This window comes from Salipiger bermudensis (assembly GCF_019801965.1).
GTDB lineage: Bacteria > Pseudomonadota > Alphaproteobacteria > Rhodobacterales > Rhodobacteraceae > Salipiger > Salipiger bermudensis_A.
Genome location: NZ_JAHVIA010000005.1, coordinates 281,426 through 394,063, shown reverse-complemented (window position 1 = coordinate 394,063; position 112,638 = coordinate 281,426). Strand labels below are relative to the sequence as shown.

General features: G+C 67.6%; 103 protein-coding genes, 1 tRNA gene and 1 other RNA gene (1 of these 105 running past the window's edge). 52 read left to right on the top strand and 53 right to left on the bottom strand.

The features are described from left to right. The first annotated feature begins 82 nt into the window (after window positions 1–82). Window positions 83–1,540, top strand: coding sequence for a DUF2252 domain-containing protein (locus KUV62_RS13675; protein WP_222604262.1), 1,458 nt, complete (start codon window positions 83–85; stop codon window positions 1,538–1,540). Between the two features lie 44 nt (window positions 1,541–1,584). On the opposite strand, the gene KUV62_RS13670 is transcribed toward KUV62_RS13675, so the two are convergent. From KUV62_RS13670 to hutG, 8 genes are all read right to left on the bottom strand, one after another. Then, window positions 1,585–2,565: an endonuclease gene (locus KUV62_RS13670; RefSeq protein ID WP_222604261.1), complete on the bottom strand. Its 981-nt coding sequence runs from the start codon at window positions 2,563–2,565 to the stop codon at window positions 1,585–1,587. After that, on the bottom strand, window positions 2,562–3,635 hold the full coding sequence (gene ugpC, locus KUV62_RS13665) for a sn-glycerol-3-phosphate ABC transporter ATP-binding protein UgpC (RefSeq protein WP_222604260.1): 1,074 nt from the start codon (window positions 3,633–3,635) through the stop codon (window positions 2,562–2,564). Before ugpC ends, KUV62_RS13670 begins: the two co-directional genes overlap by 4 nt. Further along, entirely contained in the window at window positions 3,635–4,477 is an 843-nt protein-coding gene (gene ugpE / locus KUV62_RS13660) for a sn-glycerol-3-phosphate ABC transporter permease UgpE (protein WP_222604259.1), read from the bottom strand. Before ugpE ends, ugpC begins: the two co-directional genes overlap by 1 nt. Before the next feature lie 4 nt (window positions 4,478–4,481). Further along, the gene (locus tag KUV62_RS13655) at window positions 4,482–5,453 is read right to left on the bottom strand and encodes an ABC transporter permease subunit (RefSeq protein WP_222604258.1); all 972 of its coding nucleotides are present in this window, start codon (window positions 5,451–5,453) and stop codon (window positions 4,482–4,484) included. Between the two features lie 117 nt (window positions 5,454–5,570). Continuing rightward, complete coding sequence (locus tag KUV62_RS13650; RefSeq protein WP_222604257.1) at window positions 5,571–6,866, bottom strand: extracellular solute-binding protein; 1,296 nt, start codon at window positions 6,864–6,866, stop codon at window positions 5,571–5,573. Between the two features lie 333 nt (window positions 6,867–7,199). Then, on the bottom strand, window positions 7,200–7,949 hold the full coding sequence (locus tag KUV62_RS13645) for an IclR family transcriptional regulator (RefSeq protein WP_222604256.1): 750 nt from the start codon (window positions 7,947–7,949) through the stop codon (window positions 7,200–7,202). 9 nt (window positions 7,950–7,958) lie between these two features. Beyond that, the gene (locus KUV62_RS13640; RefSeq protein WP_222604255.1) at window positions 7,959–9,386 is read right to left on the bottom strand and encodes a formimidoylglutamate deiminase; all 1,428 of its coding nucleotides are present in this window, start codon (window positions 9,384–9,386) and stop codon (window positions 7,959–7,961) included. Beyond that, window positions 9,383–10,213: an N-formylglutamate deformylase gene (gene hutG / locus KUV62_RS13635; protein WP_222604254.1), complete on the bottom strand. Its 831-nt coding sequence runs from the start codon at window positions 10,211–10,213 to the stop codon at window positions 9,383–9,385. The genes KUV62_RS13640 and hutG overlap by 4 nt, the downstream gene beginning before the upstream one ends. Before the next feature lie 135 nt (window positions 10,214–10,348). Between hutG and KUV62_RS13630 the strand changes: the two genes are divergently transcribed. The 13 genes from KUV62_RS13630 to KUV62_RS13570 all read left to right on the top strand — a co-directional run bounded on the left by KUV62_RS13630 (window position 10,349) and on the right by KUV62_RS13570 (window position 25,075). Beyond that, window positions 10,349–11,323 (top strand): TAXI family TRAP transporter solute-binding subunit, encoded by a 975-nt coding sequence (locus KUV62_RS13630; protein ID WP_222604253.1) that lies wholly within the window; start codon window positions 10,349–10,351, stop codon window positions 11,321–11,323. Continuing rightward, complete coding sequence (locus KUV62_RS13625; RefSeq protein WP_222604252.1) at window positions 11,323–11,826, top strand: DUF1850 domain-containing protein; 504 nt, start codon at window positions 11,323–11,325, stop codon at window positions 11,824–11,826. The genes KUV62_RS13630 and KUV62_RS13625 overlap by 1 nt, the downstream gene beginning before the upstream one ends. Beyond that, window positions 11,823–14,057 carry a TRAP transporter permease gene (locus KUV62_RS13620; protein WP_222604251.1) on the top strand — a complete coding sequence of 745 codons (2,235 nt, stop codon included), beginning with the start codon at window positions 11,823–11,825 and terminating at the stop codon, window positions 14,055–14,057. Before KUV62_RS13625 ends, KUV62_RS13620 begins: the two co-directional genes overlap by 4 nt. A gap of 205 nt (window positions 14,058–14,262) precedes the next feature. Next, a complete protein-coding gene (locus tag KUV62_RS13615; protein WP_222604250.1) occupies window positions 14,263–14,718 on the top strand; it encodes an NUDIX domain-containing protein in 456 nt (151 codons plus the stop codon). Next, entirely contained in the window at window positions 14,705–16,339 is a 1,635-nt protein-coding gene (locus tag KUV62_RS13610; RefSeq protein ID WP_222604249.1) for an aminoglycoside phosphotransferase family protein, read from the top strand. Before KUV62_RS13615 ends, KUV62_RS13610 begins: the two co-directional genes overlap by 14 nt. Continuing rightward, complete coding sequence (locus tag KUV62_RS13605) at window positions 16,332–17,213, top strand: GAK system ATP-grasp enzyme (protein ID WP_222604248.1); 882 nt, start codon at window positions 16,332–16,334, stop codon at window positions 17,211–17,213. The genes KUV62_RS13610 and KUV62_RS13605 overlap by 8 nt, the downstream gene beginning before the upstream one ends. Further along, on the top strand, window positions 17,210–18,286 hold the full coding sequence (locus KUV62_RS13600; RefSeq protein ID WP_222604247.1) for an HprK-related kinase B: 1,077 nt from the start codon (window positions 17,210–17,212) through the stop codon (window positions 18,284–18,286). Before KUV62_RS13605 ends, KUV62_RS13600 begins: the two co-directional genes overlap by 4 nt. Further along, on the top strand, window positions 18,279–18,983 hold the full coding sequence (locus tag KUV62_RS13595; protein ID WP_222604246.1) for a histidine phosphatase family protein: 705 nt from the start codon (window positions 18,279–18,281) through the stop codon (window positions 18,981–18,983). The genes KUV62_RS13600 and KUV62_RS13595 overlap by 8 nt, the downstream gene beginning before the upstream one ends. A gap of 30 nt (window positions 18,984–19,013) precedes the next feature. Then, complete coding sequence (locus tag KUV62_RS13590; RefSeq protein ID WP_222604245.1) at window positions 19,014–20,318, top strand: metallophosphoesterase; 1,305 nt, start codon at window positions 19,014–19,016, stop codon at window positions 20,316–20,318. A gap of 17 nt (window positions 20,319–20,335) precedes the next feature. Next, the gene (locus KUV62_RS13585) at window positions 20,336–20,608 is read left to right on the top strand and encodes an amphi-Trp domain-containing protein (RefSeq protein ID WP_222604244.1); all 273 of its coding nucleotides are present in this window, start codon (window positions 20,336–20,338) and stop codon (window positions 20,606–20,608) included. 420 nt (window positions 20,609–21,028) lie between these two features. Further along, on the top strand, window positions 21,029–22,927 hold the full coding sequence (locus KUV62_RS13580; protein ID WP_222604243.1) for a hypothetical protein: 1,899 nt from the start codon (window positions 21,029–21,031) through the stop codon (window positions 22,925–22,927). Then, window positions 22,924–24,465: a hypothetical protein gene (locus tag KUV62_RS13575; RefSeq protein WP_222604242.1), complete on the top strand. Its 1,542-nt coding sequence runs from the start codon at window positions 22,924–22,926 to the stop codon at window positions 24,463–24,465. Before KUV62_RS13580 ends, KUV62_RS13575 begins: the two co-directional genes overlap by 4 nt. A 22-nt stretch (window positions 24,466–24,487) precedes the next feature. Beyond that, window positions 24,488–25,075 (top strand): hypothetical protein, encoded by a 588-nt coding sequence (locus KUV62_RS13570; protein ID WP_222604241.1) that lies wholly within the window; start codon window positions 24,488–24,490, stop codon window positions 25,073–25,075. 87 nt (window positions 25,076–25,162) lie between these two features. On the opposite strand, the gene KUV62_RS13565 is transcribed toward KUV62_RS13570, so the two are convergent. From KUV62_RS13565 to KUV62_RS13540, 6 genes are read right to left on the bottom strand one after another with little or no spacing between them, the layout of a single operon-like run. Next, window positions 25,163–26,395, bottom strand: coding sequence for a four-carbon acid sugar kinase family protein (locus KUV62_RS13565; protein ID WP_222604240.1), 1,233 nt, complete (start codon window positions 26,393–26,395; stop codon window positions 25,163–25,165). A 1-nt stretch (window position 26,396) separates the two neighbouring features. Next, complete coding sequence (locus tag KUV62_RS13560; protein WP_222604239.1) at window positions 26,397–27,662, bottom strand: RuBisCO large subunit C-terminal-like domain-containing protein; 1,266 nt, start codon at window positions 27,660–27,662, stop codon at window positions 26,397–26,399. Window positions 27,663–27,669: 7 nt separating this feature from the next. After that, window positions 27,670–28,209 (bottom strand): VOC family protein, encoded by a 540-nt coding sequence (locus KUV62_RS13555; RefSeq protein ID WP_222604238.1) that lies wholly within the window; start codon window positions 28,207–28,209, stop codon window positions 27,670–27,672. 8 nt (window positions 28,210–28,217) lie between these two features. Next, window positions 28,218–29,495 (bottom strand): TRAP transporter large permease, encoded by a 1,278-nt coding sequence (locus KUV62_RS13550; protein WP_222604237.1) that lies wholly within the window; start codon window positions 29,493–29,495, stop codon window positions 28,218–28,220. Continuing rightward, window positions 29,492–30,037, bottom strand: a complete 546-nt coding sequence (locus KUV62_RS13545; RefSeq protein ID WP_222604236.1) for a TRAP transporter small permease — start codon at window positions 30,035–30,037, stop codon at window positions 29,492–29,494. The genes KUV62_RS13550 and KUV62_RS13545 overlap by 4 nt, the downstream gene beginning before the upstream one ends. Beyond that, entirely contained in the window at window positions 30,037–31,050 is a 1,014-nt protein-coding gene (locus KUV62_RS13540) for a TRAP transporter substrate-binding protein (RefSeq protein WP_222604235.1), read from the bottom strand. The genes KUV62_RS13545 and KUV62_RS13540 overlap by 1 nt, the downstream gene beginning before the upstream one ends. Before the next feature lie 149 nt (window positions 31,051–31,199). Between KUV62_RS13540 and KUV62_RS13535 the strand changes: the two genes are divergently transcribed. From KUV62_RS13535 to KUV62_RS13525, 3 genes are all read left to right on the top strand, one after another. Then, on the top strand, window positions 31,200–32,234 hold the full coding sequence (locus KUV62_RS13535; protein ID WP_261395635.1) for a LacI family DNA-binding transcriptional regulator: 1,035 nt from the start codon (window positions 31,200–31,202) through the stop codon (window positions 32,232–32,234). 491 nt (window positions 32,235–32,725) lie between these two features. Continuing rightward, entirely contained in the window at window positions 32,726–35,233 is a 2,508-nt protein-coding gene (locus KUV62_RS13530; RefSeq protein ID WP_222604234.1) for a WD40 repeat domain-containing protein, read from the top strand. 388 nt (window positions 35,234–35,621) lie between these two features. Beyond that, complete coding sequence (locus KUV62_RS13525; RefSeq protein WP_222604233.1) at window positions 35,622–36,662, top strand: phage late control D family protein; 1,041 nt, start codon at window positions 35,622–35,624, stop codon at window positions 36,660–36,662. 248 nt (window positions 36,663–36,910) lie between these two features. On the opposite strand, the gene KUV62_RS13520 is transcribed toward KUV62_RS13525, so the two are convergent. The 17 genes from KUV62_RS13520 to KUV62_RS13440 all read right to left on the bottom strand — a co-directional run bounded on the left by KUV62_RS13520 (window position 36,911) and on the right by KUV62_RS13440 (window position 53,355). After that, on the bottom strand, window positions 36,911–37,366 hold the full coding sequence (locus tag KUV62_RS13520; RefSeq protein WP_222604232.1) for an NUDIX hydrolase: 456 nt from the start codon (window positions 37,364–37,366) through the stop codon (window positions 36,911–36,913). A 67-nt stretch (window positions 37,367–37,433) separates the two neighbouring features. Then, complete coding sequence (locus KUV62_RS13515) at window positions 37,434–38,459, bottom strand: IS1595 family transposase (RefSeq protein ID WP_222604231.1); 1,026 nt, start codon at window positions 38,457–38,459, stop codon at window positions 37,434–37,436. A gap of 325 nt (window positions 38,460–38,784) precedes the next feature. After that, window positions 38,785–39,711, bottom strand: a complete 927-nt coding sequence (locus tag KUV62_RS13510; protein ID WP_222604230.1) for a LysR family transcriptional regulator — start codon at window positions 39,709–39,711, stop codon at window positions 38,785–38,787. Window positions 39,712–39,770: 59 nt separating this feature from the next. Further along, window positions 39,771–40,445 carry a DUF1028 domain-containing protein gene (locus KUV62_RS13505; protein ID WP_222604229.1) on the bottom strand — a complete coding sequence of 225 codons (675 nt, stop codon included), beginning with the start codon at window positions 40,443–40,445 and terminating at the stop codon, window positions 39,771–39,773. 54 nt (window positions 40,446–40,499) lie between these two features. Continuing rightward, window positions 40,500–40,916: a RidA family protein gene (locus KUV62_RS13500; protein WP_222604228.1), complete on the bottom strand. Its 417-nt coding sequence runs from the start codon at window positions 40,914–40,916 to the stop codon at window positions 40,500–40,502. A 96-nt stretch (window positions 40,917–41,012) separates the two neighbouring features. Beyond that, entirely contained in the window at window positions 41,013–41,633 is a 621-nt protein-coding gene (locus tag KUV62_RS13495; RefSeq protein WP_222604227.1) for a glutathione S-transferase family protein, read from the bottom strand. Then, complete coding sequence (locus KUV62_RS13490; RefSeq protein WP_222604226.1) at window positions 41,630–42,640, bottom strand: NAD(P)H-quinone oxidoreductase; 1,011 nt, start codon at window positions 42,638–42,640, stop codon at window positions 41,630–41,632. Before KUV62_RS13490 ends, KUV62_RS13495 begins: the two co-directional genes overlap by 4 nt. Before the next feature lie 40 nt (window positions 42,641–42,680). Continuing rightward, window positions 42,681–43,133, bottom strand: a complete 453-nt coding sequence (locus tag KUV62_RS13485; protein WP_222604225.1) for a type II 3-dehydroquinate dehydratase — start codon at window positions 43,131–43,133, stop codon at window positions 42,681–42,683. A 40-nt stretch (window positions 43,134–43,173) separates the two neighbouring features. Next, window positions 43,174–44,739, bottom strand: coding sequence for a GMC family oxidoreductase (locus tag KUV62_RS13480; protein ID WP_222604224.1), 1,566 nt, complete (start codon window positions 44,737–44,739; stop codon window positions 43,174–43,176). 47 nt (window positions 44,740–44,786) lie between these two features. Continuing rightward, on the bottom strand, window positions 44,787–45,287 hold the full coding sequence (locus KUV62_RS13475; protein ID WP_222604223.1) for a hypothetical protein: 501 nt from the start codon (window positions 45,285–45,287) through the stop codon (window positions 44,787–44,789). 45 nt (window positions 45,288–45,332) lie between these two features. Next, window positions 45,333–46,163, bottom strand: coding sequence for a carbohydrate ABC transporter permease (locus KUV62_RS13470; RefSeq protein ID WP_222604222.1), 831 nt, complete (start codon window positions 46,161–46,163; stop codon window positions 45,333–45,335). 8 nt (window positions 46,164–46,171) lie between these two features. Further along, window positions 46,172–47,095: a carbohydrate ABC transporter permease gene (locus KUV62_RS13465; RefSeq protein WP_222604221.1), complete on the bottom strand. Its 924-nt coding sequence runs from the start codon at window positions 47,093–47,095 to the stop codon at window positions 46,172–46,174. Between the two features lie 92 nt (window positions 47,096–47,187). Beyond that, window positions 47,188–48,582, bottom strand: a complete 1,395-nt coding sequence (locus tag KUV62_RS13460) for an extracellular solute-binding protein (RefSeq protein ID WP_222604220.1) — start codon at window positions 48,580–48,582, stop codon at window positions 47,188–47,190. Window positions 48,583–48,629: 47 nt separating this feature from the next. Continuing rightward, window positions 48,630–49,808: an ABC transporter ATP-binding protein gene (locus tag KUV62_RS13455; protein ID WP_261395662.1), complete on the bottom strand. Its 1,179-nt coding sequence runs from the start codon at window positions 49,806–49,808 to the stop codon at window positions 48,630–48,632. 2 nt (window positions 49,809–49,810) lie between these two features. Next, window positions 49,811–50,899: an ABC transporter ATP-binding protein gene (locus KUV62_RS13450; RefSeq protein ID WP_222604218.1), complete on the bottom strand. Its 1,089-nt coding sequence runs from the start codon at window positions 50,897–50,899 to the stop codon at window positions 49,811–49,813. 653 nt (window positions 50,900–51,552) lie between these two features. After that, window positions 51,553–52,848, bottom strand: a complete 1,296-nt coding sequence (locus KUV62_RS13445) for a flavin-containing monooxygenase (RefSeq protein ID WP_222604217.1) — start codon at window positions 52,846–52,848, stop codon at window positions 51,553–51,555. Between the two features lie 66 nt (window positions 52,849–52,914). Then, window positions 52,915–53,355 (bottom strand): VOC family protein, encoded by a 441-nt coding sequence (locus KUV62_RS13440; protein ID WP_222604216.1) that lies wholly within the window; start codon window positions 53,353–53,355, stop codon window positions 52,915–52,917. A gap of 806 nt (window positions 53,356–54,161) precedes the next feature. Here KUV62_RS13440 and KUV62_RS13435 point away from each other — a divergent pair. Beyond that, window positions 54,162–55,538: a sensor histidine kinase gene (locus KUV62_RS13435; protein WP_222604215.1), complete on the top strand. Its 1,377-nt coding sequence runs from the start codon at window positions 54,162–54,164 to the stop codon at window positions 55,536–55,538. A 2-nt stretch (window positions 55,539–55,540) separates the two neighbouring features. Next, window positions 55,541–56,179, top strand: a complete 639-nt coding sequence (locus tag KUV62_RS13430) for a response regulator (RefSeq protein ID WP_222604214.1) — start codon at window positions 55,541–55,543, stop codon at window positions 56,177–56,179. A gap of 58 nt (window positions 56,180–56,237) precedes the next feature. Here the strand turns inward: KUV62_RS13430 and KUV62_RS22700 are convergent, their stop codons facing one another. After that, entirely contained in the window at window positions 56,238–57,002 is a 765-nt protein-coding gene (locus tag KUV62_RS22700; RefSeq protein WP_261395631.1) for a hypothetical protein, read from the bottom strand. Window positions 57,003–57,807: 805 nt separating this feature from the next. After that, the gene (locus tag KUV62_RS13420; RefSeq protein WP_222604213.1) at window positions 57,808–58,671 is read right to left on the bottom strand and encodes a LysR family transcriptional regulator; all 864 of its coding nucleotides are present in this window, start codon (window positions 58,669–58,671) and stop codon (window positions 57,808–57,810) included. 108 nt (window positions 58,672–58,779) lie between these two features. Here KUV62_RS13420 and KUV62_RS13415 point away from each other — a divergent pair, with 108 nt between their 5' ends. Beyond that, window positions 58,780–60,102 carry an aspartate aminotransferase family protein gene (locus KUV62_RS13415; RefSeq protein ID WP_261395629.1) on the top strand — a complete coding sequence of 441 codons (1,323 nt, stop codon included), beginning with the start codon at window positions 58,780–58,782 and terminating at the stop codon, window positions 60,100–60,102. A 373-nt stretch (window positions 60,103–60,475) separates the two neighbouring features. Here the strand turns inward: KUV62_RS13415 and KUV62_RS13410 are convergent, their stop codons facing one another. Further along, the gene (locus KUV62_RS13410; RefSeq protein ID WP_222604212.1) at window positions 60,476–62,071 is read right to left on the bottom strand and encodes a hypothetical protein; all 1,596 of its coding nucleotides are present in this window, start codon (window positions 62,069–62,071) and stop codon (window positions 60,476–60,478) included. A 53-nt stretch (window positions 62,072–62,124) separates the two neighbouring features. Between KUV62_RS13410 and KUV62_RS13405 the strand changes: the two genes are divergently transcribed. The 6 genes from KUV62_RS13405 (at window position 62,125) to KUV62_RS13380 (ending at window position 68,364) form a co-directional block, all read left to right on the top strand. Further along, window positions 62,125–63,288 carry a phosphatase PAP2 family protein gene (locus tag KUV62_RS13405; RefSeq protein ID WP_222604211.1) on the top strand — a complete coding sequence of 388 codons (1,164 nt, stop codon included), beginning with the start codon at window positions 62,125–62,127 and terminating at the stop codon, window positions 63,286–63,288. Then, the gene (locus KUV62_RS13400) at window positions 63,279–65,144 is read left to right on the top strand and encodes a hypothetical protein (protein ID WP_222604210.1); all 1,866 of its coding nucleotides are present in this window, start codon (window positions 63,279–63,281) and stop codon (window positions 65,142–65,144) included. The genes KUV62_RS13405 and KUV62_RS13400 overlap by 10 nt, the downstream gene beginning before the upstream one ends. 68 nt (window positions 65,145–65,212) lie before the next feature. Beyond that, the gene (locus KUV62_RS13395; protein WP_222604209.1) at window positions 65,213–65,650 is read left to right on the top strand and encodes a hypothetical protein; all 438 of its coding nucleotides are present in this window, start codon (window positions 65,213–65,215) and stop codon (window positions 65,648–65,650) included. A gap of 319 nt (window positions 65,651–65,969) precedes the next feature. Next, the gene (locus tag KUV62_RS13390) at window positions 65,970–66,974 is read left to right on the top strand and encodes an AraC family transcriptional regulator (RefSeq protein WP_222604208.1); all 1,005 of its coding nucleotides are present in this window, start codon (window positions 65,970–65,972) and stop codon (window positions 66,972–66,974) included. A gap of 108 nt (window positions 66,975–67,082) precedes the next feature. Then, entirely contained in the window at window positions 67,083–67,910 is an 828-nt protein-coding gene (locus KUV62_RS13385) for an NAD(P)H-binding protein (RefSeq protein ID WP_222604207.1), read from the top strand. 25 nt (window positions 67,911–67,935) lie between these two features. Then, the gene (locus KUV62_RS13380; protein ID WP_222604206.1) at window positions 67,936–68,364 is read left to right on the top strand and encodes a DUF4345 domain-containing protein; all 429 of its coding nucleotides are present in this window, start codon (window positions 67,936–67,938) and stop codon (window positions 68,362–68,364) included. 336 nt (window positions 68,365–68,700) lie between these two features. Here KUV62_RS13380 and KUV62_RS13375 read toward each other — a convergent pair. Next, window positions 68,701–68,775 (bottom strand) — tRNA-Phe (locus tag KUV62_RS13375). Window positions 68,776–68,923: 148 nt separating this feature from the next. Between KUV62_RS13375 and mnmH the strand changes: the two genes are divergently transcribed. Further along, window positions 68,924–69,982: a tRNA 2-selenouridine(34) synthase MnmH gene (mnmH, locus tag KUV62_RS13370; protein ID WP_222604205.1), complete on the top strand. Its 1,059-nt coding sequence runs from the start codon at window positions 68,924–68,926 to the stop codon at window positions 69,980–69,982. Here mnmH and selD read toward each other — a convergent pair. After that, complete coding sequence (gene selD / locus KUV62_RS13365) at window positions 69,964–72,126, bottom strand: selenide, water dikinase SelD (protein ID WP_222604204.1); 2,163 nt, start codon at window positions 72,124–72,126, stop codon at window positions 69,964–69,966. The two genes, mnmH and selD, sit on opposite strands and share 19 nt — an antisense overlap. A 232-nt stretch (window positions 72,127–72,358) precedes the next feature. On the opposite strand from selD, the gene KUV62_RS13360 reads away from it, so the two are divergent. The 4 genes from KUV62_RS13360 (at window position 72,359) to KUV62_RS13345 (ending at window position 75,907) form a co-directional block, all read left to right on the top strand. Continuing rightward, window positions 72,359–73,099: a 5-oxoprolinase subunit B family protein gene (locus tag KUV62_RS13360; RefSeq protein WP_222604334.1), complete on the top strand. Its 741-nt coding sequence runs from the start codon at window positions 72,359–72,361 to the stop codon at window positions 73,097–73,099. Further along, window positions 73,096–74,109 carry a biotin-dependent carboxyltransferase family protein gene (locus tag KUV62_RS13355; protein WP_222604203.1) on the top strand — a complete coding sequence of 338 codons (1,014 nt, stop codon included), beginning with the start codon at window positions 73,096–73,098 and terminating at the stop codon, window positions 74,107–74,109. The genes KUV62_RS13360 and KUV62_RS13355 overlap by 4 nt, the downstream gene beginning before the upstream one ends. Before the next feature lie 13 nt (window positions 74,110–74,122). Then, window positions 74,123–74,899, top strand: a complete 777-nt coding sequence (locus tag KUV62_RS13350; RefSeq protein ID WP_222604202.1) for a LamB/YcsF family protein — start codon at window positions 74,123–74,125, stop codon at window positions 74,897–74,899. A 267-nt stretch (window positions 74,900–75,166) separates the two neighbouring features. After that, window positions 75,167–75,907: a YebC/PmpR family DNA-binding transcriptional regulator gene (locus KUV62_RS13345; protein WP_222604201.1), complete on the top strand. Its 741-nt coding sequence runs from the start codon at window positions 75,167–75,169 to the stop codon at window positions 75,905–75,907. 77 nt (window positions 75,908–75,984) lie between these two features. On the opposite strand, the gene KUV62_RS13340 is transcribed toward KUV62_RS13345, so the two are convergent. Beyond that, on the bottom strand, window positions 75,985–76,323 hold the full coding sequence (locus tag KUV62_RS13340) for a hypothetical protein (protein ID WP_222604200.1): 339 nt from the start codon (window positions 76,321–76,323) through the stop codon (window positions 75,985–75,987). A gap of 306 nt (window positions 76,324–76,629) precedes the next feature. On the opposite strand from KUV62_RS13340, the gene KUV62_RS13335 reads away from it, so the two are divergent. From KUV62_RS13335 to KUV62_RS13300, 8 genes are all read left to right on the top strand, one after another. After that, window positions 76,630–77,370, top strand: a complete 741-nt coding sequence (locus KUV62_RS13335) for an alpha/beta fold hydrolase (protein ID WP_222604199.1) — start codon at window positions 76,630–76,632, stop codon at window positions 77,368–77,370. Next, window positions 77,367–77,957: a histidine phosphatase family protein gene (locus KUV62_RS13330; protein ID WP_222604198.1), complete on the top strand. Its 591-nt coding sequence runs from the start codon at window positions 77,367–77,369 to the stop codon at window positions 77,955–77,957. Before KUV62_RS13335 ends, KUV62_RS13330 begins: the two co-directional genes overlap by 4 nt. A gap of 11 nt (window positions 77,958–77,968) precedes the next feature. Then, on the top strand, window positions 77,969–78,406 hold the full coding sequence (locus KUV62_RS13325; RefSeq protein ID WP_222604197.1) for a VOC family protein: 438 nt from the start codon (window positions 77,969–77,971) through the stop codon (window positions 78,404–78,406). A gap of 749 nt (window positions 78,407–79,155) precedes the next feature. Further along, a complete protein-coding gene (locus KUV62_RS13320; RefSeq protein WP_222604196.1) occupies window positions 79,156–79,866 on the top strand; it encodes an alpha/beta fold hydrolase in 711 nt (236 codons plus the stop codon). A gap of 52 nt (window positions 79,867–79,918) precedes the next feature. Continuing rightward, an RNA gene (rnpB, locus tag KUV62_RS13315) (RNase P RNA component class A) lies at window positions 79,919–80,322 on the top strand. 116 nt (window positions 80,323–80,438) lie between these two features. Continuing rightward, window positions 80,439–80,606: a 50S ribosomal protein L33 gene (gene rpmG, locus KUV62_RS13310; RefSeq protein WP_007799108.1), complete on the top strand. Its 168-nt coding sequence runs from the start codon at window positions 80,439–80,441 to the stop codon at window positions 80,604–80,606. Between the two features lie 93 nt (window positions 80,607–80,699). Continuing rightward, complete coding sequence (locus KUV62_RS13305; RefSeq protein ID WP_222604195.1) at window positions 80,700–81,851, top strand: aminodeoxychorismate synthase component I; 1,152 nt, start codon at window positions 80,700–80,702, stop codon at window positions 81,849–81,851. Window positions 81,852–81,865: 14 nt separating this feature from the next. After that, on the top strand, window positions 81,866–82,468 hold the full coding sequence (locus KUV62_RS13300) for an aminotransferase class IV (protein ID WP_222604194.1): 603 nt from the start codon (window positions 81,866–81,868) through the stop codon (window positions 82,466–82,468). An 84-nt stretch (window positions 82,469–82,552) separates the two neighbouring features. Here the strand turns inward: KUV62_RS13300 and KUV62_RS13295 are convergent, their stop codons facing one another. Together KUV62_RS13295 and KUV62_RS13290 are read right to left on the bottom strand one after the other, a co-directional pair. Further along, complete coding sequence (locus KUV62_RS13295) at window positions 82,553–83,293, bottom strand: Bax inhibitor-1 family protein (protein WP_222604193.1); 741 nt, start codon at window positions 83,291–83,293, stop codon at window positions 82,553–82,555. A gap of 136 nt (window positions 83,294–83,429) precedes the next feature. Beyond that, on the bottom strand, window positions 83,430–83,651 hold the full coding sequence (locus KUV62_RS13290) for a DUF1127 domain-containing protein (RefSeq protein ID WP_222604192.1): 222 nt from the start codon (window positions 83,649–83,651) through the stop codon (window positions 83,430–83,432). A 125-nt stretch (window positions 83,652–83,776) separates the two neighbouring features. Here KUV62_RS13290 and KUV62_RS13285 point away from each other — a divergent pair, with 125 nt between their 5' ends. After that, entirely contained in the window at window positions 83,777–84,649 is an 873-nt protein-coding gene (locus KUV62_RS13285) for a LysR family transcriptional regulator (protein WP_222604191.1), read from the top strand. Between the two features lie 115 nt (window positions 84,650–84,764). Here the strand turns inward: KUV62_RS13285 and KUV62_RS13280 are convergent, their stop codons facing one another. After that, on the bottom strand, window positions 84,765–85,730 hold the full coding sequence (locus tag KUV62_RS13280; protein ID WP_222604190.1) for an NADPH:quinone oxidoreductase family protein: 966 nt from the start codon (window positions 85,728–85,730) through the stop codon (window positions 84,765–84,767). 300 nt (window positions 85,731–86,030) lie between these two features. Between KUV62_RS13280 and KUV62_RS13275 the strand changes: the two genes are divergently transcribed. From KUV62_RS13275 to KUV62_RS13255, 5 genes are all read left to right on the top strand, one after another. After that, a complete protein-coding gene (locus KUV62_RS13275; protein WP_222604189.1) occupies window positions 86,031–86,411 on the top strand; it encodes a helix-turn-helix domain-containing protein in 381 nt (126 codons plus the stop codon). A 55-nt stretch (window positions 86,412–86,466) separates the two neighbouring features. Continuing rightward, window positions 86,467–87,267 carry a histidinol-phosphatase gene (gene hisN, locus KUV62_RS13270; RefSeq protein WP_222604188.1) on the top strand — a complete coding sequence of 267 codons (801 nt, stop codon included), beginning with the start codon at window positions 86,467–86,469 and terminating at the stop codon, window positions 87,265–87,267. Between the two features lie 109 nt (window positions 87,268–87,376). Beyond that, the gene (locus KUV62_RS13265; RefSeq protein WP_222604187.1) at window positions 87,377–88,717 is read left to right on the top strand and encodes an 8-oxoguanine deaminase; all 1,341 of its coding nucleotides are present in this window, start codon (window positions 87,377–87,379) and stop codon (window positions 88,715–88,717) included. 183 nt (window positions 88,718–88,900) lie between these two features. Next, window positions 88,901–89,260, top strand: a complete 360-nt coding sequence (locus KUV62_RS13260) for a CAP domain-containing protein (protein WP_222604186.1) — start codon at window positions 88,901–88,903, stop codon at window positions 89,258–89,260. 128 nt (window positions 89,261–89,388) lie between these two features. After that, a complete protein-coding gene (locus KUV62_RS13255) occupies window positions 89,389–89,940 on the top strand; it encodes a CAP domain-containing protein (protein WP_222604185.1) in 552 nt (183 codons plus the stop codon). Here KUV62_RS13255 and guaD read toward each other — a convergent pair. Beyond that, complete coding sequence (gene guaD / locus KUV62_RS13250) at window positions 89,921–91,228, bottom strand: guanine deaminase (RefSeq protein WP_222604184.1); 1,308 nt, start codon at window positions 91,226–91,228, stop codon at window positions 89,921–89,923. The two genes, KUV62_RS13255 and guaD, sit on opposite strands and share 20 nt — an antisense overlap. A gap of 119 nt (window positions 91,229–91,347) precedes the next feature. Between guaD and mgtE the strand changes: the two genes are divergently transcribed. The 3 genes from mgtE to dps all read left to right on the top strand — a co-directional run bounded on the left by mgtE (window position 91,348) and on the right by dps (window position 93,910). Beyond that, entirely contained in the window at window positions 91,348–92,748 is a 1,401-nt protein-coding gene (gene mgtE / locus KUV62_RS13245) for a magnesium transporter (protein WP_222604183.1), read from the top strand. Continuing rightward, the gene (locus tag KUV62_RS13240) at window positions 92,745–93,311 is read left to right on the top strand and encodes a 5-formyltetrahydrofolate cyclo-ligase (protein WP_222604182.1); all 567 of its coding nucleotides are present in this window, start codon (window positions 92,745–92,747) and stop codon (window positions 93,309–93,311) included. Before mgtE ends, KUV62_RS13240 begins: the two co-directional genes overlap by 4 nt. A gap of 113 nt (window positions 93,312–93,424) precedes the next feature. Then, a complete protein-coding gene (gene dps, locus KUV62_RS13235; RefSeq protein WP_222604181.1) occupies window positions 93,425–93,910 on the top strand; it encodes a DNA starvation/stationary phase protection protein Dps in 486 nt (161 codons plus the stop codon). Between the two features lie 286 nt (window positions 93,911–94,196). Here the strand turns inward: dps and purD are convergent, their stop codons facing one another. Further along, window positions 94,197–95,459, bottom strand: coding sequence for a phosphoribosylamine--glycine ligase (purD, locus tag KUV62_RS13230; protein WP_222604180.1), 1,263 nt, complete (start codon window positions 95,457–95,459; stop codon window positions 94,197–94,199). A 162-nt stretch (window positions 95,460–95,621) separates the two neighbouring features. Here purD and xseA point away from each other — a divergent pair, with 162 nt between their 5' ends. Next, the gene (gene xseA, locus KUV62_RS13225) at window positions 95,622–97,139 is read left to right on the top strand and encodes an exodeoxyribonuclease VII large subunit (RefSeq protein ID WP_222604179.1); all 1,518 of its coding nucleotides are present in this window, start codon (window positions 95,622–95,624) and stop codon (window positions 97,137–97,139) included. Between the two features lie 170 nt (window positions 97,140–97,309). Here the strand turns inward: xseA and KUV62_RS13220 are convergent, their stop codons facing one another. Both KUV62_RS13220 and KUV62_RS13215 read right to left on the bottom strand, forming a co-directional pair. After that, window positions 97,310–97,702 (bottom strand): hypothetical protein, encoded by a 393-nt coding sequence (locus tag KUV62_RS13220; protein WP_222604178.1) that lies wholly within the window; start codon window positions 97,700–97,702, stop codon window positions 97,310–97,312. A gap of 269 nt (window positions 97,703–97,971) precedes the next feature. Then, on the bottom strand, window positions 97,972–99,006 hold the full coding sequence (locus KUV62_RS13215) for an alkane 1-monooxygenase (RefSeq protein ID WP_222604177.1): 1,035 nt from the start codon (window positions 99,004–99,006) through the stop codon (window positions 97,972–97,974). 194 nt (window positions 99,007–99,200) lie between these two features. Here KUV62_RS13215 and ftsY point away from each other — a divergent pair, with 194 nt between their 5' ends. After that, window positions 99,201–100,559 carry a signal recognition particle-docking protein FtsY gene (ftsY, locus tag KUV62_RS13210; protein ID WP_222604176.1) on the top strand — a complete coding sequence of 453 codons (1,359 nt, stop codon included), beginning with the start codon at window positions 99,201–99,203 and terminating at the stop codon, window positions 100,557–100,559. Between the two features lie 189 nt (window positions 100,560–100,748). On the opposite strand, the gene KUV62_RS13205 is transcribed toward ftsY, so the two are convergent. Then, entirely contained in the window at window positions 100,749–101,243 is a 495-nt protein-coding gene (locus KUV62_RS13205; RefSeq protein WP_222604175.1) for an MgtC/SapB family protein, read from the bottom strand. 117 nt (window positions 101,244–101,360) lie between these two features. On the opposite strand from KUV62_RS13205, the gene KUV62_RS13200 reads away from it, so the two are divergent. After that, on the top strand, window positions 101,361–101,963 hold the full coding sequence (locus tag KUV62_RS13200; RefSeq protein WP_222604174.1) for an inner membrane-spanning protein YciB: 603 nt from the start codon (window positions 101,361–101,363) through the stop codon (window positions 101,961–101,963). A gap of 91 nt (window positions 101,964–102,054) precedes the next feature. On the opposite strand, the gene KUV62_RS13195 is transcribed toward KUV62_RS13200, so the two are convergent. Then, window positions 102,055–103,356, bottom strand: coding sequence for an MFS transporter (locus KUV62_RS13195; protein ID WP_222604173.1), 1,302 nt, complete (start codon window positions 103,354–103,356; stop codon window positions 102,055–102,057). Window positions 103,357–103,618: 262 nt separating this feature from the next. Here KUV62_RS13195 and KUV62_RS13190 point away from each other — a divergent pair, with 262 nt between their 5' ends. After that, complete coding sequence (locus KUV62_RS13190) at window positions 103,619–105,832, top strand: DEAD/DEAH box helicase (protein ID WP_222604172.1); 2,214 nt, start codon at window positions 103,619–103,621, stop codon at window positions 105,830–105,832. Window positions 105,833–105,913: 81 nt separating this feature from the next. On the opposite strand, the gene KUV62_RS13185 is transcribed toward KUV62_RS13190, so the two are convergent. From KUV62_RS13185 to KUV62_RS13155, 7 genes are all read right to left on the bottom strand, one after another. Next, window positions 105,914–106,843, bottom strand: a complete 930-nt coding sequence (locus tag KUV62_RS13185) for an AEC family transporter (protein ID WP_222604171.1) — start codon at window positions 106,841–106,843, stop codon at window positions 105,914–105,916. 322 nt (window positions 106,844–107,165) lie between these two features. Beyond that, on the bottom strand, window positions 107,166–107,966 hold the full coding sequence (locus KUV62_RS13180) for an MBL fold metallo-hydrolase (RefSeq protein ID WP_222604170.1): 801 nt from the start codon (window positions 107,964–107,966) through the stop codon (window positions 107,166–107,168). Beyond that, on the bottom strand, window positions 107,963–108,769 hold the full coding sequence (locus KUV62_RS13175; RefSeq protein WP_222604169.1) for a TatD family hydrolase: 807 nt from the start codon (window positions 108,767–108,769) through the stop codon (window positions 107,963–107,965). The genes KUV62_RS13180 and KUV62_RS13175 overlap by 4 nt, the downstream gene beginning before the upstream one ends. A gap of 109 nt (window positions 108,770–108,878) precedes the next feature. Continuing rightward, window positions 108,879–109,628: an ABC transporter ATP-binding protein gene (locus KUV62_RS13170; RefSeq protein ID WP_222604168.1), complete on the bottom strand. Its 750-nt coding sequence runs from the start codon at window positions 109,626–109,628 to the stop codon at window positions 108,879–108,881. Beyond that, window positions 109,625–110,602 (bottom strand): FecCD family ABC transporter permease, encoded by a 978-nt coding sequence (locus tag KUV62_RS13165; RefSeq protein WP_222604167.1) that lies wholly within the window; start codon window positions 110,600–110,602, stop codon window positions 109,625–109,627. Before KUV62_RS13165 ends, KUV62_RS13170 begins: the two co-directional genes overlap by 4 nt. Continuing rightward, on the bottom strand, window positions 110,599–111,435 hold the full coding sequence (locus tag KUV62_RS13160; RefSeq protein ID WP_315901585.1) for an ABC transporter substrate-binding protein: 837 nt from the start codon (window positions 111,433–111,435) through the stop codon (window positions 110,599–110,601). Before KUV62_RS13160 ends, KUV62_RS13165 begins: the two co-directional genes overlap by 4 nt. Next, window positions 111,422–112,638 carry the 3' portion of a TonB-dependent receptor plug domain-containing protein gene (locus KUV62_RS13155; protein WP_222604165.1) on the bottom strand. Its footprint extends 646 nt past the window's final position, so the window shows 1,217 of its 1,863 coding nt (coding positions 647–1,863); its start codon lies off the right edge, out of view — the gene reads right to left on this strand; its stop codon occupies window positions 111,422–111,424. The genes KUV62_RS13160 and KUV62_RS13155 overlap by 14 nt, the downstream gene beginning before the upstream one ends.

Here is a 112,638-nt window from a genome sequence, read left to right as displayed (position 1 = left end):
CTTTGGTGCCGCGCCGGCTCGGCGTTCCGGGAACAACGGGGCGGATTTTGCCGTTGGGCCGCATAGCCAAGGGAGCCCGACCATGAGCAAGACGACGAATGCCGCCAAGCCGAAGCGCACCTCCACATCCGGCAAGGGCCGCGCGGCCTCCGCCAAGCAGCAGGAGGCGATCGCGCCGGTCAGGAACCTCGAAAGCCGGCTCGAACCCTATCGCGAACTCTGCCGGGCCTTCGTCAAGTACCCCTGCGTGATGCGCCCCTCGGCGCTGACCGGCTTCGAGCGCCGCCTGCATGTGCGTGACACCATCGTCGAGGATCACGCGGTGCGCATCGACGAGAAGGCGGAGGGCGCCAGCGACAAGTTCGAGGAGCTGGCGGACTCGCTGTTCTCGTTCTTCCGCGGCACCTCGCTGCTGTTCCACCGCGACATGCTGGGCGAGGACGAGCGCATGCCGACGGTACTGGCGCTCGGCGACGTGCACCCGGAGAATTTCGGCATCATGCCGAATGCCGACAACGTGCCGATCTTCGGCGTCAACGATTTCGACGATGTGCTCTACGCGCCTTTCACCTGGGATCTCAAGCGCGGCGCGACCGGCTTTCTCATCGCCTCCGAGGAGGTTGGCGGCCACAAGAAGAAGCTGCGCAAGAAGATCACCCGCAAGTTCCTCGAGGGCTATCGCGAAGGCATCGGCTTCTATGCCCGCCACGACAAGGAGGCGAGCCAGCAGATGCGCGCCGACAACAGCCCCAAGGTGGTGAAGCGGATGTTCCGCAAGGCCGCCAAGGGCCGCAAGGAGTGGCTTTGGGACCGTTACCTGAACGAGAACGGCCGCGGCTTCCGCGCCAACGAGGAGCTGACCCCGATCTCGACCCGGATCCCGGAATTCCAGGGTTATGTCGACGAGGTCGCCAAGCAGAACGGCATCTCGCCCGATGGCCGCGCCGGGGAGCTCCGGGTCAAGGATGTCTGCATCCGGCACGGGCAGGGCACCGCCTCGCTCGGACTGCCGCGCTATTACTGCCTCATCGAGGGGCCCAGCAAGGATGCCAGCGATGACCTGATCGTCGAGTTCAAGCGGGCACGGCGCTCGGCGCTCGAGGGGCTGGTGCCGGAGAACGATTTCTTCGCCGGGCGCGAGGGCGAGCGCATCGCCCACGGGCAGGCGGTCCACCTCGCCAATGGCGATGTGTTCTACGGCAGCGTCGAGATCGACGGCATGAGCTTCATGTCGCGCGAGCGCGCGCCGTTCCGCGACGACATCGATCTCGATGATCTCTCGGACAAGAGCTGGAAGCACTACGCTCACGCCTGCGGACTGGCGTTGGCGCAGGCCCATGCGCGCTCCGACGATGCCGGCGAGCTCGATTACCGCATCGAGCCGCGCATCCTCGAGGCGATGGAGCCCGACGAGCTGTTCATCGATGATATCCTGTGCTTCGCGCGGGCGGCGGTGAAGCGGCTCAAGAGCGATCACGCCTATTACAAGCGCGACCTCAAGCTCGGCGCCTTCAAGATGTCGCAGAAACGCTACCGCTGAGCCGGTGGCGCCTCGGGGCGGGTGAGCAGCCCGCCCCAACCTGCTCAGGCGCCGATGGACTCGATGCGGGTGACGATGGCGTCGTGATCCGACAGCGGCTTGCCTGTCGCGTCGAGCGAGGAGCGGATCTCGGTCGGGCCGAGCGTCAGGCCCCGGGCGAGGAACCAGTCGAGCTTCATCTGCCGTTCGGGCCAGCGGGTGATCAGGCTGGGCCGGGTCGTGGGCTGGTTCTCGGGTCCGCCATGCACGCTGAAGCCCGCCGCGCGGGCCGCCGCGAAGAGCCCCTCGGTGCGCCAGTCGCCCTCGGCATGGTTGCCGGTGTTGAGATCGCCGCCGATCAGCACCGGCAGACCGGGGAAGACCGCATCCAGCGCCTCGATCAGCCCACGCACCTGCCGCTCGCGATGCGCGGCACCGCAGGCGCTCTCGAGATGTGTGGAGACGGCCACCAGCGGGCCGCCATCGGTCTCGACCGTGGCGCCCACGGCGATGCGCTCGCCGAGGCGGGGCTGCTCGTCATCGGAGAACCATTGCCGCTCGCCCCAGAGCCGCAACGCGAAGGGATCGCGCAGCGCGGTCTGCGCCGCCAGCGCGTTGCCGTGATAGCCGCGCGCGTTGTGATCGTCCTCGCAGAACCCGTGCTCGATGGGCGAGCCGAGCCCCAGCTCGAGGAACTCGACCGCGTAGGCATAGGACATGTCCAGCGCGCCTGCGATGTCGCGCGTGGTGTTGCGCTGGCCGGTGCGGGCCATGCCGTGATCCATCTCCGAAAGCAGCACGAGCTGGCAATCGGCCAGCTTCTGCGCCGAGGCCTCGGGGAAGAGGCAGCGCTCGAGGTTCCACGCGCCCACGGTCAGCGGCAGCGCCAGCGGCGCGGGCGCTGCCGCGCCGCCGGTTTCGATCGCGTTCATGCCGGCGACCATCGCCATATGCGCGTCATGTGCGGCGATGGTCCGGGGCAGGGAGCGCAGCGCCAGATCGGCTTCGGTGGGGACCGGCAGCTCCGCGACAGTCGCGCGGATCATTCTGCCGGCACCGCGACGGGCTGCGCTGCGGCCTCGATACGGCGGCCGCTCTGGGCGTCGAAGAGATGCACGCGCGCAGGCGCGACGCCCAGATGCACGGTCTCGGGCAGGGGGGCTTCGCTGGTGTCGATCATCGCCAGCGCCTGATCGCCGACGTAGCCGTGCACGATACGCTGGGCGCCCAGCTCCTCGATATGATCGACCCGCATCGGCACGCCGCCCGGCGTGATGCGCAGATCCTCTGCGCGCAGGCCCAGCGTTACCGGCCCGGCCGCCTGCGCCACCGGCGCCAGCGCGTGGCCCTCGAGCATGACCGTCCCGTTCTCAACCTGGGCATCGAGCAGGCACATTGCGGGCGCGCCGATGAAGGAGGCCACGAAGGTCGAGGCGGGGGCGCGGTAGACCTCGAGCGGCGCGCCGATCTGCTCGACCCGACCGCCGTTGAGCACCACCAGCCGGTCGGCCAGCGTCATCGCCTCGAGCTGGTCGTGGGTGACGTAGAGCGAGGTGGTGCCGAGCCGCCGCTGCAGCTTGCGGATCTCCATCCGCATCGACACGCGCAGCTTGGCGTCGAGGTTCGACAGCGGTTCGTCGAACAGGAAGGCCGAGGGCTGGCGCACGATGGCGCGGCCCATGGCGACGCGCTGGCGCTGGCCACCCGAGAGCGCGCGCGGCTTGCGATCGAGATAGGGGCGCAGCTCGAGCATGCGCGCGGCCTCGGCGACGCGCTCTTCGATCACCGCCTTGCTCTCGCCGCGGTTCTTCAGCCCGTAGGCCATGTTGTCGCGCACGCTCATGTGGGGGTAGAGCGCGTAGTTCTGGAACACCATGGCGATGTCGCGCTCGGCCGGGTCGAGCTGGTTGACCAGCCGCTCGCCGATGCGGATCTCGCCCTGGGAGATGGTCTCGAGCCCGGCCACCATGCGCAGCAGCGTGGACTTGCCGCAGCCCGAGGGGCCGACCAGCACGATGAACTCGCCGTCCTTGATCTCGATATTGACGTCGGCCACCGCGGCCTGGGCGCTGCCGCCATAGGTCTTGCCGACATTGGTCAGGGAGAGATGTGCCATTACTTGTCGCTTTCCGTCAGGCCCTTGATGAACATGCGCTGGAAGATCACCACCACCGCAACCGGGGGGACCATCGCCAGCACCGCAAGGGCAAAGGCTTCGTTGTAATCGGGGATCTGGCTGCCGACCCAGACCTGCAGGATCGACTTGATGCCGCGCATGAGCGTGAAGAAGCTCTCGTCGGTCGTCATCAGCAGCGGCCAGAGATACTGGTTCCAGCCATAGATGAACATGATGATGAAGATCGCCGCCATCATCGTCTTCGACAGCGGCACCAGCACGTCGATGAAGAACTTCACCGGCCCGGCGCCGTCGATGCGCGCCGCCTCGAGCAACTCGTCGGGCACCGAGCGGAAGAACTGCCGGAAGAAGAAGGTGCCGGTGGCCGAGGCCAGCAGCGGCACGATCAGGCCGGTATAGGTGTTGAGCAGATGCAGCTCCGACATCACCTGGTAGGATGGCATGATGCGGACCTCGAGCGGCAAGAGCAGCGTCGCGAAGATGGCCCAGAAGATCAGCGTGGCGAAGCGGAAGCGGAAATAGACCAGCGCATAGGCCGCCATCATCGAGAGCGCGATCTTCCCGATGGCAAAGCCCAGCCCCATGATCATCGAGTTGGTCAGCATCAACAGCCCGGTCACGTCGCCGGTGAAGCCGCCGCGGCTGGTCAGGACCTTGGTGTAGGTCTCGGCGCCGTGGCTGCCGGGGGTGAGGAAAAGGCCGTTGGAGTGGATGTCGATCGCCGCGTGGGTCGAGGACATCAGCGCCATCACCACCGGCGTGCAGAGAAACAGCGCGCCAAGGATCAGGATCAGGTGGTCGAGGGGTTTGATCTTCTGCATGGCTCTACCCGTAATGCACGCGGCGTTCGAGGAAGCGGAACTGCAGCACCGTGAGCAGCGCCACCACCACCATGAGGATCACCGACTGGGCCGAGGAGCCGCCGATGTCGTTGCCTTTGAACCCGTCGAGATAGACCTTGTAGACCAGCGTCATCGGGTTGTTGGCGGGCTTGTCCTTCACGATCACATCGATGATCGGGAAGGTGTCGAACATCGTGTAGGTGATGTTGATGACCAGCAGGAAGAAGGCAGTGGGGGCGAGCAGCGGCAAGGTGATATCGCAAAACCGGCGCCAGCCGGACTTGGCGTCGATCAGCGCCGCCTCGCGCACCGAGACCGGCACCGATTGCAGCCCCGAGAGGAAGAAGATGAAGTTGTAGGGGATCTGCTTCCAGACCGAGATCACGATCAGCGCCGAGGCGGTGTCCCAGTAGTCGATGCCGACCTTCAGATCATAGCCGAACCATGCCGCCATCTGGGTGAACGGGCCCATGTGCATGTCGAAGAACATCATGCCGATGAGGCCCGCCACCGGCGGCGCGATGGCGTAGACCGAGATCAGCAGGGTCTTGTAGGTCTCGGCGCCGCGGATCACCTTGTCGGCCTTGACCGCGAGCAGCAGCCCGAGCCCGAGCGACAGCGCCGTGACCACGACGCAGAAGAAGGCCGTGAAGGCGGCGGTCGAGAGATAGCCGCGGCTGGTCAGCGCGTCGGTGTAATTGTCGAGGGCCACGAAGGTTGCGCCGAAGCCGAACGGGTCCTCGAGGTAGAAGGACGAGGTCACCGCCTGCACCGAGGGCCAGTAGAAGAAGATCGCCACCACCGCGAGCTGCGGCAGCAGGAACATCCACGGCGTCAGCGGGCGGTCGAACTGGACGCGCTTGACGGGGTTGGCGGTCTCACCGGACCACCAGCGGCGGAGCCGGGCGAAGAGCGTGGTCTCGGCCTCGGCGATGGTAAAGGGGGTATCGGTCACGGGCGTGTCCTGGTCGGGGGCGGGGCGCCCCGGCGTGGCGATGGAGCGGGCGCCGGGCGCGGCAATGGAACGGGGGCCGGGCGCATGGCCCGACCCCCATCTTGGCGTGATGCCGGCTCAGTTCGCGGTCTTGGCGAAGCGGGCGAGCAGGGCGTTGCCCTCTTCCTCGATGATCGAGAAGGCCTCATCCACCGACACCTCGTCGGAGAAGATGCGGTTGAACTCGCGCTCCATCACCGAGCGGATCTGCGGGTAGAAGCCCATGCGGTAGCCCTTGGACCATTCGCCGCCCTCGAGCATCAGCTGCTGGATGCCGACCTCGGCCACCGGCTGGTCGTCGTAGTAGCCTTCCGACTTGGCCAGCTCGTAGGCCGCCTCGGTGATTGGCACGTAGCCGGTGCTGCGGTGGTAGAAGAACTGGGTCTCGGGCGAGGTCAGGAAGGTGAAGAACTGCGCGGTGCAGGCGTTCTCTTCCTCGGGCTTGCCGGCCATGGCGAAGAGCGCCGCGCCGCCGATGAAGCTCTGGGTGCCGGCGCCCTCGATGGCATCCCAGTAGGGCATGTAGACGGCGTCGAAGTCGAACTCGGCCGATTGCTGCAGGCCGCCGAAGCTGCCCGAGGAGCCGATCCACATCGCCGCCTGGCCTTCTTCGAAGGGCTTGAGGTTGTCGGCCCAGCCGGCGCCGTAGAAGCCGTAGAGATCCTCGTCGGCCCAGGCCTTGAGCTTCTCGAACATCATTTTCTGGTTGTCGTCGCTGACCAGGATCTCGGTGCCGTCGAAACCGTCGTAACCGTTGTTGTTGGTGGCGAACTGCTGGTTGTTCCGCGACTTGAAGTTCTCGACCATCATCCAGGTGAGCTGCGACGCGGTCATCGGGATGTAGCCGGCATCGCGCAGGGCGGGGGCGATCTCCTCGAACTCTTCCCAGGTCTTCGGCGGCTCGACACCGGCCTTCTCGAAGGCCTCGATGTTGTAATACAGGATCGGCGCCGACGAGTTGAACGGCATGCCGATGAACTTGCCGTCGGCATCTGCGTAGAAGTTGCGCACGCCGGCGATGAAGGCGTCGCGGTCGAAGGATTCACCGGCGCTGGTGATCAGGTCTTCGGCCGGGACGGTCGCGCCCTTGGCGGCGATGATGGTGGCGGCGCCCGCATCGAACACCTGCAGGATGTTGGGCTGTTCGCCCGAGCGGAAGGCCGCGATGCCCGAGGACAGCGCCTCTTCGTAGGTGCCGCGCGAGACCGGGGTCAGGTTGCACTGGTCCTGGGCTGCGTTGAACTGCTGGGCGATCTCGTTGATCACTTCGCCGTTGCGGCCACCCATGCCGTGCCACCAGCTGATGTCGGTTGCGGCGTAGGCGGTAGAGGCGGTGAGCGCCAGTGTGATCGCGGTCGAGGCCGTCTTGAACATGTCCCGTGTCCTTCTCGGAGGTTTTCGTTGCGCGACCGCTATGCGGGTTATGTGACAGTGGGACTTAGGAAATGTGAAAGTTTCACGTCGCTTGCGGCGGCGCGGCCGGGTGCCGGGATCTCACATGTGGATCATGTGCAGACAAACGAGACGCGCCGGCTTGGAACGCCCGCCGGACGGGGCGGGACGGGGCGGAGGGCGTAGCGTGTAGAGGGGCAGGGCGGGGCCACCAGCGGACTGCTCGGGCGCGGCGAGACCGGGCCGTGGGCAGATCGTGTGAAAGGCGGCGGGCGCGGGGGCCGCGGCTTGCTCCGCGAAAGGAGCGGCGGCCGCTCAGAGCATCTTGGAGATGGCCTGCGCGGTGTCGCGGACCTTGCCGATCAGGGCGGCATCGGGATGCATCTGCATCTCGTGGCCCGAGAGGTTCATCGCTGCCACGTATCGCCCGTGGCGCGACACCAGCGGCGCGGCGATCGAGAAGGTCCCGGTCGCGAGATGCGAGCTCTGCGCGACGTAGCCGCGCTCCCGGTCTGCGGCGAGCAACGGTTTCAGCTCGGCCAGCGATTGCGGCGCCGCGGCACTCATGCGCTCGAAGCCGTAGCCTTTGAAGCGGCGTTCGAGATCATCCTCGGCTAGGTCGCTGAGCAGGACCCGCCCCATCGTGGTCGAGAAGGCGGGCAGGCGCGAGCCCACCGGCACGTTCGAGACCATCGAGCGTTCCGACAGCGCGCGGTAGACATAGACGATCTCGGTTCCGTCGAGCACTGCCACATGCACGGTGAAGCCGGTCTCGTTGCGCAGCGCGTCGGCGGGCAGCCGGGCGAGGTCGTAGACATCGAGCGTCGACAGGTAGCGGTAGCCCAGGTCCATCACCCGGGGGGCCAGCCGGTAGCGGTTTTCGTGGCGGGTGAGGTAGCCCTCGCGCTCGAGCGTCACGACGAAGCGATAGGCGGCGGAGCTGGTGACCGAGATCGCCTCGGCGATCTCGGTGAGGGTCATCTCGGGATGGCGATTGTCGAAGCACTCGAGGATGCTGAGCCCGCGCAGCAGGGAATTCGAGCGGTAGTCCGGTTCTTTCGCCATGTCCGCCGTTCAGCCTCCCATGCGCCCGTCCGCGTCCCGCGCCGCGAGACGCTCCGAGATCCGCGCCATCGCGGCAGCATAGTCGGCATGGATGCGGTCTTCCAGCGGGTGATGGCCGGCCTGTACTGTGCGGCGGCCACGCACGACGACATCGCCGACATGGAAGCCGCGCCCGGCGAAGACGTGGAAGTCGAGCGCCGCCTCGGGCGCCACCGCCGCCAACGCCTCGGGCTCGGGGCTGACCAGTTCGACGAAGCTCGCCATGCCGCCGGGCGCGAGGCCCTGCTCGGGCCGCCCCGCCGCCCGCGCGCCGCCCTGCATCGCGCGGGTCCAGAGGTTTGCCGCCACGTTGGGGAAGGCGTCCGAGGCCAGCACGTTGCGCTGCCGGTCGCGCAGGCGCTGGCTGTATTCGAGCTGTTGCAATTCCTGCGCCGCGAAGGTGGTGATGTTGGAGTCCGAGCCGATGCCGAAGCTTCCGCCCTGCGCGAGGTAATCGGTGGCGCGGAAGATGCCGTCGCCGAGATTGGCCTCGGTCATCGGGCAAAGCCCGACGGTGGCGCCGGAGCGCGCGATGCGGGCGACCTCGTCATCGGAGAGATGGGTGGCGTGGATCAGGCACCAGCGCCGGTCGACCGGCGCGATGTCGAAGAGCTGCTCGACCGGGCGGCGGCCGTTCCAGGCCAGCGCGTCCTCGACCTCCTTCACCTGCTCGGCGACGTGGATATGCACCGGACAGTCGGGCAGCAGGTCGGCCCGCAGCTCCATCAGCCTGGTGATCTCCTCCGGCGTTGCCGCGCGCAGCGAATGCGGCGCGATGCCAAGCGTGTGGCCGGCCTCCCGCGCGGGCGCGCGCAGCGCCTCGAGCATCGCGGCATAGCCGTCGAGATCCTGGATGAAGCGCCGCTGGCCCTCAGTCGGGGCCAGCCCGCCGAAATTGGAATGGGCGTAGAACACCGGCAGGTGGGTCAGGTCGAGCCCGGTGGCACGCGCCGCCTCGAAGATCGCCAGCGACAGCTCCTCGCGGCGGGCATAGGGCGTGCCGTCGAGATCGTTGTGGACGTAATGGAACTCGACGATGCCGGTATAGCCACCCTTCAGCAGCGCGAGGTAGAGTCGCGCGGCGATCGCCTGCATGTCCTCGGGCGACAGCGTCAGGGCGAAGAAATACATGATGTCGCGCCAGGACCAGAAGCTGTCGACCGGGTTGCGGCGCACCTCCGAGAGGCCCGCCATGGCGTATTGGAAGGCATGGCTGTGCAGGTCGGTGATGCCCGGCACGACCGGGTTCTCGTAGACCGGCAGCCGGTCGGGATTGTCATCCTCGCGCAGCCCGGTGATCAGCCCGTCGGGGCCGAAGGTGACCGAGAGGTTGCGGCGCCAGCCCTCCGGGGTGAGGGCGAGGCGGAAATGCGCGCCGGTCAGGGTGTCGAAGCTCATGGCTGCGGCTCCAGCTCGGGGCGGAAATCGGTCATCGCGCCGATCAGCCCGGACAGTGCCTGCTTGAGCCGGTCGGCGCGCTCGGGGAGGTAGGTCCAGGGGCTCTCTTCGAGCATGTAGCACTCCTGCGCGATCTCGATCTGCAGCGCGTGCACGTTGCGCGCGGGCTGGCCGTAATGGCGGGTGATGTAGCCGCCCTTGAAGCGGCCGTCGCAGACCGCGCTGAGCGGGCTGGCGCGCAGCGCCTCGAAAGCGGCTGAGGCCAGCTGCGGAGCGCAGGCTTCGCCGGAATTGGTGCCCAGGTTGAGATCGGGCAGGCGGCCGTCGAACAGGCGCGGGATGCGGCTGCGGATCGAGTGGACGTCGAGCAGCAGGCAGTAGCCATGCGCGGCGCGGATGCGCTCGACCTCGGCGGCCAGCGCCGCGTGGTAGGGCGCCCAGTAGGCGGCGACGCGCTCTGCGCGCTCGGCGGCGTCGGGCTCGGCGCCGGGGCGGTAGAGCGGCGTGCCGTCGAAATCGATGGTCGAGATCAGCCCGGTGGTGGCGCTGCTGTAAAGCGGCGTGTCGTCGGAGGAGCGGTTGAGGTCGACGGCGTAGCGCGACAGCCGCGCCGCCATCAGGCTGGCGTCGGCGGGCAGCAGGTCGCGGGCGATGCGATCCATGTGCCAGTCGGTGTCGCACAGCTCGAGCGCGTCGGGCGCCAGCGCGGCGCGCAGCGGCGCGGGCAGGGCTGTCCCGGCATGGGGCACGTTGAGCAGAAGCGGGCCGGTGCCTCGGATCTGATCAAACAGTGAGCGCTGGTCCGGGTCGGCGGGGGAATCTTGCATCTCCGATCCTTTCATATTTGAAAACGGTTATTGACATACAAAAACTCCGGGTCAAGAAACAATCCACCGAACCCGCGAGGCCACCCCTCGGGCGCGCATCGAGCGGGCACCACCAACAGATATCGGAGGATTTTCATGTCTCTTTCCCGGCGCCATTTTCTCGGCTCCACCGCGGCCACGCTGGCCGTGCTGTCGACCCCGGCCTTCGCGGCCGGCCGCACCTTCTTCGGGATCGCCACCGGCGGCACCGGCGGCACCTATTACCCGCTGGGCGGCATGCTGGCGCAGCTGATCTCCAACACCGCCGAGCTGCCCGACACCAAGCTCTCGGCCACCGCCGAGACCGGCAACGCCTCGGTCGCCAACGCCCAGCTGCTGGGCCGTGGCGAGATCGAATCCGCCTTCGCCGCCGCCGACATTCTCGACGCCGCCTATAACGGCAAGAACCAGTTCGAGGACGGCGCCCTCGCCAACCTGCGCGCCATCGGTGCGCTCTATCCCGAGACCGTGCAGCTCGTGGTGCGTGCCGACAGCGGCATCGCCAGCTTCGAGGATTTGAAGGGCAAATCGATCTCCTCGGGCTCGCCGGGCTCGGGCCAGTGGCAACTTCTCGGCGACCTGCTCGAGGCGCATGGCATGACCCGCGAAGACGTCTCCGAGGACTACTCGTCGTTCTCGCAGTCGGTCGACAAGATCAAGGACGGCAATCTCGACGCCTCGCTGATCACCGCCGGTCTGCCGACCTCCTCGGTCACCGATCTCGCCAATGGCCACGACATCGCCATCGTGCCGCTGACCGGCCCGGCGATCGCCAAGCTGCAGGAAACCCAGCCCTACTATGCCAACTCGGTGATCCCGGCGGGCAGCTACAAGGGCGTCGATGCAGATGTGGAGACCCTCGCCGTGCGCGCGATCTGGGCGACCCACGAAGAGGTCTCCGACGAGATCGTCTACGCCGTGACCAAGGCGCTCTACGAGAACACCGAGACGCTGGGCAACGTGCACCCGATGGGCAAGCAGATCTCGGTCGAGAAGGCGCTCGAGTCGGTCTCGATCCCGGTCCATCCCGGTGCCGAGAAGTACTACGCCGAGAAGGGCATCTCGAAGTAATGGCGCGGCGCAGATCCGATCTGCGCGGCATCGGAAGGGCGGCGCTTGCCGCCCTTCTGCTTGTGCCGATAAGCGCCGGGGCAGGGGAGGCGCGCGCGCCGGCTCTCTGCCTCAGCGAAACCCGCGGCACGGGGGCCGAGCTCGCCCGGCTGCCGCTGGGACCCGACGGCAGCTTCGAGCTCAGCTTCATCCATTCCGTGTCGAAGACCCCGGTGCGCGACCTCTACCGCCTCGAGAATGGCGAGATCCTGCAGACCGGCGAGATCTTCATGGCGCACGGTGCCGGATTGCCGTCGATCGCCAATGACATGGACGCCACCGGCTGGCGGCACGAGGACGGCCGGTTCATCCTCGACATGCACCGCCTCACCGGTCCGATCCCGCTGCGCATCCAGGCGCAGTTCCAGAACACCCTGCACATCGCCGGAACCGATCTGTCACTCGCGGATCTGGGCGTCCCGGCGCTGACCCTTGCCCCCTGCGACGAGGAGACATCACAGTGACCCAAGGGCTGCCCCCGAAGGACAATCGCGGCCATACCGCCGCCGACGGAGACCACGAGTTCACCCCCGATGAGGTGGAGGCGCTGGTCCGCGAGTACGATTCCGAGAGCAATTTCCGCAACCTCGTCGGCCCGACCGCGATCCTCGTGACGGTGGCCTCGGTGGTGCTGTCGCTGTTCCACGTCTACACCGCGGGCTTCGGCCTGCTCAACGAGGTGATGCACCGGACCATCCACCTCAGCTTCGTGATGGGGCTGATCTTCCTGGTATTCCCGCGCAAGCGGGCGCAGCCGACCACAGGGCTCTGGATCGAGTCGCTGCTGTTTGCGGGCTTCTACCTCTACCTGCTCTACGGACTCGCCACGGCGTTGCCGTCGAGCACGCTGAAGACCGTGTTCATCGCGGTGATGGTGGGGCTGATCGCGCTGACCCTGCCGTTCAACCGGCGCGGCTCCGATCCCGAGAAGGTCGCGCTGCGCGACTGGGTCTTCGCCGCCGCCGGTGCCGGCTTCTCGGCCTATCTGTCGATCTTCTTCCAGCACATCTTCATCGACAATGTCGGCAATCCGCCGGAGCCGGTCTACATGATGGGCCTCATCGCCATCGTGATGACCCTCGAGGCGACCCGCCGCAGCATGGGCCCGACGCTGGCATGGATCGGCGTGGGCTGCCTGATCTACGCGCTGGCCGGCCCCTACCTGCCGGGCATCATGGCGCATCGCGGCTACTCGATCACCCGCATCATCAACCACCTCTTCGTCGGCACCGAGGGCATCTACGGCGTCGCGGTCGGAGTCGTCGCGACCTACGTGTTTCACTTCGTGCTGTTCGGCATCCTCGCGCAGATGAGCGGCCTCGGGCAGCTCTTCATCGACCTCGCGACGATCATCGCTGGCCGCGCCTCGGGCGGCTCGGCCAAGGTCTCGGTGGTGTCGTCGGGCTTCTTCGGGATGATCTCGGGCTCGCCCATCGCCAACACCGTCACCACCGGCGCCTTCACCATTCCGTTGATGAAGAAATCCGGCTTCTCCGGGCGCTTCTCGGGTGCCGTCGAGGCCTCGGCCTCCTGCGGCGGCCAGATCACCCCGCCGATCATGGGGGCCTCGGCCTTCGTGATGACCGAGATGCTGGGCGTACCCTACAACGAGCTGATCCTGATCGCCATCGTGCCGGCGGCCTTCCACTACATCGCGATCCTGCTGATGGTGCATCTCGAGGCCAAGAAGCTGGGGCTCGAGGGTCTGTCGAAGGACAAGATTCCGCAGTTCGGCGCGGTGCTGGCGCGGTCGTGGCATCTCTTCGTGCCGCTGGGCGTCATGGTGGCGATGCTGCTGATGCAGTACACCCCCTTCCTCGCGGCGTTCTGGGGCATCCTGCTGACCATCGCCTGCAGCTACGTGCCGCTGCTGATGCGGACGCTCGGCAACACGACGATGGACACCTCGACGGTGCTGACCCCGCCGCGGCTGGTGCGCGGCTTCGAGGACGGCGCCAAGTTCGCGCTGGCCATCGGCGCGGCCTGCGCCTGCGTCGGCTTCCTGCTCGGCATGACCACGCTCACCGGCCTCGGCTTCAAGTTCTCGGCCGCGGTGGTGCAGCTGGCGCATGACCTCGCGGGGTTTGTCGTCGGGCTCGATTTCACCGGGCTCGCCTCCGAGAACGGTCTGGCGCTGTTCTTCGGGCTGATCTTCGTGGCCATCGCCTGCATCATCATGGGCGCCGGCATCCCGACCACGCCGACCTACATCATCCTCGCCTCGATCGCGGCGCCGGCGCTGATGGAGTTCGACGTGCCGCTGATCGCGACGCATTTCTTCGTGTTCTACTTCGGGGTGCTCGCCGACGTGACGCCGCCGGTGGCGCTGGCCGCCTACGCGGCGGCGGGGCTTGCGCGGGCCGAGCCGATGACCACCGGCACCACCGCATTCCGGCTGTCGATGGGCAAGGCACTGGTGCCGTTCATGTTCATCTACGCGCCGAGCCTGCTCTTCGTGAACTTCACGTGGCTCGAGTTTATCACCGCTCTGCTGTCGGGGCTGATGGGCGTGCTGGCGCTCTCGGCCGCCTATATCGGCTGGTTCCGGCGCGATCTCGCGCTCTGGGAGAAGGTGGCGCTCACGCTGGCCGGGCTGCTGCTGATCTCGACCCACCTCGTGGCGATCGCGATCGGCGCGCTGATCGTGCTGGCCATCCTGCTCCGGCCGGGCACCGCGGCGAAAGAGGCGGCCTGAGGCCGAATTCTTTCCAACCTCAGGACCGCGACACACAGGCACGTCCTCCGAACGGGGGGCGTGCTTTTTCATTGCCGGCCGTCGCCGATGGCTGCCGCCTTTCCGCCGGCACCCGGCTTACGTGCACCCGGCGAGCCGAAGATTTCCCTCGGCAGGGGCGTTGTTCCGACTTTAAACTGTCAAGGTTCCCGAAGCATAAGGCGGCATGTTCGAAGACACACCGATACGTCCGACGGTCCGCGTCGTGATCCGCAAGGGCCCGCGCGTGCTGGTGCAGGTGAAGCGCCGCGAGGGCGGCCCGCGCTACCTGACGCTGCCCGGTGGGCGTCAGGAGCCCGGCGAGACCATCGCCGACTGCGCGCGGCGCGAATGTGTCGAGGAGATCGGTGTCTCGCCCGAACTTGGCGGCGTGCTGCACGTGGCCGACGTGTTCCGGCTCCGCGACGGTCACGCGCGGCAGCTCTCGGAGGTCCTCTTCGCGGGCACGGTTCCGGAGAGCTATGCGCCCCGGCTCGGCAGCCGCCCCGACAAGCGGCAGGTGGCCACCGAATGGGTCGACCCGTTGGAGCAGGGCGCGCTCTTCCTGCCGCGCTACGATCTGGCGCTGACGGATCCCGCCGCCCCCGTCTATCTGGGAGCATTGCGCTGTGAAACGCCCTGACGCCGTCGAGGAGAACCTCTCCTTCCTGTTCGCCGAGCTCGACGGCCAGTTGGCGCGGCTGCTGGCCTATTTCGAGGCGCCGCGCCGCGACACCGCCGAGGCGCTGATCGCGCGGGCGGGCTATTCGCAGAACCTCGCCTCGCGGGTACGCAAGGCCTGCCTCGCGGGCATGATGCGCGGCAAGCCGAGCGCCGCGCGCGACCTGCGCCTGCAGGGCGTCGACACCATCGCCCGCAATCTCGACCTGATCTCGCGGCTCGCCCGGCGCGCCGTCCAGCACGCGGACCATATCGAGCGCCCGACGCTCCTGCGCCCCGACGCATATCTCAAGCCGCTGGGGCGGGTCCGCAAGGCGGTGGCCCGGGCGCAGGAGGCGCGCCAGTCCGGCGACAGCCGCCTCGCGGTGCAGATCGGCGCCATGCGGGCCGAGCTCGGCACCTTCCAAGATCAGCTCTTCCGCACCTACACGCGCGACATGCAGGGCGCGAAAAAGGCCGACGATCTCGCCCACGGGCTGCTGACCCTCAACGAGATCACCCGCATGGGCGAGGCGCTCGAGACCATCAGCGAGGCGATCCTGTCGATCAATATCGGACAGACCGTTCAGTTCGAGCGCTACTTCACCCTGCGCAGCGTGCTGGCCGGTATCGCCAAGGACGATGACGCCATCAAGCTGCAGCCGCTCGCCGAGACCCGCTCGGGCAGCGCCATCTCGAGCGTCACCATGCGCGACGGCAACGGCCGCGCGGTGGATGCGGTGTTCAAGGATGGCGACCGGCGCAAGGTCAAGGAAGAGCGGGTCGGCGTAAAGAGCTGGAACTCGGTCTATCCCGGCCTCGCGCCCGAGATCCTCTCCTACGAGAAGCGCGGCGACAGCGCGGCGCTGCTGATCGAGCACCTCGCCGGCAAGACCTTCGAGGACATCGTGCTGGGCGGCAGCGCGGATGAGCTGGCGGAGGCGCAGGCGGCGCTGCACCGCACCGTGCGCGACATCTGGCGCCAGACGCTCACGCCCGAGCCCGCAGAGATGCGCGCCATGGAGCAGCTCGGCAGGCGGATGGGCGATGTCTACCGCCTGCATCCGAAATTCCAGACCGGCACGCAGCGCCTCAATGGCACGAAGATCGAGAGCTTCGACGCGCTGGTCGCCGCCGCGGCGAAGCGCGAAGAGGCGCTGAGCGCGCCGTTCTCGGTCTATATCCACGGCGATTTCAACCTCGACAACGTGATCTACGAGGCCGGCGAGAAGAAGGTCCGCTTCATCGACCTGCACCGCTCGCGCTACATGGATTACGTGCAGGACGTCTCGGTCTTCATGGTCTCGAACTACCGGCTCCAGGTGCTCGATGCCGGCACCCGCGCGCGCATCGCCGCGGTCGCCGTCGCGATGCATGACATGGCTGCCAAGTTCGCCCGCCGCCAGAAGGACCCGGGCTTCGAATACCGGCTCGCGCTCGGTCTGGCGCGGAGCTTCGCCAGCTCGACGCGCTTCATCGTCGACAAGAACCACGCGCGCCGCATGATGCTGCGCGCCCGCTATATTCTGGAGGCCGCGCTGGCCGTGCCCGAGGGCAAGGAGGCGCGGCTCAGGCTGCCCATAAGGATGCTGTTCAGTGACTGACAAGATCGGGGTGATCGGCACCCCCGGAAAATGGTCGACCGAGGCTCTGGCCGACGCGCTCGAGGCGCGCACCGGCTATCGGCAGGTGATCGACATGGCGCGGGTGACGCTGGATCTCGAGGCCGGCACGCTGCTGTGCGACGGCATTGATCTCTGCGCGCTCGACGGGCTCGTGGTCAAGAAGGTGGCCGAGAGCTACAGCCCGGATGCGCTCGACCGGCTCGAGATGCTGCGGGTGGCCGAGGCGAAGGGCGTCAGGGTCTTCAGCCCCGCCACCGCGATCCTGCGGCTGATGGACCGGCTCGCCTGTACCGTGACGCTGAGCGCCGCCGGCGCGCCGATGCCGCCCACCACGATCACCGAGGACGAAGACACGGCGCGCGCCGCGCTCGAGCGCTACGGCGCGGCGGTGTTCAAGCCGCTGTTCTCCACCAAGGCGCGCGGCATGATGCTGCTCGAGGCTGGCGCGCCCGATGCCGAGGCGCAGATCGCCGCCTTCAAGGCCGCGAACCCGGTGATGTATATCCAGAAGAAGGCCGATCTCTCGGGCCACGATCTCGGTATGGTCTTCCTCGGCGGCGAATATGTCTGCACCTATGCACGGGTGAGCCAGACCGACAGCTGGAACACCACGATCCATTCGGGCGGCAAATACGCGCCCTACGAGCCCGACGCCGATCTCATCGAGCTTGGCCGCCGCGCGCAGGCGCCGTTCGGGCTGACCTTCACCACCGTCGACATCGCGCTGACCCCGGAGGGCCCCATCGTCTTCGAGGTCTCGGCCTTCGGCGGCTATCGCGGCGCGCTCGAGGGCTGCGGCATCGACGCTGCCGCTCTGGTGGCGGATCACGTGCTCGGGGAGCTGCGCGCATGAGCGGGGTCGCAGATTTTCTCGCGCAGCTCGATCTCGCGCCGGCGGAGGCGGCGGAGCCGTTCCACCTGAAGGTGGGGCCGGTGGGGCTCACGGTGCTTTGTCCGGGGCCGCTGCGGGCCGAGCTGATCGCCTATTTCGACGACGCGCTGAGCGACACGCCCGGAGAGACGCGGGTGCATCTTCTGCCGGGGCAGGCGCTTGCCGCCGAGCCCGCGTGGTCGGATTGGGCGCGCGAGACCGGCAAGTCGGGCCGCAAGGACGCGGTGCAGGATCTCGCGGACGGCCGTCTGATCCGCAAGATCCGCAGCGGCGTGACCTTCCTGCAGGCACCAAGCGTCGCGGTGGCCTTCGGGTCGCTGGAGCAGAATGTCAGCACGGTCATCAACTTCATCAACACGCAGGTTTTGAACATCTGTCAGCGCGACGGCTGGCAGCTCTGTCACGCCGCGGCGGTGACCGGCGACGGCAGGACGCTGGCGATCTCGGGCCTGTCGGGCGGCGGCAAGTCGACCTCGATCCTGCGGTTGATGGATCTCGACGGCACCGCCTTCGTTTCCAATGACCGGGTGCTGGTGAAAGCCGGACGCCCGGCGCAGTGCTTGGGCATCCCCAAGCAGCCGCGCATCAACCCCGGCACCATCCTCGGCAACCCGCGCCTGCACGGGATGCTCTCGCCCGCGCGCCGCGCCGAGCTGGAGGCGATGTCCGCCGCCGCGCTCTGGGATCTGGAAGACAAGCACGACCTGATCGTGCGCGAGGTCTACGGCGCGGGCCGCGTCTGTTTCGAGGCGCCGCTCACGGATTTCTGGGTGCTGAACTGGGCCCGCGACGCGGCTGAGCCGACGCGGGTGGCGCAGGTCGATCTGCCCAGCCGGCCAGACCTGCTCGGCGCGATCATGAAGAGCCCGGGGCCGTTCTACCAGCATCCCGACGGTCATTTCGAGCCCAACGGCGCCTCGCCCGAGCCGGCGCCGTATCTCGCAGCCCTCGAAGGCGTGCGGGTCTTCGAGGTCTCGGGGCGGGTCGATTTCGATGCGCTGGCAGAAGAGGGGGGCAGGCTCTTCGATGGCTGATCCCGCAACGTCCCGAAGCTTTCACGCGATCATCCGCCACGGCGCCTACCACCAGCGCAAGGGCGCGCCCTCGGCACGCCAGCCCTATGCGCTGACCGAGGACGGCATCGCGCAGGCCGCCGCCTGTGGCGAGGAGATTTCGGCGATGATCGCCGAGCACGGGCTGGTGCTTGCGCCGGTGATCCACTGCTCGCACCAGCTGCGCGCCTGGCAGACCGCCTCCGTCATTGTCGAGCGGCTCCGCGCCCTTGGTCACGAGATCACCGAGATCCGCGAGACCGGCGCGCTGGCCGAGCGCGGGCTCGGCTCTGCCGCCAACCTCACGGTGGCCGAGATCGAGGAGATCCTGCGCGACGATCCGCGCTTCGATGCGCCGCCCGAGGGCTGGAAATCCGACAGCGACTACTGCCTGCCGCTCGAGGGCGCCGAGAGCCTGATGATGGCCGGGGCGCGGGTCGCCGCGCACCTGCGGCAGAGCGCCGAGGAGGGGGCAGGGCGGCTGACGCTGCATGTCGGTCACGGCGCCTCGTTCCGGCATGGCTGCCATCATCTCGGCATCCTCGCACGGGAAGATTTGCCCAGGCTCTCGATGTTCCACGCCCGCGCGTTACTTCTCTGTTACAGGGGCGATGATAGATGGTCCCGTTTCGCCGGAGCGTGGAAGATCAGACCCCCGAAAGAGGACCCGATCGACTAGCGCCCCGGACCGCGAGGAAAGGGCCGCCCGTTGGATCATCTCAGCCAGTCGACCGAGGCCGCCGCAGCGCTCCTGCCGCCGGTCCACGATCCCCACGGCCATCTCGCCGACCTGCCGCGCGCGCTGTCGCCCTGGCTCGGCGGCAAGGCGCCGCGCCCGATCTCCGAGTGCCTCGCGCGGGCCCGCGATCACGGCGGCTGGCACTGGCCCGAGCAGCCGGTGATCTTCGTCTCCGACGCCCATGCCGATGCCGAGGGCTTCCTGCGCTCGCTGGTGGCCGCCGGGGTGATCCGCCGCGATGGCCATAGCCTCAGCCTCACCGCCTTCGGCCAGGCCGCGCGGATTATCGTCGGCGGCGACAGCCTCGACAAGGGGCCGAGCAATCTCGATCTGCTCGATGCGCTGGCGGCGCTGCGCGCCTCCGGGGCGCAGCTCGACCTTCTGGCAGGAAACCACGATCTGCGCATGCGCATGGCGGTCGATGCGGTGCGCGGCCCGCGCAGTGCCCTGCGCGAGCATCTCTTCGTGCGCATGGGGCGCAAGATCCTGCCCGCGCTGCGCGAGGTCTTCGACCGTTTCGTGACAGATGACGACCTCGCCGCGCTGCCCGAGGAGGCCGCCTGCGCTGCCCGCCTGCTGCCCTCCAAAGGCTGGCCGAAGCGCTTTGCAAAGGCGGCGCGCGGCCAGCTCTCGGCGCGGACGATCAGGAAGGAAATAACCAAGCTCGACGAGAAGCTGCAGAAGTTCGATCGCGAGCGCGCCAAGGTGGAGATGTCGCACCGGGCGCTGCTGGCGGCGGTGCTGAAATGCCATGACATCTTCTTCGTGCCGGGCGGCGCCTATGCCTGGTTCTACGACGAAATGGAGGTGGTCGCCCGCTGCGGCTCGCTGCTCTTCGTCCATGCCGGGCTCTGCGACGAGATGTGCCGCCTGCTGGTGCAGGGCGGGCCTCGCGAGGTCAACGCGCGATACCGGACCGAGGCCGAGACCGCCTCGCTCGGGTTCTATTTCGGTCCGCTCGCCAATCTCGTCCGGACCAAGTACCGCGCCTCGGATTGTGCGCTGACGCGGGCCGGGGTCGACTTGCTGCACCGCGACGGCATCCACATGATCGTGCAGGGCCATGTCAACAATCACAGCGGCCAGCACCTGCGCGCCAAGCGCGGTCTGCTGCATCTCGAGGGCGACATCACCCTCGACCGCGCCTCGCGCCGGCTCGAGGGGCTCGAGGGCATCGGTGCGGGCGCGACCTTGATTTTCCCCTCCGGAGATGTGATCGGTCTGAGCCGGGACCACCCGACGGCAAAGCACTTCGCGCCGGGCCGTCTCGTCTAGCTCCGGAGGCCTCCCGCATGGGCAATTCGACCACCCGCTTCAGGCACGAGTCCCTGCAGGACGCCAAGACCGTCAAGACGCTGCTGTCGTCCTTGTCGAAGGGCTTCTCGAAGGGCGAGCTGACCCTGAGCGACGATGACGATGAGCTGGTGCTCGAGACCGGTGAGCTGATGAACCTGCGCATCAAGGCCGAGCGCGAAGACGGACGCTGCGTGTTCAGCCTGCGTGTCACCTGGGCAGATCCGGCAGAGCCGTCCCACCCCAGGGGAACGCCGCGCATCGAGAGCTGACGGGGGCCGCGAGGGACCAAGATGCATCGGCTGTCGCGGCCCGCGCTGCCCGTCCGGCGGCCGCCGCGATCCAGCCTCCAGCATGGCCTCGCAGGCCGCCGCAGCCTTGCGCTTGCGGGACCGGAGACGATCCGGACCGGCACGTTGCCGTGACACCCTCAACAGGTGCGGTAGAACAGGTTTCCTGAACCGTAAATCGCCCACGGCCCCAAGGTCAGGGCTTGCGTTTTCCTTGCCGGGCCAAGGGCAGCGCCGCCCCACTCTTTGGTGGTGTGCTTGATGGTCATTATCCCAAAGGTTGATTTTAAAGAGATCCCCTCCTACTCTGCGTGTATCTAAATGATAAATTTGCCAGGACGGTTCGATCATTCTTCACGATGCGATCTTGGCGGGGATATGCGTTTTCAGGGGAGAGAGATCATGTCGGACAGTGCGACAACATACGAGAAGCGCGTGAGCGTCGCGGTCAGCCTGCGGCTGCCGGCCGATGGCAGCGACGACGTGAATGCGACGTTCGAGACGAAAAGCGTCAGCTACCGTCTCGATCAATCTCTGCCGCTGGATGACATGCTGGTGCTGGATCGCCGCAAGAAGCTGCTCGGTCAGATCCAGCTCGACAAGATGGTCGAGAACCTCGGGCGTCTGACGCTTCTCGTCGACCTCGCCTATAACGCGGTGCCGAAACGGGAGGGCGCGCTTGTCGCCTCGCTGAACCGGATGCAGACCGATTACGGCTCTCTGTGTCAGCAATGCTCGACCGCGATGGGCGAGCTGCGCAGTTGCGGCGAGGAGATCTCGCTGGCGCTCAACGAGGCGATGGAAGACTTGTTTCGCGGCAACGAGGATCTCGCCATCGGTGGCATCTCGGACTGTGCCAGCATCGCCGGTCGCCTCGCGAGCCTGATGAAAGACCTGTCCGACGCCTTCAACGATCTCGCAACGCGCGCCGACAGCGCGCTCGAGACCGCCCACCTGACCCGGGGCGACGAGATCAAGGCGCAGGAGGCGCTTGAACACGCGCGTCTCGAGTGGAGCGCGCGAAAAGCCAAGGCCGACAAGCTGTCCGAAGAGCTGAGTACCCTCCTGGGCGAGCTCCAGACCAAGTATGACAAGCTCGAGAAAAAGCTCGAGAAAACCGAGGATCGCGCCTTTGCGATCGCGCTCACCGGCGCGATCATGAAGCCGCTCGGAGACGGTCTCGGCGGCGCGGCCACGGCGATCGCGCTGATCTATTCGGGTGCCCCGTCGAACGGCGGTGGCGGCGGCAATGGCGGCGAACAGAAAGGCGGGCAGGGCGCCCCGAAGGACAAGCCGGAGGCCGGCGAGGCGGAGATCCCCGAGAAGAATCGCAAGGAGCTCGAGGAGAGCGAGGACGCCTATGAGGACAGCGTGCTCGCGGTCGATGTCGCCGAGGAGGACGAGGAGGCCCTGCAGGCCGAGATCGACGTTCTCGAGGAGGAGATCGCGGCCGCCGACGAGGATGCGGACGGTCTGTCGCAGCTCAAGGAGCACAAGGCGACGCTGGAACATGCCAAGCAGGCGGTCGAGCAGGTCAAGGCCGAGCGCGTGAAGACGGCGGAAGAGCGCGAGCGCGATTTCCAGACCACCAAGTCGGCGGTCGAGGCCCTGGGCTACACGCTGTCATCGGCCGGAGAGCAGTTTTCCCAGATGGGGCACGATTATCTCGATCTCGCCGAGGGCCAGCGCGAACAGCTGGAGAGGCTTTTCGATCTGTTGATGCAGAAGAAGGACCTAGAGCGCGAACAGCTCGGCATCGTCGCCGAGGCCGGGGTGCGGCTCGAAGGGATCGATGCCGATCTCGAAAGCTCCGCCGTCACCATCAAGGCGCTGGTGATGGTGATCGCGGCGTTGCGCCAGGTGAGCGACATCCTGCACGACGCGGCCAAGTTCTGGGAGGCCATGGAAAGCGGCTGCAACAAGCTCGCCAGCCCGGATTTCATGAAGGGGCTCGAGCGTCGGCGCAATAGTCTCAAGGCGGATGCCACGCCGGACGAGCGCGCCGAAATTTTCAATCTCGAGTCCGTCAAGCTGCGGCTGCTGAACTACAAGTCCGACTGGGCCGCGCTACAGAACGTCGCGCAGGAATATGCCGAGCATACCGACGACCTCTACCAGGATGCCCGTGAGCGCCGCAGCACCACGCTGGTCGGCAAGGCGGTCAAGGCGCGCGTCGATGCGCTCGCGACCAAGCTGATCGGAGACGTGAAGGCGGCGCAGGAAGAGATCGACAGGGAACTCGCGGCGATGAAGGCGAGCCGTGCGGAGCACGAGCAGGGCACGGAAAGCAAGGTTGCATGAGCCTCGCGTTCGTCCGGGGCCTTGCTCTGGCCTGCGGGATCTGCGCGGCGCTGCCCGCGCAGGCCAACCTTTCGGAGCTGCGCGCCGCCCTGGTGGCGCTCGACAGCCGTGATCTCGACACCGCGCGCCGGCTGGTCGAGGCCAGCGCCGCCGAGCTGACCACGGTGGCCGAGCGCAGCGCGACGCTGGCCGACGAGGTGGCGCAGATGGCGCAGACCTGCGACCGCAGGCTCGATCTGCTGCACGTCCTGCGCGGCGAGGCGCTGCAGCTCAAGTCCGACAGCGAGGGCCGTCTGCGCGAGATCCGCACGCGGCTCGACAATGCGGTCAGCGAGGCCGCGGCCGCGCAGGCCGAGATCACCGCGGTCCGGGTCGCCATCGACATGCAGCGGCGCTCGCTGGCGGAGCATCGCCGCAAGGTCGAGGAGCTCAGGACCTGGTTCTGGGTTCCGGGCTACGGCCTGTTCCTCGGGATCCGCGAGCTTGTCGACCGCGACTCGCGCAAGATCGACGATCTCGGCCGCGATCTGGCGCATGAGACGCGGGTGCTGCACGACGCCGACCACCGGGCCCGGCTCGAGCGCGATCTCGCCACCCATTTCACCGCCACGATCAGCCGCGACGAGGTGCATGTGAAGCTGGTCGAGCGAACCTCGTCGGTGGTGCAGGACCGCATCGCCGCGTTGCGCATCCTGTCAGACACGCTGCACGATGCGCAGGGGCACTGGGCGCAGGTCGAGGCGCTTGCGAAGATCGATGGCTATGCCGAGGAGACCCGCTTCCGGCGCGAGATCGAGCGCGCCGTGCGGCGGCTCGAGGCGCCGGTCGCCTCGCCGGAGCTGCTGGGGCTGAAGCCGGAGGCCACGGTGAGCTTCGTGCAGGTGCTGGCGACGCTCGAGGCGCGGCTCGAGGATGGCGGGCTGATGCGCCGGCTGCGCGCCTCGGATTGTGCCGGCGATGCCGCCGAGGTGCCGGAACAGCCAGAGGCCTGTCCGCTGCCGCGCTTCGCCTATTTCGACATGTCGAGCGACGCGCCCTGCAGCTACACCTATCGCAATCCGCCCGGTTGCCCGCCGGCGCCGCATGATCCGCGGCAGGCGATGCGCTCCGCCTTCGCCGACAGCATCATTCATGGTGCGATCCCCGGCACCGCGATCGCCGGCAACCTGACGGGCGACGATATCTACGACGGGCCGGTGACGGTGGTACCGCAGAATTACGCGCAGCAGTTCACGCAGGTGACCGAACATGTGGCCGGGCACAACTTCGTCGGCGCGGCGCGCTGCCTGTCGCCGGAGGCGCTCTATTTCGGCAAGCAGGAGAGCCACGTCGCCTGTTCCAACATGTGCGATGGCGCAGAGTGTCTCTATTGGAGCTTCTACGCCGATGACAGCGAGCTCCCGGGCAGCGCCGGCGAATGCTGGGGCGGCACGGCGCGGCTCGCACCCGACATCGAGTCCGCCGGATGGCGCGGCGTCATCTCGGGCGGGTCGGCCTGCGACGAAGACGGCATCACCTGCAATTACGACAGAGACTGAGGGACTTGGAGGGAAGAGACCCATGGGACAGATACCAATCAACGGCTCAAGCCAGATCACGATGGCCGAAGTGCCCTACATCAAGCTGCAGCGGATTCCCGATTTCATCCTCGACGTGATCGACAACAGCCTTTCGGATCAGATCAAGAAGGCGGTGCTGGCGCAGGATATCGTCGGGTTGCACAGTTGGATGCGCCGCAATCTCGACAGCCTCGAAAAGGGCGGCAAGATCCTGAAGTCCGGCGATCTCAATCGGTACTGGGGCGATTATCTGCAGCAGTTTGACAAGGCGGGCGTGAGTGCGAACAAGACCCGCGCGGCGCTTCTGAAGTTCCAGACCGCGGCGTGCGTCGGGAAGAGCTACGTCAAGCTGCCGCACGCGGCCAATCTCGCCAAGTTCTATGACAAGGCATCCGAGGTGCCGCTGCCGCAGGCGACGGCACAGGAGATCTCGGACAAGCGCGGCGAGCCCAATTACGGCAACTACATCGAGGGCAAGATCTCCGACATGGTGGCTCAGTACAAGAAGATGCAGTTCAACCGTCGTGTCGCGAACACCGGGAAACGCAGCCAGTTCTCGCTGGCGGGGCACCGCGACGCCGGCAGCTGAGCGCATGGCCTGACCGGATCGCGCAGCTGCATGATGGCAGGCCGGGGCCGCCACGCCCGGAGCGGCCATCCCCCGGGAGCACCGTTCTCAGGTCGAGCTGCGGTGGTGACGCGTCGCGGCGAAGCGGTCGAAGAGATCCGGCGCGCCCATCTGCCCGCCCTTGAGCATCACGCGCATGCGATCCCGTCGTGGGGCGGCGTGGCTGGCGACGCAGATGCAGACGCCCGGAGCGAGCGTTTGCTCGAACGCCAGCGCGTCGAACCCCAGCCGTGCGCAGATCCGACTCGACGTGTCGCCGCCGGCGAGGCCGAGATACCCGACTTCGGCCCGCGCGAGCAGGGCCGAGACGAAACTGGCGCAGCGATCGGCCAGCGCATCGGGGGACAGGCCGTAATCGGCATCGGGCAGCAGATGCACGAGCGTCGGCGTGCCGGCGCGGAGAAGTTCCGCCGTCGGCTCCAGCAGCGCATCCGAGCGCAGCGCCTCGGGGGTGAGCGCCAGTGTGACGTAGCTCTCTGCGGTGGCGACCTGCATCGCTGTGGTTTGCGAGCGGCTGCCCGCGAAGAGCAGCACGGTGTCGGAGGCGGGCGGGGCCACCGCGGCGGCGTCTGCGCCATCGCGCCCGGCGCCGAGGATCTCGGCCACCGAACTGGCTCCCACCAGCAGCTGACGTCCGCCGGCAAGGCGCAGGGCCTCGGCGATCCTCGGGAGGTCGTCGTCCTGCATGACGTCGATCAGCGCCGGGCCGGCACGCAGGGTCGCGGCCGACGCCTGCGGGTCATGAAGCTCCGTGGCCGGGACGAGCCGCAGCCCGTCGAGCCCCTGAGCGGCGAGATGGCGGCGCAGGTCGGCCTCCCGCATCGGGGTCACCGGGTGCCGGCTCATGATCGGATGGCGGTCGATGCGATGGGTCTCGCCATCGGGGCCACGGGCGAAGAGCGTGCCGAAGGCGCAATGCCGCCCGAGGCTTGGCTGCCCGCCAATCACCGCCACCACGTCGGGCGCGAAGCGGGTCACCAGTGCCTGCGTCACGGCGCCGATCGAGCCCACCTCGGGCGCGGAGTCGAAGGTCGAGCAGACCTTGAGATGGATCACCTCAGGGGCCTCCGTGGCGATGCGTGGCCAGAGCCGGGCGATCTCGTCTTCCGCACGTGCGGGTGGCAGCGAGCGCAGATCGGTTGGCAGGCCGAGAACCTCGAGCCCGTCGCCGTCGGTTTCGCCCAGAACCATGCGAGTGCGCAGGCCGCTGCGCGCGTAGGTCGCGAGGCTGTCGGAGGCGCCGGTGAAATCGTCGCCGATGAAGACGATGCGGGCGCCCATCTCAGCGCGCTCCGAAGAACTCGAGCGCCGCAGCCAGCGCCGGGCGTGTCGCCGCGCCCGCCGTCAGAGAGCCGCCCGATTGCAGCACCTCATAGGCCTCGCGCAGCGAGGCGATGCCCGCCGCCGGGCCCTGCGGGTGTGCGAGGATGCCGCCGCCGCACATGAACATCAGGTCGGACGACTGCGCCGCCTCCAGCGTCTGCGGCAGCGTGCCGGCCCATTGGCCCGAGGAGAAGGCGGGCATGACCCGGTCGTCGGGGCCATCCTCGCAGAGCGGGGCGAGGCAGGCGCGGGCGGCCTCGGTGACCTCCTCGGCGGTGTCGACGAACTTGCCGCCGATGCCATGCACGTGCATGTGATCGATCCCGGCCAGCCGGTAGAGCGCGTGGTAGGCCGGAAAGCCCATGCCGAGCAGCGGGTGACGGCTCATCGCGCCGAAACCGTTGCGATGGGCGTGGATGGCGAGCGGCGTGTGGGCGCGCAGGCTCTCCATTCCCGAAAGGCCGCACCAGTTGAGGCTGGCCATGACGCAGGAGCCGCCCTCGCGCGCCACCAGATCGGCGTGGCGGCGCATGGCGTCGGTCTCGTCGGTGATGTTGAACGCCATCATCACCTTGCGCCCGGTGCGCTCCTGCCACTTGCGGATCACCGCCATGACCGCCGGCACCCGCTCGGCCAGCGGCGCGATGTCGGGATTGGCGCAGACCTCGTCATCCTTGATGAAGTCGACGCCGGCGGCGCAGAGCTGATCGACCAGCGCCGCGATCTCGTCGGGGCGCATGCCGATATTGGGCTTGATGATGGTGCCGAAGATCGGGGTTCCGGTCACGCCGAGGCTCTCGCGGGTGCCCGCGATGCCCTGCACGGGCAGGGCGAAGCGCGCGCGGTAGGCTGCCGGGATCTCGAGCGAGAGCAGCTTCAGCCCGGTGATCTCGCCGATGTCGTAGAGATTGCCCGAAACCGTCGCCGCCAGCGTCGGCAGGTTGCGCCCGATATTGCCGGTCGGAAAGGCGATGCGGACGCGGGCCCGCCGGAACGGCCCGGCAGGCTGTTTCCGCGAGACATAGGCCGAGTGCAGCGTCGGGCTGTCGGTGCTGTCGATCTCGGTGATGGAGAGGACTTGGGCGGCGGCGCGGGCGCGCAGCTCGTCGGTCTCCCCGGCCACGCGCACGAAGGTGCCCGAGCTCTGCTCGCCGGCCATCATGGCGGCGACCTCGGCGAGCGGGTAGGGGGTCTCGAGCAGGTACTCGGCGACGATCCGTTCCATGCCCGCCTCAGAGCGTGCCGAGATCGGGGAAGGGGCGCACCGGGACCGAGCCGTCCCAGCCCTCGGAGGCGCTGCGGATCATGTCAAACATGGTGCCCTTGGGGCCCAGCACCTCGGAGAGCTCGATGCAGGTGCCCGGGTGATGCTCTTCGGCGAAATAGGCGAAGCGCCCGTTCTGCCCGACGCAGCCCGACATCTTCACGGTGAAGCCGCGGTCGAGCATCCGTTGCAGGTCGGTCTCGTATTCCCTGGTCCAGAAGGCCACGTGCTGCAGCCCGCGCAGGCCCTTCTGCATGTAGTCGCGATACATCGAGGGGACATCGTTGCGGGTCTGGATCAGCTCGACCTGCATGGCGCCGGAATTGGCCAGAGCGACCGAGTTGTGCGGCTGGTAGCTCTGGCCGTCGTAGAGGTAGTCCTCGATCGGAACCTGCGGATTGTAGAACCACGGGCCGACGCCCATGGTCTCGGACCAGTATTTCATGCCCGCCTCGATATCGTCGACGACGTAGCCGAGCTGGCGGATGGGGCCAAGAAGGGTGCTCATTGGGAACCTCAGTTCATCAAAGTTTCGGGGAGCCAGGTGGACAGCGCCGGGACGGCGGAGACCACGAGCAGGGACAGCAGCAGCGGCAGGAAGAACGGCATCACCCCGGCGATCACCTGGGTGATCGGCATGCGCGAGATGATCGAGATCATGTAGAGGCTCATGCCCACCGGCGGGGTCAGAAGGCCGATCATCAGGTTCAGCACGAAGACGATGCCGAGCTGCAGCGGATCGACCCCGGCGGCGGTCAACGCCGGTGCCACGATCGGCGCGATGATCAGGATCGCCGCGATGCTCTCGAGCGCCATTCCGACGACCAGCAGCAGGATGTTGACCAGCAGGAGCAGGACCACCGGGTTCTCCGAGACCCCGAGCAGCAGCGCCGAGACCTTCATCGGCACCTGGTCGAGCGTCAGCACCCAGGCAAAGAGCGCGGCGGTGGCGACGACGAAGAGGATGTTGGCGCTAGCCTCGACGGTCTCGCGCAGGGCGCCGATCACCGCGCGCCCGGTCAGGCTGCGATAGATCGCGAAGCCGATGAAGAGCGCGTAGGCGACGGTGACGCCTGCCACCTCGGTGGGGCCGAAATAGCCGCTCATCAGCCCGCCGATCAGCAGCACCGGCGCCATCAGCGCGGGAAAGGAGATCACCGCCTTCTGCGCGATCTCGCGCGGCTTGGCGCTGACCTCGTCGCGGGGCAGGCCCTTGACCCGGGCGATGATCGCCACCTGCGCCATCAGCAGCGCGGTCAGCAGCAGCGCCGGGACGATGCCCGCGAGCAGCAGCTTCACCGCCGAGACATTGGCCACCGAGGCGTAGATGATGATCGGGATCGAAGGCGGGAAGATCGGTCCGATGGTGGCGGCGGCGACGGTGAGGCCGGCGGCAAACTCCTTGCGGTAGCCCTGCGCGGTCATCTGGTTAATTTGGATCGCGCCGAGCGCGCCGATATCGGCCAGCGCCGCGCCCGACACGCCGGAGAAGATCAGCGAGACGAAGACGCTGACCTGCGCCACGGCGCCCCGGATGCGTCCGAAGAGCATGCGCACGAGGTCGAAGAGATGGGTGGTCACGCCGGTGGCGTTGAGCAGGGCGGCGGCGAAGATGAACAGCGGCACGGCGAGCAGCGGCGAGCTGTCGAGCGCGTTCAGGCTGCGCTGGGCGAGCACCGAGACCGGCAGACCCTGGGTCACGATGACCACGGCGGCCGAGAGGCCGAGGCACACGGCGATCGGTGCGCCGAGTGCGAGCAGCACGGCGAAAAGGCTCAGGAGGGTGAGGCTCATGTGGGTTGTCCGGTCTCGTCGCGGGGATCGTGATAGGCGGTGCTCGGATCGCTGCGGCGCAGGGCGGCCAGCACGCGGTGCAGCGCCACGGCAAAGAGCAGCAGGCTGCCGGTCAGGGCGAGGCTGTAATAGACCCAGTTCGGCACCCTGAGCGCCGGGGTCAGGAACTTGCCGGCGCGGGGCAGGAACTCGGCGAAGCTCCAGAGCATCAGCCCGGCGAAGGCCAGCGTGGCGAGATCGGCGACAAGCACCATGCCCCGGCGCAGCGCCGGCTTCGACATGTCGGGCAGCATCGTCACCGCGACCATGACCTGGCGGCCCGCCAGCGCCGGCATGGCGATGAAGACCAGCCCGATGCAGGAAAACCGCGCCAGCTCGTCGGCCCAGGGCAGGCCCAAGTCGAGGAAGTTGCGTGCCGCCACCTGCAGCACCACCAGCAGGGCCATCAGCGCCAGCAGCGCCATGCCGAGCCGGGTGCCCGCAGTGGTGAGCCGCGCGAGAACCGCGCGGCCCCTGGTGTTGGCCGGGGGCGTGCCCGGCATCAGGCGACCGCCGCGATCTTGGCGTAGAGATCGCCGTATTCGCCACCGAAGCGCTCGTCGACCAGCGCGCTCACCGAGGCGCGGAAGGCCTCGAGGTCGAGCCCGTCCTCGGCGCCGATCACGGTCATGCCGAGATCGCGCAGCTTCTGGGTCTCGGTCTCCTCGTTGTCGAGGATCGCCTTGGTGGCCTTCTCGCGGGTCTGTTGCGCAGCCTCGCGCACCGCGTCCTGCTCGGCGCCCGACATGCCCTGCCAGGTGTCCTCGTTCATCACGACGACCTCTGCGTTCGACATGTGGCCGGTCAGCATGAGATGCGACTGCACCTCGTAGAGCTTGACGTTGAGCACTACGTTTACCGGGTTCTCCTGCCCCTGCACCACGCCGGTTGCGAGCGCCGTCGGCACCTCGGACCAGTCGACCGGCACGGCGACGGCGCCCATGCCCTCGACCGCGGTGGTGTAGATCGGGAACGGCACGGCGCGGATCTTGGTGCCGGCGAGATCCTCGGGCGACATCACCGCCTTGTTGCAGGTGAGGTTCCGCCGGCCGAAATAATGCGCGTAGATGACACGCACGTTGGCGGCAGCGATCAGCCCCTCGTTGAGCTCCTGCATCACCGGGCTTTCCACGTCGGTCACCTTCATCAGGTGGTCGACGTCACGGTAGAGATAGGGCGTGTCGAGCGCCGCGAACGGCTGGTAGAGCGAGCCGAGCGCGCCGGCGGTATTGTGCGAGAAGGCTATGGTGCCGAGCGAGACCGCCTCGGCCAGCTCCTGCAGCTTGCCAAGCTGGCTGTTGGGGAAGACCTGCACCGAGATCTCGCCGCCCGAGCTCTGGCCGAGCGCCTCGGCAAACCAGTCGGCCTGCGCGCCGGCAACCGAGGCGACCTCGTTGTTGTGGCCGTAGCGCAGGGTTCTGGCGGCGAAGGCCGGGCGCGCGATGAACGGCGTTGCGAGCGCACCGGCGCCGGTGAGCAGCAGGCTGCGACGGGACAGTCCCTTGGTGGTCTGCATCTGATCTCCTCCCTGAAGGTTTGATGCTTTCTGATGTGATCTTCGCGAGGGTTTCGTGAATTTCACTCAAATTGAGAAGCTATTGACGAACGCTACCGTTTTGCATCAGCATCCGTCAAAGCAAATAAGATGATGGGTTTTGAGGTGTAATGATGGGCGATGGCGGCGAAGATCCCGCAGGCGAACGGCCGCAGCAATCCGACGTGGCGGCGCGCGCCGGGGTGTCCCTGGCCACCGTCGACCGGGTGCTGAACCGCCGTAAGGGGGTGAAGGAGCGGACCCGGCAGCGGGTGCTCGAGGCGGCGCGCGAGCTTGGCTTCCTGAGCGCAAGCGAGGAGGCCCGGCTCGGCGCGGCGCGCCCGCTCAACATCGTCGTGCTGCTGCCGGCAGGCGCCAATCCCTATCTTCGCCTGCTCGGCGAGCGTCTGCGCGCGCGGCTCGAGCGCGGCGGTGCCGACGGGCCGGCGCTGCGCTGCTTTTTCATCGAGAGCTTCAGCGCGCAGGCGCTGGCCGAGGCGCTGCGCCGCAATGCCGGCTGGGCCGACGGCATCGCCTTCTTCGCCATCGAGCACCCGGTTGTGCGCGAGGCGGCGGCGGAGGTGGCGGCGACGGGCACGCGGCTGGTCTCGATCGTCTCCGATCTCGGCTCGGTGCCGGGGATCCCGCATGTCGGGCTCGCCAATCGCGCCGTGGGACGCACGGCGGGCCTGCTGATCGGGCGCTTCTCCGGCGGCAGCGCAGGCGCGGTGGCGCTGGTGGCGGGCTCGCGGCATTACCGCGCCCATTCCGAGCGCGAGGCTGGGTTTCTCAGCATCCAGGAGGAGCTGTTTCCACAGCTTCGGGTCCACGGCATGCGCGAGGGCCATGACGACGCCGCCGAAAACTATCGCCACACGCTCGCATTGCTGGAGCAGGTGCCCGATCTTGTCGGCATCTACAATGTCGGGGGCTCCTCGGGGGGCATCACCCGGGCGCTGCGCGAGCAGGGGCGTCAGGATGTGATCTTCATCGGCCATGGCCTGACGCAGGACACGCGGAAGGCGGTGCTAGAGGGCACGATGGACGCGATCTTCGATCAGGATCCCGACACCTTGCTCGACCGGGCGGTCGCCTGTCTCAACGATCCGGCTACGCCGGCCCGGCCGCTGAAGCTCGACATCTATTTCAGCGAGAACCTGCCCTGAACGCACGCTCTGCCGAGCGGCGCTGACCGCTCCTGTCATGGCTCGCAAGGGGGAGGGGCGTGTGTCAGGCTCGGGCGGCTTCGCGAAATCGATCAGGGACGCGGATCGATCTGCCGGCTGGTGTCGCAACCGCGGCTGGCCGCATCCAAGAGGACAACATCGGCGCGGACACCCGCCCTCGTTCGGGCGCGACTTTCATCAGCGCAGGACCTTCCCGCGCGGAGCCAGGCGCAAGGGCGCTGATCTTGCCGCCAGCGGGGGTGGCCAGGGTCCAGCCTCGGGCGAGAAAGCCGGGCGAAGGCTCTTTGCGCCGTGCGCAGAGACCTTTGGCCGAGCGCGGCAGATGCAGACGAGAGCGCCGTCCGAACGCGCAAACGACTCGGCGCGACATCTTTGGGTTGACTGAAATCTGAGCTGGCTCACAATCATCGCGAATTTTCAGACAAGCCAATACTCCTGTCCCTTTTGCGAGTGAGGTCCCGATGCGACCGATGCCACGTTTCCTGAAAGTCCCCCTCATCCCCCTGCTTCAGCTTTGCCTCGCGCTGACCCTGGCCCTCGCGCCGCGGGCCGTGGCGCAGGCGCCTGCGCCCGATGTGTCGCGCGCGCATGCCGCGCAGGCCATCGATCTGCTGATGGATCGCGGTGACCGCCCGGGCGCGCTCGTGGAGGCCCTGAAAGGCCTTCCCGCGGCGCCGACAGAGGCGGATCTCGAATCCTACCCGGAGGCGTGGTCGGCGCTCTGGCGCGCCTATGCCTCGCGCAGCATCACCTACGACGGGCCCGAGGGCCTGTTCACCACCGGCTACCTGAGCCCGGACGGGCGGCGGGTTCTCGTCGGGCAGCAGATCGCCGGCACGACCGATCCCAACGCCCGCGTGACCATGCGGCTGATCGATCAGGCCAGCAGCACCGTCCTTGCGGAATATGTCTCGACGCAGCCCATCGGCGAGCCGTGGCTGTCGATGGGGGCGGCGGGCTTCTCGCCCAACGGGCGCGTCGGCGCTGTGGCGCTGCAGGACGGCCAGACCATCCTGATCGATGCCGAGAGCGGCGCCGAACTCGGGCGGCTTGCAGGCAACGCGATCCAGATCCTGTTCGCGCCCGATGGCGCGCATGTCATCCTGCAGAGCATGGACGGCTCGTCGGTTCAGTCGGTCGCAGAACTCACCAAGGTGCTGGATTTCCCCGATCCCTTCGTGACCTCCTTCGCCTGGGCCTCCGATGGCACTGTGCTCGCCGCCAACGTGTCCCGCGATGCCAAGAGCGCGGAGATCGTGGCCTACGGGCTCGACGGCACGATGCGGCCGATCCTGGCCGGCGTCGAGCGGATGAACGCGACCCTGAAAGCGTCGCTCACCGAGCCGGTCTTCGCGGTCAGCCAGGATCTCTCGACCGTGCTGTTCAGCCTCGACGGCGCCCGGCTGGCGGAGTTTCCCTTCGACAGCGGCATGCTCAGCTTCCTGCGCAACGGCAGCGTGGTCGGGTTCGCGGCGGGCGAGTCCGAGCGCATGTCGGACATCGAAGTGAAGGTGTTCGCCTTCGACGGCACACCGCTCGAGACCGAGCCGCGCGATTTCGTCGATTTCAACCAGGCGATATACGCCTCGAGCGGCGCGCCCGCCGGCTTCATCGTGACCCAGCGCCACGCCCACCCGCTGGTCGAGAGCGTTCCCACCGGGCTCGCGCTACACGAGGCGGCGGTTGCGCTGGTCGGCGGCTCCGCCGTGGCAATGCCGGCCTCGGCGGCAGCGCCGGCTCTTTCCGTCGACGCCGCCGTCGAGGCCTCGGAGGGCTTCGCGAGGGAGGCCGAGCGCCTGCTGCTGACCGGCGATCGGCAGGGCGCGATCCGGGCGGCGCTCAAGGGGCTCCCGGAGGCCGCCACCGAGGCCGATTTCGAGCGCTTCGCCGCCGCGCATGTGCTGCTCTACCGCAGCGTGGCGGCCCGCGTCCTGCGGCTGCCCTTCGACGAGCCGTCCTTCCCGAGAACCCATCACACCAGCGCCATCGTCGCACCGGACGGCGCCGTCATGGCCACGACGAGCGAGCATGGCGCGCAGCTCTACGCGATGCCGGACGGCGCCCTGATCGCCGATCTGCGCAAACCGGATGGCGCGAAGCTGATGACCTGGAACGACCCGCTCTTCACCTCGACCGGCGACCGCGTTGTGATCGCCGAGATGGACGGCCCCGGCCTGCATGTCTTCGATGGCCGCAGCGGGGCGCGGCTCGGCAGCGTGACGATCCCGGTTCCGGATCTCGAGCGTCTGCTCAGGGGCTATGCCGGCGTGGTCTGGCCCACCGGCATCGCGCATGACGACAGCGCCGTGCTGGTCGACACCCCGAAGGGGCATTTCCGGGTCGGGCTGTCGGATTTCTCGGTCACGCCGCTGCCGCTGCCCGAGCGTGCGCAGTTCCAGCTTTATTGGCTGCCCGACGGCAATTTCCTCGCCCTGCGCAGCCTGTCGCGCCGGGAGGACGAGGAAACCGCGCTGGAGGTGCATCTTTATGATGGGCAGGCGTTGACCCGGGCCTTCTCGATCCTGCGGGATCCGGATGGCGTCGAGGCGCTCGGCGGGGCGGGGATCAACCGGCAGGGCAACGCCCTGTTCGTCGGGGGCGATCGAAACGTGATCTTCGATGCCACCGGCGCGCGGCGCGTGAGCTTCTTCGACAGCGAGGGCGAACACGCCTTCCTGCGCGACGGCACCGCGATCGGCTATCCCGATCCGCGAGGCACGCTGGGTGACAGCCTGAAGGTGCTCTCGATCCTGAGCGGCGAGACGCTGCCCTCCGAGCTGGCCGATTACCCGGTCTTCGATCAGGCGCTCTTCGACATGGAGGGCAATCGGCGCACCGGCAAGGCTCCGCCTCTGGGGGGAGCGCTCTATCGCGGCGCAGATGTGCCCACCGGCGCGGCGCTGGCCGATCTCGCGATGGCGGGGCTCGACGAGGCGGCGCGCGCCGAGGTCGTCGCGGAGCGCATCCTCCGCGACTGACCCCTTCGGGCATCGCGGCTCTCGCAGCTGTCTCTGGCGGCGCCGACCGGCTGTTATCGGTCGGGCTTTCGGCGCGCGGCCCGAGCAGGAACGGGTTGGCTGCGGGCCTTGGGTGCGTGATGGGACGGAGGGCGGAGGGGATGTGCTCCCGTTTCCTGTCCTCGCACGCGACGTGCCTCTCTAAGCCCTGCGCAGACACGCGCTCTCCGGCTCGCGAGACTGACGAGGCAGTGCGGCACCTGGGTTGCTTCGGCGGCTTTGAATGTTGCCAAGGCCGCTGTCGCTTCGCACTATGGTCGACAACAGAGGATGGCCGGCGTGTCGGCCACGCAGGTTTCGCCGCGATGCGGGGCTGACGCTGGTCTCGTCGCTTGTACAGGAAAGCCAGATGTCCCGTTCCGTGCGCTCACCCAATTCAGATCTGGCCTCGTTCGAGATCCTGATCGACGGCACCCCGCTTCGCGACGATATCGTCGTCCGACGGATCGAGCTTCAGCGTGGTCTCAATAGCCTGCCGTCTCTCCGCATCGAGATTGAAGACGGCAGCCTCTTGGACCAGACCTTCGCGCATAGCAGCTCGGCGCTCTTCGTGCCAGGCGCCGAGATCGTGCTGAGGCTTGGCTATGAGGGAAAGAACGCCGACGCGTTTCAGGGCATCCTCCTGGCCCAGACCATCCGCATGGGAGGCGAGCGGGGATCGTCCCTGATCGTCACCTGTGGCGACATCGTGCAAAAGCTCGCGCGTCTCGCCGCCCCGGACCCGCACGAGGGCACCGCCGACGACGCCGTGATCACCGCGCTCCTTCGCGACGCCGGGCTCGGGCAGGATATCGCCCCGATGCCCGGGAGGTCGGCCCGTGAGCTCTGGCAGGGCGACAGCGCCTGGGAGGTGATGCTGCGCATCGCTGCGGCGAACGGGCTGGTGGTGACGGTCGCGGACGGGACGGTCACCTTGGCGGCACCGAAGTTTGGGGAGCCGAACCTGAGTGCGACTCTCGGGATAGACATCATCGGCTTCGAGTTCACGATGGATGCCGCCACGCAAGACGCGGCGGTGGTCATCGAGGCCTACGATCCCGAGGGCCATGAACGGATCACCGCGCGCGGAGGAGAGCCCTCCGTCAACCTGCAGGGAGACCTGACGGGCGATGCGCTTGGCAAGGTTCTGGCGGTGACCCGCAGCGTCTCCAGCGGCTCCGCCATGCATCCCGACACGCTGCAGGCCTGGGCCGACGCGATGATGGTGCAACGGCGCCTGTCCCGGTTCCGCGGCGAGATATGCCTGCCGGGCAATCTCGGGCTGGTGGCAGGTGAGCAGCTCATGCTCGATGGCCTCGGCGCGCGCTTCAGCGGCAATGCCTATATCGGCTCGGTGCGCCACGTCCTCGCAGACGGCGAGTGGCAGAGCACGGTGACCGTGGGGGTGTGAGACCGGGACTGGGGGCGGCGACTTCCACGACGAGTTCGGCCCGCAGGCCTCCCGAACACCTCGATTTGCCCGGGTCTCGCCGACAACCCGATCTGCCGGGCCTTCATGACCGAGAGACATGCGCGGCCTGCATCGAGGCTATCCCCTCTGCACCGCGTCGCCCCCCGAAATTTTCCCCTATTATCCACGAGAAAAAGCAGCTGGCGCGCCAAGTTCGCGTGTGACAGCTTCGCGGACAACGCTGCCCGTCAGAAGGACGTTAGCAGATGAGCTTTCAGCCCTTCAGGATAGAGTTGAGGCCGGCCAGGCATATCCAACATGTCGAGTGCGAACCACTCAGCAAAACACGTGGCGCCGTTGTCTTCATTGAACTCAATGCGTGTCTTATCGACAAAGGCATCAGGCGGGAATGCCACGTCGAAGATCGCCAGTATCTCGTGCCCGACGCTGCCCTCATGGGTGTAGATGTTCTCCATGAAAACTGGCGGACCAAGTGTCTTAACCGTGATCCCCAACTCTTCCTGAAACTCGCGAACAACGGCTGCATCCGCAGTCTCTCCGAAATCAACTGTTCCGCCGAGTGGGCGCACCCCCTTCACACGGCCAGCATCATCCAGAACCTCAGCCGCCAGAAGGCGGTTGCCGCGCCAGTGGAGGCCCAAGGCTTTGAACCGAATGAAGGATGCTGGGCGCCAGGTGGTCATGCGATAGGGTTAGGTCATGGCATCAGCGACGGCAATGGGCTGTCAGCGGACCTTCGCAGTGACGGGATCATGGCCACCGAAGACCCCACGACGGTGTGCGTCTCATCTGGCGACCGACGGCTCCGCAGAGCAGGCCCCGCATCTGGTCCACAACCGGGATCGGCCTCCACACTGTCGTGGTCTCGGCAGTTGAGAGGCCGGATGAAGACTTCCGCTTCCGCACTTTGCTCTCCGGGGTCCTGTGGTTCCACCGCCAGATGATCTCGTCCAGGTATCGCTGTAGGTGCTTCCGTCCGAGACGGTGATACACGCCGATCAGAGCGCGCTGGACGACCGCGTTCACCGCCTCGACGGTATTGATGTGCGCCCCGGTCTTCGTATTCGCATACTGGCGCTTGTTGTGCTGGATTGTATGGTGGCTGGCAAAAGATGCCCCGATCTTTCCGTAACTCGGGTTCTTGTCGGTGATGAGCGCCGAGGTCGGGTCGATCCAGCCCTCGATGATGGGCTTCATCGTGCGCCCTTGAGCATTCGGGATGAGCACGGCTCGAGCCTGACCGTTTCGCGCCGCAGCAACGAGCGCGATCGGTTTGCCTGTTCCTCGACCCCGCTTGTTCTTGACGCCATGGCGGAACTTCGGCTTGCCGCCGACGAATGCCTCATCGACCTCGACCACACCCGACAGTCGGCCGGCAATGCCCTGCCGATCATCCATCATCTCGCGTATGGCATGGCCGAGCTTCCACGCGGTCTTCTGGTTCACCCCCAAGATGCGCGACATCACGACCGACGAAATACCCTTGGAGGACGTCAGCACGAGGAACATCGCGGCGATCCAGGTCCGGAGATCCAGCTTTGTCGCGTGGAGCGGCGTCCTCGTGGTTACGGTGAACTGGCGGCGGCATTCCTTCTCGATGCACTGATACAGGCCGGGGCGCACGGATGAACCGCGCAGCGGGCGCGAACTCAAGCTGCCGCAATGTGGACAGAACCGATCATCGCCCCAGATGGCGTTCTCGAGGAAGAGCCGCGCGTGACGTTCGGTCGGCATCTTCTTCCAGACATCGCGGACGGACTTCAGTTCGGTGATCATGGAGTGGCCTCGCTTCGGGGGGAACCCAGAAGATTGGCTGATTTCTACTAACCGGAAGCGACTACGTTATGGCGTGGCCGGGACCTTCGCGAGGCACGCAGGCTGAGCGTTCCCGGAAGCCCTGCTTTTTCTCGTGGATAATAGGGAAATTTTCTCCCGCGCGTCTGCTCTGATCTTCAGCGAAGGCGCCAGCGCCATCATCGGCGCCGACCTGCCGGTCTCGGGCGGGGCCGCGTGAGGGCGCGGCAAGACGGCGTGCGACGCACATCCCGGGCGCGGCGGTCTGCCTGTGACCCGTGCGATCACCGCCGGGAGAGGGGCCGTCCTAGCTCATGATGCCGGGCAGCTTGCCGGCGTCGGCGGCCTCGTGGCAGTGATCTATAAAGGCCTGGATCGTACGCGAGACGTGGCCGGCGCGTGACATGGCGATGCCCAGCTGCAGCGGCGGGATCGGGGTTTGCAGCGGGATGAACTTCAGCATTTTGCCGTCTAGCGCGGCTTCCGAGATCGTGCGCATGTTGGAGATGCCGAAGCCGAAACCGTTGGCCACGAGGCTGCGCTGGATCGAGATCTCGTAGGTGCGCTCGGCGATGCGCGGGCGGTGGCCCAGGGCGCGGAAGAGCGACAGGAAGTAATCGGAACTGTGCGGCAGGTCGAGCAGCACCATGTCGTGCTCGACGAGATCCGCCGCCGTGAGCTCCTTGCGGTCGGCCAGCGGGTGGTCGGTGGCGACCATCACGTAGGGTGGCAGCGAGAGCAGGGGGTGAAAGTCGATATCGCTCGGAAGGGCGAGGTCATAGGTCAGCGCGAGGTCGATGCGGGCAGCGCCCAGGGCGTCGAAGATCTGCGCCTGGTCAAGCTCCACCTGGCTGAAATCGACATTCTCGTACTTGTCCTCGAAGGTTCGGCGGAGTTGCGGCACCATCAGCTGCACGAAGGTCCGCATGCAGCCCACGCGGAGCGAGCCGCGCACGCTGCCATTGTAGATATTGGCCATGTCGTTGAGCTTCGCGGCCTCCGCCAGGATCCGCTTGGCCTGCTCGAAGAACTGCTGACCGGTGGGGGTGAGCACCGAGCCCTGCGCATGGCGCCTGGTGAAGAGCTGCACGCCGAAACCGGCCTCGAGCTGGGCGATGGCCGACGACATCGAGGGCGCGCTCACGTTTACCGTTTCGGCGGCGAGAGCGATGCTGCCGGCCTCGCCCACGGCGATGAAATATTCAAGTTGGCGGAGGGTGAATCTGAGCGGCATCGCGATACCCTGTCAGGTGGGAGAGGGCGAGACGTGGCGGACCCGCCCGACGAGATTACTCATTGGTCTCCCGGAACGCCATAGGACGGCGCACCGCCAGGGTTGAGTGCGCGTGTGACATAGTCGGTCATTTGCGGCTTGTAGACCCGCCAGGCCTCTTCGAGTGCGGCGATCGGGCAGCTTTCGGTCCAGTCGATGCGCAGCTCGGCCAGCGGCCAGCTCTGCCTGTCGACCAGCAGCAGCCCCGAGGAATGCACGGGCCCCGCCTCGCCACCGGCAGCGAGCCCGGCACCCAGCGCGCCGATCAGCCTGTCGCCCAGGTGGCCGGTGCTGTTGAGGAAGTGCTGCACCATCACCTCCGGCACCCCGGCATCGGACAGAAGGTTGCCCGCGGCGGCGGTGTCGCGGCCCTGCGACTCGGACCACATGCCCAGCACCTGCGTGCCCGAGTAGATCGCGCTCTGGCCCGAGCGGTCGACCGCCAGCACCTGCCGGTAGGCCATTTCGGCGCCGCGCCGTTCGAGCACCGAGAGCGCCTCGGAGGGGCTCGCTCCCAGCGCCATCAGGTCAAGCGCAAGCGGGCCGAGGCGGGGATCGGTGACGTTCTGGGTGGCGACGGCGCCGACACCGGCCCGCGCGAAGGAACAGCGCGCGGCCACGGCCGGCGAGGAGGAGGAGATGGCAACACCGAACATCCCCGTCTCCGGGCAATGTCCAACGATCGAAAAGGTCATTTGGACTCCTGTGGGCGGCTGGCGCCCGCTGCGGGTGAAGGACGCGGGTTGGCGTTATTGCGGGATCACGGCGGTGGCATCGATCTCGACCAGCCATTCCGGGCGCGCCAGCGCCACCACGACGAGCCCGGTGCAGACCGGGTGCACGCCCTTGATGTATTCGCCCATCGTTCGGTAGACGGCCTCGCGGTGCCGCACGTCGGTCAGGTAGACCACCAGCTTGGTGACATGGGCCATCTCGCCGCCGCATTCCTCGACCAGTTGGCGGATGTTGCTCATCACCTTGTGGGTCTGCTCGACCGGGTCGTTGCTCTTGATGTTCTCGGCGGTGTCGAGATCCTGCGGGCACTGACCGCGCAGGTAGATCGTCTTGCCCGGCTCCGCGACAACGGCCTGCGCGAGATCGTTGTCGAGGCTCTGCTCGGGGTAGGTTTCCTTGGTGTTGAACTTGCGGTGACGGTAATGCGCCATGGTGGGTCTTTCCTCGTTGTGGCCCCTTGGGCGGGCCGGTGGTGTGTCAGCGTCGTGGCTGCGCCGGCCCGGTTGGGGCAGGCGCAGGCCATCGTGTCATGCGCTGGGCCGGGTGGCGACCATCGCGGGCCGGGTTTCGAAGGCCGCGTGCCAACTGGCGAGGGCCGGTCGGCGCGTGGTTGCCCCCATCTCCGGAAAGCGGAAGGCCAGCCAGCCAAGCGCGCAGGCATAGGAAATGGCGCCGATATCGTGGCAGCCGGTGGCAGGAATGTCGGACGCCATCGCGTCGAGCGCGTCGTCGATCTTTTCCTGCTGCTTTTCCAACCAGCTGGGCCAGTGCAGCGCCTCGGGGCGGGCGAGGCGCTCGTAACGGATGAGCAGCGCGGCCTCCAGCAGCCCGTCGGTCAGTGCTTGGCGGCGCAGGGCCGTCCAGCGCTGGGGACCCGCGGCCGGGAAGAGCCCGCCGCCGGCCTGCGCGTCGAGATACTCGCAGATCACCCGGCTGTCGTAGAGCAAGGTGCCATCGCCGGTACGAGCGGCGGGCACCCTGGCCAGCGGATTGAACGCCTGGATACGGCTGTCGCGCTCGACCGGGTGGGCGGCGCTGTCGAGGATCTCGATGCGGTCGGCCAGCCCAAGCTCGTGGGCCGAGGCCATGACCTTGCGGACGAAGGGCGAGGCGGAGCCCCAGTAGAGCGCCATGGTCATGTCGGTCATGTGGAGGCCTCCGCGTCCAGCCCGGTGCGGAGCACGATCTTGCCCATGTTGCCGCCGCCTTCGAGCAGGCGGTGGGCCGCGGCGGCCTCGGCCAGCGCGAAGCGCCTCGACATAACCGGCCGGGCCTTGCCAGCCGCCACCAAGGGCAACAGTTCGGCGGCGACGGCCTGCGCGATGCCGGCCTTCTCGGCGTCGCTCTTGGGACGCAGGGTCGAGGAGCTGAGCCACAGCCCCTTGCGCATCACCAGCCCCAGGTCGACCGGCGCCACCATGCCCTGCATGAACGAGAGTCCGATATGCCGCCCGCCGGGGGCCATGCAGGCGAGGTGCTTGTTGACCGTGTCACCGCCGAGAATATCGAGCACCACGTCGACACCGCGCCCGTCGGTCAGCCGCAGCACCTCTTCGGCAAGCTCGGCGCTGCGGTAGTCGATGGCCTTCGCGCCCATCGCCTCGAGCCGCGCGCATTTTTCCGGCCCGCCTGCGGTCGCGATGACATGCGCGCCACGCGCCGTCGCCAGTTGCAGGGCGAGCGTGCCGATGCCGCTGGCCCCGCCTTGCAGCAGCACGGTTTCGCCGGCCTTCAGGGCGCCTCGGTCGAAGAGGTTGTGCCAGATGGTGAAGAGCCCCTCGGGCAGCGCCGCAGCCTCGTCGAGCGGCAGCCCCTCGGGCACGGCCAGGCATTGAGCGGCCTGTGCCACGACGTATTCGGCATAGCCGCCGGCCTTCACGAGTGCCATGACGGCGGCGCCGAGCAGCGCGGCGTCTACGCCGTCGCCCACCGCCTCGACATGCCCCGCGACCTCCAGGCCGAGGATGTCGGAGGCATCGACCGGCGCGGGCAGGGCGCCGCTGCGCTGCATGACGTCGGGGCGGTTTACCCCGGCGGCGGCGGTGCGGATCAGCAGCTCGCCGGGGCTCGGCGCAGGAACCGGGCGGGTGACGGTTTCGAGCACCTCGGGGCCGCCGTGGCCGCGGGCGATCACGGCCTGCATGGTCTGGGTCATGCGGTTCTTCCTTGTGGTCTTCTTGTCTTCTTGCGGCGGTTCAATCGGTGGTGTCATCGGCTGCGATCAGCTCTGCCATGGCGGAGAGGCCGAGCAGGTAGCCCTTCACGCCGAGCCCGGCGATCACCCCGGTGGCGGCCTTCGACATGAAGGACTGGTGCCGGAACGGCTCGCGCTTCCAGATGTTGCTCATGTGGCATTCGATGATCGGCCCGTCGAAGGCCAGCAGCGCGTCGAGCAGCGCGATCGAGGTATAGGAGAACCCGGCCGCATTGATCAGCAGACCGTCGCAGCTTTGGCGTGCCTCCTGCACCCAGTCGATCAGCACGCCCTCATGGTTGGACTGGCGGAACTCCAGCCTGACGCCCAGCTCCTCGGCGCGCGCCGTGCAGGCGGCCTCGATCTGGGGAAAGCTGTCGGTGCCGTAGGTGCCGCTCGGGTCGAGGCCGTAGAGGTTGGCATTGGGACCGTTGAGAAACATGACGCTCTTCATGTGGATCGTCCTTTCGTGTCTTGCGGTGGCGCGGCGCGGCTCAGAGTGCGCCGGCGGCCATCTGGCCCTCGATGAAGGCGGCTTGGCGCATGGCGAGCGCCACGATGGTGAGCGTCGGATTCACCGCGCCGCCGGTGGCGAAGTTGCTGCCATCCGCGATGAAGAGGTTGTCGACCTCGTGGGCGCGGCCGTTGCCGTCGAGCACGCCATCCTCGGCGCGGGCCGCCATGCGGTTGCTGCCGAGGTTGTGGGTGGCCGGGTAGGGCGGGGTCTCGATCGAGCGTTTCGCCCCGGCGGCGGCGTGGATGGCGCGCATGGTCTTGTAGCCGTGGTTGCGCATCAGCACGTCATTGGGGTGGTTGCTGTAATGGATGTTGGCGACCGGCACGCCGAACGCATCGCTGCGGTCGGTCAGGGTGATGCGGTTGTCGGCCTGGGGCATGTCCTCGCCGCTCATGAAGAGACCGGCGATATTGGCATATTGCTCGACCACCTGCGCGAAGTCCCGCCCCCACCAGCCCGGCTCGAGGAGGCCGGCCATGCTCGGAAGGCCCATCGAGTTCAGCTCGACATAGTACCCGCCGGCAAAGCCGCGCGACGGGTCATGCGTGGCGAACTCGTCGAGGTAACCGGCCATGATCTCGCCGCGATGCATGTAGACCGGCTTGTCGAAGACCGACCAGACCGTCTGCACCACGTGGCGCAGGTAGTGGCGACCGACATGGCCCCAGCCATTGGCCAGCCCGTTGGGGAAGCGCGCGCTGGTCGAGTGCAGCAGCAGGCGGCTGGTCTCGACGCAATTACCCGCCAGCACCACGGTGCGGGCCTTCTGGCGATGGGTGACGCCTTCGGAATCCACGTAGAGCACCGCCGAGGCGCGACCGGTCTCGTCATGCTCGACATAGACGGCGCGGCTTTCCGGGCGCAGATCGAGCTTGCCGGTGGCCAGAGCCTTCGGGATCTCCACGTTCTGCGTCGACCAGCGCGCGCCGACCTTGTCGCCGCAGATGGTGAACCCGTCCTGCTGGCTCGCGGGGCGGCCATCGTAGGGCACTGCGTTGATTGCGTGGCGGCCGGTGGAGACGCTGTCGTAGCCGAGCGCCTTGGCCCCGGCATACATGACCTTGAAGTTGTTGTTGGGCGGCAGCGGGGGCAGGCCGTTGGTGCGGGTCACGCCCATCTTCTTCTCGGCCTTGTCGTACCAGGGCTCAAGCTCTTCGAGGGTGATCGGCCAGTCGATCAGCGTGGTGCCGGGAATGTCGCCGAAGACGCTGCGGGCGCGCATCTCGTCTTCGGTCAGGCGGTAGCAGCAGCCCGACCAGTGCAGCGTGGTTCCCCCCACGCCCTTGCAGTGCCAGACCGGAACATCGGGGTGATCCTTGGCCACGCGCCACGAGCCCGAGGCATCGCGCTTGTCGAGCCACGAGAGCATGTCGTAGGCGGCCATCTCGTCATTCACGAAATCGTCGGCTGTCATATGACGTCCGGCTTCGAGCAGCACCACCGAGATGTCGCGGCGGGCGAGCTCGTGGGCGATCGTGCCGCCACCGGCGCCGGAGCCGACAACCACCGTTACCGTGTCGTCATCGAGGGAAAATTGGGTCATGGATCTGTTCCGTTGCGGGTCGTATCAGGGGAGGGGCAGGGCCGGTCTCAGACGCCTTCGGGCGGTTCGGGCAGCCAGTCGAGATCGTTGAACCCGCGGTTCACGAACCCGCCATGCTGAACCGAGGCGCCCTCGTAGCCGAAGGCCTGCCAGACCTCGAGATCGTCATAGAGGAAGAGCACCACCGTCCGCTGGGCCATGCTGAAGGCGGCGCTGCCCTCGATGTCCTTCAGGATCTCCACGCGGAATGCCTCGGAGAGCTCGACGAAGGGCAGCGGCATGGCGCCGTCGATGCGCTGCACCAGCTCTGCCAGCAGCGCGGCCTTCTCGGGGTTGGCTTGCGCCACGTCGTCGAGCTTGGCCACGGTGCGGCGATAGGGGCCGTCTCCGAGCCCGTCATGCGGGCAGATGGTGCGGGCGAAGGCGATGAGCGCGTTCGCGGCGGGGGCGTCGAACGCCTTGAGCATCTCGGTCCAGCTCTCGTCCCCGGGCAGGACGCGGTCGGATGGCAGTTTCGGGTCGCGGTAGGCGGTGGGGTGGTGCGGCATGGTTGGTCTCGCTTGATCGCAGATGAGAGGAAGGAAGGGCCGGGGTCAGCCCTTCACGGCGCCCATGGTGAGGCCGCGCACGATGTGACGCTGCAGCACGAAGACAACGGCGAGCACCGGCACGAGGGAGATCATCCCGACCACGGCCATCTCGCCCCAGCGCACGCCCTGGGCGGTGATCAGCTTGGGGATCGAGACCGGCAGGGTCTCGACGGTGCGGCCGCCCAGCATGAAGGCGAAGAGGAACTCGTTCCACGCGAAAATGAAACACAGAACGGCGGTGGCCACGATGCCGTTGCGCAGCAGTGGGAAGACCACGCGGCGCAAAATCTGGAGACGGCTCCAGCCCTCGAGCGCGGCGGCTTCCTCCAGCTCAACGGGCAGGTCGCGGCAGAAGCTGCGCAGCACCCAGATGTAGAAGGAGAGGTTGAAGGTCATGTAGGCCAGCGTCAGCCCGAGGAAGGAGTCGAGCAGGCCGATCTGCGAGTAGATCAGGTAGAACGGGATCACGAGACAGACCGGCGGTGCCATCCGCGAGGCGAGGATGAAGAGAAAGAGGTCATCCTTGGCCTTCATTTCGAACCGCGCGAAGGCATAGGCCGCGGGCGTGCCGATCAGGACGATCAGGCCCGTCGAGAGGGTGCAGAGCAGGAAGGAGGTGAAGAGGTTCCAGTGGAAACCGGCCTCGATCACGTAGGCGAAGTGATCGAGCGTGGGGGTGAAGAACCACTCCGTCGGACGCGCGAACATGGTTTCGTTCGGCTTGAACATCATGGTGCCCATCCAGAAGATCGGGAAGAGCACGACGACCGCGTAGAGCACGGTGATGCCGGTCCAGAAGAGGGTGGAGCGGGAGGAGCTGTCGCTGGTTTGCATGGGCTGTCTCAGAAGGCGTTCAGGCGCTTCTTGGCGACCTGGTAGAAGATGTTGCAGAAGATGAAGAAGGCGATCCAGACGATCACCGCGAGCGCCGAGGCCTCGCCGATGTTCCAGAACTCGAAGGTCATCTTGTTGGCGAGGATGCTGGGCGTCTCGGTCGAGGTGCCGGGGCCGCCATTGGTGAGGATGTACATCGTGTCGAAGACCTTGAAGGCGTCGATGAAGCGCAGGAGGCCGATCACCGCGAGCAGCGGCGTCATCATCGGAAGCGTCAGGCGGAAGAAGATCCGCAGCGGGCCCGCGCCGTCGATCGCCGCGGCCCGGAAGGGTGCCACGGGCAGGGCCTGGAGACCGGCGAAGAAGGCCAGCATCATGAACGGGGTCCATTGCCAGATGTCGACGAAGATCAGCGCGTAGAGCGCATAGTCGGGGGAGGCGAATATCGAGGTGTCGGGGAACATGCCGAAGCGCTCGAACACGTTGTATGAGATGAAGCCCCAGGACCCGGCCAGCATGATCTTCCACAGCAGGCCCACCACCACCGGGGCCATCATCGCCGGCATGAAGAGCAGCGGGATCAGGATCGACCGGCCCTTCACGTTCTGGCCGAGGATCAGCGCGCCGGCGAGGCCAAGCATGAACTCGATCGGCACCGCTATGAACACGAAGGTGGCGGCCACGCTCACCGAGTTCCAGAAGCGTTCGTCGGCCAGCAGCGACGCGTAGTTGGCGAAACCCGCAAACTCGGTGACCCGGCCGAAGCGGGCCTCGTGGAAGCTGAGGTAGATGGCGTAGAGGAACGGGATCAGCGCCACCACGACGAGGGTGATCATCGACGGCGCGATCAGCAGGTAGGGGTACAGGGCCTCGCGCTTGTCGCGCGCCCGTGTCGTCTGGAGAGGCGGATCGGTTTCGGTGATGCTGGTCATCTTGTCGCTTTCTTGTTTGGGCGGCGGCAGGGCCGCCCGCAGAACGGGGAGCCAGCCGGCGGCTGCCGGCTGGCTCCGGGCTCATGCCCGGATCACTGCATCAGGCACTGGGTGCAGATTTCGAGCATCGCGGCCTGGCCCTGGGCCGCACCCTCTTCCGGGGTCAGGCGGCCGAGGCCGACTTCCTGCGCGATGCCCGACATGGCATCCATGATCTCGAAGCTGTCGGGCATTTTCGGCTTGGCTTCGGCCACGTCGAGGGTCGAGCGCATGGCCGCGTAGAGCGATGTCATCTCGCTGTCGGCGATGGCCGGAAGCTCCCACGAGCTCTGGCGGATCGGCACGCCGCCGTTTCCAGCCTCGATCAGCGCAGCCTGAGCCTCTTCGGAGGCGAGCCACTGCAGGAAGAGGAAGGTGGCTTCCGGGTTTTCCGACGCCTCGGAGATCACGACAACCGAGACATCCGCCTCGACCGAACGTTCCTCTTCGCGGCCGTCCTTGAAGGGGATCGGGCCGTAGACGAAATCGCCGGCGTAGGGCGAGGCGCCCGGCACGTCGACGCCGAACACGAAATCCGACCAGGCGAGGGTCTGGGCCGCAAGGCCGTTGCCCATGACGGTGGGCACGTCGACCAGCGAGTACTCGGCGATGCCCGGAGGCGCGAAGGACCACAGCTCGGCCCACATGGTCAGGGCTTCCACGGTCTCCGGGCTGTCGAAGGCGGGTGCGCCATTCTCGTCGAGCAGCCGGCCGCCGTAGTTCTTGATCAGCGCGCTCCACAGGGTGGGGAAGGTCGAGCCGCCCTTGATGCCTTCGAGCACGATGCCGTAGAAATCGGCCTCGAGCGTCTCGCCGGCCAGCGTCTCCCCGGCGTCACGGGTGAAGAACTCGGCGATGTCGCGCATTTGCGTGATGGTTTCCGCCGGGCCGAGATCGTAGCCGTATTTCTCGTTGAACGCGGCCTGTTCCTCGGGATGCGCGAAGAGATCGGCGCGCGCCCAGTAGACCTCGTTGTAGTTCCAGTTGTTGAAGCCATACTGCTTGCCACCGGTGAAGGAGGTGGTGGTGTAGGGCCGCTGGATCAGGTCATCGGCGTTGAAATCGGGGTCCGACAGGGCCGGGTCGGCCACGTAGTCGTCGATCGAGCGGATCACGCCGGCGGTCAGCATCGGCGCGAGCTGGTAGTTGTGCATCATCACGCCGTCGTAGAAGCCGCGGCCGGAGAGCATGTCGGCCTGGCCGCGGTTGATCACCTCGGCATGGCCGAGCAGTTCGAGCTCCACGGTGATGCCGGTCAGCTCCTCGAATTGCGGGATGATGTCGAACACCTTCTCCTGCAGCGGGGTCACCTCGTCGAGGATGCGGATGGTGGTGCCGGCATAGGGCTCGGCCGCCTTGGTGTAGAAGCTTTCCTGCGCCCATGCCGGGACGGAGAGAAAGGTCGAGCCGGCGAGCAGGGCTGCCGTAACCTTGGTGGACTGTTTCACTTGAGGGGTCCTTTCTGTTGGATGGAATGGCCGTGGCAGGCCTTTTTTCACTTCAGGAAGCCGAGGTTTCTTTCGTCCTCGTGATCGAACAGGAGCGCAGCTTCCTGCCGGATCTTCAGCCGGACGGGCCGGCCGATCCCTTCGCCGATGCCGCCGCCCAGCTCGGCAGCCCAGGGCATCGAGCCCTTCGCCTTCACGATCTGGCCGCCCTTGAGCTGGACGGTGACGATGGCGTGCTTGCCGAAGGGTTCGTTGGCATAGATCTCGCCATGGGCCTCGGCCATGTCGGCGTGGGCTGCGAGATCGAGCGCGTCGGGGCGGATGCCGAGCACCACCCGGTCGCCCGTGGCCCGGGCCGCTAGGGCGGACAGCCGATCATCGAGAGCGAGCGACATGCCGGGCATTCCCAGTGTCGGCGTCGCGGCGGCGGCGTCCCGCCGCAGCGGGATCAGGTTCATCGCCGGGTCACCCAGCAGGCGGGCCACGGCCATGTTGGCCGGCCTCTGCCAGACCTCCTCGGGCGTGCCCACCTGCTCGATGCGCCCGTGCGAAAGCACCGCCACGCGGTCGCCCACCGAGAGCGCCTCGACCCCGTCCGGCGTGATCCAGAGCGACGGCGAGGCCCGGCGCGAGATCCGCTGGCGCAGCTCGCCTCGCAGCTTGTGGCGCAGCTTGGCATCGAGATGCGAGATCGGCTCGTCGAGGATCAGCAGCGCGCCCTCGCGTACCAGTGCCCGTGCAAGTGCCACGCGCTGTTTCTGGCCGCCCGACAGCTCGGCGGGAAGCCGGTGCCCCAGATGCGCGATCTCGAGCAGCTCCAGCACGGCTTCGGTGGTGGCACGGTTGGTCGCGTCGCGTGCCTTGTCGCGCTTGCGCCCGCTGCGGACATGGGCCGCCACCAGCGGCGACATGGTGTTTTCGACCACGCTCAGATGCGGGTAGAGCGCGTAGGATTCAAACATCAGCTGCACGTCGCGCTGGCCCGGGGTCAGCGGCAGAGCATCGCGCCCGCCGAACGCGAGCGTGCCGCTATCCGGGCGTTCGAGCCCGGCGAGGATGCGCGCGAGCGTGGTCTTGCCCGCCCCCGAGGGGCCGGTGAGGGCCAGCACTTCGCCGGGCCGGAGGTCGAGGCTCACCTGAGAGAGGACCTCGTGTTCGAAGCTCTTGGTGAGGTTGCGGGCGCAGACGCCGCCGGAGAGCGCCGCGTCGATGGTCTTGGGCTGCATGGTCACGCTGCGTCCTCCAGGTTGAGGCCGCTCTCGGCGTCGAAGATGAGAACGGACCCGGTAGGGATCAGGGGCCGCACGCAATCGCCCGCCCGGAAGCCGGAAGGGCCGGGGATCTCGGCCACGAGGATGTCGCCGTCGCCGGCCTCGGCATGGAAGCGCATGGTGAGCACGTCGACATCGCCGCGCGGCTCGCGATAGCTGATCTCTGCGGTGCCGACGCCGGGCGTCGCCGGCGCGAGGGAGATGTGCTCGGGCCGGATGCCCATGATCAGCGAGCTGGCTCCGGCCGGCAGCGCGCGGCCGCCAAGGCCCACCTGCCAGCCCGCGCCATTGACCGCATCGCCCGTGTGCTCGCGCACCGGCAGCAGGTTCATCGGCGGCTCGCCGATGAACCTCGCCACGAACAGGTTCACCGGGCGCTCGTAGAGGTCCTGCGGCTGGCCCACCTGCTGAAGCACGCCGTGGTTCATCACCGCGATCCGGTCGGCCATGGCGATTGCCTCGGTCTGGTCGTGGGTGACGAGGATCGAGGTGATGCCGCGCAGCTTCTGCAGGCGCTTGATCTCTGTGCGCAGCTGGATCTTCTGGTCGGCATCGAGATGCGAGAGCGGCTCGTCGAACAGGATCATGTTGGGGTCGCGCACCAGCGCCCGGCCGATGGCGACGCGCTGCATCGCGCCGCCAGACATGCCGCGCACCGGGTTCTCGGCCTGCGCTTCGAGACCGAGCAGCGCCAGCACTTCGCCGATACGCTTCTGGCCGGCGGCGTCATGGGTGCCGCGCGCGCGGAGGGGAAAGGCGATGTTCTCGCGGATGCTGAGATGCGGGTAGAGCCCGTAATCCTCGAACACCATCGCGATGTTGCGCTTGCCGGGGGAGAGCCGCGACACCGGGCGGTCGCCGAAATAGATCTCACCGTCCGAGATGCTCTCGATGCCCGCGGCCATCTTCAGAGTGGTGCTCTTGCCGCAGCCCGAGGGGCCGAGCAAAGCCAGCATCTCGCCTTCGGCACAGCTCAGGTTGAGATCCGAAACGGCCTCGAACGTGCCATAGGATTTCGATACTGATCGGAACTCGATTGTTGCCAAGGGGCGTCTCCTGGGTGTTGCCTGCCGCGGGCAGGCGGCAGGGTTATGTCTATTGGTCGCGTGCCGAGAGGGAGCGCGCGTTCTGTCCATTCCATGCTGATGGAAACGGTGCTGTGAGGCCCTTGGGGGAGATGGGACCGGCACCGGGATCTGATATGAAAAGATCTGGCGCGGTTGCTGTCTCGATGTCAAACCTGTGCTGCGTACAAAAATCCTTAGTGCTGGGAATGGTCAGGCTTCGCTGGAATTTGGGTGGCGTTTGAGCTCTTCCGATTTGGATGAAAGTACAGATAAAACAATGTCTTGAAGTTTGATCTTGTGGCGCCTGAAATCATGCAGCTGCAGGGGCGGCGGCTGCGGTCTACCGGCCGGACATTGCACGTGCCGCAGAAATGGGCAGTTGCGCGGGGGCGCTCGCCCATAGGTAAGCGGAAGCGATGGGGCGCCCCGTGCGGGCCGTTGCACAGGGCGTCGCATCCGTCCCTTTTTCGGAGTTCTGCGGGGCGTCCGAGAGGGCGCGGCCGCGAGCTATCCCGGGCGTCAGGAGGCCACAAAAAATCCCCGCGGGCGGGCTGGCCAGCGGGGACGAGTGGGGAAGACTGGGCGGGGCGCCGAAGAAGGTGGCGCGCCGCCCGGGAGCGTTGGGGAGCGTCTCAGACCTCGGACGGGGCAGGGGTCTTGGCCATCGCGGGGGCGCCGCTCTTTCGGTAGGCATCGTAATTGCGCTGCACGCCGATATGGGTGGCGATGTATTTCGCGTCGTACCAGCAGCCGTAGATGAACGACGACGCCCGGTTGGTCAGCTCCGGCAGGCCCAGGAAGTAGATGCCGTTCTGCGCCGAGATGCCCCGCTTGTGGAAGGGCAGGCCCTGCTCGGTGAAGGCGGTGTCGATCTCGAGCCAGCTGAAATCGAACTTGAAGCCGGTGGCCCAGATGATCGTGCCGATGCCGGCTTCCTGCATGTCGATCTCGCGGATCGGCTCGGCGATGCAGGCCGGATCGGGGAGGATCTCCCACGCTTCGGGCTCGGGCGGCAGGTCGATGCCGTTGGCCGCCAGATACTCGTCGGCCTCGCGAAGCACCTCGAGATAGGCGCGATCGCCCTCCTTGATGTTGGCGGCGAGATCGTCCGCGAAGGTGAGCTTGCCGTTCTCGTAGCTCTGGGTCAGGCCCAGTACGGTCACGCCGGCATGGCCGAGGCGACGAAAATCCATCGTCTTGCCGCCATCATAGCCGCTGACGGCGAAAGCCACGTGCTTCTTCTTGGAATCGATCTTGATCTCGTCCCACTTGCCGAGCACGCCCAACCACCAGACGTAGTCGCGGTCGCGGTAGGAGCGCGGAGGGCGGTAATGCTCGCCGATCGAAAGATAGACCTCGCGGCCCGCGTTCTGCAGCTCTTCGGCGATCTGCGAGCCGGAGGCGCCGCCGCCCACCACCAGCACCGCGCCGGGGGCGAGCTGATCGGGGTTCTTGTAGGACGAGGAGTGGATCTGCATCACTCCGGCTTCGGCCGGCACGATCTCGGGGAAGGAGGGCACCTGAAAGGGGCCGGTCGCGGCCACCACGCGCTGCGCCTCGATCTGGCCTTCGGAGGTCGTCACCAGGAAGCCCGGGCGCCCCTCGAGACGGGTGACACGCTTGACCTCCACGCCGGTGCGGATCGGCGCGTTGATCATCTTCGCGTAGTCGTCGAAATACTGTGCCATCCGTTCCTTCGGCGGGAAGGCCTCGGGCGAGATGCCCTCGAACTCGAGCCCGGGGAAGCGGTCATGCCAGGCGGGGCCGTTGGCGACCAGCGAGTCCCAGCGTTCAGAGCGCCAGCGCTCGGCGACGCGATTGCGTTCAAGGACGATATGGGGCACGCCCATGTTGCCCAGGTGCTCGCTCATCGCGATGCCGGATTGCCCGCCGCCAACAACCAGCGTGTCGGTCTTTTCAATTGTCATCGTCGTATCCTGTCTCAGATCATCACATCGCGGCGGGCGCGCGGCCCCTTGTGGGGCCACGGAGGCTCACCAGGTTCCGGTGTTTTCCATCGAGGCCCAGGGCTCTGCGGGAGTCAGGCTCTCGCCTTTCTGGATCAGCTCGAAGGAGATGCCGTCGGGCGACTTGAAGAAGGCCATGAACCCGTCGCGCGGGGGGCGGTTGATGGTGATGCCGGCATCCATCAGGCCCTGGCAGGTGGCGTAGATGTCTTCGACCTCGTAGGCCATGTGCCCGAAGTTGCGGCCTCCGGAATAGGTTTCCGGATCCCAATTCCAGGTGAGCTCGAGCGTGGGGGCCTCGGTTTCCTGCGCGGTCAGCATGTCGCCCTGCGCAGCCAGATAGACGAGCGTGTAGCGCCCGGCTTCGCTGACAAGGCGCTTGGTTTCGACGAGACCCATCTTGTCGCAGTAGAAGTCGAGCGAGGCGTCGAGGTCGCTCACGCGCACCATGGTATGAAGATATCGCATATTGGGATCACAGTTCCGGAGGTCGGGGAGGAGGGTATTTCCGGGGAAAGTAACGCATTCAGCCCCAGTCGAATGCAAATAGCTTTGCCCTAACCTATGCATTGCCAATTTCTTCGACGCGTCCGCACTGAGGAAAAAGCGTATTCTTCATCAACGGGTTGTGCTGCGGAGTTCTGGCAGGGGGAGGCAGCCCCGACAGGCGATGCATGGTCATCGGACAGGCTTCGCCAACTTCTGGCAGTTCTTGATTTCGCGGCGCAGGCCCTGGCAGGGCGCAGCTTCGCGAGAGCGCAGTCGGCCATTGTCCGTCCGAAGCGGGCATGGCCGCGTTCGAGGCCGCGGTACATGGTCTGCTCTCTCCTGCCGACGCGCCTAGCTCGGACGAAAGGCGTCTTCGATGTGCTTCCGGCGTCGCGGGGGATTGGCGTAGCCGGGATGCCGGGGCGGTCTGCGAACAATGGATGAAGCCCCGGGCCGTCCGGCGACCTGCGGCGCGCCGACCAACCGCCAGCGCCGCACCGATGTCGGCGCAGTCATAGCCGCGATCTGCCGCTGGAGTTCGGCGCGCTCGCACGGGGGGAGCAATGAAGCATTTCGAGCGCGGCTTTAAGCCGGGCGGTTCGGTCAGATTGGCCAGGGGCGGGCTGCACAATGGGCCTAGATTGTTTCACAAGCCGGTATGGCCGGCGCCTTCTCAACACCGTCAGACAATTTAAACGTCAAAGCGCTCCGGGTCGGACGAAGGTCCATAGCCCGGCGTCGGATCTCCGCCTATTCTGACACCCGGACACGGCAAGAGGGCGGGAATGAAGATTGGAGAGCGCTTGGCTTCGTGGTCGCTCGCGCGGCAGTTTGCCGTCGCCGGAGGCGGGGTCATGTTCGTCGCGACGCTCATCGTCGGCTTCTGGGTCGCCAGGATGATCGAGGAAAATGTGGTCCGAAACACCGCCAATGCCACGGCGCTCTACATGGAGAGCGTGCTTGCGCCGCTTAGCCAGGAGCTGTCGGATTCGGATCGCTTGTCCCAAGGCGCGACCCGCGCGCTGCACGAGATCTTCGACAATACGCCCTTGGGGGATCGTGTCGCGGCCTACAAGATCTGGAAACCGGACGGGCTCATCGCCGCGGCAAGCGATGCCGAGGAGATTGGCTTGCGCTTTGAACCGACACAAAGTCTGCGCGAGGCATGGGCGGGCGAGGTGCGCGCCGAGTTCGAAGACCTGTCGGACGAGGAGAATACCCGTCAGGCCGCGCTCGGGGTGCCGCTTCTCGAAATCTATTCTCCCGTGCGGGAGCTCTGGTCGGGGGACGTGATCGCGGTCGTCGAGTTCTACGAGGTCAGCCATGAACTCGCCGCCGACCTCGTTCACGCAAGACGCATGAGCTGGCTTGCCGTCGCGGGCGTGCTGGCGGCGATTGGCGGGTTGCTCTACGCCATCGTCCTGCGGGGCAGTCGGACGATTGATCGGCAAAAGGCCGAGCTCTCACGCCGCCTGGCCGATCTCGGAGAGCTTTCGGAGCGGAATACCGCGCTCAGGATCCGGGTTCAGGGGGCCGCCGCGCGGGTCTCGGCGATGAATGACCGTGCATTGCGCCGCATCGGGGCAGACCTGCATGATGGCCCGGCACAGCATCTCGGGTTCGCGGCGCTTCGCCTCGACCTCCTTGCCGACGACAGCGCGCCGACGGAGCGACGGCGCGAGGTCGGAGATATCGCACAGGCTGTGCAGGAGGCGCTGCGCGACATCCGCCAGATCTCGCGAGGTCTTTCACTTCCCGACATCGAGAGAAGGGATCCCTGCGAAATCGCCATGCAGGTCATCCACGCCCATGAGGCGCGTTCAGAAACCAAGGTCGGTTTCCATTGCGACTGCACAGGTGTCGCCAGTGGAGATCTGTCTCCTGCCACCAAGATCTGCATCTATCGCTTCGTGCAAGAGGGGCTGAACAACGCTTGGCAGCATGGTGGCGGCATCGCTCAGTCGGTCGAATTGTCTTTGGAAGACGGCTGTCTGCATCTGTCGGTCACGGATGCAGGAGCGGGCTTGGGCGGGTCGACGCCCGGCCTTGGTCTTTCCGGTCTTCGTGACCGGGTCGAGAGTCTTGGCGGCAGGTTCCGGCTCGGCTCACGGCCCGGGGGAGGGGCTGAGCTTACGATGGAGCTGGACGTGGGAGGAAACTGAACATGACGATCCGGATCGTGGTCGCCGATGACCATCCTATCTTCAGGGAAGGGCTTGCACGCAGCCTCTCCGACAGCAAAGCGGTTGCCGTCGTCGGGCAGGCCGCCGATGCGCCGGGTGCGATCGAGCTGGTGCTACGCACGAAACCAGACGTCGTCCTTCTCGACATATCCATGCCCGGCGGCGGATTGACCGCTCTGCGCGAGATCGCGTCGCAGATGCCGGAGACCGTCGTGGCGATGCTGACTGTCTCCGAAGAAGACACGGATATCGTCGAGGCCCTGAAAGCGGGGGCGAAGGGATACATCTTGAAAGGGATCGGGGCGCGTGAGTTGCTTGACGTCGTGACGGACCTCGCGGCCGGTCGAAGCTATCTGTCCCCGTCTCTGGCGATGAAGGTGCTCGAAGCCATGCGCGCTCCGGCCGAGGTGCCAAAAGAGAGCCCGCTCGACACGCTCACCCCGCGCGAGGAAGATATCCTGCGCCTCGTTTCAGAGGGGCTAAGCAACAAGGAGGTCGCCCGACGGCTCGATTTGCAGGAAAAGACCGTGAAGCACTACATGACGTCCATCCTTCAGAAGCTGCACGCACGCAATCGCGTCGAAGCTGCGCTGATCGCCCGCGATCACTGGCGGGGCTGATCACACAAGCCAACACGCCCGCCCTTCCGGGCGGACGTGTGATCGCTGCGAGGATTGTTCAACGCATGAAGTCGGTGAGGCGCTTTCGGTCTGCGGCAGTGGCGGGCCGCTCTATGACGGTTCGGTTGTCCGGGTCCTTCAGTTCGTATCGTCCCTGTTCGATCTCCTCCTTCCAGCCGCGGCTGTAGACCACCTCGAGGCTCTCGCCTGACCTTTCCGCCTTGATGACGCGTCCGACCGCGATCTTCTGTCGTCCTGGCTCTCGCTCGGAGGTCCTTGCCGGACGTCTTGAAGCGCCGGCAGCAGGTGCCGATTGCGGCGACAGGCCCAACGCCGTGTAGTCCGATGCGCGAGCGGGGCGTTCCTCGATCGTGCGCCCGGCCGCGTTCTTGCGCTCGAAGCGGCCGTTTTCGATCTCGATACGTCCACCGTCAGAGGTCCTCACTTCGATCCCGTCTGAGCCGTCATGCGCGTCGCGGCTGCGCCTGCCGTCTCTGGAAGAGCGCCCGCTGTCGTCATCGCCGCGGGAGCGATCTTCGCGATCCTCGTGTTCGCCGCCGCGATCATCGGGGTCGTCTCGATCATCATCGCGGTCGTCTCGATCATCATCGCGATCACGATCATGATCGTCATCATCGCGATCGTCCCGGTCGCCATCGCGATCATCGTCCCGGTCGTCGCTGCGATCATCGTCCTTGGCGAACGCTTTCGGCGTGGTCAGAAATCCTTCTTCGAAGGGCACGATCTCGACGGGTGCTGCCGCGATCGTCGCGCCCAACGCCGCAAGAATTGCAAGCCTGCTGATCGATGTGGTGATGCTCATGTCTCGTCTCCCGATGCTCCGGAACCGCCATGGTCCCTCTGCTGAAGACGATCTCAGGAACGGGATATTTGCGCGAGCCAGGCCGGACCTCCGCCGTGATCCCTTGGACCTTTGCGACCTGCATGCTCAGACCAAAGACCGGCCACACCGGCAACCGTGATGGATCAAAGTCCGACGGCTTGGCGCGACCCCGCTCTCGGACATTAGAACGCGAGGTTTCGCGGGGCACGAGGGCCGCCTCGGCGTTCTCTGAAGTTATGCGGCGGCACGGGTATCTGGCAGACGGCCTTCCTGCTCGCCCAATGGCCCAAGACGCTTTTTCCGACTGCACCTGCGTGCCGCTTGCGTTTCTCCCGCGTTTCAAAAGTGCTGGCGACGTCGGGCGTGGCAAAGTCATGATGCGGGTGCGGACCATTGGCCTTCCAACCCGGATCAGCTGCGGGGTCTGACGCGGACTATCTCCGACTTCACGAAGCTGAGCGGGAAGAGGGGGTGCTCCGACACGGTCAAGGCTTCAAGCGCATGCAAGGACCGTCTTGCGAAACAAATGATCGACCGGAGAGACTGGTGTCCGGGGGTGGAAACGAACCACCGACACGAGAATTTTCAATCCATAAAGAGGTGTGAAAGCGTACCACTGCCCGGCGTTGCGTAGGCGTTGCTCCGACGGTGATGCGAAGGCACTGCCTTCCCCCAACTTGAAGTCAGTCTGCAATGGGGCCGCCTGTCGTCGCGCGACGCGTCTCGTCCAGCTTTATAGATAGCGCCCGACGGCTTGTGCGAGGAACCACCGGGTCGAGAGCTGCTATGGGTCGCTGCTGCCAAGCTTGCCGGCGATGAAATCGCCGAAGGCGCGGACCAGCGGCGCTGGGCAGACCGAGGCATAGGCCAGCGCCATGCCGATCTCGGGCAGGGGAGGCAGCCCGTGTTCGACGATCTCGAGATCGGGCGGCACCGCAGCCCGCGTCACCACGCTCACCGCAAGGCCCGAGCGGGCGATCGCCAGAAGCCCGGCAAGCCCGTTGCTGGCATGGGTGATGCGGAAGGGGCGGCCGCTGGCCTCCATCGCCGCCCGGGCCAACTGGTGGTCGAGGGTTTCGGCCGCCGATAGGGCCAGCGGCAGGACGCCGTCCTGCGGCAGCGGCTCCCGGGCCGCGCCCCCGATCCAGACCAGCGGCTCGTGCCTCAGCACGTCTGCGCCCGCCTCCGAGGCGGGATTCGAGACCAACGCCAGATCAATGCGTCGACGTTGCAGCATCGGGCGCAGTTCGACGGTCGTGGCGCAGATGATTTCGATCTCGACCGCTGGGTTCTCCTGCCCGAAGCGCCGTAGCAGGGGGGGGAAGAAGGCGCTGAGATAATCCTCAGGACAGCCGAACGAGATCGCGCCACGCAGCCCCTTGTCACGGAAGCCCGCCAGCGCATCGTCATGGGCGGCGAGGATCCTTTCGGCGCCTGCCATCAGGCGCTCTCCGGCCACGGTCGGCACAACGCCCGAGCCGGTGCGGTGTAACAGCGGCTCGCCCACCACGTCCTCGAGGCGCTTCATCTGCAGGCTGACGGCGGATTGCGTCCGCCCGACCCGGTCGGCGGCGGCGCGGATCGATCCGGCGCGTGAGACCTCCATGAAGCTGCGCAGGAGGTGGATGTCGAGAGCGGGTTGAGACATGAGGAAAACTCGATTCGGGTGCGAGTATTATGAATTTTGCAAATGCTCGGGCCAAGGCTAGGATCCGCTAGACAGCAACCCGCCCGACAGCAGCGAGGATGACAGCGGATGCAGATGACAGGCGACACTCCGAAAGCCGCGGGCGGCGACGCCATGCAGGGCAAGATCGAGCGGCACGTAATGCGCTATGGCCCGGTATTCGAGCCGCGCCTGATCGACCGGGCCGAGGGCAGCTACGTCTACGACAGCGCCGGCGCGCCGATCCTGGATTTCACTTCCGGCCAGATGAGCGCGCTTCTGGGCCATTCGCACCCCGACATCGTGCGCACCGTGCGCGAGCAGATCGGGCGGCTTGATCACCTTTTCAGCGGCATGCTCTCGCAGCCGGTCGTCGATCTCTGCGCCAGGCTCGGGAGCCTGGTGCCGGGGCTCGAGAAGGTGCTGTTGCTCTCGACCGGGGGCGAGTCGAACGAGGCGGCGATCAGGCTCGCCAAGACGGTCACCGGCCGGCATGAGATCGTGGCCTTCTCGAAGAGCTGGCACGGTATGACCGGGGCCGCGGCCGCGGCGACCTACAGCTCGGCGCGCAGGGGCCACGGGCCGGTGTCGGTCGGCAATTTCGCCATTCCCGCACCGCATGCCTACCGGCCGCGCTTCACGCATGCGGATGGCAGCCTCGACTGGCAGACCGAGCTCGACGACGCCTTCGCTCAGGTCGACAGTCAGTCCACCGGCAGCCTCGCCGCCTTCATCGCCGAACCGATCCTGTCCTCCGGCGGCATCATCGAGCTGCCGGAGGGCTACATCGCCGCGCTGAAGAGGAAATGCGAAGAGCGCGGCATGCTGCTCATCCTCGACGAAGCCCAGACCGGCGTTGGGCGGACCGGCGATCTCTTCGCCTTCCAGCGCGACGGCGTGACACCGGACATCCTGACGCTGTCCAAGACTCTCGGGGCGGGGCTGCCGCTCTCCGCCGTGCTGACCAGCGCCGAGATCGAGGAGCAAGCTCATGCCAAGGGCTTCATGTTCCTCACCACCCACGTCTCCGATCCGCTTCCCGCCGCGGTGGGGCTCACGGTGCTCGACGTGCTCGAGCGCGACGGGCTGACGGCACGCGCGCGTGTCGCTGGGGCGCGGCTGCGCCAGGGGCTGGAGGGGCTGATGCAGCGCTTCGACTGCGTTGGCGACGTGCGCGGGCGCGGTCTGCTGCTGGGCATCGAGATCGTCACCGACCGGGCCAGCAAGACGCCGGATCTCGACCGCGGCGACCGCATCGCCGCCGAAGCGATGAAGCTGGGGCTCAGCATGAATATCGTGAAGATCCCGGCCATGGGCGCGGTGTTCCGCATCGCCCCGCCTCTGACCAGCAGCGACGAAGAGATCGACCTGGGGCTTTCGATCATGGCCGAGGCGCTAGCGGCTTCGGCTTAGTTCGTTCCCTCAACCGGAGTGGCTCATGACGGAGGATGTGGGAGGCTGATCCCACAGTGATTACGCCGCGAGAAAATCGTGCTCGAGAGCTTCGCGAACATCGAGACATCCCCCTCAGCGTTCTCGAAGAGGGGGCCGTAGACGTCTATTGTTATAGTGATCGACGAGTCGCCGAGACGCGTCTGGACCTTCATGGGATTCCAGTCCTGCTCGATGAAGAGCGACGCAGCGGCATGTCGCAGCGCATGCAGTCCCAGCTTCGGCTTGCCCGCGTCGTTGACGGTATTTGACCTGCTCTCACGAAGTGTCAGCGGTTTGAAATTCGCTTGAGTTGCGCGGCCCGCCAACAAGCCCTGCCGAACGGGATTGCGCCCTAGACAAGCTTCGCCTGTCGCAGGTCTCGCAGCACCCCTGGTGCGACCGAGCGCACCGGGTAATCCGGATCGGTCAAGTGTTCCGGGGTGAAGCCGTGCTCCAACTCCGAAAGGGTCATCAGGGCGTCACGGCATCCGTCGAGGTCACCTTTCATGAAGCGCAAGGCAGCCAGGAACCGCAGCGGCGGCAGGAATCCCGGCGATAGGTCGCAGGCGGTTTCCGCGTGGCGCAGGGCCAGCTCCGTGTCGCCCTGCTGCAGGGCGGTCGTGCAGCAAAGGCTTGCCCACCAGGCCGGATTGGAAAAGCCCAGTGCGAGCTGCTGGGCGTAGAGCGCCCGCTTGTAGGCGGCCTCCGCATTGCCCACGCGGGCCTCGGCCTTGGCAAGTGCCGCGACAGCGATCGGATCGAAAGGATCGAGCCGCACGGCGTGGCGAGCGAGGTCGTATGCAAGCTCTGGCTTGCGGTCGAAATCCGCCAGTTCAGCTCGAATCGCGAAAGCCTCCGAGAGCGTGGGGTCGAGCTCGATCGCGCGGCGGCTCAGGCTGCGCGCAGTCTCAAGCGCCGTTTGCGGGCAGTCCACGCGGCGTTCGATCACCATCCAACCAAGGTAGAGCGCCCGGCGCGCGGCGGAGAGGGCGGCCGCCTCTTCGAGCTCCACGGTGCCGAGCGTCTCGACGGCCTGCTGCAATTCGCTGCCCCGAAAGCTTCGGGGCATCAGCAGCGCCCGGGAATAGGCCGACGCCGCACATTCATCCTCCGTCGCATCCGGACCGGCATTGGCCAGTTCGTGAGCGATCCGTTCTGCCATGAGATTGGCGAATGGGTTCAGCGGATCCTGCGCCGAGAGCGCTTTCGGCAGGTCACGGTCATTGGTCCAGGCAAGCATCCCGCTGCGCAGATTGGAGAGCGAGACCTGCGCGAGGATGCGCCCGCGCAGCCGCGACAGCCTGAGATCGCAGCGCAGGCCTATGCCGCTCTCCGTCTCGCGGCGGATGTCGCTCCCGTCGATCCGGACGATTGCGCCCGCCGAGCGCTTGAGACGTGCCGCGATCTTCACCGCGAGCGAATGGGCGAGACCTTGGAGTGCGTCGTCGTCGCCCCCGTCCGGACACAGCCACACCATGCTGCGCAGGTCGCGGCGCGCACCCTCGCCACGGCTTGGGGGCGCCTCCAAGCGAGCGGCGCCCATCGCGCGCTGATCACGCAGCCATGCCTCGAATTCGGGGTCATCCACATCGAGACCCTCGGCAAAGGCCCGCCCGCAAGCACCGCCGCTCGTCAGGCAACGGACCTCGAAGGTCGCGGTGTCGAGGGCGATGTTGCCGTTGCGCGATGCAATACCGGTGCGATGCTCCCCCAAAGCCTTGCGAATGTCCCAGAGCACATAGCGCAAAGCCGCGGCAGCCTCGGGCCCGGGCTTGTCGCTCCAGAGCTTGTCCTGAATCCAGGTCCGGCTGCGCACATGACCTTCACTGGCGCCAAGCAGGGCCAGCAGGGCCCGCGAGCGTGTCAGCTTCGGCGTGAGATCTTCCCCCTTTGAGGACTGCAGCCTGACCGGGCCAGCGAGATCGAGGATGAGAGGCGGGGCAGTCATGGTCGGGATGTCCTTGGAAAGAAGACAGGGTCGACGGCTGCTTTTGTGCCAATATGGCACATAGATTGATTCTATTTCGATTAATTCCATCAGGAGGCGATCAAATGCCGATCTCGAGCATGTCCGGCCAAATGGGACAGATGGGCCAAATGGGGCAGATGGGGCAGATGGGAAGCGGTCGGGGCGGCGCCCGGTCAGGGCTGTTGGCCTCCGCGTTAAATATCTGCCGGGACGGAATTATCGGCACCGAGGCATTGCCTGAGCCTCAGGCGGTGACCGTGCCGCAGGATGCGGATGCCGACGCCCCTGCGCGGCTCGATCTCCTGGACGCTGAATGGCGCGGGGCCGCCATTCTCTCGGGCCTGCTCGACGGTCTCGTGGTCCGCGGGACCTCGCGGGACGAGCGCGCCGCGGCGGAGATTCACCAGATTGCGGGCGATGACGTCGCGGACGACGGCACGTTCACGCGAAGATATGCGCCAATCGCGGAGATCATTCGTCCAAGCAATTCCGATTTCTCCACGATGCTCGATTTCCTTGCGGGCTATGCCGAGTTGCGGGCCGAGAGAACGCCGGAAATCCTCGTGCAGATCACCGATCTCGTGTCGTTCTTCGCTGCCCTTGACGATCTGCGGCCGAGCCGATCTCGCTGGATCTTCGACCTAATGGATCTCGGGCTGCGGCTCACCCATGTGGTCGAGGCCCGCGTGAAACACGTTCTGGGCTGCCCGCGTCCCTCGACCTTCTCGCCGCTGGTCCAGCCGATGATCGACACGCCGCCCCACGGCACTCTTCCCAGCGGTCACGCCACCGAGGCCTTCATGTTGGCGTCACTGCTCAGCCACGTGGCGGGGGAGGACCCCATGACGGCTCTCACCGATCACGCGCCACGTTTCCGCCTGGCGGCGCGGATCGCGATCAACCGGACGGTCGCGGGGGTGCATTTCCCGGTCGACAGCGCGGCAGGCGCGGTGCTCGGGCTGGTGCTGGCCGATCACCTTGCGGCGCGCGCCGGGCTCGACGTGCCGGTCACCCCGCGACGCTTCGATGCCGGCGGATGGGCCGACCGCGACTTCCATCTCGGCGAGATGGCGCGCGCACTGGGCGCAGACGGGCTTGTTGCCTCGATGGGCGCGCCCCTCGTGCCGCCCGCAGAGCCCGGCCTCTCCTGGCTCATGGCCAAGGCGCGGGCGGATTGGAGCGCCAGATGGGACTGAGCTGGAGCGGGCCGGAACGGATCGGGGGCGACGAGCCGTCCTACCCCTATTCGCATTGGTGGCGCCACAAAGAGCAGCGCGACCGGCGCGGCGTTGATGCGGGCCTGCAGGCCGGCGTCTTCGACAGTTTTTCGCGGATGGAGAAATTCCGGGCCGACCCAGCGCAGAGCACCGCCGATATCGTCGCGAACTTCCCGTTTGACACCGCCGTGCCGGCGCTGCTCGACAGCGTCGCGCTCAACCGCACGCTCGATCCCGATGCAGTAGCCCCCACGGCCAAACCGCTCCAGATCCAGCTCGCCCCCGGCGATGCCATCATGGCCGTGATCGATGACGGGGCCTTCTTTGCGCATGAGCGGTTTCGCATGGAAGGCGGGCAGACGCGGCTGGGCTGGGTCTGGATGATGGGCGCGCCGGTTGCGGGCGATAGCAAGAGCGAATTGGTCTGCGGGCGGGAATTGCAGGCTTTCGAGATCTTCGAGTTGATCGGCGCGCACCGAACCGGGGCCGGCACCATCGACGAGGACAGTCTCTACCGCGCGGTCGGGCTGATCGACATGGCCGCCGACCAGCCCCAGAGCGCGGCGCAGCGGATGAGCCACGGCATGGCGGTCGCCGATCTGCTGGCCGGACCGCGCGGACCCGATCCGGCGGCGCCCGGCCGCACGCATCTGCTCTGGGTCAGCCTGCCGCCACGGGTCACGCATGACACCTCCGGCACCTTCATCCCGATGTTCGCACTGCTGGCATTTCACGCCCTGTTCAAGCGGATCAAGGCGCTGCTCGCCAAGCACCCCGGGCTTGACGTGCCGGTGGTCTTCAACATGAGCTATGGGCTGACCGCGGGCCCGAAGGACGGCACCGGGCTACTCGGCCGCTACATCGAGGCGAAGCTCGGCGCGCTCACCGAGGGGCGCCGGCCGGCCCGGCTCTTTGTTCCGGTAGGCAACACCCGGCTCAGCCAGTCGCGCGCCCGGATAGCGGCCAACTCCGCCGAGCCGCTCTACTGGCACCTGCCGCCCGACGATCCGACCCCGAGCTTTCTCGAGATCTGGGGGCCGGTGCTGCCGGCGCGGCCAAAGCGACCGGGCCTCGGCATCGCGCTGACGCCGCCCGGCGGGACCGAGCCCCTCGTCGCCCCAGCGCCTGCGAAGTTCGACAGCTTTGCCGATCTCCGGCAGCCCGAGGGCGGCGGCACGGGCGAGGTGGTGATGCGCTGCTACTGGCGCTGGGTCTCCGGCCCCGAGGCGCCGCGCGATGGCCCCACGGACGGGATGCAGCCCGACCCGGTGCCGATGGGCCCCGGTCGCGAATGCCTCGTGCTCGCCGCCGAGCGCACGCGCCCTGATGGGCCAGGCAGAGGCTTCGTGCGGCCAGGCCGGTGGCGGATCCTGCCGCAGGCGAGGACGGACGACCCGCTCGACATCTACGTCCAGCGCGACGACTCCTTGCCGGGCTACCCGCGGCGCGGACGGCAATCCTGGCTCGAGGATCATCACTACCGCCGGCGCGATCCTTCGGGTCGCATCGTCCTTGACGACCCGGACAGTCCCGGACCGGTCCGGCGTGAGGGCAGTTTCAACGCAATTGCCGCAGGTGAGAGCGTCAGCATGGTCGCCGGGTGGCGGGCCGCTGCCGACGGTGCGCGGCTGCCTGCGGCGTTCTCGGCGCCGGGACGGGAGGATGCCGCCGCCCTGGCAGAAGGCACGCCGGCCTGGCCCTGGCTCACCGTGGCGGGCGCGCGCAGCGGCTCGCGGGTGCAGGTGCGCGGCACGAGCTTCGCGGCCCCGCAGGCGGCGCGCGCGGCGCTGCGCGACGCGGCCGAAGCGAGTCCCGACACTGCGTCCAACGTTTAGCAAACGCCCTGCGTGGCACCCTCCTTCTTGCCCGGCAATTCCGCCGGAAGCAGCAAGGAGAGAGACATATGGCACGTTCCGATTTCGCATGGCTCAATTTCGATACCGAGTTCACCCAGCCGAACCAGGAGGCGACGCGGACCTTCGTCATCGATGATGACCCGGTCGACGCCAGCCGCCCCGGCCAGTCGGTGAGCGCCGAGGGATACATCATGATCCAGGCGCAGGACGTGGGTGTCGGCAGCACCGAAGAGGGCGACGCGATCACCCATCGCATCCTTATCAATGGCCGCCATCTGCCGAGCTTCGACATGGTCGACCGGCAAGGATGGAACCTCTGGATGGACCGGATCCCCTCGGGCTTCTTGAGGAAGGGGGAAAACCGCCTGACGGTCCGGCGTCGGGCCGTGGATCGCTTCCGTGTGGCCAACATCATGGTCCAATGGCGCGAGAAGAACGCCGCCGGAGGCATCACCGGCCCCGACCGTATCACCGCCGAGGCCTGAGACGGGTGCGGACCGGGGCAACCCGGTCCGCATCGCCTGCTTACCCCTCGCGGCACTCTCAGCGTGCGGCCAATCGAGATTGAAGGAGCCCGTAGATGAAGCCCCGCCCTCCCGACAGTGCTCTCGTCATCAGCCCTTCCATGACTTCCATGCAGGACGCGGCATGACGCCAGGGGCCAACTTAGAGCGCGGAAGGCGGTCGTTCGCTTCACATACAGGTTGGCTTCACGGTTTAACGAAAGGCATACATCCGGTCCGCCGCGCACGCGGTTCCAGCGCGAGCTTGGCTGTTCACCAAGCGCATCGTAGAATGCCGGACATGGGCTATGTGACTTCGCTCTTCGCGCACAAGGTGGTCGCCGCGGCGGGCGGTGAGGTCGATGCTACGGCGATGCTGGCCAGCGTCGGCATCTCCCCCTCTGCGCCCCGGGACCCCGGGCAGATGATCCCGGCCGAGCGCTACTACGACCTGCTCGAAAGGATCGCCTCGCAGATCGACGTGACCGATCTGCCGGTGCGCACCGGCGCCTCCATGCGACTTGACGAATACGGAGCTCTTGGACTTGCCTTCAAGGCAGCGACGACACTTGGGGCGTCCTATGCGCGTGTTGAGCGCTACGCGCGTCTCTGGACCAGCGTCGTCGAATACGAGCTGCGGCCGGCGACCGGAGGCACGCTTTTCATCTTGCACCGGGCGGGCGAGCTGCGCCTCGGAATGCGGCTGTCGAACGAGGCCACGCTGGCCAGCGCCGTATCCATCGCACGGCAGGTTTGCCCGGTGCCGCTCGCACCGGTCGAGGTGCTGATCCGGCACCCCGCCCCACGCTCGGTCGCCGCACACGAGGAGTGGTTCGGCTGTCCGGTGCGCTTCGGCGCCGAGCTCGATGCGATCCTCTATGCCAACGACGTGCTGGCTCGGCCCAACATCCTCGGTGACGAGGGCATTTCACAATACCTCGCTACACATCTCGACGCGGAATTGTCCGAGATCACCCGGACTCCCGCGCTCGTCACCCAGTCTAAGGCCGCGATCGCCCAGAGGCTCAGCGAGGGGACGCCGAAGATGGCCGAGATCGCGCGCGGCCTGGGGCTCAGCGCGCGATCCTTCCACCGGCGCCTCGCGGAGCAGGGTATGAGCTTCCAGAGCCTCACCGAGGACACCCGCCGCGACCTCGCCGAAGGGCTATTGCGAGACGAAAGACATTCTTTGGCCGAGATCGCGTTTCTCACCGGGTTCTCCGAGCAGAGTGCCTTCACCCGTGCGTTCAAACGCTGGCTCGGCACGACGCCCGCGACCTATCGCAAGCACATGTCCCGCCGCTGACGGGGGCAATGGCGAGGTCGGTCAAAAAGCTGGCAAGGCCGGTCAATACCGCGCCGCCCCCATGCGTCTATCCCTTGGCTTTCGAAGCCGAAGCCAGGGAGAGACCCCATGAACGACCAACCGATCCTCGTCATCGGCGCGACCGGCAAGACCGGCCGCCGCGTCGCCAGCCGCCTCGAAGCGCAGGACCGCCCTGTGCGCCGCGGCTCGCGCAGCTCAGCCACGCCCTTCGACTGGGAGGCGCCGGAGACCTGGGCGCCGGCGCTGCGCGGAGCCCAAGCGGCCTATGTCACCTACTTCCCCGACCTCGCCTTCCCGGGCGCCGTGGAGAAGCTCGAATCCCTCTGCGAAACCGCCGGCGACGTGGGAGTGGATCACCTTGTGCTCCTTTCAGGCCGGGGCGAACACCATGCACGGCTGGGCGAAGAGGTGGTGCGAAGGTCTGGTGTCGACTTCACGATCATCCGGGCCGCATGGTTCGCGCAGAACTTTTCCGAAGGCTACCTGCGCGATCCGGTGTTGGCCGGCGTCCTTCCGATGCCCGGCGGCGATGTTGCGGAGCCCATCATCGACATCGACGACATTGCCGATGTCGCCGTCGCGGCGCTGACCGAAGAAGGGCACAGAGGTGAACTCTACGAGGTGACAGGCCCGCGGCTGATGTCCTTCACAAACATGGCGACTGAACTGTCGCAGGCCACCGGGCGCGAAATCCGGCATATCCCGATCAACTTCGAGGAATTCCACGCGAACATCGCCCAGGCTGGCGGCACCTTCGTCGCCGACGTCTTCACTGCCATCGCGCGTGAAACGCTGGACGGACGCAATTCCGACACCACGGATGGCGTGACGCGGGCGCTCGGCCGCGCCCCCCGCGACTTCGCGGATTTCGCCCGGAATGCGGCCAGAACCGGCGCATGGACAAGCGCCGCCTGAGACACCCCCACGAGAGGATCATGACATGAAATCCACCACCTTGGAGAAGATCGCGCTCGGCGTTTCCGGACTGACCGCGCTGGCCATTGGCACGTTCATCCTGCTCGCGCCGCGCGCCTTCTACGCCAGCTACGGCATTAGTCTGGGCCGGGACGTCAACCTGCTGAGCGAACTGCGCGCGCCCGGCGCCGGTCTCGCGGGGGTGGGCCTGCTGATGCTGCTGGGCATTCAACGGCAGGCATTCCTGCCCGCTTCCATGGCTGTGGCCCTGACGGTCTTCATCGCATTCCCGGTTGGCCGACTGGCCGGGCTTGCGGTGGATGGGGTGCCGTCCGGCAGCGTCATCGGCGCACTCGTCGCCGAACTGGTGATCGCCGCGCTCTGCCTCGTGGCATTCCGGCGGCGCCTCTCGCAGCCGACGTCCGCGCTCCGAGAGACCTCGCAAGCGCGCTGAGCCAGCGGCGGCGGGACGAGGCGCGCCGTCCGGCCGCGGCCCCTGTACAAGGAGCCAAGATGTACCTGTCTTTCTTCACCCTCGCCCATCTCGCAGTCCTGACCCGTGCTCTGGTCGGTGGCGTCTTTCTCGCCTTCTCGGATTTCATCATGCGGGCCTATTCCGTATCCAACGGTCAGGAGAGGACCAAAAGCCCAACAGAGCGAACGAAAAAAGCGCGAACACGAGCGGGAGCAGGTCAGAACCGATGAGGACGGCGAGAGATCCGCGGCAGACGCCAGATCGCCCACGGCATTTCAGTGCGTAACGCCGCGAAATATCGATCGATCTGGTAAGTGGTGCCCGGGGGCGGAATCGAACCACCGACACGAGGATTTTCAATCCACTGCTCTACCCCTGAGCTACCCGGGCACTGGGTGAAGGGCGCTGCCCCTCGGGTGGAGGCGAGATAGCCGAGGCGGATGGTGGTGTCCAGAGGCCAAAGACGAAAAAATCACCTCGCCATGCAAAAACCTGAAGCCGCTTCTCTCCGCCCCAAGAGCGCGCTACATCTGCCGCCATGACGCGCGCCTTCTCTTCCCTTACCGACATGCTCAACCACGGCTTCGACACCGTCATCGACGTGCGCAGCCCGGACGAATTCGCCGAGGACCACGTGCCCGGCGCCATCAGCCTGCCCGTGCTGGACAATGAAGAGCGCGCCCGTGTCGGCACGATCTACAAGCAGGAGAGCCCGTTCCTCGCCCGCAAGCTCGGAGCGGCGCTGGTGTTCCGGAATGCCGCCGCCCATATCGAGGGCCCGCTGGCGCATCACGAGGGCGGCTGGCGGCCGCTGGTTTATTGCTGGCGCGGCGGGCAGCGCTCGGGCTCCTTCGGCTGGATGCTGCAGCAGATCGGCTGGCGTGCCGAGGTGGTGCAGGGCGGCTACAAGACCTATCGCCGGCTCGTGACCAAGGCGCTCTACGAGGATCCGCTGCCGCACCGCTTCGTGCAGCTCGGCGGCTATACCGGCACCGCCAAGACCGCGCTTCTGCCGAGGCTGGCGGCGCGCGGGGTGCAGGTGATCGATCTCGAGGGGCTGGCGCGGCATCGCGGCTCGCTGCTGGGCGACATGCCGGGCGGGCAACCGAGCCAGAAATGGTTCGAGACCTGCCTCGCGCAGGCGCTCTCGCAGCTCGACCCGGAGCGCCCGGTTCTGGTCGAGGCGGAGAGCAGCAAGGTCGGGCAGATCCTGCTGCCGCCGTCGCTCTGGGAGGGCATGAAACAGGCGCCCTGGATCGAGGTCGCGGCGCCGCTAGAGGCCCGGGCGGTCTATCTCGATGCGGCCTATGACGACATCCTGTCGGATGCGGAGCGTCTCAAGGGCCAGCTTGCGCCGCTGCGCTACCATCGCGGCCACGCGCTGATCGACGCCTGGGAGGGGATGATCGATGCCGGTGAGCGGATCGCGCTCTGCCGGTCGCTGGCCGAGGATCACTACGATCCGGCCTACGAGAAATCGATGTCGGCGATGACGCCGCGGGTCCTGCAGCGCTTCGAGACGCCGACGCTCGACGAGCCGGGGCTCGACGCGCTGGCCGACCGCATCGCCGGGGCAGTTCAGACGATGGAGATCTGACCGGGCCAGTCGCCGTCGATGCGTCCGATCACCGCCGCCTCGTAACCTTTCGCACGCAACTCGGCGACGCGGGCGGCGCCGTCGGGGATTGCCGCGAGCAGGCCGCCTGCGGTCTGCGGATCGAAGAGTAGCTCAGCGTGAGGGCCCTCTAGCGTCAGGCCGGGGACGGCGGAACGGTTCTTGGGGTGGAGCGTCGAGCGGATGCCTTCGGCCGAGAGCGCGAGGGCGCCGGGCAGGAGCGGGATGGCTTCAAGGTCTAGCGCCGCGCTCACGCCGGAGGACATGCAGATGCCGTGCAGGTGACCGGCGAGGCCGAAGCCGGTGACATCGGTCATGGCGTGGGCGCCTTGCAGGATCAGGGCCGCGTCCGCTTGCGGCCGGGTCATGCTGGCCAGCGCCGCCGCCACCCAGTCGCCGCGCGCCTTGCCCTGCATCTCGGCCGCCATCAGCACGCCGGAGCCCAAGGGCTTGGTCAGGACGAGATTGTCGCCGACCTGCGCGCCGCCCAGCGTGATGGGGGCGCGCTCGCAGAGGCCGGTGAGGGTCAGGCCGATGGTCATCTCGTCGCCCATCGAGGAATGGCCCCCGACGATCTCGGCACCGCTGGCGCGCAGGATCTCGGAGGCGGCAGTGAGGATCTCGGTGAGGGTGCGCTGCGCCATCGCTTCCGACATGCGCGGCAGGGTGAGGCTGGCGGTGGCGGCCTGCGGCGCGGCGCCCATGGCCCAGATATCGCCGAGCGCATGCACGGTGGCGATGCGGGCCATGATCACCGGGTCCTCGACGAAGGCGCGCAGGTGGTCTGTGGTCATCACTTGTCGGGTGCCGCCGGTCAACAGCAGCGCGGCGTCGTCGCCGGGCAGGGCAGTGACATCGGTGCGGGCGGGCGCGGGCAGGTGGGCGAGCGCGGCGGAGAGCGCATCGCGCCCGACCTTGGCGCCGCAGCCGCCGCACATCGGCTTGTCTCCGAGCGCCTCCCGGCTTCCGGCGGCGCGCGGGCTCGGCAGCGGCGGCGGCGTCATTTGCGGCAGCTCGCGGAATCGGTCCATGAACTTCTGGTCGATATGGTCCTTCCAGCGCCACATCGCGGGGCCGGACAGGGCGAGGCCGAAGCGGTCGGCGAGGGCGGATTTCTCGCCCAGCGAGATCAGCTTGAGATAGTCGCGCTGCGGGCGGTAGGGGCGGGGCGTGCCCTCGCCGGAGAGGCGTTTGCGCAGGTTGTCGAAGAGGATCGGGGCCTGCCGCACGGCGTAGACGCCGGCCTTCGGGCGCGGGGTTTCGGCCATGTGGGCGCAGTCGCCGGTGGCGAAGATGTCGGAGTCGGAGCTTTGCAGCGTCGGTGCGACGGTGACGAAGCCATTGTGAAGCGCGAGGCCGGTCGTCTCAAGCCAGCCATGCGGGCGGGCGCCTGCGGCACCGGTGATGAAATCAGCGGCGATCTCGCGCCCGTCGGAGAGGCGCAGCCCCTCGGGCGTGACCTCTTCGATGCGGCTGTGCTCGTGCAGGGTGACGCCTTGCGCGGTGAGCGCGTCGCGCAGCCTGGTCGCGGCCTGCGAGCGCAGGGCGGAGAGCGCGGTAGCACTGTCGACCAGGTGCACGTCGGCCGCGCGGCCGCGCGTTCTCAGCGCGAAGGCCATCGCGGCGGCGAGCTCGGCCCCGGCGACGCCGCCGCCGATCACCGCGACCGAGGCTGGTCCGTCTGCGTCGCGGTAGCGTTGCCAAGCCTCGGCGAAGGGGCCGAGGGGCTTGGCGGGAATGGCATGGTCGGAAAAGCCAGTCAGGTCGGGCATGGCGGAGGTGATGCCAATGTCGATTGAGGCCACGTCGAAGCCTACGTGCGGGCGGCCCTCGACGTGGATTTCCCGCGCGGCGAGGTCGATGCCGGAGGCGGCGCCTAGGATGACGCGCGCGCCGGCGAAGCGGGCGAGCTTCACCAGGTCGATATCGAGCGCGTCGCGGTCGTAATGCCCGGCGACGAAGCCCGGCAGCATCCCGGAATAGGGCGCGGTGGGGCCGGGATTGATCACCGTGAGCCGCGCCCCGGGCAGCGGATCCATGCCCCACATGCGCAGCACCAGCGCGTGGCTGTGGCCGCCGCCGATCAGCACGAGGTCGCGGGTGAGGGGCAGGGACGGGGTCTTCATCGGGCGGGCTCCGGGATTGGTCGAGGTGGGATGTAGCACGTTGTGCTGGGCGCGCCCATGCGCCACGTGGTGCAGCCGGGGAGGGGGGAGGGGCGCTGCCCCTCTGCCGCCCGAGGGGCGGCATTCACCCCGGGATATTTTCGGCCAGAAGAAGACAGGGGCGCGGGTGGCTTGCGGTGGGCGCGGGGTTTGTTAACACTCGAACGAGTTTTCTCTTGAAGGACCGAGCATGATGGCGCTGGATCAGACCGGCTTCCCGATCATCCGCACCGCTGGCATCGACGGCATGCTGGTGAGCTTTGGCGACCGGCTGGAGGAGGCGGCCAACCGCGCCGCCATTGCCTTTCGTGCCGAGGTCGCGCGTGCGGGCTGGGACGGGGTGTCGGAGAGCTCCTCGTCGCTGGTCTCGTGCTACCTGCGCTTCGATCCTCTGGCGCTGTCGCATGACGAACTCGAGGCGCGGCTGCGGGCGCTGATCGCTGCGCGCGACTGGTTGCAGGCCGAGCTACCCGGCGGGCGACGGCTGCATCGCATCCCCACGGTCTATGGCGGCGCGCTGGCGCCGCAGCTGGGGGAGGCGGCGTCGGAGGCGGGGCTCTCGGAAGCAGCGGCGGTCAAGATGCTCTCGGAGGCGCGGGTGCGGGTGACGGCGCTTGGGTTTGCGCCGGGGCAGCCCTATCTCGGGCTGCTGCCGGAGGTCTGGAACATTCCGCGCCAGTCGGCGCTGACGCCGAAGGTGCCGAAGGGCGCGCTGGTGCTGGCGATCCGGCAGCTGGTGCTGTTCGGCGTGACCGCGCCCACCGGCTGGCGCCATGTCGGGCAGACCGCGGCGGAGCTGTTCCGGCTTGGCGATGAGCGGCCGTTCCTGCTGGCGCCGGGGGACGAGGTGATGTTTCCGGCGGTGAGCGAGGCGGAGTTCGAGGATCTGCGCAGCTCGCCCGGCGGTGGCGCGCGCTGGGAGGCGCTGGCATGAGCCGGGCGCTGATCGTGCACCGCGCGGGCCCGGCGCTGAGCCTGCAGGATGAGGGCCGTCCGGGCTGGATCACCTACGGGCTGTCGCGCGGCGGGGCGATGGACCGGCTGGCGCTGGCCGAGGGGGCGGCGCTGCTGGGCCAGCCGGTGGGGGCGGCGCTGGAGATGGGCGGCCTCGGCGGACGCTTCGAGGCCGCCGAGGACATGCGCATCGCGTTGACCGGGGCGCCGATGCGGGCCACGCTCGACGGTGCGCCGCTGCTCTGGCACGCATCGCATCTGCTGCCCGCCGGCGCGGTGTTGGAGATCGGGCCGGTGACCAGTGGCGCCTATGGCTATCTCAGCGTTGGCGGCGGCTTCGCCGAGCCGGAGGTCCTAGGCGCTCAATCGGCGCATCTGACCGCCGGGCTCGGCGGGCCGGTCGAGGCCGGGGCGCGGCTTGCCGTGGGGCTGGACCGGGGCGGCGAGACCGGGCGCAAGCTCTCGGTCGAGGAGCGTTTCAACGGCGGCACGCTGCGGGTGGTGGCGAGCCTGCAGACGGCGATGTTCTCGGAAGCGCAGCGGGCGCGCTTCGGCGAGGAGGGTTTCACCCGCGACAACCGCGCCAACCGCATGGGCGTGAAGGTGAACCCCGATGGCGAGGGCTACGGCGTCGAGGGCGGGCTCTCGGTGGTGTCGGAGGTGATCTCGCCCGGCGACATCCAGATGACCGGCGACGGCGCGCCCTTCGTGCTGATGGCCGAGAGCCAGACCACCGGGGGCTACCCACGGCTGGCCACGGTGATCCCCGCCGACCTGCCGCGCGTGGCTCAGGCGCCGGCGGGGGCGCGGCTGCGGTTTCGCTGGATCTCGCTCGAGGAGGCGCTGGCGGTCGAGGCGGGCTACCGCCGCCACATGGCCGAGCTGCGCCGCCGGGTAGAGCCGGTGGTGCGGCACCCGGGCGACGTGCCCGATCTTCTGTCGCACAAGCTGGTGAGCGGGTTCTCTAGCGGCGATCATCACGACCATTGAGAAAGGCTTTCACATGACATCGGTGGATCTCAACGCGGATATGGGCGAGAGCTTCGGGCCCTGGGTGATGGGGCAGGACGCGGCGCTGCTCGAGGTCATCACCTCGGCCAACATCGCCTGCGGCTTCCATGCCGGCGACCCGGACGTGATGGCGCAGACCATGGCAACCGCGGTGGCGCGCGGCACCGGCATCGGGGCGCATCCGGGGTTTCCCGACCTGCAGGGCTTCGGGCGGCGCAAGATGGTGCTCTCGCATGACAGCCTGCGCAACCTCGTGGCCTACCAGTTCGGCGCGGCGCGGGCGATGGCCCACGCCGCCGGCGGCGAGGTGCGGCATCTCAAGCTGCACGGGGCGCTGGCCAATATGTGCGCCGCCGACGAGGCGATGGCGCGGGCGGCCTACGAGGGGGCGCTCTCGGTCGATCCCGAGATCATCGTGATGGTGCTGGCGGCCACGGCGCAGCAGCGCGCCGTCGTGGCGCTGGGCTGTCGCTGGGCTGGCGAGATCTTCGCCGACCGCGCCTATAACGATGACGCGACGCTGGTCGACCGGTCGCTGCCGGGGGCGGTGATCCACGACGCGGAGCTTGCAGCAAGCCGGATGGTGGCGATGGTGCAGGCCGGCGCGATTATCACCGAGAGCGGCAAGCATATCCCGGCGGCGGTCGACACGATCTGCCTGCATGGCGACGGTAAGACCGCGCTCGAGATCGCGCGGCATGTGCGGTCTTCGCTCGAGGCGGCGGGCGTCACGCTCGAGGTCTTTGCGGGGCGGCGCGGCGCGGTCTAGGCCCAGTCGAAGCAAGCGGGCGCAGGGCGCGGTGACGGGAAGGGGCGCTGCCCCCTCTTGGCCCGTTGGGCCAATTCACCCCCGAGGTATTTGGAAACCGGAGAAGGCAAGGGCGCGGCGCTTCTGTCTTCTCTTCGTCAAAAATACTCCCGCCGGAGGCGTCTGCCCGTGACGCGGGCGCCGTGGCCGGGCTTGCGGGGGCGGGGGCTGCTGGGCTATAGCGCTGGGCGAAGTTTCAACACCACGTTTACAAGGCAAGGGGCATCCATGGCCGGCCATTCCAAATGGGCAAACATCCAGCACCGCAAGGGCCGTCAGGACGCGGTGCGCGCTAAGCTGTTCTCGAAATTCTCCAAGGAGATCACCGTCGCCGCCAAGATGGGCGACCCCGATCCCGACAAGAACCCGCGCCTGCGTCTGGCGATCAAGGAAGCCAAGTCGCAGTCCATGCCCAAGGACAACATCGAGCGCGCCATCAAGAAGGCGAGCGGCGGCGAGGGCGACGATTACGAGGAAATCCGCTACGAGGGCTACGGCCCGAATGGCGTCGCGGTGATCGTCGAGGCGATGACCGACAACCGCAACCGCACCGCCTCGAACGTGCGCTCCACCTTCACCAAGAACGGCGGCAACCTAGGCGAGACCGGCTCGGTGGCCTTCATGTTCGAGCGCAAGGGCGAGATCGTCTACCCCGCCGACGCGGGCGATGCCGACACGGTGATGATGGCTGCGATCGAGGCCGGCGCCGAAGATGTCGAGAGCTCGGAGGAGGGGCACGTGATCTACTGCGCCGACACCGATCTCAACGAGGTCGCGACCGGGCTCGAGGCCGAGCTGGGCGAGTCGGAGAGCACCAAGCTGATCTGGAAGCCCACGACCACCACCGAGCTCGATCTCGACTCGATGCAGTCGCTGATGAAGCTGGTGGACGCGCTCGAGGATGACGACGACGTGCAGCGCGTCACCACCAATTTCGAAGCCTCCGACGAGGTCATGGCGCAGCTCTGAGCCGCGCTTGCCCGAGATGAGAAAGGCCCGGGAGGTTCTGCCTCCCGGGCCTTCGCTGTTTTAGCGCTCGGGCTGGCTCAGTTCATCGCCAGCTGGCTGTGCAGGGCCTCGCCGGTGATGGTCACGGCGCCGGCCTCGCGGGCGAAGCTCCAGGTGGCGCCGCTCTGGCCGGGCAGGCCGAAGACCACGCGATCGCCGTCGGTCAGGCGCATGCGCAGCGGCTGAGGGGCGGCGGTGCCGTTGGTGTAGAATGCTACCAGCTCGGCGGCGTCGCCGTCTTCGACCCAGTAGGCCGAGAGGTCGGTGCCGGCGGCGTGCACGGTGCCGCCCGCGAGCGGGGTCGCGAGGGTCAGGGTGTCGGCAAGCGTGGCTACGGGGGCGGCGGCGATCAGCGCCGCGAGGGTCAGGGCTTTCATGTGCGATCCTTCGGATGTCTTCGGTCAGGAGAGAGGCCGCAGGGTATGCGGCAGGAATTCTGCACTGCAGCATTTCATGCATGGACGATGCCGGAAATACTCAATCCGGAATGTCGGATATGCAGTGAAATCAAGGCCTTGCTGTATGCCATCGTCGACCGTCGGGTGCCGCGGCCGACAAGGCACTGAGGTCTAAAGGATAATTCCGTATCGCGGTGAGACCAGCAGGCCGCGATGCGAAACCCGGTTGCATCGCGGCGCGCGGCGGGGTCACAGTCGGCGCAAAGACGCAAAGAGGTGACGTTCATGGCTGAGACCGCCTATCTCGACGGGCCCAACGCCCGGCTGGCCTATGCCCACACGCCTGGAGAGGGGCCGACCGTGGTCTTCCTGTCGGGTTACAAATCGGACATGGAAGGCACCAAGGCGGTGCATCTCGAGGCTTGGGCCGCCGCCCGCGGCCGCGCCTTCCTACGGCTCGATTATTCCGGCCACGGGCAGTCTGGCGGGGTCTTCGAGAAGGGCTGCATCGGCGACTGGGCGCAGGACGCGCAGGCGGTGATCGAGGCGGTGACGGAGGGGCCGCTGGTGCTGGTGGGCTCATCGATGGGTGGCTGGATCGGCTGCCTGCTCGCCAAGCGGCTGGCGGCGCGGCTCGAGGGCTTCGTCGGCATCGCCGCAGCGCCGGATTTCACCGAGGACGGCTTCTGGGCCAGCTTCTCCGAGGAGGAGCGGACCAAGGTGATGACTGAAGGGGTGACCTATCTGCCCTCGGCCTATGGCGATCCCTACGCGGTGACGAAGCGGTTGATCGAGGACGGGCGCGAGAACCTCGTGCTGCGCGCGCCGCTACCGATGGCGGTGCCGGTGCGGCTGATGCAGGGCACCGAGGACGAGGCGGTGACGCGCGAGACCGCGCTGCGGCTGCTCGATCACATCGACGGCGAGGATGTCCAGCTGAGCTTCGTGAAGGGCGCCGATCACCGGTTTTCAGAGCCGGAGAACCTCGCGATGATCGAGGCGGCGATCGTCGCGGTCGGCGGGTGAGGCAGCTCATCTATGTCTCGCACGCGGAGGTCGAGATCGACCCCGATGTGCCGGTGCCGGACTGGCATCTGTCGCGCAAAGGCTTGGCGCGGCATGCGAATTTCGCCGAGCGCTGCGCCGGGGTGACCTCGATCTATTGCAGCAACGAGCGCAAGGCGCGCGAGGGTGCCGAGCTGATGGCGGGGCTGCTCGAGCTTGATGTGCAGGTGATCGAGGCGCTGCATGAGAACGATCGCTCGGCCACGGGCTACCTGCCGTCGGAGGCGTTCGAGCGCATGGCCGATGCGTTCTTCGCGCGCCCAGAGGAAAGTGTCGAAGGCTGGGAGCGCGCGGTGGATGCGCAGGCGCGCGTGGTGAAGGCGCTGCGGCGGCTGGTGGCGCAGGATGACCGGCCGGGCAATATCGCGGTGATCGGTCATGGCGGCGTGGGGGCGCTCCTGCGGGCGCATCTGCTGGGCGCGCCGATCGCGCGGAGCCATGACCAGCCGGCGGGCGGCGGCAATGTGTTGCGGGTGGCGCTGCCGGATTGGCGTCTGCTCGAGGGTTGGGTGCCGATGGAGCGGTTCAGCCGCGACCGCGAGGCTTAGGAGGATACTGCATGCAACAACGGATCAGTCTTATCACGCTGGGGGTGCGCGACATGGCGCGCGAGGCGGCGTTTTACGATGCGCTGGGATGGCAGCGCGCAAACGGACCCGAGGGGGTCATCGCCTATGATCTGCTGGGTCAGACGCTTGGGCTGTTCGGGCTCGAGGATCTCGCCAAGGATATCGGCGTGCCGGTGGAGACGTTGGGCCACGGGGCGCTGACGCTGGCGCATAACCTGAACAGCCGCGAGGAGGTCGACGCGCTGCTGGCCCGCGCCGAGTCGGCCGGGGCGAAAATCCTGAAGCCGGGGCAGGAGGTGTTCTGGGGCGGGTATCACGGCTATTTCGCCGATCCCGAGGGCCATGTCTGGGAGATCGCGCACAACCCGTTCTCGCCCTTGCGTACCGAGGATGGGGCGTTCCGCTGGGAAGGGTATGGCGAGGGGTGAGGCGGCTCGTCTAGCCTCGGAATCCACTAAAGCTGATCCCCTCAATCGGGCATTGATCTGCCGAAAGTCTTCTCCTGAATTACAAACTGTCGATTAGGTCGCTCAGAGGTAGCCGCCACGCCAGCGGCTGTAAGAAACCGCGCGAGCTTCATCGAAAGCCTCGCAGGAAAGGCTCCGCCGCCTTTTTCATGCCAGTAGCGAATATTGTAGAACACATCAGCGCAGGTCGCGAGGTCCTCGCTTAAATCGTCGCCGTCGAGCTCTTGGTACCTCTCGGTCAACCACGCTTGCCGCTCTGTAGGAAGATTGGCAAACAGTTCGCTGAGGTTGTGTGATTGCTCTTTCGCACCCCAAGCCCTTTAGGACCAGCTCAGATGCGAATGCAAAGACCATCGTTGAGGGCTCTGCCTCCTTTATTGATCGATCGCTTTTGGCTCCGAGTGAGAAGTACCCCACGGCGCGATCAATCAAAAACGGATCGACCTGAGTGTGCATCGCTGTCTTCCCGCAACGTTTTGGCGCTGATAGAAAATGTGTCGGAGAACCGCGTAGGAAGCTAGAGTTGGCTCTTGTCAATGCGACTGACGAGCGGACCGGGAGGACTATGATGCGCGGTGCTCCGCCCGCGCGGCGGTTTCCCGCTTTTCCTCGCCGGCCTCCGTGCTAGGATTCGTTGGCACACCAAGAAAACAAGAGGCAGGGCATGTTGGTCTCCGGCGCGGGACGGATCCGGATTTTCGGGGGCGGGAATGGCTGAGCCCCTCGTGCTGCTGCCCGAACTGATGTGCGACGCGCGGCTCTTCGGGCCGCAGATCGCCGATCTCTCCCGAGACATGGCCGTCATGGTGGCCCCGATCAACGGCGGCGAGCGCGTCGAGGAGCTGGCTTCCGGGCTGCTCGACCTGTTGCCGCGTCGCTTCGCGCTGGCCGGGCTCGGCCTTGGGGGTGTCGTCGCGATGGAGCTTCAGCGGCGCGCCCCGGACCGGGTGGCGCGGCTGATGCTGATCAACACCACGCCTCTGCCCGAGACTCCGCAGCAGGCGGTCGAGCGCGACGCGCTGATCATCAAGGCCCGCGCCGGGCGCCTCGAGGAGGCGATGCAGGCGCTTTTCCCTGCCGACTGTTTCTCCCCCGGCCCCTACAAGCGGGAAATCCAGGCCATGCTGATGGACATGGCGCAAACCCTCGGCCCCGAGACCTTCGTACGCCAGCTCCGCGTGTTGCAGCGCCGGCGCGACCAGCAGGGCACCATGCGTAAGCTGCGGGTGCCGGTGACGGTGCTCTGCGGCGCGCATGACACGCTGCACCCGGAGAAACGCCAGAGCTTCCTCGCCGAGCTGATTCCAAACGCCACGCTCGAGGTGGTCGAGGAGGCCGGGCACCTGCTGCCGCTCGAGGCGCCCGACCGGCTCAGCGATGCGATCCGGGCTTGGATGGCGGCGCCGATGCTGCTGCGCTGAGCCCGCGATCGCCGATTGACGGCCCGTGCCGCCGCGCCTATGTCGGGCGCGCGTGGAGGGCCGGGCGGCCGCCGCCTTCGGGGTGACCCGTCGGGGGAGGAAAGTCCGGACTCACCGAAGCACCGGTGCCGGGTAACGCCCGGGCAGGGCAACCTGACGGAGAGCGCCACAGAGAACAGACCGCCGTCCCTCGGGGCGGTAAGGGTGAAACGGTGGAGTAAGAGACCACCGGGGGACGGGCAACCGGACCCGCATGGCAAGCCCCACCGGGAGCAATGCCAAATAGGGACTTCGCGCGGGCATGATCCTTCGGGATATCACCGCAGGGCTGCTTCGGCCCGAGAGGTCCGGGTTGGCAGCTTGAGCGCGCGGGCAACCGCGGGCCTAGAGGAATGGTCGCCGAGGGGCGGGGAGACCCGCCCTGAACAGAATCCGGCTTACAGGCCCTCCACGCAGAATTTTCCGGGTCTTTCCCGGTTGACTCGGACGCCCGCTTGGGTAAAAGGCGGGCTTCAAGGATTTCCACGGGGCGCGGGCCAAGGTGCGCGCTTGCCCGTCGCAGGAGAAGAACCATGGCGAAGCCGACCACAATCAAGATCCGCCTGAACTCGACCGCGGGCACCGGCCACTTCTACGTGACCAAGAAAAACGCCCGCACCATGACCGAGAAGATGACCGTGCGTAAGTACGATCCGGTCGTGCGCAAGCATGTCGAATACAAAGAAGGCAAGATCAAGTAAGCCTTACCTCGTAAGGGACAGTGATCCGGGCCGCGCGGGATAACACCCGCGCGGTCTTTCTCTATCCGGGGCATGGCAGGCGCGGGGGCTTTGATGCGCACAGAGGCGTTCAGCGGCGTGCTGGTCGAATCCGGGCCCGATGGCGCGCCGGCGCTGTTTTCCGGTCCCCTTGAAATCATTCGCGCAGAGAGCGCCGACGCGGCGTTGGCCGCGCTCAAGCGGCTCGAGGAGGCACGGCGCGCGGGTCACTGGATCGCGGGCGTCGCCTCCTACGAGCTGGGCCACGCGCTGGAGCCCAAGCTGGCCGGGCTCGCGGAGCAGGGCGAGGGACCGCTCCTGAGCTTTGGCATCTTCGAGGCCCCGTGCGATGCCGCGCCGCTGCTGGCGCAGGCCGAGGCCGAGAGCGCCGATGTCATGCTGACCGAGGTAACGCCGCTCTGGGACCGTGCCGCCTATGCGGAGCGATTCCACGAGATCAAGGCGATGATCGCGCGGGGCGATCTCTATCAGGTCAACCTCACCATGCCGATGGCGCTGCGCTACCAAGGCTCGCCGCTCGGGCTCTGGGGGGCGATGCGGCGACTGCAGCCGGTCGGTCACGGCGCCTATGTGGCGCTTGGCGACACCCGGATCCTGTCGCGCTCGCCGGAGCGGTTCTTCCGGCTCGAAGAGGGCGGGCGCATCATGGTGGCGCCGATGAAGGGCACAGCCCCGCGCGAGGCCGACCCCGCCCGCGACGCCGCCCTGCGCGAGGCGCTGGCGAAAGACATCAAGAATCGCGCCGAAAACATCATGATCGTCGATCTGATGCGCAACGACCTGTCGCGGATCTCGCGCGTTGGCTCGGTGAAGGTGCCGGCGCTGCTCGAGGTCGAGACCTACGCCACGGTGCACCAGATGGTGAGCCGGGTCGAGGCGCAGCTCGAGGGCGACCCCTCGCTGCCGGAGCTGATGCGGGCGCTGTTTCCCTGCGGCTCGATCACCGGCGCTCCGAAGATCGCCGCGATGCAGGCGATCCACCGGCTCGAGCGCTGGCAGCGGGGCGCCTATTGCGGCGCGATCGGCTGGGCCGGCCCGGATGGCCGTGCCGATTTCAACGTCGCGATCCGCAGCCTGACGGTGACCGGCACGGGACGCGCGCAGATGGGCGTCGGAGGTGGTATCGTGCATGACAGCGTGTGCGATGACGAGTACGAGGAAGCGCTTTGGAAATCCCGCTTCGTGACCGGTCTGATCCCGGGTTGAGAGTGATCGAGACGATGCTGTGGCTGCCCGGCTCCGGGGTGACCCGCGGCGGCATGCACATGGCGCGCGCCGATCGAACCTGCGCGGCGCTCGGCTTCGCCTTCGACCGTGCGCGCGCCTGGCAGTGCCTCGACGCGGTCTCCGCTCCCGGGCCGTTGCGGCTGCGCATGACGATCGACCGCATGGGCGAGATCGATCTCACCCACCAGCCCTTCGATCTCGGCTCGACCCCGGAGAACGCCGTGGTGACGATCTCGCCGCACCGTCTCGATCCCGAGGATCCGTTCCTGCGGATCAAGACCACCCGCCGACAGCTCTATGACGAGACGCTGCGGCAGAAGCCGCGCGCCGTCACCGAGATTCTGTTCTTCAACCGGCATGACGAGCTTTGCGAGGGCGCCTTTACCAACGTCTTCCTGAGCCGGGGCGGGCGCATCCTGACGCCGCACGCGGAGTGTGGCCTGCTGCCGGGCGTGCTGCGCGAGAGCCTGCTTTTGAGCGGCGAGGCGCAGGAGGCGGTGCTGGGGATGGAGGATCTCGAGCGGGCCGAGCGGATCTGGATCGGCAATTCCCTGCGCGGACTGATCCCGGTGACACTCGCGACAGGCGCGCATTGAACCGCAGGGCTCGCGGGCCGTCGCTGCAACGAAAAAGGCCCCGGGCGATTGCCCGGGGCCTTGTCGTCTTGCGTGATCCTGCGATTACTCGCGGTTGCCAAGCAGTTGCAGCAGGAACATGAACATGTTGATGAAGTCGAGATAGAGCTGCAGGGCGCCCATGATGGCGGCCTTGCCGAGCCACTCGCTGTCGCTATGCGCCGCGTGCTGCAGGTAGGTGTTCTTGATGTTCTGCGTGTCGTAGGCGGTCAGGCCGGCGAAGATCAGCACACCCAGGATCGAGATCGCGAAGTAGATCGCGGGCGATGCCAGGAAAATGTTGATGATCGAGGCGACCAGGATGCCGATCACGCCCATGATCAGGAACGAGCCCCAGCCGGAGATGTCCTTCTTGGTGGTGTAGCCCCAGAGCGACAGGCCCGCGAAGGCGATCGAGGTCACCAGGAAGACCTGCGCGATCGAGAAGCCGGTGAAGGCCACGAAGATCCAGCTCAGCGACAGGCCCATCACCGCCGCGAAGGCGTAGAAGAACAGCTGTGCGCCGGCGGCGGAGATCCGGTTGAGCGCCGCGCCGAAGGCGAAGGCCATGATCAGCGGGGCAAACATCACGATCCAACCGAGGATGTTCGGCTGCAGCGTTGCGGGGTCACGGAAGATGGCCAGCAGCTCCGGGCTGGTGCCAACGGCCCAGGCGACGGCAAAGGTCAGCAGCATCCCGATGGACATGGTCCCGTAGACCTTGTTCATGTGGGCGCGCAGACCCTCGTCAATCTGGGCCGCGCTCGCGCTTCCGGTGGCGGTCCGGATTGTTCTGTATTCAGCCATTCATGCCTCCAAGCTGTGTCTCAGGTATCGAGATGGAATTATTGTCTCCGATATTGGCAGAGCGGGGCGGCATTTCAAGATGGAAGGCGCCGGAAAACCGGCGCTTTCGATGCGTCTTTGGCACTGTCGAGGCGGCTCAACCGCGCCAATGGGCCGGGGCGTCCCATGGCTTGCGGCTGGCCTCGTGCAGCGCATCGGTGCGGCTGATCCCCATGTCGCGCAGCGCAGCGTCATCGAGCGTGGCGAGGCGGCGGCGCTGGCGCCACACTGCCTGAAGGTCGAGAAGGCGGCGCAGGAGCGGGCGGCGGCGCCGGGAGGGCGGGCAGGCGGCGCGGGGCAGGGCGGTGTCACGGGGCATGATAGCCTCCTTCACGAAAAGTGATGAAAGATTAAGTATTCATATCGTCATGTGATTGGTATGCTGATGGGCGACCCATCTGTAAAACGAATATCCCTGATCCCTTCCATCACGAAATCCGATTCATGCGCAATCTCGACATCACCACCCTTCGTTCCTTCGTCACCGTTGCGGAGGCGGGGGGCGTGACCCGCGCCGCGGGCTTTCTCAACCTCACGCAATCGGCGGTCTCGATGCAGCTCAAGCGGCTGGAGGAGACGCTCGGCCTCGCGCTGCTCGACCGTTCGGGGCGCGGCGTCAGCCTGACGCCCGCCGGCGAGCAACTGCTGAAATACGCCCGCCGCATGGTCGAGCTGAACGACGAGATCTATGCCAGGCTCACCATGACCGACTGGGAGGGCGAGCTGGTGCTGGGCGTCCCGCATGACATCGTCTACCCGGTGATCCCGCGCGTGATGAAGAAGATGCAGCGCGATTTCCCGCGCGTGCGCCTGCAGCTCGTCAGCTCCTACACCGCCGCGCTCAAGGAGCAGTTCGCCCGCGGCGAGGTCGATGTCATCCTCACCACCGAGGCCGAGCCGGGTGACGGCGCCGAGGCGCTGCTCGAGGTGCCGCTGCGCTGGTATGGCGCGCCGGCCGGCACGGCGTGGAAGACGCGGCCCCTGCGCATCGCCTTCTCGCGCCGCTGCGGCTTCCGCCCGGTGGCGATCGCGCTGATGGAGCGCGAGGGGTTCGACTGGGAGCTGGCGGTGGATTCCGAGAGCGACCGCACCATCGAGGTTTCGGTCTCGGCCGATCTCGCGGTGACGCCGGTCCTCGAGGGCCATGCGCCGGCGCATTTCGAGCTGATCCCGCCCGGAGAGCTGCCGGAGCTCGGCCAGCAGAAGATCTGCCTCTACGCCTCGGTGGCGCGGCCGCAGATCGTCGAGCCGCTGCTAGATGCCCTGCGCGCCGAGTTCGGAACGCTGCGCGGTCGGCGTGAACTTGCCGCTGAATAGCGCGCCGCGCGTTGTTCTTGACAAATGTGGTGATTCGGATTGTTTCCCGCGCGCCCCGCGAAGATCGGGGCGGGCAGTGTGGTTGCAGTTTCAACTTTTTGAAAACTGTTAAGGCTCAATCACCTACGCGGATCACAACCTTTCCGGTGGACTTGCGATCGCGCAGCAAGCTCAGCCCCTCGGCGACCTGTTCCAATGGAAGCACGTGGCTGACATGCGGGCGAATCCTCTTCTGGTCGTACCAATCAAAGAGTTTTTCCAGCGATCCGGTCAGAATCTCGGGTTTGAAGGTCAGGTAGCCGCCCCAGTACAGGCCCATCACGGTCAGATTCTTCACCAGGAGGTGATTGGCCTTGATCTGAGGTACCTCTCCGCTTGCAAACCCGATGGTCAGAATTCGCGCCTCCGGCTTGCAGGAGCGGAAGGCGGCGTCAAACTGCGCGCCGCCCACGGCATCGTAAACGACATCCGACCCGCCAAGCGCGAGAACCGCCTCCCGGATGTCCTCGGTGCGGGCATCGATGAGGTGGTCCGCGCCGGCCCGCCGCGCCACCTCGAGCTTCTCCGGGCCGCGGGCGCAGGCGATGACAGTGGCCCCCATGAGCTTGCCGATCTCGACCGCCGTGAGCCCGACACCGCCCGCCGCGCCGAGCACCAAAAGGGTTTCTCCGGGCTGGAGGTGTGCCCGGTGGTCGAGCGCCAAGTGACTGGTTCCATACGCAATTTGGAAGGCGGCCGCGTCCTCGAAGCTCATGCTGTCGGGGATCTTGACGGCGCGCGCCGCATCGAAGACCCCGATCTCGGCGAGCCCGCCCTTGCCGCCGAATACGGCGACCCGATCGCCGGGGGCGAAGCCGCTCACACCGGCGCCGACGGTCTCGACCGTGCCGGCAACTTCCATCCCCAGGGTGAAGGGCACCGGTGGGGTATCCTGGTACTTCCCTTCAATCATCAGCAGATCGGCAAAGTTGAGCCCGCAGGCTCCGATCTTCACCCTGATCTGCCCTGACGCGCATTCAGGAATGCGTATATCCGTTAGGGTAGGTTGCTTTTCATGCGAGCTGAGAAGAAAAGATAGCATACGGGCCTCGTGGATCGTGGTCGTGAAGGTGACGGTGCTTTTGTTAATTTGTCAAATCTCGATCCGCCCCCATATGTGCTTAAGTGGTACGTGCATCTACAACCGTTAGGTGCACATAGTGGACTGTATTTACCGTATTGGGCGCATCGCGCTTGATCGGAGGGCCTGCGGCGATGTATTGTCTTGCAGGCTGGTAGAAGATCGCTGGGCTGCGTGTGTGTGCGTCCAGAGCCTGTCGCGCCCCCTGGCGCAGGAAGAATTAGTCGCCCCTGGTACGGGGTGTGGTAGAAGGAAACGCCAATGACGCATCCCGTGGACGTCCATGTGGGCAAACGCATCCGTCACCGCCGCTGGCTGGTGGGGATGACGCAACAGCAACTTGCCGAACAGGTCGGGATCAAGTTCCAGCAGATCCAGAAGTACGAGACCGGCGCCAACCGCGTCAGCGCCTCCCGCCTCTGGGATATCGCCGATGCGCTCGAAGTGCCGGTGAGCTTCTTCTTTGAAGGCATCGATGCTGAGCAGGAGGTCCCGGAAGAGGCCGCCGCGGCCGCCGCGATGCCCGCCGACATCCTCGGCGACAAGGAAGCACTGGACCTGGTGCGCTCCTACTACGCAATCCCCGAGAACCAGCGTCGTCGCTTGTTCGAACTGGCCCGCGTCCTGTCCGACGTGGCTTGAGCCTGCTTCGCCGCTGCGTTAGCTGATTTTCAGGAAAATCAGCGAGGTGGCGGCGATGGCCGATCTTTCCGAAAATCTGGCCGACGAGCTTTGGGAAACGGCGCATGCGCTGGCAGATGCCGCGCGTGCGGCGATCCTTCCGCATTTCCGGGCCCACGGGCTCGACGCGGAGAACAAGCAGGCCGAGGGGTTCGACCCAGTCACCGTGGCCGACCGCGCTGCCGAAGAGGCGATGCGCGGATTGCTCGCGGCGCGCCGGCCCGAGGATGGCATCCTCGGCGAAGAGCTCGGGACCACCACCGGCAGCAGCGGACTGACCTGGGTGCTTGATCCCATCGACGGCACCCGTGGCTTCCTCAGCGGCACCCCCACGTGGGGCGTGTTGATCGCGCTTTCGGACGAGACCGGCCCGAAGCTCGGCATCATCGACCAGCCCTATACCGGCGAGCGCTTCTGCGGCGGGCTGGGCCGTGCCGAGTGGAGCGGCCCCCTGGGCGCCTTCGATCTCTCGACCCGTCGCCCGCGCGGTCTCGACGAGGCGATCCTGTTCAGCACCTTCCCCGAAATCGGAACCGAGGCCGACCGCATCGCCTTCACCCGCGTGAAGGACCGCGCCCGGCTGACCCGCTACGGCATGGATTGCTATGCCTACGCGCTGCTCGCCGCCGGACAGATCGATCTGGTGATCGAGGCCGGGCTCTATCCCTACGACGTGCAGGCGCCGATCGCGGTGATCGAGGCCGCGGGAGGGGTGGTGACCAATTGGGAGGGCGGCCCGGCGCATCAGGGCGGCCGGGTGCTGGCCGCGGCCAATGCCGAGCTGCACGCCGAGGCGCTGGCGCTGCTAAAGGGCTGAGGGGGCGTCAGGCCACACTCGGCGCGGGAGTTGCGGCTCACGCAAGGTCTGTCTTTCAATCCCGAAGCGAACCGGCCAGTCTTCCGCCGAACCGACGGAAAGCTGCGCCATGCCCGAAACCCTGATCCGCAACGCCCATAGCGTGCTCACCATGGATGACGCCGGCAGCGAGTTCGCTGGCGGCGATGTGCTGATCCGCGACGGTGTGATCGCGGAGATCGGCGACGGTCTCAGCACCAGCGGGGAGGTGGTCGACGCCTCGGACTGCGTGGTGACGCCCGGGCTGGTGAACACCCATCACCACCTCTACCAGACCCTGACCCGCGCGGTGCCCGGCGGGCAGGACGCTCTGCTCTTCGGCTGGCTCAAGACGCTCTACCCGATCTGGGCGCGCTTCGGCCCCGAGGAGATGCGCATCTCGGCCCTGACCGGGCTCGCCGAGCTGGCGCTATCGGGCTGCACCCTGACCTCCGATCACCTCTATCTCTATCCTAACGGCGCGCGGCTCGACGATACCATCGATGCCGCCACCGAGATCGGGCTGCGCTTCCATGCCACCCGCGGCGCCATGAGCATCGGCGAGAGCGAGGGCGGGCTGCCCCCCGATGCGCTGGTCGAGCGAGAGGAGGCCATTCTCGAGGATTGCATCCGCGTCATCGACGCCTTCCACGATCCGCGCGAGGGCGCGATGGTGCGCGTGGGCGTGGCGCCGTGTTCGCCCTTCTCGGTGAGCCGCGAGCTGATGCGCGATGCCGCGCTGCTGGCCCGCGACAAGGGCGTGATGCTGCACACCCACCTCGCCGAAAATGATGAGGACATTGCCTACTCGCTGGCAAATTTCGGCTGTCGCCCCGGCCAATATGCGGAGGAGCTGGGCTGGACGGGCCCCGATGTCTGGCATGCGCATTGCGTGAAGCTCGACGGGCAGGAGATTGATCTCTTTGCGAAATCCCGCACCGGGGTCGCGCATTGCCCGTGCTCGAACTGCCGGCTCGGCTCCGGCATCGCGCCGATCCGCGAGATGGTCGATGCCGGGGTTTCCGTGGGGCTCGGGGTTGACGGATCGGCCAGCAACGACACATCTAATCTTGTGGTTGAGGCGCGTCAGGCAATGCTGCTTCAGCGTGTTTCGCGCGGAGCCGATGCGATGAGCGCCCGCGAGGCACTGCGGCTGGCGACGCGCGGCGGGGCCGAGGTGCTGGGCCGTCACGATTGCGGCCAGATCGCCCCGGGGAAGCGGGCGGACCTCGCACTCTGGGACGTCCGTGGCATCGACAGCGCCGGCAGTTGGGACAAGGCGGCGCTGTTGCTGGCGGGGCCGCAGCGGGTCCGGCACCTGTTCGTCGAGGGGCGGCAGGTGGTGCGCGACGGACACCTGACCACGATCGATCTGGGCGCCACGGTGGCGCGGCAGGAAGCATTGGCACACCGTCTGGCCGAAGGGGTTTGAACGGGACGGTAACAAAGATCCGGCAAGGATCATGACGACAGACGAATGGGAACGAGCATGAAACATCTGATTTGCGCGGCGGCTCTGCTGCTCATGGCGGGCTGCACCAGCCAACCAGCCAACATCACAAGCCGGAACGCACCGTCGACTCCAGCGCTCAGCAGTGCGGCGGAGCCCGCGGCGATGGCCCAGGTGCCATCGCTGAACGAGTATCGCGCCGCCAACGGGCTGCGGCCGCTGTCGCGCTCGTCGAAGCTGCAGGCGGCGGCCGAGGCCCATGCGCGCGACATGCAGCGCATGAACCTGATGACCCATACCGGCTCGGATGGCGGCTCGATGACCGACCGGCTCGACCGCGCCGGCTATCGCTACCGCGCGGCCGCCGAGAACGTGGCGCAGACCCGTCAGGGGCCTGAGAACGCTATGCGCCTCTGGATCAACTCCGCCGGCCACCGCCGCAACATGCTCAAGACCAACGTCACCCAGTATGGTCTTGCGCGGGCAGGCAATTTCTACGCGATGGTGCTGGCCGCGCCGCGCTGAGACGGGCCGGCGGCGTGCCGCCGCTTGTGAAAGGACAGAATGGCCAGCGGGTGGCCCACGGGCTATTTGTCACCAATGGGCGCATCCGTTCCGGGTGCGCCGTGTGACAGGAGCCCCGCATGCCCCCCATGACCGCCATCGCGCGCCTTCTTCTTCTCGTGCCGCTGGTCGCCTGTGTCGAGATCGACGTGCGTGACGCTTCTCCGGCAGGGTCCGTCACGGCTGTGCGGAGCACGGGGGCGGCTCCGGGCGTGCGCGCCGGCGAAAACGCACCGACCCAGACCGTTTTCAGCGATCGTGGCTGCCCGGCGGGCAGCGGCATGAGCGCGGATCAGGGCTTTGCCGCCTATCGCGCGGGCAGGGGGCTTCCGGCCCTGCGCCGCTCGCAGGCGCTGGCCTCGGCCGCTTCTTCGCATGCCCGGGATGTGGCACGCCTGCAGACCGTCACCCATGTGGGCTCGGATGGCAGCAAGGTCGGGCAGCGGGTGACGGCGGCGGGCTACCGCTTCCGCCATGTGCATGAGAATGTCGGCTGGACGCCATGCGGGTTCGACTTCGTGCTGCAAAGCTGGACCGGATCGCCTTCGCACCTGAAGACAATGATCCGCACCGATGTGACCGATTACGGCATCGGGCGGTCTGGCGACTACTGGGTGCTGATCACCGCCCGGCCGAAATAGGGGCTCGGCGCTTCCGGCCGGCCACCCAGGTCGAGGCGATGGCGCGGTCATCGCCCATCATGATGGTCGGAAACAGCGCCTCCCAGATATCGCTGGCCTGCGCCACGCGCTGCGCGATGGCCGGCGTCGAGGCAAGGTCGAGCACGATGAAATCCGCCTCCATGCCGGGAGCAAGATTGCCGATGCGATCCGCCACATGCAGCGCCCGCGCCGAGCCCTGCGTCGCCAGCCAGAGTAGCTCCGACGCGTGCAGCGGGCGGTGGCGCAGCTGGCCGATCTCGTAGGCCGCCGCCATCGTGCGCAGCATGGAAAACGACGATCCGCCGCCGGTGTCTGTGGCGAGCCCGACGATCTGGCCCTCCTTCGTCAGCCCGTCCATGTCGAAGAGTCCCGAGCCGATGAAGGTGTTGGAGGTCGGGCAGTGGATCAGCGAGGCGCCCACCTCGCACAACCGGTCGCGCTCGCGCGGCTCGAGATGGATGGCGTGGCCATAAAGCCCGCCGGCGCCGAGCAGGCCATGGGCCTCGTAGGTGTCGAGATAGTCGCGCGCCGAAGGGTAGAGCGACTTGACCCAGGCGATCTCGTCGGTCTGCTCGCTCAGATGGGTCTGCATCAGGCAGTCCGGGTGCTCGCCCCAGAGCGCCCCCAGCGCCTCGAGCTGTGCCACGGTCGAGGTCGGCGAGAAACGGGGCGTGATGACGTAGGAGGCGCGGCCGGTGCCGTGCCAGCGGTTCAGCAGGGCCTTGCTGTCGTCATAGGCCGATTGCGCGGTGTCGCGCAGGCCTTCGGGGGCGGTGTCGCGGTCCATGCAGGTCTTGCCGGCAAAGACCCGCATCCCGCGCGCCTCCGCCGCCTCGAAGATCGCATCCACCGAAGCGGGATGAATGGTGCAATAGGTGCAGACCGAGGTGGTGCCGTGATCGAGCAGCAGGTCGAGATAGCGCCCCGCCACAGCGCGGGCATGCGCCGGATCGGCAAAGCGCATCTCCTCGGGGAAGGTGTAGTGGTTGAGCCAGTCGATCAGCCGCTTGCCCCAGCTCGCGATCATGCCGGTCTGCGGGTAATGCGCGTGGGCATCGACAAAGCCCGGCAGGATCAGCCCGTCGCCATGGTCGACCAGCTGCGCCCCGGGATGCGCCGCACGCATCGCGTCGGACGGGCCCACAGCGAGAATCCGGTCGTCCTCGACCACCAGCGCGCCGTGGCGCTCGTGCCAGACGGCGTCATGGCCCTCGTCGAAGGGCGAGCCGTCAAAGCTCAGGACCTGTCCAAGATGAAGCGTCGCCATGGTCTCTCCGATGCAAACCCGCCGCAACATGACGGCATGGGCTCCGAAGCGCAATGTGCCCTGTTGCTTGCCGTCGCGATCCCCTAATCTGCGGCGAAACGGCAGGCAGCGGAGCAGCGATGACCCAGGAACCGGAACAGGCCGTCGAGGAACAGGACGCGCGCGATGACGATGACGCCTATGCGCTGAGGCCGAAGAACGTCACGGCGATTCTCTACGCCGTCGATACCGACGACCGCGAGCAGCTGGTCGCGTTGCTAGAGCCGCTGCACCCGGCCGACATCGCCGACATGCTCGAGCAGATCAACGCCTTCGACCGGATGCGGCTGATCAAGCTCTACGGCAAGGAATTCGACGGCGACATCCTGTCGGAGCTCGACGAGTCGATCCGCGAAGAAGTGATCCGCACGCTGCACCCCGAGGTGCTGGCGGAAGCGGTGCGCGAGCTCGAATCCGATGACGTGGTCGACCTGCTCGAGGATCTCGACGAGGCCCAGCAGGAGGCCATCCTCGAGGTGCTGGAAGACAGCGACCGTGTCGCCGTCGAGCAATCGCTGACCTACCCGGAATATTCCGCCGGCCGCCTGATGCAGCGCGAGGTGGTGATGGCCCCCGAGCACTGGAACGTGGGCGAGGCGATCGACTACCTGCGCTCGACCGAGGACCTGCCCGAGCAGTTCTACCACATCGTGCTGGTCGACCCGAAGCTGCGCCCGATCGGCAATGTCGGGCTGGGCCGGCTGATGGCGTCGCGCCGCGAGGTGCTGCTGCGTTCGCTGATCTCCGAGACCTTCCACGTCTTCCCGGTGACCCGGCCGGAAGGCGAGGTCGCCTATGCCTTCAACCAGTATCACCTGATCTCGGCCCCCGTGGTCGACGAGAACGAGCGGCTGGTCGGTGTCATCACCATCGACGATGCCATGGCGGTGCTCGACGAGGAACACGAGGAAGACATCCTGCGCCTCGCCGGTGTCGGCGAGGAGAGCCGACTGTCGGACACCGTGCTCGAAACCACCAAGCAGCGCCTGCCATGGCTGGCGGTGAACCTGATGACGGCAATCCTGGCCAGCATCGTCATCGCCCAGTTCGAGGACGTGATCGCGCAGGTGGTGGCGCTGGCCGTGCTGATGCCGATCGTCGCCTCGATGGGCGGCAATGCCGGCACCCAGTCGCTGACCGTGGCGGTGCGGGCGCTGGCCACCAAGGACCTCACCGGCTCCAACGTCTGGCGCATCATCCGCCGCGAGGGCACGGTGGGTCTGGTCAACGGCGCGGCCTTCGCGCTGGTGATGGGGGTGCTGGAATATCTCTGGTTCGGCTCGGCGGTGCTGGGCATGGTGATCGCGGCGGCGATGGTGATCAACATGCTGGTGGCGGGGCTGGCGGGGATCATGATCCCGGTCGTGCTCGACCGGCTCAAGATCGACCCGGCGCTGGCCTCCGGCACCTTCGTGACCACGGTGACCGACGTGGTGGGCTTCTTCGCCTTCCTCGGCCTCGCCAGGGTGGTGCTGCTGTGAGCGAGGCGGCTCTGGCCGAGGCCAAGGCGGCGGCCCGCAAGGCCGCGTTCGCCCGGCGCAAGGCGGCCCATGCCGCCGATCCCGGCAGCGGGGCAGGGCGGCTGTCCGAGCTGCTGGCAGGCCATCGCGGCGTGCCTCTGGCGGGCTACCTGCCGATCCGCACCGAGATCGATCCGCGCGCCGCGATGGCCGAGGCCTCGGCCTATGGCCCGGTCTGCGTGCCGGTGATCGAGGGCGAGGGCCAGCCTCTGCGCTTCGCGCTCTGGGAGCCCGGGATGCCGCTGGTGCCGGGCCCGTTCGGCGCGATGATCCCCGAGGCGCCCGAGTTCGTCACCCCCGAGATTCTCATCGTGCCGCTGGTGGCCTTCACCCGCGCCGGCGCGCGGCTGGGCTATGGCGGCGGCTTCTACGACCGCACGCTGGAGGAGCTGCGCCGGCGGGGCGCGGCGCTGGCTGTCGGCTTTGCATATGCCGCGCAGGAGGCCGAGGCGCTGCCGCTCGATCCCTGCGACCAGCCGCTCGACCTGATCGTCACCGAAACCGAGATGATCTCTCCGATCTGACGGAACCGGCGCGGCGCCCGCGACGTTGACATGCCGAAGCCCGGGTCCGCCCGGGGGCGCTCCCGACGAAAGACCCGGGCGCCATCCCATGTTGACGACTAGGAGTGAGAGATATGCCGCAGAATTTTGTTCCCTTCCTGAGCGAAAACGCCCGCACCGAGATGATCGGAGTTCTCAATGATCGTCTGGCCGACACCATCGACCTGTCGCACGCGGTCAAGCAGGCGCACTGGAACCTCAAGGGCGTCGGGTTCATCGGCGTGCACGAGCTGCTCGACGATGTGACCGACCACCTTCGCGAAGGCTCCGACATGATGGCCGAGCGCGTGGCGATGATGGGCGGCCTCGCACAGGGCACGTCGCAGACCGTGGCCGAGAAGAGCTCGCTCGAGCCCTATCCCACCGAGCTGGTGACCGTCGAGGACCACGTCCAGGCGCTGGTGAGCCGCTTCAACGATTATACCGTCAAACTGCGCCAGTCGATGGAAGCCGCCGACGAGGCCGGCGACGAAGACACTGCCGATCTGTTGACCGAAGTGAGCCGCACCGCCGAAAAGGACGCCTGGTTCATCGGTTCCAACAGCGCCAAGGCCGCCTGACGCGGCACGCGCACAGCTCCGTCCAAGACCGTCAGGGCGCCCCCATCTCGGGGCGCCCTTGTCACGTCTCGGCTCCGCTTCGTGCCGAAGCCGATCGACCCGCTCCAGACCCGTTCGAGATCGCCCCGTCCGCGCCTCGCTCCGGAAAACAGGGCGCAAAGCTCGACGCCCGCACCACGCCCGGGTCTTCTCTGGTTCAGAAATACCTCGGGGGAGTCGCAGCTCTGCTGCGGCGGGGGCAGCGCCCCCCACGCCACTTAAGGGTTCGGACCCGACCTCCGGCCGCTCAGAGAGCCCGCCAGCCGATATCGCGCCGGCAGAAGCCCTCGGGCCAATCGATCCCGTCGACCAGCGCATAGGCCCGCTCCGCCGCTTCGGCCAGCGTCGCCCCGCGCGCGGTGGCGTTCAGCACCCGTCCGCCGCTCGCCACCACCTTGCCGTCCTTTTCCGAGGTCCCGGCGTGGAACACCTGGTGGAAGCTGTCCTCGGCCAGCCCGTCCAGCCCGCCGATCACCGTGCCCTTCTCGTAGGAGCCGGGATAGCCTTCCGCCGCCAGCACCACGGTCATGGCGTGATCGTCGCCCCAGGTGACCTGCGCCTCCGCCAGCCGCCCTTCGGCGCAAGCCTGGATCAGGTCGAGCGCCTGCGCGCCCAGCCGCATCATCAGCACCTGGCATTCCGGGTCGCCGAAGCGGACGTTGTATTCCACCAGCCGGGGCTGGCCGTTCTCGATCATCAGCCCGGCATAGAGCACCCCGGAATAGGGCGTGCCGCGCCGTGCCATCTCGCGCATGGTGGGCCTGACGATCTCCTCGAGCGCCTTTTCCGCCACCGCGTCCGAGAGCACCGGGGCCGGGGAGTAGGCGCCCATGCCGCCGGTGTTCGGACCGGTATCGCCTTCGCCGACGCGCTTGTGGTCCTGCGCGGTGCCGATCGGCAGCACGTCCTCGCCATCGACCAGCAGGAAGAAGCTGGCCTCCTCGCCGGTCATGAATTCCTCGATCACCACCTCGGCGCCGGCGCCCCCGAAGGCGCCGCCGAACATGTCGTCGATGGCGGCCTCGGCCTGGGCCACGGTCTCGGCGATGATCACGCCCTTGCCGGCGGCCAGACCGTCGGCCTTGACCACGATCGGCGCGCCCTGGTCGCGCACATAGGCCTTGGCGGCCTCGGCATCGGTGAAGTGCCCGTAGGCGGCGGTGGGCGCCTTGGCAGCGTCGCAGATCTCCTTGGTGAAGCTCTTCGAGGCTTCAAGCTCGGCGGCTGCTTTAGACGGCCCGAAGACCGGGAAACCGGCGTCGCGCAGCGCATCGGCGACGCCCGCGGCGAGCGGCGCCTCGGGGCCGATGATCACCAGATCGATGGCGTTCTCGCCGGAGAACTCGACCACCGCGCCGCCATCCTCGATGTCGAGCGAGGCGCACTCGGCGATCTGCGCGATGCCGGCATTTCCGGGCGCCACGATGAGCTTGTCGCATTTGGGGTTCTGCATCACCGCCCAGGCCAGCGCGTGCTCGCGTCCGCCGCCACCGAGAATGAGAATGTTCATGTCCGAAACCCCTTCCGCTTGGTCCTGCGCCGTCCTAGCGAGGCGACTGCGAGCGCGCAAGACGCGGCAGCGCCGCGCGCGCCACCAAACCGCCCCTCGCGGGCACGAAATCCCGCCCGCAGGGCATTTTCTTCCCCGCGCCGCGCCGCTACTCTGCGCGCCATGGATCTTCTCGACGACGACACCGGCAACACCCCCGAATTCTCCGTCTCCGAGCTTTCGGGTGCGGTCAAGCGCGTGATCGAGGGCGAGTTCGCCCATGTCCGCGTCAAGGGCGAGGTCGGCCGGGTGTCGCGGCCGCGCTCCGGCCACATCTATCTCGATCTCAAGGATGACCGTTCGGTGATCTCCGGCGTGGTCTGGAAAGGCGTCTCCGCCCGGCTAGAGACCCAGCCCGAGGAGGGTATGGAGGTGATCGCCACCGGCCGCCTGACTACCTTCCCCGGCCAGTCCAAGTACCAGATCGTCATCGAGGATATCCGCCCGGCCGGGCTCGGCGCGCTGATGGCGATGCTCGAGAAGCGCAAGGCGCAGCTCGCCGCCGAGGGGCTGTTCGACCCGAGCCGCAAGCAGAAGCTGCCCTACCTGCCGGAGATCATCGGTGTGGTGACCTCGCCCTCGGGCGCGGTGATCCGCGACATCCTGCACCGCCTGCGCGACCGTTTCCCGCGCAAGGTGCTGATCTGGCCGGTGGCGGTGCAGGGCAAGGCCTGCGCCCCCGAGGTCGCCCGCGCCATCGAGGGCTTCAACGCGCTGACCCCGGGCGGCGCGCTGCCGCGCCCCGACCTGCTGATCGTCGCCCGCGGCGGCGGCTCGGTGGAGGATCTGTGGGGCTTCAACGAGGAGATCGTGGCCCGCGCTGCCGCGGCCTCGCAGATCCCGCTGATCTCCGCCGTCGGCCACGAGACCGACACTACGCTGATCGACTACGTCTCCGACCAGCGCGCGCCGACCCCCACCGCCGCCGCCGAGATCGCCGTGCCCGTCCGCATGGAGCTGCTCGGCTGGACCGGCGAGGCCGGTGCCCGCATGACCCGCGCCATGGGCCAGCGCATCGAGCTGCGCGGCCAGCGCCTGCGCGACCTGTCGCGCGCGCTTCCCAGGGCCGAAACCCTGCTCGACCAGCCCCGCCAGCGGCTCGACCTGCTGGGCGAGCGCCTGCCGCGCGGCCTCATTCGCGGCACCGAACAGCGCCGCGTCGCCCTGTCCGACGCTGCCGGCGCCCTGCGCCCCTCGCTGCTGTCGCGGGTCATCGCCCATGGCCGCGAATCCCTCGGCCGCCGCACCGACCGCCTGTCCCTGCGCCCGATCGAGCGCGAGATCCGGCAGGGTCGCGAGCGCCTCGACACGATGACCCGCCGCCTCGACGAGGCCGGCCAGCGTCGCCTCGAGACCCCTCGCGGCACCCTCGACGGGCTCAGCCGCCTGCTCGAGACGCTGAGCTACAAGGGCACCCTGTCACGCGGCTACGCGGTGGTGCGCAGCGGCGAGGGGGCCATCCTAACCCGCAAGGCCGCCGCTGAATCCGCCGCCGCCCTCGAGATCGAGTTCTCCGATGGCCGCCTGCCGCTCGGAGCCGCCGCCGCGGGCACCCCGCCGGCGCCCACTCCAAGGCCTGCCGCGCCGCGCCAGAAGCGCAAGCCCGCCGCCGACAAGCCCGAACAAGGCAGCCTGTTCTAAGCGCATCACGCCCCAGCCAACAGCGCCACGCGCCTCGGCCTCTCGCCGCGCGCCTGTCTTCTCTGGTTCAAAAATACCTCGGGGGAGTCGCAGCTCCGCTGCGGCGGGGGCAGCGCCCCCAATGCCTCCTCACCAGCCCCTCGAAACGCTCAAGAGCCGCGCTGTCGCGCTCAGACCCCGACCTCCGGACCGAGGCACATCATCGGCGCATCGTCCTGCCGCGCCTCGTAAAGCACGGTATTCGCGGGATCGTTCTCGAACACCGCCCGTAGCCCCGAGCCCTCGCGAAAGAAGCTCCAGCATTGCGGTTGCGGATCGTCGTCATAAACGAAGCAGATCAGCCCGGCATCCTCGTACCAGCTGCCATCCTTGCAGTCGCCATCGAGGAAGGACCAGCGCACCTGCCGGTCGGGCAGGTATTCCTCGACCCCGTAGGCGCTGCCACCGAGCCCGAAATAGAGCGTCTTGCCGGTGGTGTAGCGCTCGAACTCCGCCCCGGACATCGGCTCGGCGGCGAGGCCCGGCAGGGGCAGGCAGGTGAGGAGAAGAACGAGCAGGCGCATGGTGCGAGCCTGCCAGAGCTTGGCTGCGGGCGGAAGGGGGCGCGGTCGTATCGGCCGCGGGCTGGTGAAAAATGTGCCGTCCGCCGCGCATCCCGGCCGGCATCTGGGCCATGGGCGCTCGGGCGTGGCCGCGCAAAGCCCCGACCCGCACTGTCGCATCCTGCCGCCGACGACCTGTCGAACACCGCGCAAGCGCCACGCTCACCTGCCATGCCCTTGCGCGTTGGCAGGAGACTCGGTCCCCGCGCGGCCCGGCCAGGCCCGCGGTGCTAGGGATCCCTGAGCCAGGCCCGGGCCCGGGGATCCATCAGGCGGCGCCAGAGCGGAGGTGCAAGTGCCAGCACCGCCATCACCGGCACGGAATGCGGCAGGAGGGGCATCGCCCCGCGATCGATCTCCAGACCGGGATAGGGCCGGGCGGGGCGGGCGTGATGGTCGGAATGCCGCGGCGCGTTCAGCATCAGCGCGGAGGAGGCCGGCATCGGCGCGTTCCAGCTGTGCTCCGGCCCCACCGGGGCCGGTCGGCCGTCGCGCGTCTGTGCCCGGCGCAGCCCGTAATGCTGCACGTAGTCCGAGAGCAGCAGCTGGCCCTGCGCGTAGGCGCAGAGGCCGAGCAGCGCCAAAACCCCTGCACCTCCGGCAAGGGCGGCGGCGATGGCCAGCGACAGCGCGGCCCCGAGCCCGTACAACAGGTAGGGGTGGAGGCCCCGTCGCGCGCTCGCGCGGCGGCGCAGCGCGGTCTCGGCCTGCCAGCCCTTGCGGAAGCTGCCGATCCAGGCGCGCGGCGCGAAGCGGTAGTAGCTCTGGCCCAGCGGCGCCGAGTTGGGATCGGCGTCGGTGGCGGCGTGCACGTGATGGACCCGAAGATGGGCCGAGACATGGTGCCCGAAGAGCAGCGAGCAATAGACCGCGACCCCGAGCCGGCGCAGCCGGCGGTCGCCACGGTGGATCAGCTCGTGGGCATTGGCGTTGCTGACCTGCCCGAGAAACAGCGACAGCGCGAAAAACAGCGCCACGCGGCCCGTGATGTCATGCCCGCCGCCGCCGGCAATCGCCCAGGCCCCTCCATAGAGCAGCGGGAAATGCAGCAGCCCGAGCGCCAGCGCCAGCCCGTCGCCGGCGGGAAATTCTTCGCCCGGACAATCCGGGGCGGCGAGTGCTGCGAGCCTGTCGAGCAGGAAGACCCCGAGCGTGATCGCGAGCAGGGCGACCAGCGCAAGCAGGTCGGCCCGGGCCCCGCCGGTGACGATGGCCGCGCCCAGAAGCGCCGCCAATCCAAGGGTCGCGATCGCGAAACGCGCCATGCCCGGTCTTTCCTTCTGCCTGGTCCGGCCCTGATCGACCGGTCGAGCGCCCTCCGGGGCCCGTCGGTCCCAAGGCACGACGCCCGCGCGGCCTGCTGCCGTGCTTGGCTTCCGGACACGCGCCGGTCAACTCACACTTTTCACCGCCTCTAAGGCGTATTACTTGGGGAGCAGGTACAAAAGGGGTCCGTCACATGTCCTTCTTCGGCAAGCTCAAGAGCAAGCTGTTCAAATCGTCCTCGAAGCTCGAGGAAGGGCTCGACGCCATCGTGCAGGAGGGCGGCTCGGAAGACGCCCCCGAGCCCGCCGCTCCCGAGCCCGCCGCGCCGGCGCCCGAACCGGCCGCGCCTCCGGCCCCGGCCCCGGCGGATGTGCCGCCGCCGCCGACCGAGACCCCCGAGCCGCCGGTCGAGACGCCGCCCGCCGCGCCCGAGGAGGCGCCGTCCAAGGCGCCCGAGGAGGCCCCCGCGCCGCAGGATCCCGCCCCGGTGCCGCGTCCGGCACCGGCGCAGACGCCTGCGCCGGGCCCCGACGCGACGCCGCCCGCCGATCCGATCCCGGCGCCGCCCGCCGAGATCCCCGCCGCGCCGCCGCTCGAGATGCCCGCGCCGCTCGATCCGACGCCGGTGGCACCGCCGCAGGAGACCCCGACAGGCGCCAGGCCCGGCCTGCTGGGCCGGCTCTTCGGCCGCGAGGCGCCGAGCGCGCCGGTGGTGCGCCGGGTGCTCGATGACGACATGCTCGAAAGCCTCGAGGAACTGCTGATCGCCTCCGACATGGGCGTCGACACCGCGCTGCGGGTCTCGGCCAACATCGCCGAGGGGCGCTTCGGCAAGCGCGTCTCGACGCAGGAGATCAAGGCCGCGCTGGCCTCCGAGGTGGCGCGCATCATGGAGCCAGTGGCCAAGCCGCTGCCGCTCTACGCCAAGACGCCGCAGGTGGTTCTGGTGGTCGGGGTGAACGGCTCCGGCAAGACCACCACCATCGGCAAGCTGGCCTCGCAGTTCCGCGCCGCCGGAAAATCGGTGGTGATCGCCGCGGGCGATACCTTCCGCGCCGCCGCGGTCGAACAGCTTCAGGTCTGGGGTGAGCGCGCCGGCGTGCCGGTGCTGACCGCGCCCGAGGGCTCGGACCCTGCGAGCCTCGCCTTCGACGCGATGACCAAGGCGCAGGCCGAGGGCGCGGACCTGCTGATGATCGACACCGCCGGTCGGCTGCAGAACCGTCAGGACCTGATGGAGGAGCTGGCCAAGATCGTCCGGGTGATCCGCAAGAAGGATCCCGACGCGCCGCACAACACGCTTCTGGTGCTCGACGCCACCACGGGTCAGAACGCGCTGACGCAGGTCGAGATCTTCCGGCAGGTGGCGGATGTTTCGGGGCTGGTGATGACCAAGCTCGACGGCACCGCCAAGGGCGGCGTGCTGGTGGCGCTGGCAGACAAGTTCGGGCTGCCGATCCACGCCATCGGGGTTGGCGAGCAGATCGACGATCTGGCGCCGTTCGATCCCGAGGAGTTCGCCGCGGCGCTCACCGGGCTCGACCAGGGCTGAGCGCCGCGCCCCGAACGGGGGAGCCGCATCGCAAGCCACGCGATGAGCGTGTGAGATGTTTCGCACACCACGAGACTCGCGGTTGAGGTGTTCCGCTCGCGGCGTCACGACCCGGTGAGGGCGCGCGCTACGCCACGAGCGATTGAGCTGTACCGCGCGCCAAGCCGTGATCGGGTGAGCGCGCGCGGCTCACTCGTCGCGCGCCTGGTCGGGCCAGGCCCAGTTCTCGAAGGCGCGCACGATGGTGAGCACCACCACCACGATCAGCGTCGCCATCGCCGCGAGCGGCATCTGGCCCGCGCCGCAACCAAGCCCCACCGCGCCGGCGAGCCAGAGCGACGCGCCGGTGGTGGTGTTGCGCACCTTGCCGCCGCTGGTGAAGATGATCCCGGCAGCGAGGAAGGCGACCCCCGCCGTCACCGCCTCGATCATCCGCAGCGGATCGTTGCGCTGCTCGTCGCCACCGAATTCCATCGCCGCGAGCTCGCGCCCGAGGATGACGAAGAGGCAGGCCGCCACCGAGACGAGGATATGGGTGCGCAGCCCCGCCGGCTTGCCGCGCCGCTCGCGCTCGAAGCCGATGCAGGCGGCCAGCACGATCGCGGCGACCAGCCGCGCGAAGGCGACCGAGGGCGGCACCGCCGAGAAGGTGCCGGTGAATTCATCGATGATTTGCTCGAACATGTCCCCTCCGCTGTTGATCTGGGCACAACCCGGCGTGATCGCGGCGGGTTCCCCCGCGCTTGCCATTGAGACCGCGCCCGCCAGCGGCTATCTCTGCGGCAACATCACGGAGGCCGCATGAGCGCGAAACAGATCAACCCCTTCCTGAAATCGGCGCTCGAGATCGGCCCGATCCTCATTTTCTTCGCGGCCTACCTGCTGCTGAAGGACCGGGTCTTCACCATCGGCGGCACCGAGTATCAGGGCTTCATCCTCGTCACCGCCGGGTTCATCCCGCTGATGCTGGTCTGCACCGCCTTGCTCTGGAAGCTCACCGGCCACCTGAGCCCGATGCAGATCGTCACCGCCGTGCTGATCGTGGTCTTCGGCGGGCTCTCGGTCTGGCTCAACGACGAGCGCTTCTTCAAGATGAAGCCGACGCTGATCTACCTGCTCTTCGGCACCGCGCTCGGCATCGGCCTGCTGCGCGGCGAGAGCTACCTGCGCAAGGTGATGGAAGGTCTGATGCCGCTGCGCGAAGAGGGCTGGATGATCCTGACCAAGCGCGTCACCGCGCTGTTCTTCGGGCTGGCGGTTCTCAACGAGGCGATCTGGCGGACCATGAGCACCGAGACATGGGTCTATTTCAAGACCTTCGGCCTCACCGCCGCGGTGTTCCTGTTCTTCATGACGCAAGGCAGCCTGTTCAAGCGCTACGGTCTGGAGCAGGAAGGTAAATAGCCCGCCCTCATCCCGCAGACGCAAAACGGGGCCGGCAGTCTTGCCGGCCCCGTTTCGATTCAGACGGTGGTGTCGCGTGAGACGAGGCGCCTCAGACCTTGCCGCGGGCGCTCGCCATGATGCAGACCAGCGTCACCAGCGCCGCCGCCAGCAGGTAATAGCCGACATAGGCCAGCCCGTAGGTGCTCTGCAGCCAGGTCGCGACATAGGGCGCGAGCGAGGCGCCGACGATGCCGGCGAAGTTGAAGGTGATCGACGAGCCGGTATAGCGCACCCGGGTCGGGAAGGGGGCGGCCAGCGCGGTGCCGATCAGACCGTAGGTCAGACCCATCAGCGCCATCGCCAGCGTCACGAAGCCGAGGATGCGGGCCTCGCTCTCGACCATCAGCACCGGCACGAGGAACGAGAAGGCGGCGATCGCCAGCGTGGTGCCGATCAGCACCTGACGGCGGCCCAACCGCTCGGCGGTGAGGCCGGCCACCGGGATGAACAGGCCGAAGACCACCGCGCCCCAGATCTGGATCGCCAGCGCGTCTGTGAACGGGATCTGCACCACCTTGACGTTGTAGCTCAGCAGGTAGGCAGTGCTGAGATAGAACAGCACGAAGGTCGCCAGCGCCACGAAGGTGCCGAGCACGATGGAGATCTTGTGGTTGGCAAACAGCTCGAACACCGGAACCGCGACGCGCTCTTCATTGTCGATGGCCTTCTGGAAATCCGGCGTCTCGGTGATCGAGAGCCGCACCCAGAGACCGACGATGATCAGCGCGATGGAGGCGAGGAACGGGATCCGCCAGCCCCAGCTCAGCAGCGTCTCTTCCGGCATGAACTGCAGCAGCAGCCAGAACAGGCCCGACGACAGGAACAGGCCCACTGGCGCGCCGAGCTGCGGGAACATGCCGTACCAGTTCTTTTTGCCCTCGGGGGCGTTCTCGGTCGCCATCAGCACCGCGCCGCCCCATTCGCCGCCCAGGCCGAAGCCCTGACCGAAGCGGCAGAGCGCCAGCAGCGCCGGCGCCACCACGCCGATCTGCGCATAGGTCGGCAGCAGGCCGATCACCACGGTCGAGATGCCCATGGTCAGCAGTGCTGCCACCAGAGTCGCCTTGCGCCCGATGCGGTCGCCGAAATGGCCGAACACGATGGCGCCCAGCGGACGGGCGAAGAAGGCGATGGAGAAGGTCGCGAAAGAGGCCAGCAGCGCGGTGGTCGGGTCGCTGTTGGGGAAGAACAGCGCCGGGAAGACCAGGACAGCCGCCGTGGCATATACATAAAAATCAAAGAACTCGATGGTTGTCCCGACGAGGCTCGCAAGCAGAACCTTGGCGGGAGAGTTGAGCGCCGGCTGGCCCGATTGGGTCGCCGTTTCAAAATCGGCGGTGCTGTCAGTCATTTTCTTTCTTTTCCGTTCGCGTCCGGGACACTTTTCTTTTGGGCCTTCCCGTTAACGCGAACACCAGCGAGTGTTAACGCTCGCGCCCTTGTTGATTTGGCAGCCCCGCCATGTGCCTGCTGCATTGCAGCGGGGGCCGCTGGCCCAAGAAACCCGTATACAAACGGGTCCGGGTGCGTTAGAGCAGCGCGTTCCTGACGCGATGCGCCCTTCTTGAGTCGGCCCGTTCCGCGTCCCACTTCCTCGCAGATCGGCCTCCCCAATGATCCAGACCCTTTCCGATGCGCTCGCAGAGCGTGGCTATGACACGTTGACCCCCGTTCAGGAGGCGGTCACCAATCCCGACCTCAAGGACTCCGACCTGCTGGTTTCGGCCCAGACCGGCTCCGGCAAGACCGTGGGCTTCGGCCTCGCCATCGCGCCGACCCTGCTCGACGAGGCCGGCATGCTGGGCGATGCGAGCCTGCCGCTGGCGCTGATCGTGGCGCCCACGCGCGAGCTGGCCTTCCAGGTTAAGCGCGAGCTCGAATGGCTCTACGCCAAGGCCGGCGCCCGCGTCGTCTCCTGCGTCGGCGGCATGGACATGCGCGACGAGCGCCGGGCGCTCGAGCGCGGCGCCCATATCGTCGTCGGCACCCCCGGCCGCCTGGTCGACCACATCCAGCGCGGCTCCTTCGACATGAGCGCGCTGCGCGCCATCGTGCTCGACGAGGCCGACGAAATGCTCGACCTCGGCTTCCGCGAGGACCTCGAGTTCATGCTCGGCGAGGCCCCGGAAGACCGCCGCACGCTGCTGTTCTCGGCCACCGTGCCGCCGATGATCGCGACGCTGGCGCAGCACTACCAGCGCGACGCGGTCCGCGTCACCACGATCTCCGAGCGCAGCCAGCACGCCGACATCACCTACCAGGCGCTGCGCGTCGCCCAGCACGATGCCGAGAACGCCATCATCAACATGCTGCGCTACCACGATGCGCAGAACGCCATCGTCTTCGCCAATACCCGCGCCACGGTGAACCGTCTGACCGCGCGCTTCAGCAACCGCGGCTTCGCCGTGGTTTGCCTTTCTGGCGAGCTGAGCCAGTCCGAGCGCAGCCACGCGCTGCAGGCGATGCGCGACGGCCGCGCCAAGGTCTGCGTCGCCACCGATGTCGCCGCGCGCGGCATCGACCTGCCCAACCTCGAGCTGGTGATCCATGCCGAGCTGCCGTCGAACACCGAAGGCCTGCTGCACCGCTCGGGCCGCACCGGCCGCGCCGGTCGCAAGGGCATCTCGGCGCTGGTGGTGCCGCCGAAACTCACCAAGAAGGCAGAGCGCCTGCTGAAATGGGCCAAGGTCACCGCCGAGTGGATCGAGGCGCCGAGCGCCGAGGAAATCCTGCGCCGCGACGAGGAGCGGCTGCTGGCCGACCCGACCTGGTCCGAGGAGATCACCGAGGACGAGGCCGGCTTCGCCGCGCGCCTGCTGGCCGAGCAATCGCCTGAGACCGTGGCCGCCGCCTATCTCCGCCTCTACCGCGACCGTCACTCGGCGCCCGAGGAGCTTTCCTCGCCCGATGCCCGCCCCGAGCGCCCCGAGCGCAAGGAACGCGCGGAGTTTGGCCCGAGTCGCTGGGTGGCCCTGTCGGTCGGTCGCGACGACCGCGCCGAGGCGCGCTGGCTGCTGCCGCTGCTCTGCCGCGGCGGCGGGCTCGACAAGGACGCCATCGGCGCCATCAGGGTGCAGGACAGCGAGACCTTCGTGGAGCTCTCCGAGCCGGTGGTCGATCGCTTCCTCGGCGGGCTCGGCGAGGGCGGTGTGCTCGAGGAGGGCGTGACCGTGCGCCCCGTCGAGGGTACGCCGGAATTTGCCAGCCGCCCGCCGCGCCGCGACGGCCCGCGTCCGGATGGTCCGCGCAACGACCGCCCGCGCAAGGACGGCCCGCGCAAGCCGCGCCCGGAGGGTCGTGGTGACGGTGATGCACCGGCGCGCAAGCGCCCTGATGGCGAGGCCTGGGGCGCCAAGGGCGGCTCCAGGGGCGACAAGCCGAAGGGCGATTTCAAGCGCGACGACCGGCCGCGTGGTGACAAGCCCAAGTTTGACAAGCCGCGTGGCGACAAGCCGTGGGGCGACAAGGCGCGCGGGGACCGTCCGAAGAGCGACAAGCCCTGGGGCGACAAGCCCCGCGGTGACGGCGGCAAGGACTGGAAGCCGAAGCGCGACAAGGATGGCGGCGGCAAGCCCACGGGGAAACCCGGCGGCAAGCCGTTCAAGCCCAATCGTCCCGGCGAGGGCCGTGATGGCCCGTCCAAGGGCTTTGGCGGCAAGCCGGGCGCCCGCCCGGCGCGGCCGGCGCAGGGCGACAAGCCCAAGCGCCCCGCCAACGCTGCCGACACTTCGCAGCGCTTCGACCCGACCGGCCGCGCCTCCAAGGGCGCCCGCCCCGGCAAGCCGCGCCAGGGCGGCATGCAGCCGCCGAAGCGCGGCAAGTCCTGAGCGCGGCATGGCATGTGAATAGAGAAAGGGCCCCGTCCGGCTGGACGGGGCCCTTTTCCGTTTCCGGGATGGCGCGCGCGGTCAGGGCAGCAGGTGCAGCCAGACCCAGCTGGTGAAGATGCAGAGCCCGGTGGCCAGCAGTACCGACGAGGCGGCCACCCGCTTGGCACGGCCATACATGTTGGCGAATACGTAGGCGTTCACCCCGGGCGCCATCGCCCCGGTCATCACCGCCGAGCGCAGCGAGTCGGTCGACAGGCCGAAACCCTGGCCGAGCGCGAAGGTGATTGCCGGGTGCAGCGCCAGCGAGATCGCGCAGACATAGAGGATGGTGCGCAGGTCGCCCTCGGGACGATAGCGGAACAGCACACCCCCGAGCGCGAAGAGCGCCGCCGGCAGCGCCGTGCGGGTGATCATGTCGAGCGCCTGCATCACCGGGTCGGGCAGGGTGACGTTGCCGAGGTTGAAGGCGACGCCGATCATGATGCCGATCACCAGCCCGTTGCGGAACATCGCCCGGCCCACCGTAAGCGGCAGGCGGCGCAGCTCGGTGCCGCGGGCCCGGGCGATCTCCATCGCGGTGATGCCGAGCGCGTAGCAGAACGGCGAGTGCATGGCGATGATGGCGTAATTGCCGGCGAGCGCATCGGGCCCGTAGGCGCGTTCGGTGATCGGCAGGCCGAGCAGCAGCGAGTTGGAGAACAGGCAGGCGAAGCCGATGGCGACGGAATCCTCCCAGTCACGCCCGAAGATGTAGCGCGCGCCGAGCAGTCCGGCGGTGAAGCCGGCCGCGGCGCCTAGGTAGAAGGAGATCAGGATCGGCGGGGAGAAATTGGCGCCGAGATCGAGCTGCCAGATCGCGGTGAACAGCAGGCAGGGGATGGCGATGGTCTGGGTGAAGCCCATCAGCCCGTCGACGGCATTGTCGGGCAGCAGCCCGCGCCAGCTCGCCAGGTAGCCGGCGCCGATGACCAGGAAGACCGGCAGGATGATGTCGAAAAGCGCTTGCATGTCAGTGTGTCAGGAAGAGGTGTTGCGCCGCGCTGCGCGCGTCGCCGGGGGCGCGCCGGTTCGGCGTGGCGCTGCTGTCCGGGCGGCGGGAGGGGCGGATGGGGTGGGAGTGAGTATTTGGGACGTAGAGAAGATGTGGACGCGGCGTGGGGCGGGGGCGCTTGTCCTGCGGTGGGTGTGGGGAGGTGGCGCGGTTTGTCCGTCGGTGGGAGCGGTGGCGCGGTCGGGAGTGAGTATTTGGGACGTAGAGAAGGGCTGGACGCGGTGCGGGATGGCCGGGGGCGTCGAGGGGATCTTCTGGGGGCGGCGGATCGGCCTGGGCTCAGAGCGCATAGCGCAGGACCATGCCGTCATAGGCCGGGCGGATGTGGTCCGGGGTCTCGGCGGCGACGATGTCGTGGTCGAGATCGATATGCATGTTGGTGAGCACTGCCTCTTTCGGCCGTGCCTTGGCGATCCACTCCAGCGCCAGGTCGAGATGGGCATGGGTCGGGTGCGGGGTGCGACGCAGCGCGTCGAGGATCCAGCAATCGAGCCCCTGAAGATGCGCCCAGCTCGCCTCCGGGATGCGGATCACGTCGGGGAGGTAGGCGACATCGGCGATGCGGAAGCCGAGCGCATCGATGCTGCCGTGATCGACCTCGAACGGGGTCAACGTGATCGGGCCGCCGGCGCCCTGGATGGTGAACGGGCCGTCGCCGATCGTGTGCATCTCGAGGATCGGCGGGTAGGGGCTGCCCTCCGGTTGCACGAAGGCATAGCCGAAGCGCGAGAACAGCGCGTTCTGGGTGTCGCCATCGGCCCAGACCGGCAGCCGGTCGCGCCGGTTGAAGACGATCTGGCGCAGGTCGTCGAGCCCGTGCACGTGATCGGCGTGGCTATGGGTCCAGGCCACCGCGTCGAGATGGCCGATACCGGCGTCGAGCAGCTGCTGGCGCATGTCGGGGGTGGTGTCGATCAGCACCCGCGTGGTGCCGTCGGGGCCATCGCGCTCGACCAGCATCGAGCAGCGCCGCCTGGTGTTGCGCGGGTTGGCGGGATCGCACTCGCCCCAGTGGCCGCCGAGGCGCGGCACGCCGCCCGAGGAGCCGCAGCCGAGAATGGTGAAACGCAGCTCGTTCATGCGGTCTCCGGGGCCCAGGCGGCGGCCTTGGCGAAGAGGCGCTCGAAATTCTCCTCGGTGGCGCGGGCGAAATCCTCGTAAGGCAGGCCAAACGTATCGGCGCCGACCTTGGCGGTGTGCACGCTGTAGCCGGGCTCGTTGCGCTTGCCGCGATAGGGCGGCGGCGCGAGGTAGGGGCTGTCGGTCTCGACGAGGATGCGCTCGAGCGGCGCGCTGGCGAAGATCTCGCGCAGCTCCTTCGATTTCGGAAACGCCGCGATGCCCGACATCGACAGGTAGAAGCCGCAATCGAGCGCCGCCTTCGCCAGCTCCGCCGAGGAGGAAAAACAATGCATGACGCAGGAATAGGGCTTGGCGCGGTAGGCCTCGGAGAGGATGCGGGCCATGTCGTCATCGGCGGCGCGGGCGTGGATGATCAGCGGCAGCCCGGTCTCCTGCGCCGCTTCGATATGGATGCGGAGCGAGGTCTGCTGCACCTCGGCGCTCTCGGCGGTGTAGTGATAATCGAGCCCGGTCTCGCCGATGCCGACGAATTTCGGATGCTGCGACAGGGTGACCAGTTCGTCGACCGTTGCCAGAGGCTCCTCGGCGGCGCTCATCGGGTGGGTGCCGGCGGCGTAGAACACCGAGTCGTTGGCCTCGGCGATGGCGCGGACCTGCGGCTCATTGCGCAGGCGGGTGCAGATCGTCACCATGCGGTGCACGCCGGCGTCGACGGCGCGGGCGATGACGTCCGGGCGCTCGGCGTCGAAATCCGGGAAATCGAGGTGGCAGTGGCTGTCTGTGATCAGGGGGGTGGTCATGGTCATGTCCTTTGCGCCGGTTGTGGGCGATGGCGCCGGCCGGGTCAAGCGGATGGCGCACGGCGGAAGGGGCCGCGGGGGTGGGCGCCCAGACGTGAGGCAGGCGGTCTCAGCCCAGAACGTCGAGCGCCTGCAGCAGCGGGCCGTCTTCGGTCTGCAGCATGTGGCCGCGCAGGTGAAAGACCTCGGCCAGCCGCGCTTCGCTCAGCACCTCGAGCGGCAGGCCGTCGGCGGCGATGCGGCCGCGGTCGAGCAGGATCAGCCGGGTGCAGTGGCGCGCCGCCAGTGTCAGGTCGTGCAGCGAGACCAGCACCGCGTGGCCCTCGCGCGCCAGATCCTCGAACACTCGGAGCGTGGCGATCTGCGCCGCCGGGTCGAGCCCCGCAATGGGCTCGTCGGCCATCAACAGCGGCGCTTCCTGCGCCAGCGCGCGGGCGATCAGCACCCGGGCCTGCTCGCCGCCCGAGAGCTCGGTGGCGCGGCGCTGCGCGAAGGCGGTGAGCCCCATGCGGTCGAGCGCGCGCCCGACCGCCTCGGCGCGCAGGTCGCCGGCGCGGCTGTCATGGGGCAGGCGGCCGAGAGCCACCAGCGTCTCGACCGTCACCGGCCAGGCGATCTCGCGCGATTGCGGCAGCCAGGCGGCGGCGCGGGCGCGGGCGCCTGCGGGCAGGTCGGTGAGCGAGGAGCGGCCCTCGTGTTTCATCAGGCCGAGCGCGGCGCGCATCAGGGTGGTCTTGCCGGCGCCGTTGGGGCCGATCAGCCCGACGCATTCTCCCGGCGCGATCGTCAGGCTCACGCCATCCACCACCGGGCAGGGGCCGCGCTTGACGGTGAGTGCTTCGAGCGACAGCAGGCTCATCCGCCCCTCCGCGTCTTGTAGATCAGGTGCAGGAACAGCGGCGCGCCGATCAGCGCCATGACGACGCCGAGTTTGAGGTCGCGCTCGGGCAGGATCAGCCGCACCGCGATGTCGGCGGTGAGCAGCATCGCCGCGCCGCCGAGCGCCGAGGCCCAGAGCAGGCGCGAGGGCCGCGCGCCGCAGAGCGGGCGCAGCAGGTGCGGCACCACGAGCCCGACGAAGCCCACGGCGCCGGCGACGGCGGTGGCAGCCCCGACGGCGGCGGCGGTGCCGAAGAGCAGCTTCAGCCGCAGCGCCGTCATCGACACGCCGAGCGCCTGCGCACCGTCCTCGCCAAGCGTCAGCGCGTCGAGCCCGCGGCCCAGCGTCAGCAGCACCGCGCCGCCAAGCGCCACCAGCGGCGCGGCGAGGGCAAGGTGGGTGAGCGAGCGGTCGGCGACTGAGCCCATCATCCAGAACACGATCTCGAAGGTGGCATAGGGGTTCGACGACAGGTTCAGCGCCAGAGAGGTCAGCGCGCCGGCCAGCGCCGAGACCGCGATGCCCGCGAGGATCAGCGTCAGCGAGCCGCCGCGCGGGCCGGCGAGCAGCAGGATCAGCGCCACCGCGCCGAGCGCGAAGAGCAGCGCCATCAGCGGCAGGGCGAGGGCGAAGGCGGCGGAAAGCCCGGTCTGCAGAGCGATCACCGCGCCGAGCGCCGCGGAGCCCGAGACGCCGATGAGGCCCGGCTCGGCCAGCGGGTTGCGCAGGTAGCCCTGCATCGCAGCACCCGAGAGGCCGAGTGCCGCGCCCACGAGGGCGGCGAGCGCGGTGCGTGGCAGGCGGATTTCCTGCATCACCATGACATGCAGAGGATCGCCCGCGCCCAGCACTCCCCCCAGCACCGCCGAGAGCGACAGCGGCGCGTAGCCCAGCGACAGCGAGGCCATGAGCAGGGCGATCACGAGCGCGGAGAGGGCAAGCGCCAGCTTCATTGCGCCGCCTCCCAGTCACGGCGCAACTCGCGCATCGCCTCGACCGCGTCGAGCAGGAAGGGCGTGCCGCAGATCCAGTTCTGGCCGTCGGGGATCTCGCGCAGGGCGCCTGTGGCGCGCAGCACCGGGTGCTGAAGCAGCGCCGTTGCCTGCGAGGGGCTGTCATAGGGCTGGCCCACGAGGATCAGGTCGGGTTGCGCCAACACCAGCTCCTCCAGCGGCAGCCGTCCGCCATAGGGCAGGCCGCGCGCCTCGGAGATGTTTGCCATGCCGGCGGTGTCGAGAATCTCGCCGGTGAGCGATTGCACCCCGGCGGTCTCGTTGAAGGGCAGGTAATAGGCTACCAGCGGACGCGTCTCGGGCACGTCGCGCAGCGCGGCGAGCCGGTTGTCAAAGCGCGCCAGCAGGGTCTCGGCCTCGGGCTCGCGGCCGAGCAAGGCGCCCATCTGCAGGATGTTCTGCCGCGCGTCCTCGATGGAGTTGGCCGGGGCGAAGCGCGCGACCCGGTAGCCCAGCCGTTCGAGCATGTCGACGGCGGCGCGGGCGGTGTAGGTGCCGGCGAGCACGAGGTCGGGCTCGAGCAGCACGATCTCCTCGGCATGGGCGGCATTGGCGGGCAGGGCGGCGGCCTCTTCGGCCATCGCCGAGCTGCGCGGGTCGTGGCCCAGCGGCGAGACCGACACCAGCTGGCCGGGCGCCGCCAGCAGCAGCGCCAGCTGGTCGGTGCAGACGTTGAGAGAGACGACGCGGGCTGGGCCCGCGCCATCGGCCGCCGCCGCGCCGATCCCGAAGGAAAGCGCGGCGGCGAGGGGCAGGAGCTTAGAAGCGCGCACGGATCCCCGCGTAATAGGCACGCCCGGTGGTCTGGTAGTCGGGCACCACCTGGTAATCCTCGTCGAACAGGTTCTCGACGCGGACATAGCCTTCGATGCCGTTGCCGAAATCGTAGCTCGCCTGCGCGTTGACCACGGTGTGATCGTCGCTCTCGTCCTGCACCGTCACGCCCCAGGTCTCGGCGTAGTCGGCCTTGTGCACGACGCTGAGGCCGGCGCGGAGCCGATCGGTAAGGTCGGCATCGAGGCGCATGGCGAGATCGTAGCGCGGCACCCGGGCGAGCGGATCGTCATTGTCGTCGCGCGCGTCGGTGTAGGTGTAGCTGCCCGAGAGCGTGAAGCGATCGCCGAGCGGCACGCTGCCGGCGAGCTCGAGCCCCTTAGACACGGATGTGCCGGAGACCTGCGCATAGCCCGTGCCCTCGTATTGCACGAGATCGTCGATCTCGGTGTAGAACAGGGTGGTGCCGAGGGTCGCGCCGCTGGCGAAGGTGTAGTCGGCACCGATCTCGGCGCTCTGGCTGGTTTCGGGCTCGAGCGAATCGTTGCCGTAGGACGGGCTGTAGAGCTCGTAGAGCGAGGGCGCGCGGTAGCCCTTGGCGAGCGCGCCGCGCAGCGTCAGCGCCTCGGTGGCGCGCCAGGACAGGGTCGCACGGCCGCTCCATTCGCCGCCGAATTCCGAGTGCTCGTCATGGCGCACGGTCACCACGCCATCGATCTCCGGGGTGAAGGCCCAGGCGAGCTCGGCATAGACGCCGGTGGTCTCAACGCCTTCGCTGTTCTCGGCGGTGCCGGCCCGGCTCCAGAATGCATCATAGACCGGGGCGCTGAAATCGGCGTCTTCCGAGGTGTGATCGGCGCCGAAGCTCAGGCTGCGGCCTGCGTCGAATTCCCAGGTGCCGCTGTAGGTCCACTTGTCGCGGCTCGATCCGAAGCTGTCGCTCCAGCCGGCGGCGTCGGTGTCGCGATCGATCTCGTAATGCGAGTAGGCCAGCTCATGGGCGACGGCACCGGTCTGCAGCTGGGCGTAGACGCGCAGGCCGTAGCTTTCGGTGTCGGTGGTGCCGCTCTCGGGCGCCATCCAGTCATTGGAGTCGTAATCGCCCTCGGCGTCGAAGCGGAAGCCCGAGAGGCCGACGCGCAGGTCGGGCGTGGCCTGGAAGTAGCTGTCGAAGGCCAGCTGGGTCGCGGCGAAACCGTCCT

Excerpts from the sequence above, each read along its gene's own strand:
- ftsY (WP_222604176.1), top strand. The coding sequence starts at position 99,201 with ATGTCCTTCTTCGGCAAGCTCAAGAGCAAGCTGTTCAAATCGTCCTCG.
- KUV62_RS13640 (WP_222604255.1), bottom strand. The coding sequence starts at position 9,386 with ATGAGCTTCGACACCCTGACCGGCGCGCATTTCCGCCTCGCCCTCACC.
- KUV62_RS13285 (WP_222604191.1), top strand. The coding sequence starts at position 83,777 with ATGCGCAATCTCGACATCACCACCCTTCGTTCCTTCGTCACCGTTGCG.
- KUV62_RS13485 (WP_222604225.1), bottom strand. The coding sequence starts at position 43,133 with ATGAAGAGCGTCATGTTTCTCAACGGTCCCAATGCCAACCTCTACGGC.
- KUV62_RS13475 (WP_222604223.1), bottom strand. The coding sequence starts at position 45,287 with ATGCCGCACCACCCCACCGCCTACCGCGACCCGAAACTGCCATCCGAC.
- ugpE (WP_222604259.1), bottom strand. The coding sequence starts at position 4,477 with ATGCAGAAGATCAAACCCCTCGACCACCTGATCCTGATCCTTGGCGCG.
- KUV62_RS13550 (WP_222604237.1), bottom strand. The coding sequence starts at position 29,495 with ATGAGCCTCACCCTCCTGAGCCTTTTCGCCGTGCTGCTCGCACTCGGC.
- KUV62_RS13295 (WP_222604193.1), bottom strand. The coding sequence starts at position 83,293 with ATGGCTGAATACAGAACAATCCGGACCGCCACCGGAAGCGCGAGCGCG.
- mgtE (WP_222604183.1), top strand. The coding sequence starts at position 91,348 with ATGACCCAGGAACCGGAACAGGCCGTCGAGGAACAGGACGCGCGCGAT.
- ugpC (WP_222604260.1), bottom strand. The coding sequence starts at position 3,635 with ATGGCACATCTCTCCCTGACCAATGTCGGCAAGACCTATGGCGGCAGC.
- KUV62_RS13600 (WP_222604247.1), top strand. The coding sequence starts at position 17,210 with ATGAGCGGGGTCGCAGATTTTCTCGCGCAGCTCGATCTCGCGCCGGCG.
- KUV62_RS13220 (WP_222604178.1), bottom strand. The coding sequence starts at position 97,702 with ATGCGCCTGCTCGTTCTTCTCCTCACCTGCCTGCCCCTGCCGGGCCTC.
- KUV62_RS13305 (WP_222604195.1), top strand. The coding sequence starts at position 80,700 with ATGCGCACAGAGGCGTTCAGCGGCGTGCTGGTCGAATCCGGGCCCGAT.
- KUV62_RS13400 (WP_222604210.1), top strand. The coding sequence starts at position 63,279 with ATGGGACTGAGCTGGAGCGGGCCGGAACGGATCGGGGGCGACGAGCCG.
- KUV62_RS13180 (WP_222604170.1), bottom strand. The coding sequence starts at position 107,966 with ATGAACGAGCTGCGTTTCACCATTCTCGGCTGCGGCTCCTCGGGCGGC.
- KUV62_RS13390 (WP_222604208.1), top strand. The coding sequence starts at position 65,970 with ATGGGCTATGTGACTTCGCTCTTCGCGCACAAGGTGGTCGCCGCGGCG.
- KUV62_RS13260 (WP_222604186.1), top strand. The coding sequence starts at position 88,901 with ATGGCCCAGGTGCCATCGCTGAACGAGTATCGCGCCGCCAACGGGCTG.
- KUV62_RS13275 (WP_222604189.1), top strand. The coding sequence starts at position 86,031 with ATGACGCATCCCGTGGACGTCCATGTGGGCAAACGCATCCGTCACCGC.
- KUV62_RS13205 (WP_222604175.1), bottom strand. The coding sequence starts at position 101,243 with ATGTTCGAGCAAATCATCGATGAATTCACCGGCACCTTCTCGGCGGTG.
- purD (WP_222604180.1), bottom strand. The coding sequence starts at position 95,459 with ATGAACATTCTCATTCTCGGTGGCGGCGGACGCGAGCACGCGCTGGCC.
- KUV62_RS13445 (WP_222604217.1), bottom strand. The coding sequence starts at position 52,848 with ATGACAATTGAAAAGACCGACACGCTGGTTGTTGGCGGCGGGCAATCC.
- KUV62_RS13325 (WP_222604197.1), top strand. The coding sequence starts at position 77,969 with ATGCAACAACGGATCAGTCTTATCACGCTGGGGGTGCGCGACATGGCG.
- KUV62_RS13530 (WP_222604234.1), top strand. The coding sequence starts at position 32,726 with ATGCCACGTTTCCTGAAAGTCCCCCTCATCCCCCTGCTTCAGCTTTGC.
- mnmH (WP_222604205.1), top strand. The coding sequence starts at position 68,924 with ATGACGCGCGCCTTCTCTTCCCTTACCGACATGCTCAACCACGGCTTC.
- KUV62_RS13670 (WP_222604261.1), bottom strand. The coding sequence starts at position 2,565 with ATGATCCGCGCGACTGTCGCGGAGCTGCCGGTCCCCACCGAAGCCGAT.
- KUV62_RS13420 (WP_222604213.1), bottom strand. The coding sequence starts at position 58,671 with ATGTCTCAACCCGCTCTCGACATCCACCTCCTGCGCAGCTTCATGGAG.
- KUV62_RS13645 (WP_222604256.1), bottom strand. The coding sequence starts at position 7,949 with ATGGCGAAAGAACCGGACTACCGCTCGAATTCCCTGCTGCGCGGGCTC.
- KUV62_RS13510 (WP_222604230.1), bottom strand. The coding sequence starts at position 39,711 with ATGCCGCTCAGATTCACCCTCCGCCAACTTGAATATTTCATCGCCGTG.
- KUV62_RS13440 (WP_222604216.1), bottom strand. The coding sequence starts at position 53,355 with ATGCGATATCTTCATACCATGGTGCGCGTGAGCGACCTCGACGCCTCG.
- KUV62_RS13495 (WP_222604227.1), bottom strand. The coding sequence starts at position 41,633 with ATGACCGACATGACCATGGCGCTCTACTGGGGCTCCGCCTCGCCCTTC.
- KUV62_RS13290 (WP_222604192.1), bottom strand. The coding sequence starts at position 83,651 with ATGCCCCGTGACACCGCCCTGCCCCGCGCCGCCTGCCCGCCCTCCCGG.
- KUV62_RS13170 (WP_222604168.1), bottom strand. The coding sequence starts at position 109,628 with ATGAGCCTGCTGTCGCTCGAAGCACTCACCGTCAAGCGCGGCCCCTGC.
- KUV62_RS13435 (WP_222604215.1), top strand. The coding sequence starts at position 54,162 with ATGAAGATTGGAGAGCGCTTGGCTTCGTGGTCGCTCGCGCGGCAGTTT.
- KUV62_RS13525 (WP_222604233.1), top strand. The coding sequence starts at position 35,622 with ATGTCCCGTTCCGTGCGCTCACCCAATTCAGATCTGGCCTCGTTCGAG.
- KUV62_RS13490 (WP_222604226.1), bottom strand. The coding sequence starts at position 42,640 with ATGACCCAGACCATGCAGGCCGTGATCGCCCGCGGCCACGGCGGCCCC.
- KUV62_RS13520 (WP_222604232.1), bottom strand. The coding sequence starts at position 37,366 with ATGACCACCTGGCGCCCAGCATCCTTCATTCGGTTCAAAGCCTTGGGC.
- KUV62_RS13335 (WP_222604199.1), top strand. The coding sequence starts at position 76,630 with ATGGCTGAGACCGCCTATCTCGACGGGCCCAACGCCCGGCTGGCCTAT.
- KUV62_RS13470 (WP_222604222.1), bottom strand. The coding sequence starts at position 46,163 with ATGCAAACCAGCGACAGCTCCTCCCGCTCCACCCTCTTCTGGACCGGC.
- KUV62_RS13195 (WP_222604173.1), bottom strand. The coding sequence starts at position 103,356 with ATGACTGACAGCACCGCCGATTTTGAAACGGCGACCCAATCGGGCCAG.
- KUV62_RS13300 (WP_222604194.1), top strand. The coding sequence starts at position 81,866 with ATGCTGTGGCTGCCCGGCTCCGGGGTGACCCGCGGCGGCATGCACATG.
- hutG (WP_222604254.1), bottom strand. The coding sequence starts at position 10,213 with ATGCAAGATTCCCCCGCCGACCCGGACCAGCGCTCACTGTTTGATCAG.
- KUV62_RS13405 (WP_222604211.1), top strand. The coding sequence starts at position 62,125 with ATGGCACATAGATTGATTCTATTTCGATTAATTCCATCAGGAGGCGAT.
- KUV62_RS13465 (WP_222604221.1), bottom strand. The coding sequence starts at position 47,095 with ATGACCAGCATCACCGAAACCGATCCGCCTCTCCAGACGACACGGGCG.
- dps (WP_222604181.1), top strand. The coding sequence starts at position 93,425 with ATGCCGCAGAATTTTGTTCCCTTCCTGAGCGAAAACGCCCGCACCGAG.
- guaD (WP_222604184.1), bottom strand. The coding sequence starts at position 91,228 with ATGGCGACGCTTCATCTTGGACAGGTCCTGAGCTTTGACGGCTCGCCC.
- KUV62_RS13675 (WP_222604262.1), top strand. The coding sequence starts at position 83 with ATGAGCAAGACGACGAATGCCGCCAAGCCGAAGCGCACCTCCACATCC.
- KUV62_RS22700 (WP_261395631.1), bottom strand. The coding sequence starts at position 57,002 with ATGAGCATCACCACATCGATCAGCAGGCTTGCAATTCTTGCGGCGTTG.
- KUV62_RS13585 (WP_222604244.1), top strand. The coding sequence starts at position 20,336 with ATGGGCAATTCGACCACCCGCTTCAGGCACGAGTCCCTGCAGGACGCC.
- KUV62_RS13575 (WP_222604242.1), top strand. The coding sequence starts at position 22,924 with ATGAGCCTCGCGTTCGTCCGGGGCCTTGCTCTGGCCTGCGGGATCTGC.
- KUV62_RS13175 (WP_222604169.1), bottom strand. The coding sequence starts at position 108,769 with ATGACCACCCCCCTGATCACAGACAGCCACTGCCACCTCGATTTCCCG.
- KUV62_RS13480 (WP_222604224.1), bottom strand. The coding sequence starts at position 44,739 with ATGACCCAATTTTCCCTCGATGACGACACGGTAACGGTGGTTGTCGGC.
- KUV62_RS13265 (WP_222604187.1), top strand. The coding sequence starts at position 87,377 with ATGCCCGAAACCCTGATCCGCAACGCCCATAGCGTGCTCACCATGGAT.
- KUV62_RS13505 (WP_222604229.1), bottom strand. The coding sequence starts at position 40,445 with ATGACCTTTTCGATCGTTGGACATTGCCCGGAGACGGGGATGTTCGGT.
- KUV62_RS13430 (WP_222604214.1), top strand. The coding sequence starts at position 55,541 with ATGACGATCCGGATCGTGGTCGCCGATGACCATCCTATCTTCAGGGAA.
- KUV62_RS13255 (WP_222604185.1), top strand. The coding sequence starts at position 89,389 with ATGACCGCCATCGCGCGCCTTCTTCTTCTCGTGCCGCTGGTCGCCTGT.
- KUV62_RS13625 (WP_222604252.1), top strand. The coding sequence starts at position 11,323 with ATGGCGCGGCGCAGATCCGATCTGCGCGGCATCGGAAGGGCGGCGCTT.
- KUV62_RS13615 (WP_222604250.1), top strand. The coding sequence starts at position 14,263 with ATGTTCGAAGACACACCGATACGTCCGACGGTCCGCGTCGTGATCCGC.
- KUV62_RS13565 (WP_222604240.1), bottom strand. The coding sequence starts at position 26,395 with ATGGGCGCCCGCATCGTCTTCATCGGCGACGATTTCACCGGCGCCTCC.
- KUV62_RS13630 (WP_222604253.1), top strand. The coding sequence starts at position 10,349 with ATGTCTCTTTCCCGGCGCCATTTTCTCGGCTCCACCGCGGCCACGCTG.
- KUV62_RS13410 (WP_222604212.1), bottom strand. The coding sequence starts at position 62,071 with ATGACTGCCCCGCCTCTCATCCTCGATCTCGCTGGCCCGGTCAGGCTG.
- KUV62_RS13355 (WP_222604203.1), top strand. The coding sequence starts at position 73,096 with ATGAGCCGGGCGCTGATCGTGCACCGCGCGGGCCCGGCGCTGAGCCTG.
- KUV62_RS13200 (WP_222604174.1), top strand. The coding sequence starts at position 101,361 with ATGAGCGCGAAACAGATCAACCCCTTCCTGAAATCGGCGCTCGAGATC.
- KUV62_RS13190 (WP_222604172.1), top strand. The coding sequence starts at position 103,619 with ATGATCCAGACCCTTTCCGATGCGCTCGCAGAGCGTGGCTATGACACG.
- KUV62_RS13340 (WP_222604200.1), bottom strand. The coding sequence starts at position 76,323 with ATGAAAGCCCTGACCCTCGCGGCGCTGATCGCCGCCGCCCCCGTAGCC.
- KUV62_RS13165 (WP_222604167.1), bottom strand. The coding sequence starts at position 110,602 with ATGAAGCTGGCGCTTGCCCTCTCCGCGCTCGTGATCGCCCTGCTCATG.
- KUV62_RS13345 (WP_222604201.1), top strand. The coding sequence starts at position 75,167 with ATGGCCGGCCATTCCAAATGGGCAAACATCCAGCACCGCAAGGGCCGT.
- hisN (WP_222604188.1), top strand. The coding sequence starts at position 86,467 with ATGGCCGATCTTTCCGAAAATCTGGCCGACGAGCTTTGGGAAACGGCG.
- KUV62_RS13515 (WP_222604231.1), bottom strand. The coding sequence starts at position 38,459 with ATGATCACCGAACTGAAGTCCGTCCGCGATGTCTGGAAGAAGATGCCG.
- KUV62_RS13360 (WP_222604334.1), top strand. The coding sequence starts at position 72,359 with ATGGCGCTGGATCAGACCGGCTTCCCGATCATCCGCACCGCTGGCATC.
- KUV62_RS13350 (WP_222604202.1), top strand. The coding sequence starts at position 74,123 with ATGACATCGGTGGATCTCAACGCGGATATGGGCGAGAGCTTCGGGCCC.
- KUV62_RS13455 (WP_261395662.1), bottom strand. The coding sequence starts at position 49,808 with ATGCAGCCCAAGACCATCGACGCGGCGCTCTCCGGCGGCGTCTGCGCC.
- KUV62_RS13320 (WP_222604196.1), top strand. The coding sequence starts at position 79,156 with ATGGCTGAGCCCCTCGTGCTGCTGCCCGAACTGATGTGCGACGCGCGG.
- KUV62_RS13650 (WP_222604257.1), bottom strand. The coding sequence starts at position 6,866 with ATGTTCAAGACGGCCTCGACCGCGATCACACTGGCGCTCACCGCCTCT.
- KUV62_RS13395 (WP_222604209.1), top strand. The coding sequence starts at position 65,213 with ATGGCACGTTCCGATTTCGCATGGCTCAATTTCGATACCGAGTTCACC.
- KUV62_RS13535 (WP_261395635.1), top strand. The coding sequence starts at position 31,200 with ATGATGGGCGATGGCGGCGAAGATCCCGCAGGCGAACGGCCGCAGCAA.
- rpmG (WP_007799108.1), top strand. The coding sequence starts at position 80,439 with ATGGCGAAGCCGACCACAATCAAGATCCGCCTGAACTCGACCGCGGGC.
- KUV62_RS13570 (WP_222604241.1), top strand. The coding sequence starts at position 24,488 with ATGGGACAGATACCAATCAACGGCTCAAGCCAGATCACGATGGCCGAA.
- KUV62_RS13540 (WP_222604235.1), bottom strand. The coding sequence starts at position 31,050 with ATGCAGACCACCAAGGGACTGTCCCGTCGCAGCCTGCTGCTCACCGGC.
- KUV62_RS13580 (WP_222604243.1), top strand. The coding sequence starts at position 21,029 with ATGTCGGACAGTGCGACAACATACGAGAAGCGCGTGAGCGTCGCGGTC.
- KUV62_RS13385 (WP_222604207.1), top strand. The coding sequence starts at position 67,083 with ATGAACGACCAACCGATCCTCGTCATCGGCGCGACCGGCAAGACCGGC.
- KUV62_RS13595 (WP_222604246.1), top strand. The coding sequence starts at position 18,279 with ATGGCTGATCCCGCAACGTCCCGAAGCTTTCACGCGATCATCCGCCAC.
- KUV62_RS13560 (WP_222604239.1), bottom strand. The coding sequence starts at position 27,662 with ATGGAACGGATCGTCGCCGAGTACCTGCTCGAGACCCCCTACCCGCTC.
- selD (WP_222604204.1), bottom strand. The coding sequence starts at position 72,126 with ATGAAGACCCCGTCCCTGCCCCTCACCCGCGACCTCGTGCTGATCGGC.
- KUV62_RS13215 (WP_222604177.1), bottom strand. The coding sequence starts at position 99,006 with ATGGCGCGTTTCGCGATCGCGACCCTTGGATTGGCGGCGCTTCTGGGC.
- KUV62_RS13500 (WP_222604228.1), bottom strand. The coding sequence starts at position 40,916 with ATGGCGCATTACCGTCACCGCAAGTTCAACACCAAGGAAACCTACCCC.
- KUV62_RS13555 (WP_222604238.1), bottom strand. The coding sequence starts at position 28,209 with ATGAGCACCCTTCTTGGCCCCATCCGCCAGCTCGGCTACGTCGTCGAC.
- KUV62_RS13545 (WP_222604236.1), bottom strand. The coding sequence starts at position 30,037 with ATGCCGGGCACGCCCCCGGCCAACACCAGGGGCCGCGCGGTTCTCGCG.
- KUV62_RS13185 (WP_222604171.1), bottom strand. The coding sequence starts at position 106,843 with ATGCAAGCGCTTTTCGACATCATCCTGCCGGTCTTCCTGGTCATCGGC.
- KUV62_RS13415 (WP_261395629.1), top strand. The coding sequence starts at position 58,780 with ATGCAGATGACAGGCGACACTCCGAAAGCCGCGGGCGGCGACGCCATG.
- xseA (WP_222604179.1), top strand. The coding sequence starts at position 95,622 with ATGGATCTTCTCGACGACGACACCGGCAACACCCCCGAATTCTCCGTC.
- KUV62_RS13380 (WP_222604206.1), top strand. The coding sequence starts at position 67,936 with ATGAAATCCACCACCTTGGAGAAGATCGCGCTCGGCGTTTCCGGACTG.
- KUV62_RS13280 (WP_222604190.1), bottom strand. The coding sequence starts at position 85,730 with ATGCTATCTTTTCTTCTCAGCTCGCATGAAAAGCAACCTACCCTAACG.